This is a genomic window from Ruminococcus sp. YRD2003 (genome assembly GCA_900109435.1).
Lineage (GTDB): Bacteria > Bacillota > Clostridia > Oscillospirales > Ruminococcaceae > Ruminococcus > Ruminococcus flavefaciens_G.
Map to the genome: position 1 here is coordinate 57,672 of FNZT01000008.1, position 115,343 is coordinate 173,014.

At 49.9% G+C, this 115,343-nt stretch carries 104 protein-coding genes (1 of these 104 only partly in view); 28 read left to right on the top strand and 76 right to left on the bottom strand.

Annotated features, from left to right (window positions below; genetic code table 11):
• Positions 1-641 precede the first annotated feature (641 nt).
• From BMX22_RS07480 to BMX22_RS07490, 3 genes are read left to right on the top strand one after another with little or no spacing between them, the layout of a single operon-like run.
• On the top strand, positions 642-1,073 hold the full coding sequence (locus BMX22_RS07480) for a radical SAM mobile pair system MarR family transcriptional regulator (protein WP_037296468.1): 432 nt from the start codon (positions 642-644) through the stop codon (positions 1,071-1,073).
• Positions 1,070-1,759 carry a radical SAM mobile pair protein A gene (locus BMX22_RS07485; RefSeq protein ID WP_074741854.1) on the top strand — a complete coding sequence of 230 codons (690 nt, stop codon included), beginning with the start codon at positions 1,070-1,072 and terminating at the stop codon, positions 1,757-1,759. The genes BMX22_RS07480 and BMX22_RS07485 overlap by 4 nt, the downstream gene beginning before the upstream one ends.
• Positions 1,747-2,658: a radical SAM mobile pair protein B gene (locus tag BMX22_RS07490; RefSeq protein ID WP_037296466.1), complete on the top strand. Its 912-nt coding sequence runs from the start codon at positions 1,747-1,749 to the stop codon at positions 2,656-2,658. Before BMX22_RS07485 ends, BMX22_RS07490 begins: the two co-directional genes overlap by 13 nt.
• Before the next feature lie 334 nt (positions 2,659-2,992).
• On the opposite strand, the gene BMX22_RS07495 is transcribed toward BMX22_RS07490, so the two are convergent.
• From BMX22_RS07495 to BMX22_RS07510, 4 genes are read right to left on the bottom strand one after another with little or no spacing between them, the layout of a single operon-like run.
• Positions 2,993-4,219, bottom strand: coding sequence for an IS256 family transposase (locus BMX22_RS07495; RefSeq protein WP_074741855.1), 1,227 nt, complete (start codon positions 4,217-4,219; stop codon positions 2,993-2,995).
• Between the two features lie 54 nt (positions 4,220-4,273).
• Positions 4,274-4,582, bottom strand: coding sequence for a hypothetical protein (locus BMX22_RS07500; protein WP_177172987.1), 309 nt, complete (start codon positions 4,580-4,582; stop codon positions 4,274-4,276).
• A 55-nt stretch (positions 4,583-4,637) separates the two neighbouring features.
• Positions 4,638-6,266, bottom strand: coding sequence for a hydroxylamine reductase (gene hcp / locus BMX22_RS07505; RefSeq protein WP_074741856.1), 1,629 nt, complete (start codon positions 6,264-6,266; stop codon positions 4,638-4,640).
• Positions 6,267-6,280: 14 nt separating this feature from the next.
• Positions 6,281-6,976 (bottom strand): ATP-binding protein, encoded by a 696-nt coding sequence (locus BMX22_RS07510; RefSeq protein ID WP_074741857.1) that lies wholly within the window; start codon positions 6,974-6,976, stop codon positions 6,281-6,283.
• 86 nt (positions 6,977-7,062) lie between these two features.
• On the opposite strand from BMX22_RS07510, the gene BMX22_RS07515 reads away from it, so the two are divergent.
• Positions 7,063-7,728, top strand: a complete 666-nt coding sequence (locus tag BMX22_RS07515) for a Crp/Fnr family transcriptional regulator (RefSeq protein ID WP_074741858.1) — start codon at positions 7,063-7,065, stop codon at positions 7,726-7,728.
• Between the two features lie 229 nt (positions 7,729-7,957).
• On the opposite strand, the gene BMX22_RS07520 is transcribed toward BMX22_RS07515, so the two are convergent.
• From BMX22_RS07520 to BMX22_RS07545, 6 genes are all read right to left on the bottom strand, one after another.
• The gene (locus tag BMX22_RS07520) at positions 7,958-8,470 is read right to left on the bottom strand and encodes a DUF4411 family protein (protein ID WP_074741859.1); all 513 of its coding nucleotides are present in this window, start codon (positions 8,468-8,470) and stop codon (positions 7,958-7,960) included.
• A complete protein-coding gene (locus BMX22_RS07525) occupies positions 8,470-9,642 on the bottom strand; it encodes an ImmA/IrrE family metallo-endopeptidase (RefSeq protein ID WP_074741860.1) in 1,173 nt (390 codons plus the stop codon). Before BMX22_RS07525 ends, BMX22_RS07520 begins: the two co-directional genes overlap by 1 nt.
• A gap of 76 nt (positions 9,643-9,718) precedes the next feature.
• Entirely contained in the window at positions 9,719-11,275 is a 1,557-nt protein-coding gene (locus BMX22_RS07530) for a recombinase family protein (RefSeq protein WP_074741861.1), read from the bottom strand.
• Positions 11,272-11,664 (bottom strand): hypothetical protein, encoded by a 393-nt coding sequence (locus BMX22_RS07535; protein ID WP_081349130.1) that lies wholly within the window; start codon positions 11,662-11,664, stop codon positions 11,272-11,274. The genes BMX22_RS07530 and BMX22_RS07535 overlap by 4 nt, the downstream gene beginning before the upstream one ends.
• Positions 11,643-13,193, bottom strand: coding sequence for a recombinase family protein (locus BMX22_RS07540; protein ID WP_074741863.1), 1,551 nt, complete (start codon positions 13,191-13,193; stop codon positions 11,643-11,645). Before BMX22_RS07540 ends, BMX22_RS07535 begins: the two co-directional genes overlap by 22 nt.
• Positions 13,194-13,221: 28 nt before the next feature.
• On the bottom strand, positions 13,222-13,413 hold the full coding sequence (locus BMX22_RS07545) for an SHOCT domain-containing protein (RefSeq protein ID WP_074741864.1): 192 nt from the start codon (positions 13,411-13,413) through the stop codon (positions 13,222-13,224).
• Between the two features lie 315 nt (positions 13,414-13,728).
• Between BMX22_RS07545 and BMX22_RS07550 the strand changes: the two genes are divergently transcribed.
• A complete protein-coding gene (locus tag BMX22_RS07550) occupies positions 13,729-14,172 on the top strand; it encodes an Hsp20/alpha crystallin family protein (protein ID WP_002851770.1) in 444 nt (147 codons plus the stop codon).
• A gap of 73 nt (positions 14,173-14,245) precedes the next feature.
• On the opposite strand, the gene BMX22_RS07555 is transcribed toward BMX22_RS07550, so the two are convergent.
• From BMX22_RS07555 to BMX22_RS07585, 7 genes are read right to left on the bottom strand one after another with little or no spacing between them, the layout of a single operon-like run.
• Positions 14,246-15,421: a GH25 family lysozyme gene (locus BMX22_RS07555; protein WP_074741865.1), complete on the bottom strand. Its 1,176-nt coding sequence runs from the start codon at positions 15,419-15,421 to the stop codon at positions 14,246-14,248.
• Positions 15,414-15,842, bottom strand: coding sequence for a phage holin family protein (locus BMX22_RS07560; RefSeq protein WP_028517486.1), 429 nt, complete (start codon positions 15,840-15,842; stop codon positions 15,414-15,416). Before BMX22_RS07560 ends, BMX22_RS07555 begins: the two co-directional genes overlap by 8 nt.
• Complete coding sequence (locus tag BMX22_RS07565) at positions 15,839-16,510, bottom strand: hypothetical protein (RefSeq protein WP_074741866.1); 672 nt, start codon at positions 16,508-16,510, stop codon at positions 15,839-15,841. The genes BMX22_RS07560 and BMX22_RS07565 overlap by 4 nt, the downstream gene beginning before the upstream one ends.
• Positions 16,507-17,580 (bottom strand): hypothetical protein, encoded by a 1,074-nt coding sequence (locus tag BMX22_RS07570; RefSeq protein WP_074741867.1) that lies wholly within the window; start codon positions 17,578-17,580, stop codon positions 16,507-16,509. The genes BMX22_RS07565 and BMX22_RS07570 overlap by 4 nt, the downstream gene beginning before the upstream one ends.
• Entirely contained in the window at positions 17,580-18,977 is a 1,398-nt protein-coding gene (locus tag BMX22_RS07575; protein WP_074741868.1) for a leucine-rich repeat domain-containing protein, read from the bottom strand. Before BMX22_RS07575 ends, BMX22_RS07570 begins: the two co-directional genes overlap by 1 nt.
• Before the next feature lie 2 nt (positions 18,978-18,979).
• The gene (locus BMX22_RS07580) at positions 18,980-20,092 is read right to left on the bottom strand and encodes a siphovirus ReqiPepy6 Gp37-like family protein (protein WP_074741869.1); all 1,113 of its coding nucleotides are present in this window, start codon (positions 20,090-20,092) and stop codon (positions 18,980-18,982) included.
• Between the two features lies 1 nt (position 20,093).
• Complete coding sequence (locus tag BMX22_RS07585) at positions 20,094-20,951, bottom strand: phage distal tail protein (RefSeq protein WP_074741870.1); 858 nt, start codon at positions 20,949-20,951, stop codon at positions 20,094-20,096.
• 81 nt (positions 20,952-21,032) lie between these two features.
• On the opposite strand from BMX22_RS07585, the gene BMX22_RS16090 reads away from it, so the two are divergent.
• Positions 21,033-21,611 carry a hypothetical protein gene (locus BMX22_RS16090; RefSeq protein ID WP_143055496.1) on the top strand — a complete coding sequence of 193 codons (579 nt, stop codon included), beginning with the start codon at positions 21,033-21,035 and terminating at the stop codon, positions 21,609-21,611.
• Here the strand turns inward: BMX22_RS16090 and BMX22_RS07595 are convergent, their stop codons facing one another.
• From BMX22_RS07595 to BMX22_RS07650, 13 genes are all read right to left on the bottom strand, one after another.
• Entirely contained in the window at positions 21,612-25,946 is a 4,335-nt protein-coding gene (locus BMX22_RS07595; RefSeq protein WP_074741872.1) for a phage tail tape measure protein, read from the bottom strand.
• Between the two features lie 104 nt (positions 25,947-26,050).
• A complete protein-coding gene (locus BMX22_RS07600) occupies positions 26,051-26,917 on the bottom strand; it encodes an EamA family transporter (RefSeq protein WP_074741873.1) in 867 nt (288 codons plus the stop codon).
• A 137-nt stretch (positions 26,918-27,054) separates the two neighbouring features.
• Positions 27,055-27,192, bottom strand: a complete 138-nt coding sequence (locus BMX22_RS16410) for a hypothetical protein (protein ID WP_175541940.1) — start codon at positions 27,190-27,192, stop codon at positions 27,055-27,057.
• A 26-nt stretch (positions 27,193-27,218) separates the two neighbouring features.
• Positions 27,219-27,599, bottom strand: coding sequence for a hypothetical protein (locus BMX22_RS07605; RefSeq protein ID WP_074741874.1), 381 nt, complete (start codon positions 27,597-27,599; stop codon positions 27,219-27,221).
• An 11-nt stretch (positions 27,600-27,610) separates the two neighbouring features.
• Complete coding sequence (locus BMX22_RS07610; protein WP_074741875.1) at positions 27,611-28,252, bottom strand: major tail protein; 642 nt, start codon at positions 28,250-28,252, stop codon at positions 27,611-27,613.
• Between the two features lie 2 nt (positions 28,253-28,254).
• Positions 28,255-28,572 carry a hypothetical protein gene (locus BMX22_RS07615; RefSeq protein WP_074741876.1) on the bottom strand — a complete coding sequence of 106 codons (318 nt, stop codon included), beginning with the start codon at positions 28,570-28,572 and terminating at the stop codon, positions 28,255-28,257.
• Positions 28,569-28,937, bottom strand: coding sequence for an HK97 gp10 family phage protein (locus tag BMX22_RS07620; RefSeq protein ID WP_074741877.1), 369 nt, complete (start codon positions 28,935-28,937; stop codon positions 28,569-28,571). Before BMX22_RS07620 ends, BMX22_RS07615 begins: the two co-directional genes overlap by 4 nt.
• Positions 28,924-29,277, bottom strand: coding sequence for a phage head closure protein (locus tag BMX22_RS07625; protein WP_074741878.1), 354 nt, complete (start codon positions 29,275-29,277; stop codon positions 28,924-28,926). Before BMX22_RS07625 ends, BMX22_RS07620 begins: the two co-directional genes overlap by 14 nt.
• A complete protein-coding gene (locus BMX22_RS07630) occupies positions 29,277-29,549 on the bottom strand; it encodes a head-tail connector protein (RefSeq protein WP_074741879.1) in 273 nt (90 codons plus the stop codon). The genes BMX22_RS07625 and BMX22_RS07630 overlap by 1 nt, the downstream gene beginning before the upstream one ends.
• Complete coding sequence (locus BMX22_RS07635; RefSeq protein ID WP_074741880.1) at positions 29,546-30,739, bottom strand: phage major capsid protein; 1,194 nt, start codon at positions 30,737-30,739, stop codon at positions 29,546-29,548. The genes BMX22_RS07630 and BMX22_RS07635 overlap by 4 nt, the downstream gene beginning before the upstream one ends.
• A gap of 15 nt (positions 30,740-30,754) precedes the next feature.
• The gene (locus tag BMX22_RS07640; RefSeq protein WP_074741881.1) at positions 30,755-31,594 is read right to left on the bottom strand and encodes a head maturation protease, ClpP-related; all 840 of its coding nucleotides are present in this window, start codon (positions 31,592-31,594) and stop codon (positions 30,755-30,757) included.
• Entirely contained in the window at positions 31,587-32,603 is a 1,017-nt protein-coding gene (locus BMX22_RS07645; RefSeq protein ID WP_318259709.1) for a phosphoadenosine phosphosulfate reductase family protein, read from the bottom strand. Before BMX22_RS07645 ends, BMX22_RS07640 begins: the two co-directional genes overlap by 8 nt.
• Positions 32,584-33,846: a phage portal protein gene (locus tag BMX22_RS07650; protein ID WP_074741883.1), complete on the bottom strand. Its 1,263-nt coding sequence runs from the start codon at positions 33,844-33,846 to the stop codon at positions 32,584-32,586. The genes BMX22_RS07645 and BMX22_RS07650 overlap by 20 nt, the downstream gene beginning before the upstream one ends.
• Positions 33,847-33,963: 117 nt before the next feature.
• Between BMX22_RS07650 and BMX22_RS07655 the strand changes: the two genes are divergently transcribed.
• Positions 33,964-34,881, top strand: a complete 918-nt coding sequence (locus BMX22_RS07655; protein WP_074741884.1) for a hypothetical protein — start codon at positions 33,964-33,966, stop codon at positions 34,879-34,881.
• A 25-nt stretch (positions 34,882-34,906) separates the two neighbouring features.
• On the opposite strand, the gene BMX22_RS07660 is transcribed toward BMX22_RS07655, so the two are convergent.
• The 10 genes from BMX22_RS07660 to BMX22_RS07705 all read right to left on the bottom strand — a co-directional run bounded on the left by BMX22_RS07660 (position 34,907) and on the right by BMX22_RS07705 (position 41,437).
• Positions 34,907-36,508 (bottom strand): terminase large subunit, encoded by a 1,602-nt coding sequence (locus tag BMX22_RS07660; RefSeq protein ID WP_177172988.1) that lies wholly within the window; start codon positions 36,506-36,508, stop codon positions 34,907-34,909.
• 54 nt (positions 36,509-36,562) lie between these two features.
• The gene (locus BMX22_RS07665; RefSeq protein ID WP_028520189.1) at positions 36,563-36,802 is read right to left on the bottom strand and encodes a DUF7678 domain-containing protein; all 240 of its coding nucleotides are present in this window, start codon (positions 36,800-36,802) and stop codon (positions 36,563-36,565) included.
• A 262-nt stretch (positions 36,803-37,064) separates the two neighbouring features.
• A complete protein-coding gene (locus BMX22_RS07670) occupies positions 37,065-37,409 on the bottom strand; it encodes a hypothetical protein (RefSeq protein WP_074741886.1) in 345 nt (114 codons plus the stop codon).
• Positions 37,410-37,567: 158 nt separating this feature from the next.
• Complete coding sequence (locus BMX22_RS07675) at positions 37,568-37,921, bottom strand: DUF3846 domain-containing protein (protein WP_024860230.1); 354 nt, start codon at positions 37,919-37,921, stop codon at positions 37,568-37,570.
• Between the two features lie 243 nt (positions 37,922-38,164).
• Positions 38,165-38,368, bottom strand: a complete 204-nt coding sequence (locus BMX22_RS07680) for a hypothetical protein (RefSeq protein WP_074741887.1) — start codon at positions 38,366-38,368, stop codon at positions 38,165-38,167.
• Positions 38,365-38,832 carry a gamma-glutamylcyclotransferase family protein gene (locus tag BMX22_RS07685; RefSeq protein WP_074741888.1) on the bottom strand — a complete coding sequence of 156 codons (468 nt, stop codon included), beginning with the start codon at positions 38,830-38,832 and terminating at the stop codon, positions 38,365-38,367. Before BMX22_RS07685 ends, BMX22_RS07680 begins: the two co-directional genes overlap by 4 nt.
• Before the next feature lie 79 nt (positions 38,833-38,911).
• Entirely contained in the window at positions 38,912-39,157 is a 246-nt protein-coding gene (locus BMX22_RS07690; RefSeq protein WP_207645876.1) for a DUF6900 domain-containing protein, read from the bottom strand.
• Between the two features lie 246 nt (positions 39,158-39,403).
• A complete protein-coding gene (locus BMX22_RS07695) occupies positions 39,404-40,348 on the bottom strand; it encodes an amidoligase family protein (RefSeq protein ID WP_074741890.1) in 945 nt (314 codons plus the stop codon).
• A 224-nt stretch (positions 40,349-40,572) separates the two neighbouring features.
• Entirely contained in the window at positions 40,573-40,803 is a 231-nt protein-coding gene (locus tag BMX22_RS07700) for a DUF4314 domain-containing protein (RefSeq protein ID WP_028520184.1), read from the bottom strand.
• The gene (locus BMX22_RS07705) at positions 40,787-41,437 is read right to left on the bottom strand and encodes a hypothetical protein (protein ID WP_081349132.1); all 651 of its coding nucleotides are present in this window, start codon (positions 41,435-41,437) and stop codon (positions 40,787-40,789) included. The genes BMX22_RS07700 and BMX22_RS07705 overlap by 17 nt, the downstream gene beginning before the upstream one ends.
• A 322-nt stretch (positions 41,438-41,759) precedes the next feature.
• Here BMX22_RS07705 and BMX22_RS16095 point away from each other — a divergent pair, with 322 nt between their 5' ends.
• On the top strand, positions 41,760-41,999 hold the full coding sequence (locus BMX22_RS16095) for a hypothetical protein (protein WP_143055497.1): 240 nt from the start codon (positions 41,760-41,762) through the stop codon (positions 41,997-41,999).
• On the opposite strand, the gene BMX22_RS07710 is transcribed toward BMX22_RS16095, so the two are convergent.
• From BMX22_RS07710 to BMX22_RS07775, 14 genes are all read right to left on the bottom strand, one after another.
• On the bottom strand, positions 41,957-43,216 hold the full coding sequence (locus tag BMX22_RS07710) for a site-specific DNA-methyltransferase (protein ID WP_074741892.1): 1,260 nt from the start codon (positions 43,214-43,216) through the stop codon (positions 41,957-41,959). The genes BMX22_RS16095 and BMX22_RS07710 overlap by 43 nt on opposite strands.
• Before the next feature lie 7 nt (positions 43,217-43,223).
• Positions 43,224-43,784 carry a terminase gene (locus BMX22_RS07715; RefSeq protein WP_009986380.1) on the bottom strand — a complete coding sequence of 187 codons (561 nt, stop codon included), beginning with the start codon at positions 43,782-43,784 and terminating at the stop codon, positions 43,224-43,226.
• Positions 43,785-44,053: 269 nt separating this feature from the next.
• On the bottom strand, positions 44,054-44,404 hold the full coding sequence (locus BMX22_RS07720) for an HNH endonuclease (RefSeq protein ID WP_074741893.1): 351 nt from the start codon (positions 44,402-44,404) through the stop codon (positions 44,054-44,056).
• An 83-nt stretch (positions 44,405-44,487) separates the two neighbouring features.
• Positions 44,488-44,922, bottom strand: coding sequence for a DUF1492 domain-containing protein (locus BMX22_RS07725; RefSeq protein ID WP_074741894.1), 435 nt, complete (start codon positions 44,920-44,922; stop codon positions 44,488-44,490).
• Positions 44,919-46,256 (bottom strand): SNF2-related protein, encoded by a 1,338-nt coding sequence (locus BMX22_RS07730; RefSeq protein WP_074741895.1) that lies wholly within the window; start codon positions 46,254-46,256, stop codon positions 44,919-44,921. The genes BMX22_RS07725 and BMX22_RS07730 overlap by 4 nt, the downstream gene beginning before the upstream one ends.
• The gene (locus BMX22_RS07735; protein ID WP_074741976.1) at positions 46,237-46,518 is read right to left on the bottom strand and encodes a VRR-NUC domain-containing protein; all 282 of its coding nucleotides are present in this window, start codon (positions 46,516-46,518) and stop codon (positions 46,237-46,239) included. Before BMX22_RS07735 ends, BMX22_RS07730 begins: the two co-directional genes overlap by 20 nt.
• A gap of 167 nt (positions 46,519-46,685) precedes the next feature.
• Positions 46,686-48,908 carry a phage/plasmid primase, P4 family gene (locus BMX22_RS07740; RefSeq protein ID WP_074741896.1) on the bottom strand — a complete coding sequence of 741 codons (2,223 nt, stop codon included), beginning with the start codon at positions 48,906-48,908 and terminating at the stop codon, positions 46,686-46,688.
• Positions 48,905-49,333 (bottom strand): DUF4406 domain-containing protein, encoded by a 429-nt coding sequence (locus BMX22_RS07745; protein WP_074741897.1) that lies wholly within the window; start codon positions 49,331-49,333, stop codon positions 48,905-48,907. Before BMX22_RS07745 ends, BMX22_RS07740 begins: the two co-directional genes overlap by 4 nt.
• A 158-nt stretch (positions 49,334-49,491) precedes the next feature.
• The gene (locus BMX22_RS07750; protein ID WP_074741898.1) at positions 49,492-51,468 is read right to left on the bottom strand and encodes a DNA polymerase; all 1,977 of its coding nucleotides are present in this window, start codon (positions 51,466-51,468) and stop codon (positions 49,492-49,494) included.
• 67 nt (positions 51,469-51,535) lie between these two features.
• Positions 51,536-52,099: a DUF2815 family protein gene (locus BMX22_RS07755; RefSeq protein ID WP_074741899.1), complete on the bottom strand. Its 564-nt coding sequence runs from the start codon at positions 52,097-52,099 to the stop codon at positions 51,536-51,538.
• 1 nt (position 52,100) lies between these two features.
• Positions 52,101-53,216 (bottom strand): DUF2800 domain-containing protein, encoded by a 1,116-nt coding sequence (locus BMX22_RS07760; RefSeq protein WP_074741900.1) that lies wholly within the window; start codon positions 53,214-53,216, stop codon positions 52,101-52,103.
• Positions 53,213-53,557, bottom strand: coding sequence for a hypothetical protein (locus BMX22_RS07765; protein ID WP_074741901.1), 345 nt, complete (start codon positions 53,555-53,557; stop codon positions 53,213-53,215). The genes BMX22_RS07760 and BMX22_RS07765 overlap by 4 nt, the downstream gene beginning before the upstream one ends.
• A 2-nt stretch (positions 53,558-53,559) precedes the next feature.
• Positions 53,560-53,748, bottom strand: coding sequence for a hypothetical protein (locus BMX22_RS07770; RefSeq protein ID WP_074741902.1), 189 nt, complete (start codon positions 53,746-53,748; stop codon positions 53,560-53,562).
• Between the two features lie 41 nt (positions 53,749-53,789).
• Positions 53,790-54,224 (bottom strand): hypothetical protein, encoded by a 435-nt coding sequence (locus tag BMX22_RS07775; RefSeq protein ID WP_074741903.1) that lies wholly within the window; start codon positions 54,222-54,224, stop codon positions 53,790-53,792.
• 794 nt (positions 54,225-55,018) lie between these two features.
• Here BMX22_RS07775 and BMX22_RS07780 point away from each other — a divergent pair.
• From BMX22_RS07780 to BMX22_RS07790, 3 genes are all read left to right on the top strand, one after another.
• Positions 55,019-55,681: an SIMPL domain-containing protein gene (locus BMX22_RS07780; protein WP_318259710.1), complete on the top strand. Its 663-nt coding sequence runs from the start codon at positions 55,019-55,021 to the stop codon at positions 55,679-55,681.
• A gap of 135 nt (positions 55,682-55,816) precedes the next feature.
• Positions 55,817-56,044, top strand: a complete 228-nt coding sequence (locus tag BMX22_RS07785; RefSeq protein WP_074741904.1) for a hypothetical protein — start codon at positions 55,817-55,819, stop codon at positions 56,042-56,044.
• Between the two features lie 144 nt (positions 56,045-56,188).
• A complete protein-coding gene (locus tag BMX22_RS07790; RefSeq protein WP_074741905.1) occupies positions 56,189-58,066 on the top strand; it encodes a YecA family protein in 1,878 nt (625 codons plus the stop codon).
• A 360-nt stretch (positions 58,067-58,426) separates the two neighbouring features.
• Here the strand turns inward: BMX22_RS07790 and BMX22_RS07795 are convergent, their stop codons facing one another.
• From BMX22_RS07795 to BMX22_RS16700, 4 genes are all read right to left on the bottom strand, one after another.
• The gene (locus BMX22_RS07795; protein WP_074741906.1) at positions 58,427-59,932 is read right to left on the bottom strand and encodes an ATP-binding protein; all 1,506 of its coding nucleotides are present in this window, start codon (positions 59,930-59,932) and stop codon (positions 58,427-58,429) included.
• Positions 59,932-61,185 carry a VWA-like domain-containing protein gene (locus tag BMX22_RS07800; protein WP_318259711.1) on the bottom strand — a complete coding sequence of 418 codons (1,254 nt, stop codon included), beginning with the start codon at positions 61,183-61,185 and terminating at the stop codon, positions 59,932-59,934. Before BMX22_RS07800 ends, BMX22_RS07795 begins: the two co-directional genes overlap by 1 nt.
• 247 nt (positions 61,186-61,432) lie before the next feature.
• The gene (locus BMX22_RS07805; RefSeq protein WP_074741907.1) at positions 61,433-64,252 is read right to left on the bottom strand and encodes a leucine-rich repeat domain-containing protein; all 2,820 of its coding nucleotides are present in this window, start codon (positions 64,250-64,252) and stop codon (positions 61,433-61,435) included.
• A 163-nt stretch (positions 64,253-64,415) separates the two neighbouring features.
• Positions 64,416-65,321: a leucine-rich repeat domain-containing protein gene (locus BMX22_RS16700; RefSeq protein ID WP_074741908.1), complete on the bottom strand. Its 906-nt coding sequence runs from the start codon at positions 65,319-65,321 to the stop codon at positions 64,416-64,418.
• 39 nt (positions 65,322-65,360) lie between these two features.
• On the opposite strand from BMX22_RS16700, the gene BMX22_RS16415 reads away from it, so the two are divergent.
• The 10 genes from BMX22_RS16415 (at position 65,361) to BMX22_RS07855 (ending at position 71,721) form a co-directional block, all read left to right on the top strand.
• Positions 65,361-65,615: a DUF4298 domain-containing protein gene (locus BMX22_RS16415; protein ID WP_074741909.1), complete on the top strand. Its 255-nt coding sequence runs from the start codon at positions 65,361-65,363 to the stop codon at positions 65,613-65,615.
• Positions 65,616-66,066: 451 nt separating this feature from the next.
• Entirely contained in the window at positions 66,067-66,573 is a 507-nt protein-coding gene (locus tag BMX22_RS07820) for a flavodoxin (RefSeq protein WP_074741910.1), read from the top strand.
• A gap of 12 nt (positions 66,574-66,585) precedes the next feature.
• The gene (locus tag BMX22_RS07825) at positions 66,586-67,437 is read left to right on the top strand and encodes an aldo/keto reductase (protein ID WP_074741911.1); all 852 of its coding nucleotides are present in this window, start codon (positions 66,586-66,588) and stop codon (positions 67,435-67,437) included.
• 75 nt (positions 67,438-67,512) lie between these two features.
• The gene (locus BMX22_RS07830) at positions 67,513-68,094 is read left to right on the top strand and encodes a TetR/AcrR family transcriptional regulator (protein WP_074741912.1); all 582 of its coding nucleotides are present in this window, start codon (positions 67,513-67,515) and stop codon (positions 68,092-68,094) included.
• A gap of 5 nt (positions 68,095-68,099) precedes the next feature.
• A complete protein-coding gene (locus BMX22_RS07835) occupies positions 68,100-68,522 on the top strand; it encodes a sugar O-acetyltransferase (RefSeq protein WP_318259712.1) in 423 nt (140 codons plus the stop codon).
• A 6-nt stretch (positions 68,523-68,528) separates the two neighbouring features.
• Positions 68,529-68,684, top strand: coding sequence for a hypothetical protein (locus BMX22_RS16855; RefSeq protein ID WP_318259713.1), 156 nt, complete (start codon positions 68,529-68,531; stop codon positions 68,682-68,684).
• 12 nt (positions 68,685-68,696) lie between these two features.
• Entirely contained in the window at positions 68,697-69,455 is a 759-nt protein-coding gene (locus BMX22_RS07840) for a flavodoxin (protein WP_074741913.1), read from the top strand.
• Between the two features lie 485 nt (positions 69,456-69,940).
• On the top strand, positions 69,941-70,627 hold the full coding sequence (locus tag BMX22_RS07845) for a GIY-YIG nuclease family protein (RefSeq protein WP_074741914.1): 687 nt from the start codon (positions 69,941-69,943) through the stop codon (positions 70,625-70,627).
• Positions 70,628-70,834: 207 nt separating this feature from the next.
• Positions 70,835-71,368, top strand: a complete 534-nt coding sequence (locus BMX22_RS07850; RefSeq protein ID WP_074741915.1) for a GNAT family N-acetyltransferase — start codon at positions 70,835-70,837, stop codon at positions 71,366-71,368.
• Positions 71,369-71,406: 38 nt separating this feature from the next.
• Positions 71,407-71,721 (top strand): hypothetical protein, encoded by a 315-nt coding sequence (locus BMX22_RS07855; protein WP_074741916.1) that lies wholly within the window; start codon positions 71,407-71,409, stop codon positions 71,719-71,721.
• 42 nt (positions 71,722-71,763) lie between these two features.
• Here BMX22_RS07855 and BMX22_RS07860 read toward each other — a convergent pair whose 3' ends face one another.
• Complete coding sequence (locus tag BMX22_RS07860) at positions 71,764-72,354, bottom strand: biotin transporter BioY (RefSeq protein WP_081349134.1); 591 nt, start codon at positions 72,352-72,354, stop codon at positions 71,764-71,766.
• Positions 72,355-72,443: 89 nt separating this feature from the next.
• The gene (locus BMX22_RS07865; RefSeq protein WP_074741917.1) at positions 72,444-74,960 is read right to left on the bottom strand and encodes a heavy metal translocating P-type ATPase; all 2,517 of its coding nucleotides are present in this window, start codon (positions 74,958-74,960) and stop codon (positions 72,444-72,446) included.
• 347 nt (positions 74,961-75,307) lie between these two features.
• On the opposite strand from BMX22_RS07865, the gene BMX22_RS07870 reads away from it, so the two are divergent.
• The gene (locus BMX22_RS07870) at positions 75,308-77,692 is read left to right on the top strand and encodes a cation-translocating P-type ATPase (RefSeq protein ID WP_074741918.1); all 2,385 of its coding nucleotides are present in this window, start codon (positions 75,308-75,310) and stop codon (positions 77,690-77,692) included.
• A gap of 113 nt (positions 77,693-77,805) precedes the next feature.
• Here the strand turns inward: BMX22_RS07870 and BMX22_RS07875 are convergent, their stop codons facing one another.
• The 6 genes from BMX22_RS07875 to BMX22_RS16420 all read right to left on the bottom strand — a co-directional run bounded on the left by BMX22_RS07875 (position 77,806) and on the right by BMX22_RS16420 (position 85,183).
• Positions 77,806-80,034, bottom strand: coding sequence for a family 43 glycosylhydrolase (locus tag BMX22_RS07875; protein WP_074741919.1), 2,229 nt, complete (start codon positions 80,032-80,034; stop codon positions 77,806-77,808).
• Positions 80,035-80,305: 271 nt separating this feature from the next.
• On the bottom strand, positions 80,306-81,706 hold the full coding sequence (locus BMX22_RS07880; protein WP_074741920.1) for a family 16 glycosylhydrolase: 1,401 nt from the start codon (positions 81,704-81,706) through the stop codon (positions 80,306-80,308).
• A 108-nt stretch (positions 81,707-81,814) separates the two neighbouring features.
• Positions 81,815-82,420, bottom strand: coding sequence for a hypothetical protein (locus BMX22_RS07885; RefSeq protein ID WP_074741921.1), 606 nt, complete (start codon positions 82,418-82,420; stop codon positions 81,815-81,817).
• A gap of 80 nt (positions 82,421-82,500) precedes the next feature.
• A complete protein-coding gene (locus BMX22_RS07890) occupies positions 82,501-84,201 on the bottom strand; it encodes an NAD(P)H-hydrate dehydratase (RefSeq protein ID WP_074741922.1) in 1,701 nt (566 codons plus the stop codon).
• Between the two features lie 32 nt (positions 84,202-84,233).
• Positions 84,234-84,788: a DUF6106 family protein gene (locus BMX22_RS07895; protein WP_074741923.1), complete on the bottom strand. Its 555-nt coding sequence runs from the start codon at positions 84,786-84,788 to the stop codon at positions 84,234-84,236.
• A 257-nt stretch (positions 84,789-85,045) separates the two neighbouring features.
• Positions 85,046-85,183 (bottom strand): hypothetical protein, encoded by a 138-nt coding sequence (locus BMX22_RS16420; RefSeq protein ID WP_177172990.1) that lies wholly within the window; start codon positions 85,181-85,183, stop codon positions 85,046-85,048.
• 216 nt (positions 85,184-85,399) lie between these two features.
• Between BMX22_RS16420 and BMX22_RS07900 the strand changes: the two genes are divergently transcribed.
• A complete protein-coding gene (locus tag BMX22_RS07900) occupies positions 85,400-87,742 on the top strand; it encodes an ATP-dependent Clp protease ATP-binding subunit (protein ID WP_074741924.1) in 2,343 nt (780 codons plus the stop codon).
• A gap of 62 nt (positions 87,743-87,804) precedes the next feature.
• Here BMX22_RS07900 and BMX22_RS07905 read toward each other — a convergent pair whose 3' ends face one another.
• A complete protein-coding gene (locus tag BMX22_RS07905) occupies positions 87,805-90,720 on the bottom strand; it encodes a family 43 glycosylhydrolase (RefSeq protein ID WP_318259714.1) in 2,916 nt (971 codons plus the stop codon).
• A 276-nt stretch (positions 90,721-90,996) separates the two neighbouring features.
• On the opposite strand from BMX22_RS07905, the gene BMX22_RS07910 reads away from it, so the two are divergent.
• The gene (locus tag BMX22_RS07910; protein ID WP_074741925.1) at positions 90,997-93,195 is read left to right on the top strand and encodes a glycoside hydrolase; all 2,199 of its coding nucleotides are present in this window, start codon (positions 90,997-90,999) and stop codon (positions 93,193-93,195) included.
• Positions 93,196-93,271: 76 nt separating this feature from the next.
• On the opposite strand, the gene BMX22_RS07915 is transcribed toward BMX22_RS07910, so the two are convergent.
• The gene (locus BMX22_RS07915; RefSeq protein WP_074741926.1) at positions 93,272-93,859 is read right to left on the bottom strand and encodes a hypothetical protein; all 588 of its coding nucleotides are present in this window, start codon (positions 93,857-93,859) and stop codon (positions 93,272-93,274) included.
• A gap of 550 nt (positions 93,860-94,409) precedes the next feature.
• Here BMX22_RS07915 and pheS point away from each other — a divergent pair.
• The 3 genes from pheS (at position 94,410) to BMX22_RS07930 (ending at position 99,151) form a co-directional block, all read left to right on the top strand.
• Entirely contained in the window at positions 94,410-95,438 is a 1,029-nt protein-coding gene (gene pheS / locus BMX22_RS07920; protein WP_074741927.1) for a phenylalanine--tRNA ligase subunit alpha, read from the top strand.
• A 153-nt stretch (positions 95,439-95,591) separates the two neighbouring features.
• Complete coding sequence (gene pheT, locus BMX22_RS07925; protein WP_074741928.1) at positions 95,592-98,048, top strand: phenylalanine--tRNA ligase subunit beta; 2,457 nt, start codon at positions 95,592-95,594, stop codon at positions 98,046-98,048.
• Between the two features lie 56 nt (positions 98,049-98,104).
• Complete coding sequence (locus tag BMX22_RS07930) at positions 98,105-99,151, top strand: SGNH/GDSL hydrolase family protein (protein WP_074741929.1); 1,047 nt, start codon at positions 98,105-98,107, stop codon at positions 99,149-99,151.
• A 114-nt stretch (positions 99,152-99,265) separates the two neighbouring features.
• On the opposite strand, the gene BMX22_RS07935 is transcribed toward BMX22_RS07930, so the two are convergent.
• The 8 genes from BMX22_RS07935 to BMX22_RS16430 form a co-directional block, all read right to left on the bottom strand.
• Positions 99,266-100,654 (bottom strand): DUF2130 domain-containing protein, encoded by a 1,389-nt coding sequence (locus BMX22_RS07935; protein ID WP_074741930.1) that lies wholly within the window; start codon positions 100,652-100,654, stop codon positions 99,266-99,268.
• 104 nt (positions 100,655-100,758) lie between these two features.
• A complete protein-coding gene (locus tag BMX22_RS07940) occupies positions 100,759-103,314 on the bottom strand; it encodes a translation factor GTPase family protein (RefSeq protein WP_074741931.1) in 2,556 nt (851 codons plus the stop codon).
• A gap of 504 nt (positions 103,315-103,818) precedes the next feature.
• Positions 103,819-104,337, bottom strand: coding sequence for a GNAT family N-acetyltransferase (locus tag BMX22_RS07945; RefSeq protein WP_074741932.1), 519 nt, complete (start codon positions 104,335-104,337; stop codon positions 103,819-103,821).
• A gap of 121 nt (positions 104,338-104,458) precedes the next feature.
• Positions 104,459-106,384 (bottom strand): dockerin type I repeat-containing protein, encoded by a 1,926-nt coding sequence (locus BMX22_RS07950; RefSeq protein WP_074741933.1) that lies wholly within the window; start codon positions 106,382-106,384, stop codon positions 104,459-104,461.
• A gap of 356 nt (positions 106,385-106,740) precedes the next feature.
• Positions 106,741-106,884 carry a hypothetical protein gene (locus tag BMX22_RS16425; RefSeq protein WP_177172991.1) on the bottom strand — a complete coding sequence of 48 codons (144 nt, stop codon included), beginning with the start codon at positions 106,882-106,884 and terminating at the stop codon, positions 106,741-106,743.
• A gap of 47 nt (positions 106,885-106,931) precedes the next feature.
• Positions 106,932-109,343, bottom strand: a complete 2,412-nt coding sequence (locus tag BMX22_RS07955) for a BspA family leucine-rich repeat surface protein (protein ID WP_074741934.1) — start codon at positions 109,341-109,343, stop codon at positions 106,932-106,934.
• Positions 109,344-109,587: 244 nt separating this feature from the next.
• The gene (locus BMX22_RS07960; RefSeq protein WP_074741935.1) at positions 109,588-111,390 is read right to left on the bottom strand and encodes an ABC-F family ATP-binding cassette domain-containing protein; all 1,803 of its coding nucleotides are present in this window, start codon (positions 111,388-111,390) and stop codon (positions 109,588-109,590) included.
• Positions 111,391-111,509: 119 nt separating this feature from the next.
• Complete coding sequence (locus BMX22_RS16430) at positions 111,510-113,687, bottom strand: dockerin type I repeat-containing protein (RefSeq protein WP_177172992.1); 2,178 nt, start codon at positions 113,685-113,687, stop codon at positions 111,510-111,512.
• 308 nt (positions 113,688-113,995) lie between these two features.
• Between BMX22_RS16430 and BMX22_RS16435 the strand changes: the two genes are divergently transcribed.
• Positions 113,996-115,343, top strand: the 5' portion of a protein-coding gene (locus BMX22_RS16435) for a glycosyl hydrolase (protein WP_177172993.1). The gene runs 1,172 nt beyond the window's last position; 1,348 of the gene's 2,520 nt are visible here — the first part of the coding sequence; it begins with the start codon at positions 113,996-113,998; the stop codon falls past the right edge of the window.

Consider the following 115,343-nt stretch of genomic DNA (forward strand, 5'->3'; position numbering starts at 1 on the left):
TAATATCACCTAAAGAGATACAGACAGCATTTCGGCGCACTCGCGATATAAACAGTCTTTTTAAGCACTCGATTTTTTGTGCTTAAAACTGCTGTTTGTAACTTTTAAGTGTGTAGAAATGCTGTCACTCGTTAAAAAGTCCGAAAAATAGAGAAAAATCACGCTAATCAAAAATTGCGATTGAGAGGTAGGGTTGAGTGCTTAGAAATGTTGTCATAGAAACCATTACAAAATAATCCACCACATCAAAGGATATTAGTTATCCAATGATGTGGTGGATTTTATCTTACACTAGCTTATTCAGTACATCACGAATATCCCCATCAATGCAGATACTCTGCTCGACTATCTCATGCTTATTTTGAGTGCGTATGTTATGTTTTGCAACAACACAACAGAACAGATCAACATCGCTATAGTTATCAATATTAAAAACTTGCTTCATAAATCTTGCACGGTCACTCATGAATGATATTCTTATAAAATAAAAAACGCCTCCGAGACGATGTGGTTCAGAGGTGTTTCTCTGTTTCGGTGATACATATTATTCATTTATCTGGAAGAGTGTTCATAGTTTATCCATTGACAAAAACGCTCCTATATGGTAGAATTATAGAAACTACGATATAGGAGTATCTGCGATGAATGGTGGATTTTTGGTAACGAAAATAAAACAGCTTGGGGACAGGATATTCGAGCGGGTTTTATTAAAAAAAGGCATCGATGCCTTCAATGGCGCACAGGGACGTATTCTTTATGCGCTATGGCAGGAGGACGGTGTGCCAATCAAAACCGTGTCGGAAAAATGCGGCCTTGCCATCACATCGCTTACTACCATGCTTGAAAGAATGGAGAAAAGCGGCCTTATCCGCCGTGAACAGGATCAGCAGGATAAGCGAAAAACACTTCTCTATCTTACTGAAAAAGCACATAAATTAAAAGTTGATTATGACGATGTCTCTGCCGGAATGGGCAGGATCTATTATAAAGGCTTTTCGGAAAACGAGATTGTGCAGTTTGAGTCATATCTCGAACGCATTCAAAAAAATCTTGAAGGGTGGCGTGAAGAATGAGCATTTGTATAAAGGATCAGATACAGAACATGAATCTGGTCATCGGCTGTACTGTTGGCTGTCAATACTGCTACGCCCGTAACAACGTGAAACGCTGGCATATGATCGATGATTTTGCCAAACCGGAGTTTTTTCCGGGGAAGCTCAAAATGATGGAAAAAAAGCGTCCGCAGAATTTTCTGCTAACCGGTATGAGCGATCTTGCCGGTTGGCAGGATGATTGGCGGAACGAGGTGTTTGCGAAGATACGTGAAAACCCACAGCACCAGTTTCTCTTTCTGAGCAAGCGACCTGATTTGTTGAGTTTTGATACAGACCTTGATAATGCGTGGTTCGGAGTGACGGTAACGAGAGAGTCAGAACTATGGAGAATCGATGCTCTTCGGAAGAATATCCGGGCAAAGCATTATCATGTGACATTTGAACCGCTGTTTGATGATCCCGGTGAAGTAGACCTTTCCTGCATTGATTGGCTCGTAGTCGGTACCATGACCGGAGCGCAAAGCAAGAAGGTGCGTACCGAGCCGGAATGGGCATGGTCACTTACGGATCAGGCACACGAAGCCGGAATTCCCGTTTTTATGAAGGAAGATCTTGAACCTATCATTGGGGATGAAAATATGATTCAGGAGCTGCCGGAGTCTTTTAATAAGGTATTGGAGGAACAAAGAGCATGGCACAGATAAATATGGACGGCGTTCTCATCGGTGAGGTCGAAACAAAAAATATCATGACAAAATCCAGTCTGCCCGTGGGTGGATATTCTGTGAATCCCTACGTGGGATGTACCCATGCCTGTAAGTACTGCTATGCTTCCTTTATGAAACGCTTTACTGGACATACTGAAGAATGGGGAACCTTTCTCGATGTTAAGCGTTGGCCTGAAATAAAAAATCCGAAGAAGTATTCCGGTCAGCGAGTGGTAATCGGCTCGGTCACTGACGGATACAATCCGCAAGAGGAGCGGTTTGGCAATACAAGAAAGCTGTTGGAGCAGCTTATCGGCAGCGGTGCGGATATCCTGATCTGCACGAAGTCCGATCTGGTAGTGCGTGACATTGACCTGCTGAAAAAGCTGGGACAGGTTACCGTTTCGTGGTCGATAAATACGCTTGATGAGAATTTCAAAAACGAAATGGATGCCGCAGTCAGTATTGAACGCAGAATTGCCGCCATGAAAAAGATATACGATGCAGGTATCCGCACAGTCTGTTTCGTATCTCCCGTATTTCCCGGCATCACAGACTTGGAAGCCATTTTTGAGCGTGTGCATAATCAATGCGATTTGTTCTGGCTTGAGAATCTGAATCTGCGAGGCGGCTTCAAGAAGACAATTATGGATTATATTGCCGAAAAGCGTCCTGATCTTTTGCCACTTTATGATGAGATATACAACAAGCATAATCGCAGCTACTTTGAAGCTTTGGAGAAAAAAGCGGAAGAAATGGCAAAGACATATGACTGTCCGTTCGTGGATAATGAAATGCCATATGGCAGGGTTCCGCAGGGGCATCCAGTAATAGTGGATTATTTCTACCACGAAGAGATCAGAGGGTCGGATAATACTGGAAAACGAAATAAATAAGAAATATAACGTAGAAACGCCTCCGAGCCGATGTGGTTCAGAGGCGTTGCTGCGTCTGTTGGGTTATGCTTTGATCTCGGTGCCGTCCTTGAAGGTCACCCGGATGTCGTCCTTGCTGTGAACGGTGATGTAGTCCACCATCGCCAGCCGACTCTGCGAAAAAATCTCTGTAAATTCAAAAACTGTGATAAAAACGATATATGGGAGCGGCTTGAAAATAGCCGCTCCGATTTTTTACAGTATACAATGGATACTGTAATTTGTCAAGGTTCTTTGGATATCAGCCTGCTGGAATGGAGCGCAGCGGAATGGAATCAGGCTGATATCCGGCGCCTCAGCCGATCCTGTCGGGATACATGATCTCCAGTTCGCCCAGGACTTTGCCCCAGTTTCGTAGCGGCATAGTCCATTTCTTAGCTATCTCATGCGTTGCAAGATACAGAGCCTTCAAGAGCGCTGTATCGCTTGGAAATACGCTTCTCTGCTTGTTCAGACGGCGATAGCCGCTGTTAAGGCTCTCTATAGCGTTGGTGGTATAAATGACCTTTCTGACGTCAGATGAGAACTTAAAAATCGGTGATATTACGTCCCAGTTCTTGTACCAGCTCTTCATAGCGTTGGGATAATCGTCCTCCCATTTTTCAGTAACACGATCAAGAGCTTCAAGAGCAGCATCCTCGGAAGGCGCATGATAGATCGTTTTTAGGTCATTTGCCAACTCCTTCTTGTTCTTCTCACCGACGTATTTCAGTGTATTCCTTACCTGATGAACGATGCAGCGCTGAAGCTCAGTCTGCGGAAATGCAGCTGATACGGCTTCTTTCATTCCTGTAAGTCCGTCTGCGCAGATGACGAGAATATCCTTAACTCCGCGATTTTTCAGCTCATTCAGAACGCCGAGCCAGTATTTGGCGCTCTCGTTTTCACCGATATGTATTGAAAGGACTTCCTTGTGACCTGTTATGCTGACAGCAAGAATCACATATGCGGCAAGCTTCCTGATCTGTCCGTTATCACGCACTGAGAAGTGTACAGCATCGATGAATACTATCGGATATACTTCGTCTAATGGACGTTTCTGCCAGTCCTCTATCTGCGGTAGAAGGCGGTCTGTGATATCTGATACCATACCGTCGCTGACTTCAAATCCGTAGATATCTTCGATAGTTTCGCTTATTTGGCGTGTGGTCATTCCTTTAGCATACAGAGCAATTATCTTCTGCTCAATGCCTGAAATGTCCTTCTGACGCTTCTTTACGACTTTTGGCTCAAAACTGCCGTCACGATCCTGCGGCACTGCTATTTCGGTTTCTCCGAAGTTCCCGCGGATCTTCTTGGTTTTCTTGCCGTTGCGGGAGTCAGGATTGTCGGAACGTTCATATTCCTGATATCCCAGATGTTCGTCCATTTCGGACTCAAGCATTTCTTGGATCGTTCCTCCAAGAAGGTCTTTGAGAGCATCCTCAATATCCTTAGCCGACTTGATATCGTATTCCTCAAGCAGCATTGCTATGATGTTCTTCTTTCCCTCGCTCATCGGTTCTCTTTTTCTTCTTGCCATAAAAAATCAGCCTCCTGTGATATTAATTCTATTTTATCACAGTTTGCTGACTTTTTACAGACTTTTTTTCAGAGGCTCCGCCAGCCAGTCTGTTTCCCGGAACTCCGTCAGCGGCTCCCGGCTCCGTAGCTCTTTCAGGTAGGATTCGATCTGATGTTTGCGGGCTTTCCGCTCGGCAATCAGATCGGTGACTTCGGTCTGTCTGCCCTTGGCCTTGTCGAACCGGGCGACCAGCGCATCGTAGCGTTTCTGGTATTCCGTCTGGTCGAGGGCGACATGTGCGTTTTCATTGATGCAGTCTTCGATGAGCTCGGCAGCGATGTTGATTTCCGCTTCCAGCTCGGATTCAGAGCCAGTCTGCATACATCGCAGTTTTTCATGATCTCGCTGAGATCGTTCACTTCACGGTCTTTTCTTCTCATAAGCCGAATATCCTCATATCATCGTCAACATTCGTAATACCCGCAATGCCGAAACTGTCTACAAGAACCTTTGCCATATTCGGAGACAGGAACGCTGGCAGAGTCGGTCCGAGGTGAATATTCTTCACTCCAAGATACAGCAGAGCAAGAAGAACGATGACTGCTTTCTGCTCATACCATGAGATATTGTAAACGATAGGCAGATCATTCACATCGTTAAGCCCGAATACCTCTTTCAGCTTCAGAGCGATAAGCGCCAATGAATAAGAATCATTGCACTGTCCTGCATCGAGAACTCTCGGAATACCGCCGATGTCGCCTAAGTCGAGCTTGTTATACTTGTACTTCGCACAGCCTGCGGTGAGAATAACTGTATCTTTTGGCAGCTTCTCAGCAAATACCTGATAGTAGCTTCTGGACTTCGCTCTGCCGTCACAGCCTGCCATGACTACGAATTTGCGGATAGCCCCCGATTTTACAGCTTCTACAACTGTATCGGCAAGTGCAAATACCTGTTCATGGGCAAAGCCACCGATAATAGAGCCGGTTTCGATCTCGGTAGGCGGAGGACATTTCTTAGCCTGTTCGATGATCGGCGAAAAGTCCTTGACTTCGCCGTAGGGTGCGTCAATATGCTTACAGCCCGGATAGCCTGCGGCACCTGTTGTCCAAAGCCTGTCCTTGTAGCTGTCCTTCGGCGGAACGATGCAGTTTGTGGTCATCAGCACCGGACCGTTAAAGCTCTCAAATTCCTCTTTCTGCTTCCACCACGCATTGCCGTAGTTTCCTGCGAAATGCGGATACTTTTTGAAGAACGGATAATAATGCGCAGGCAGCATTTCCGAGTGCGTATAAACATCAACTCCCGTATCCTTTGTCTGCTCAAGGAGCATTTCAAGGTCTTTCAGATCGTGACCTGAGATCAGTATTGCAGGATTATTGCGGACACCGATATCAACTGTCGTGATCTCAGGATTGCCGTATGCTGTAGTATTTGCAGCATCAAGGTCAGCCATACCCTGAACGCCGTACTTGCCGACTTCCAGCGTGAGAGCCACAAGGTCATCGACCGACAGACTGTCATCAAGTGTTTTAGCAAGAGCCGACTGTAAGAAAGCATCAAGCTCCTCATCATCATTCAGCAGAGCGTTTGCGTGTTTTGTATATGCCGCAAGTCCTTTCAGACCGTAGGTTATCAGCTCACGCAGAGAGCGTATATCCTCATTCTCTGTTGCAAGTACGCCGACAGTCTTTGCTTTCTCGACATAGTCCGAACCGTTCCAAAGAGCTGCTTCGGGGAGTGATTCTTTATTCTGCACCTGTCCGAGCAATTCTTCTTTGACTGCAAGTGTTTCAGTAACCTTAGCGGTAATGCTGTCAAGATCAAAATTGGCATTGGTGATCGTGATAAACAGGTTCACGCTGATAAGATGATTAACAGTCTTATCGACAGTCTTTCCCTCTGCACGGAGCTGAGTTGTCACCGCAGACAATCCCTTTGTAACGTACACAAGCAAGTCCTGCATTGCTGCGACTTCAGGCTGTTTACCGCAGACACCGCAAGCGGTACAACCTTTACAGCCCGCTGTTTCCTGACACTGATAGCAAAACATTTTCTGTTCCATGATAAATACCTCCGTTATTTTCTTATCTCAACGATACTGCCGTCCGGCGAAATGACTGCAACTTCAAGCGGAATATCCTTACCGCTTGCTTCTATCGCACGTTTTATCGCATACTCCATACCACCGCAGCACGGTACGGTCATTCTTGTGAGAGTGATGCTCTTTATATCGTTATTACGGAATATCTCTGTCAGCTTTTCGGAGTAATCAACGGCATCGAGCTTCGGACAGCCGATGAGCGTAATCTTCCCACGGATAAAATCATGGTGGAAGTTCCCGTAGGCGTAAGCTGTGCAATCGGCTGCAATTAGCAGATCAGCACCGTTGAAGTATGGTGCATTTGTAGGCAGGAGCTTTATCTGTATCGGGAACTGTCTCAAACAGCTTGGAACACGAACATCGCTGTCATCTTCTTTTGGCGTAAAGCTCTGCAATGCAGAACCCGGACAAGTGAAACCGCTGCAAGCGCGCTTTTTCTGCTTGTTTGCCTGTACCGCCTTTTCGTCATAAGCCGCCGCTTCACGCTCGGTGAAGTGGATAGCGTCCATAGGACAGGCAGGGAGACAGTCACCGAAGCCATCGCAGAAATCGTCACGCATGAGCTTAGCCTTGCCGTTTACGATAGCGATTGCCCCCTCATGGCAAGCCTTCGCACACAGACCGCAGCCGTTGCATTTTTCTTCGTCTATTTCAATTATTTTCCGTATCATAGCAATACCTCCTTGACTTTCTGTATCCATTATAGTATAATCAGAGAAGAAAGTATGTTGTAATTACAACATTTCGGGAGAAAAATATGGATATTTCAGTTTTGCATAATTCGATACTGTTCAAGGGCTTTGATGATACCGAAATATCTGAGCTTCTGAAAGCCCTTAATGCAACCGAAAAGAAATACAATAAAGGTGAGATGATATTTTCATCGGGAGAGATCACCGATAAACTATGCTTTGTGACCGCAGGCAGCGTTACCGTGGAGAGCAATGATATGTGGGGAAACCGCACGATACTCAACCTTGTAGGTAAAGGACAGTTCTTTGCAGAAAGCTATGCACTCCTGCCCGATGTGCCGATGCTTGTTGATGTATGTGCTGCCGAGGATTGCAGTATCGTGTTTCTGAGCATGAAGTCGCTCGCTAACCTCAACGATACGATAAGTTCAAGACTTCTTGCAAATCTTCTGACTATCACCACAAGAAAGAATCTGCACCTGTCGAGCCGGAGCTTTCATACTGCCCCGAGACAGGTGCGTGGACGTATCATGGCGTATCTGAACACCATATCGGTTCAAAAGCATTCCCGTGAGTTTGATATACCCTTTGACCGTCAGCAGCTTGCAGACTACCTCAATGTGGAACGGTCTGTGCTTTCCAATGAACTCAGTAAAATGCAGAAAGACGGACTGATACGGTGCAGAAAGAATCATTTTGAGATCATAACTGTTACCTATCTTCCAGGATGATTTCATCTACTAAAAAACGCCCCGTATCACTAAATCAGTGATACGGGGTTCTTATCTATTCACTTCTCAATCATATAGAGTCAGTGGGTTATATAATGAATTGTGAAATGTTATCTACAAACTACATAATATCGAAAATCCCCCTCACTAAGCAGGAGTGAGTTTATTGCTCCTTCCTACATGATGAGGGGGATGTTACTATTCAATTGTATAGCGGTATAAGGTACAATCAATTCAATTTAAATCCTAACTCACGCATTAAGTAATACAGTTTTTCAGTTTTAACTCCAAAATGATCCGCAACATCAGGAATTTTTGCATTTTTACTCGGAGAGCCTGGGGTTATTTTTTTCCCTTCTTCAAACGTTATAATCGTATAGCCATACACCTTAGCTGTTGCAATTAACCAAGGGTCTGCAATGTTTGCTTTAGACCATTCCGTTAAAGCCGCTGGTTTATAGCACGGATTAGATTGGATATGTTGCAAAACGTTAGCATACTCTGCAAGAATACTCGGTTGTCTTCTATCAATAGCACTGAATGGTAAGCCGCACATCCAGTTTTTAAGATCGTCATCACCGCTTGTGATTTCGCTTTTTACTAAGTCAAGTATCTGAATTCGACCGCTTTTAATGCCATTTTCAAGTTGAGACCAATATCCCGGAGCAAAATCAAAAGAATAAAAGGTTTTATAGGGTGCAATAAAGGAATTTGAATCCATTAAAAAAATCTCTTGACTCATCAAATAGCACCTCCAACCTTTTCAGCCAATGACGTGAATGTGGATCTATTGGTGTTTGTGAGTCGGAACGCATCGGTATACATCGTTGTTCCTTCTTGCACACTAGATAAAAGCATTCTTAGAAATCTTTTGTCAATTCTACTTGCGACGGTTCGATAAAAATCTCCACCGCCTTCTTTTCTCTCTTTTTTCCTCTGCATATATTCCTTATATCTTTTGACTGCTTCTTTGGAGATGAATTCATATTGTTCATGTGTGATCAACTTCTTATCCAATGCACGACGAGCGATAACAGTATCACCGCATTTAAATTCTTTTGCAAGACTAGATATTCGCATAGTTTCATCAACATCATCGCTTTCAGAAAACCATTCTTTTGTAAATTGATCAATAGGAACGAGTATTTCTGCAGCAACTGCATTACAGATTACTTCTGTTTTATCAACTTTTTGCCCAGTGCTATATCTATCATTAAACAAGCTGTTCTCGCCAATACATATATGAACGAACTCATGAATAAGAGAAAACACCTTACCATTAATAGAGTCATTTGAATTGATAAAAATTAGTGGAGCGTATTCGTTCACCAGTGCAAATGCTCTAAATTCATCTATTTGTAAGGAGCGATGGGTGTTATTCTCAACTATCCCACTCATCATTACAATTACACCAGCATTACTCATAGCATTTCTCAAAAGCGAGAAGGATTCATCAGCAGTCTTTGCCGATTTAAACCAATCGTCCTGGATGCCTAACAATTGCCGAATATATTTTGCAATTTCTATCGAATTCGTTTGATTTTTTAACGCTCCGACAAATTTCAATTTATCAGATTCAATAGATAATAAATAATTATACGTCCAATCTTGAATTTGCTCCATATCATGTAAAGTATCAATTAAATTACGACTAGGTTTTTCCAACGCGATACTATCAATGGTACGATATTCAACGATAGATAAATCTTCATTCGGAGGGGTTTGAAGAAAGAAATAGCCAAATGGAATACCAAGTGCTTTACTAACTTTTTCAAGTTGGTTAAATGTCGGTTGAGAATCGCCGGATCTCCATTTTTGAATAGAAGATAATACTTTATCAGGAATGGATTCGAGCGGTATGCTCCTAATAATCCAGTCTAAAATTCGGGTAGACACTTCAATCTTTGTCTGCATGCGATTCACCTCCTGACCATAATATCCCCATTTTATTTATTATAGCATACGATTAAGATGTTGTCAATATCCTCAGTCACTTCTCAATAATAACCGATGTCCCAGACTTAAAACGGAATTCGATAAAGGCGTCACATACCTTTACGTCCTTCAGCAACTTCCTCACCAGCGTCCCATCAAACTTCGTGATGGTGCGCGGCTGGGAATTAATGAAGTTGCAAAGGGCCTGTATACGGTCCCGGTGCTCAGCTTTGGCAGCTTCGTCCATATTAGTCTGCTCCTGCTGTTCACGCAGTAGAAGTATTTCTTCCACAAGGTCATCATAGTTCTGTCTGCTCTCCGTTCTGTCTATCAGCTCCTGCTGCAACTGATTCATTCTTGCTGCAAGAGCTTCTGCCGACTGCGGATTGCAAAGATTAATAGCGGATTTAAGGTTCTCCTTCAGGTGGGACAAATATCCGTCGCTATTCTCAATCATCTCATTTAGCGCATCAACAAACGCCTGCTGCAATAATTCTTCGTGGATAGTTCGGGAGTTGCAGACAGTTTTATCCTCCATTCGGGTTTTGCACCGCCATACTATCGACGTCTTTCCGTGGTTATACCAGTGGATTCTACGGTACTGTGCTCCGCAGCACTCGCAGGTAATTATCTGAGAAAAAGGATTGTTAGCGCTGAAGCCTCTGCGAATGCCGTTCTTATCACGTTCTGAGGATCGACGCGCAATTTCTTCCTGCACCTTCATGTATATCTCTTTCGGAATAATAGCCTCATGGTCGTCCTCAATGTAGTATTGCGGCAGAACACCGTTATTCTTTCCCCTTTTCTTGTTTAGGAAATCTATGGTATAGGTCTTTTGCAGGAGCGCATCTCCCATATACTTTTCATTCTCCAGTATCTTCCGGACTGTGCTGTCATGCCACCTTGGATTGCCTCTTGAAGTCAGAATACCGTCTTGCTCCAATCCGCGTGCTATCTTTTGGCAGCTGAAGCCTTCAAGGTACTCCCGAAAAATACGTTTGATTATCTCTGCTTCTGCAGGATTGATGATTAGATGCCCTTTCTCGTCCTTATCATAGCCGAGAAAGTGTTTTGTATTTACCATGACTTTCCCCTGCTGGAAGCGGTACTGGATACCCATTTTTGTATTCTTGCTAAGGGATTCTGATTCCTGCTGCGCCAGAGATGCCATAATGGTTATCAGGACTTCACCCTTTGCGTCCATCGTGTTGATGGACTCCTTCTCGAAGAAAACCGGAATGTTGATCTCCTTCAGCAGACGGATATATTGCAGACAGTCCAAGGTATTTCTGGCAAAGCGGCTAATAGACTTCGTAAATATCATATCTATTTTCCCCTGCTTGCAGTCTTCGATCATAGCATTGAACTGATCTCTCTTTTTTGTATTGGTCGCGCTGATGCCTTCGTCAGCGTACACCCCGACGAACTCCCACTCCGGATTCGTCTTGATAAATTCCTCGTAATGCTGGATCTGCGCCTCGTAGCTGGATGCCTGTTCCTCGTTGTCCGTTGATACACGGCAGTATGCCGCCACCCGCAGGCGCTTCACTTCCTCCTTCGCTGCCGTATTTCCTTTCTGCGGCTTCGGAGGAATGACGGTCATGTTTTTCATGCTTTCACCTCTATCATACTATAAATGTATTCGGCTTGCTCTGCCGGATCATCGAAATGCGTCTCCGCCCCTGCCAGCTCGAACGCCTTGTGTATCGGCGGTGCTGTATACCGCTTTTCGGAACCGTGCAGATTTGCACGATGCAGCCTTCTGCCGGTTGCCTTTGCAAAGGTTTCTCGGCTGATGATCGCGGGATAGTAGTCGGTGCCGATGTAGGTATCCTGCATCAGGATTCGCTTGACAGCACTGTGCTGCATGAGAACGCCCGCATTCGCCGCAGCCGCCTTCATGCTCAGCCCGGAAATGTAGCCATTGAAAATGCTGATTATGATTCCGGCTTCCTGTTCGTCGATAACAGCTCTGCCGTTTATGATCTTGTATCCGTACATAGTGCCTCCTTCAATGTCAGCCCGCATTTCAGCTTGAAGCCGACGCTGTCCCTGCTGTAAACGATGATGCTGTCCACAAAGGAAATGAATAGTTTCTCGTTATAGGCGTCCTGCACTTCCGCTGTATCAATATAATGTAGCAGCTTTTCGGTTTCCCTCAGCATCAGACCTGATTCGATATTGCCGAGGCTCTGTATTTCTCTGCGGGATTCCTCGTTCTGCTTCTCGATGCGGTTCAGCTCCTGTGTATACATAACTGCGTCAATGATGCCCTTTACACGGAGCTTCTTCAGTTCGCATTTCCGGTCGGAATTCTTCTGGATGCTCTCTTTCAGGCTCATAATTCGCTGCAGGTTTTCGTCACTGCCTGCCACGCGCAGCGCATTGTAATACGGTCGGAGCATTATCTTCCGGGTGAATATGAGCTTGTTCAGCATCGTGGTGAACGCGGACTGGAATGCTTCTTCGTGAATGAACTTCATCGAGCAGCTATCCTTATCTGCAATGTGTTTCTTGCAGCACCAGCTGATTCCGCTTGAAATCACCTGACGCTTGAACGTGGTACCGCACTCACCGCAGATGATTTTGCTGCTGAAAGCGAATCTGCGCTGATACTTTTCATCATCGTGCCGGATGCCGCGCTCCCTGAGCCGCTGTTCCAACACTTCATGTGCTGTCGCGTACATCTCCCGGCTGATGATCGCCTCGTGGTGGTCTTTCACTTCCGGACTGTCCACGTCGCCCTTGTTCCTGTGCCTGCGGAAGTTGTCGTCCGTATAGGTCTTGTTGTAGCGGACGTCACCGACATACTTCTCATTATTCAGAATGCCCATGATCGTTGTGGTACTCCACTTGCCGCCCCTGCGCGTCTGCACACCCCGGATGTCCAGTTCCTTGCCGATCTTATGCACACCCATGCCGGAAACAACGGACTCGAAAATGAAGCGGACAATGTCTGCTTCCTCCGGAATGATCGCATAGTTTCCGTCGCTGTCAAAGGTGTATCCGTAGGGCGCTGTTCCAGCTCTGTACCTGCCGTTTTTGATGCGTTTCTGGTTACCCCACTTCACGTTCTTGGAAATGGACTCGGATTCCTCCTGTGCCAGACTGCTGAGGATAGCCAGCACAAGTTCCGTTTCCATGCTGCCGGTATCCAGCTTCTCTTTCTCAAAGTAAATGGGGACGTTGTAAGAAAGCAGTTCGCGCACCAGTTCAAGGCAGTCCGTTGTATTGCGGGAGAATCGGCTGACGGACTTCGTCAGTACATAGTCGATGCGTCCGATGCGGCATTCATACATAAGTGCCTGCAAGCCGTCGCGGACATCAGCCTTCGTGCCGGTGATGCCGAAATCATAGAAAATACCGGCGCACTCCCATTCGGAATGCAGTCTGATCCACGCCTCATAATGTGCTTTCTGCGTTTCCAGACTCTCGCGCTGGTCGTCATTATCGGTACTGACACGGCAGTATGCAGCCACGCGGAACTTCTTTTTCTCAGCAGGCTGCGCTTCTATTGTTTTGACTGTCATTACTATACCTCCTTGTCAGTATCGTATATTAACTCTGATTCGGTGATTTTTCAAGTGATTTCGGTAATAAGTCCGCGTACATCGGAGAGAATGTCTGCCGGTTCAGATCGGTTAATTTGTCGTATTCGTCAAATGTGATCATGCCTCTGGCATAGAGCAATTCCGTAATAGCTTGTGCCTTGTAGTAATTGATCTCATCAATGACCTGATTTTTCTCCATAAAAACAGCTCCTTTCACTATACGGACATTTAGGAGATGTTTTGATGGGGTGTTATAAAAAAACGCCCGCCGAGATAATCCCGACGGGTGCTGATGTTATGCCTTATTCAGTTTTCTGCCCAATGTGACAGTTTTGTCAAAAAATGAAAGCTATGTGAAAATTAGCACTCTCCCCTTGACAGTGCTAATTTAGAGTGCTATAATATAATCAGAACAAAGGAACAGAGAAGCACCAAAGGATCCGGGTGCTGAACCCTCCGTCCCCTTGCTCGAAGCAATGGAAACAATGTGACGAGTAAAAAGGAGGACTGACCTATGTTGTATCCTAGCATTTTCGGTGAAAACTTATTCGATGATTTCTTCAGATTCCCTGACTTCGGCAGAGACGTGGAGAAGAAGCTGTACGGCAAGCACGCTGCGCAGGTTATGAAGACGGATGTCCATGAGCATGACGACCACTATGAGATCGTTATCGATTTGCCGGGCTTCAAGAAAGACCAGATCAATCTTGAGCTTCAGAACGGTTATCTGACTGTCAGCGCCGCAAAGGGACTTGACAAAGACGAAAAGTCCAAGAAGGGCAAGCTGATCCGTCAGGAGCGTTATGCAGGCGCAATGCAGAGGAGCTTCTACATCGGTGATACTGTTACCGAAGCCGATGTAAAGGCTAAATTTGAGGACGGTGTTCTTAACATCTGCGTTCCGAAGGCAGAGCCAAAGAAGCTGGAAAATCACAAGTATATTGCAATTGAGGGATAATACCTCGCTAAGATATGATTCCGAAATAATGCTCCCCGGAGCTGTTCGTTTTGAGCAGTTCCGGGGAGTTTTTTTACGTCTTATTCAGTTTTCCGCTGTATTTCTTGCCGTCCACAGTGACCTCAACGGTAATGCCGTCCTCCGCAGCAGGCGCAGGCGGATTCGGCTCCTTACCGTAGCCATTCAGCCCCTTTGCCTTGATGATGGTCGGGAAATCTTTGTAGCCGATGTCGAGATCGACATTGCCATTAATGCCGTCCACACTGCCTTTCTCGGAGTGCTGCCAGATACCGTATGCGCCGCTATAATTCGTCTGGTTACACCAGTGTGCCAGCCAGATCGTGTAACGGCTCTTGATGTCGTCTGCTGTATGTGTGGTCAGCGAGGACGCAGAGCCGTACAGACCGACGAAATAGCCCGCTGCCTCTACTCTTTCAAGAAACGCCCGCATAATGGCAGACACCTTTTCCTTGCCAAGGTCAAACTGCTTTTTCTCCTCCAGATCAAAATATACTGGGAACTCGAACTGCTTTCCCTTGATGACGGACAGGAAAACATCAGCCTCCAGTTCTGCTTCCTCCGGTGTCATCGCATAGGAATACCAGTAAGCGCCAACCGGAATGCCTGCCGCCTTAGCACCCGCATAGTTCTCCTCGAAACGGTCATCCTTCTGCGATGCCAGTCTGCCGTAACCGGCACGGAGAATAGCAAAATCAATGCCGGTCGACTTGACCTTCTGCCAGTCGATCTTGCCGTTATGGACGCTGACGTCGATGCCCTTCATATCCTCGCCTCCGAAGTATTTATAGAAATCATCGGTCACGCTGCTGTTGCCGTGTACCTCATCACCGTACCACTTGCCGCCGGAGCGCACATCGACGTGCGTATAGATGTAGGCGGCAGTGATATTGGCAATGCCGGTGAAGCCGGTATCCTGCGCCTTGCAGCACACCGTTCTGCTGGAAATAGGCTGTCCGTCCTGCCCGTAGCAGCAGATGTCCGCAGCCTTGCCGAGTGTATGCTGTCCCGTGCCGCTGCCCTTTACTGCCTTATCATGAGCAGCACAACGGAAGCCGCTGGTGACGATGATCTTAGAGCAGTTCAGCTTAGAAAAGAGTGCCTCCAGTTTGGTGATGAGATCATCATCGATCTGAAAATCATGCTCTTTGCCACATTTACAGCGGAACTCCTGCGCATTGAAGTGCGGAGAAAGCTGCGTGTTATCGGTATAGCCGTACGTTTTAATCATCGTTATCATCCTTTCTGCCGGTCTGCTTCTGCAGCACCTCAATGGCGTTTTTCAGTGCGGGCGGATACGGAATGCCCATGAGCGATGTGTTTTCCACAATGGAAAGTAGCTCGTTCACGCAGAACGCGATGCAGACCGCATCACGCACATAGTTCGTATTGAGCAGAATATCCAGACGCACCGCCACGATAATGAGCATGAGAATGCTGCCTTTCTTCGCAAGCCCGTACCAGCCCGCCTTGCTGTTCAGCTTTCCGGTCTTGCTGTGTTTGGACTTGCCCATTGCACCGGTGATCATTCCGGTTGCAAAGTCAATGCCCATGAAGATGATGAGCGTCACCAGCGCGGAATCCCAGCCGCCGAACAGCGCTGCGATTCCGCCGCCGATTGCGCCGATCACCGTACAGATACTTCCTTTCATGTTGTCACCTCCAGTACCTTTACCGTTCTGATCATAGGGCTTGTATTGTCTGTCACCGCTTTCCATGCAAGATAATACTCGTCAGCAGATACACCGCTGCAGTCATGCAGGACGGAGATATAGTTGCCGACGGAACCGAGCCAGCCAAACGGAACGGAGATTGCCTCACCGCCGCTGAGCTTTTCGTGAATGTATCTTGCCGTTTCCGCAGGCGACATCTGCTGACTGCTCTTACGCACCAGCCACATTTCGCCTGCATCGGTCGCACCGGACTTATAGGTAAGCAGAATTCTGCTTGCAGGCGTGATGCGTACCGGGGTAATACACATCGTGTAAATGACAGCGCCCCAGTTGAAATCCGGCTGATTGTAGTAAAGCGCATAGGCATTATCCGCACAGCAGAAATGAGGATATACATCTGCAAAGCCAGCAATACTGCGGTAGCCGTCAATATAGAAAGTGTAGATGCTCTCACCGTATGTGATAAGAGCATCATCGCCGTTGCGGAACAGCGTCACCTCCGGTCTTCCGGACGGGATCTGCAGCACCTTCGGCACGAGCGTATTCAGCTTTTCGGACTCCGATGCCTGAACACCCATTGTCACGAGATTTCTCGCAAGCTGGTCGCGCTGCACATCCAGCGCTGTCAGATAATTTGCAATGCTCATGTCGTCACCTCCACAATATCAGCCAGCGCTGACTCTACCCCGGAAAGCTCAGTCTCCACGGCAGAAAGCCTTGTGAGAATATCCGAAATGGAAGTCCTGCACCCCTGCATATCATAAAGAATCTCGGTCTTGAAACGCTCGAAAACACCCTCGTTTACACCGACACGCTCATTCAGGTTCATTGCTGCAGTGTACGCCTCTTCCCAGCGGGAAACGTGAGAATCCGTGATGCCATTCAGCGTAGAGAGGTTGTGATGTGTATGCGCCTGCCTCTCTGCACTTGCAATACCGTCAAGCATTCCCTGCGTGATGCTGTCCAGAACATCCTTGTTATTGTGTGTATGCCGCTGCGCATTCAGCGTCAGAAGCTCCTCGTTGATGGTCTGAATCTCGTACTGCGTCCTGTCCTCAAACTGCTGTAAGCCGGAAAGCTCCTGCAGAAGTTCAGGTGTAAAAGCATCCAGCGTTGCCTTGTTCGCATGAGAATGAAAATCTCCGGTTGCCGCCTCAATCTCGCGCTCGACAATAGTCGTGACCTCAGATGTTTTCGGGTATTCAGACATATCAGGTGTTTCACCCGGCTCTCCCTTGAGCGATGCCAGCCATTCCTCCTCAGTACCGACATAGCCATGCTCCACAGCAATCTCGTAGGCGGACTTACCGTCAGCGCCGTGTCCTGCTTCCTCGATCTTCTTCAGAAGCTGCGCATACAGATCAGGCGTCGGCGGAATGGGCGGTTCATCATCACCGACGAAGCCGGAAGGACGGATATTCAGCGTAACCGGAACAGTTGTCGCTCTCACAGTCGTGTCGCTTTCGGTATCGTAGCCGAATACAGACATTTTTGCAGCGCCCACATGAAGCTCCGCAGGCAGATACAGCGATGTGCCGTCAGTGCCGAGGATGATATTATATGTCTCATCGCACTGCGTGAACTGTACGACCTTATGGAAGCGCCGCCAGTCACCATCAAACGTAAAGCGGAACTGCACATACTGGATCTGATGATCTGCCAGCACCTCACGCTCCAGCACTTCAATGCTCTGATTCTTTACAAGGAATTTCCACATTATTCTTCGCCTACCTTCCACTCGTGATTTTCATCGTCCCATTCCATAAAGCCGTCCAGACAGTTGATTCTTGTCAGATTGGTCGGGCTGATCGAACCGCCATGCGCGTCCCAGTTGCTGCGCTTTGTGACCGCTGCCCAGTCTGCAAGACTGCCTTCATATGTGATTTCCGTAAGATCATGGCAATAATTGAAGCAGTGCGACTTGATTTCCGTCACCGTTCTGGCAAGCGTTACATTAACAAGACGATTGCAGTTGACGAACATAAACTCGTTGATCACAGGTGCTTCATAACGTACTGTTGTCAGATTGGCACAAGCCGTAAAGACACGCTCTCCGATTGTTGTTACGGTACTCGGAACTGTAACCGTTGTGAGCCTGTTACCCGCAAAGGCGCAATAGCCGATTTCTGTTACGCTGCTTGGAATAGTCACAGCCTTAAGTTCATGTGTAATAGTTGGCGTTGCCGCCGGATCCTGATGCGGATAAAAGGCAAAACCGCTGATTTTTATCAGCGTACCCGGAAGCGATACCGATTCAAGCTCATCGCAGTAACGGAAAGCGTACTCACCGATATCTGTGATGCCATCGGAAACAACCACATTCTTGATATCCTGATTATTGAAAAACGGCGAGTCGCTTCCGGTCGGATAAAGTGGATTATCATAATCATACATATCTCCCGTACCCTTCAGGAGCAGTTTACCGTTGGAGTACAGCGCATAGAAGATATTATCACCGCACTGCCCGACTGCAACAATATCCCCGATGTCCTCGATCTCCGCTTCCAGCTCTGCTACTCTCGCCGTCAGGTCAGCGACCATCTCGTTGTATTCATCCATTTCCGCCGTGATCTGTGCCATCTGCGCCAGCATATCCGTCACACGGCACTTACCGAGAATGCACTTGCAATAACCGCAGACGTTCTTGTCCTCACGGTAATCGTACCAGTCACGCTCCGAAAGCTCTGTCGCACCCGGATTCAGGCGCACCGCATACATGAGCAGGCGTGTCTTGTTCTCGTCAGTCGGCAGCGAAGGCAAGGACGGATTCTCCGCAGGTGTACCGGGAGTGATTTCAAGCGATACACTGCGCACCGATTCGCCGACATCCAGCAGAATGGCAATCGCCACATAACGAGGGAGTGATTCATCCTGATACTCGCTGAGGTCAATGATGTATCTTGCATCATTGACGAAATAATGACCGTTGATCCAAGCCTTGCCCGTGCCGAGCGTGACTTTCAGCCCGGAAGAAGCTGCCGTCAGCTTGAACATCTGCCCGTAGGTGTCGAGGATACCGTTGCAGATGATGCTGGACAGATAGGTCGTGAAGTCCTCCGCCGTGTAGGTGCGGTCAAGCCCCTTTGAATTGAAAAATCCGCTGTAAAAAGCCATATTCATTCCTCCTTGAAAGTCGGTGTCAGGCTGCGCCCGTTCTGGTCGTAGCCCTCAATCATGCCGATGAGCTGAATTCTCGGCTGTATCATGCCGAATCGCCGATGCTCCACGGTCACATAATCACCGACAGTATAGTCACGGTTATAGACATACTGCGTATTGTGGGCAGCAATCGTGGACTCCGATGCTGTTTTCGGCAGCACCAGTCGTTCCGAACCGCGAGTGCGTAGCAATTCCAGATACTTCTCCTCCGGAATTGGTATTGTTTCACCCTCGACCTGCTCTGTCTCGGAAATATCGTCCGCATCCACATACACTTCATAGCGGTCAAGGTATGTCGGCTCATCGCCGTCACAATATGTGGTGCGTTTGCGCTCATCACCTTTACCCTGACCGAAGATATATGCGAAATTCTTCTGGACGCTGCTGTCCTCCGCATAGCTGAACGAGAGCAGATTGCTGTATGCGTCGGAGAAAATAATATGCGGATTATTCTCCTGCATGATGCTGCGGTCAGTGCCTTCGGATAGGTCGAACACCATGCGGTACTGCTCCCCGGAGGATTTCACCAGCCGGATATTCGCTGTTCCGCCGAGCTTCTCGCAGATCGTATACACCCACTGCATCAGGTTCGTGTATGAGATTTGCAGCGTAGCGGTATGCTCCCAGCAATCGCCGTTGACTGTTCCGAGGGAAAGCCCCGGAATCCTGCGATTATCAGAGAGCAGCACATTCTGCGTCACGACCTCCCGGACGATATCGCTGTATGCTTTTGCCGCTGTCACGTTATATGTCGGATGAATGATGCGCCGTTCCAGCAGGCACATGAGAAAGCGACCACGCACTGTCAGGTAGTCGCCGTTTTCAATATCTGTATTGATCAGCACGGATTCTATGATGCCGAAGTGCTGATTATCGTCATCACGACCGACGATCCTGCCAGTTTGGAAAATCTCAATGTTCTGCGGATTGGCGGCGATATACACCTCAAAGCTGCCACACTTGTAGTATTCAATATCCCAGAGCAGCGAGGAAAAGGTATCGCAGACTGCCTCAAGCGTAATCGTGAGAGAGTCCTCAGCAGCTTCCATTTTATAAACTTCAATCTGCATATTACACCCCCAGATACGCATTCGTGTGGACGATGGTGACTTTCAGGTTTTGCAGTCCCGTTCCACGCAGATAAAAACGGTTTCTGCCTTCCCGCAGCGTCAACCATGTTGAGCCGGAAACAAGCCGGTTGATAATATTGGTTTTCACGCCGCCACGGTCGAGCGTGACGGTCTTGTTGCCCGTCTTGGTCGTAACTGTGATAATATCGCCCGCGAGAATGTCACCGGTGATTTGCAGATACTCGTCCGTGTCTGCATTATACAGCGTAGGAGAACGAGCATCCTCCAGCGCTTCAATGACCAGCGTGAAGCCGATCTCGTCGCCGTCATTGACAATGGTCATCATGTTCTGCGTGTTATATTTACCGAGGATAAACGGCTCCGGATTGCTCTCTGTCGGAAACGGGAATGTGAAAGCGCCGGTGATCTGCGAATAGTAAGCCATGACCGAGGTCGTGGAATACCAATAAATATCCGGGCAGAGAATAGAAATCTGCCCGGTTGTAAGCTGTTCAAAGTTCTGCACCTCGCAGGACTCCACATAGCCCTCCGCAAATACATCAATGCCTGCGGTCGCGTAGTAAATCTTGATGTAGCGGGAGGGCTTCACCACCTTGTAAAGCTGATGCCTGCGGACTTCCACCCCCACTCCGCGCATCTCGAAGGAAATGACAACATTCCGCTTCTCAATGAAGGCATTGTTCAGGTAGCTACCGTCCATGCCCGCATAGCTGGAGGTGCTGATCGTGCCGGTGGGAGGATTCAGTCCTTCCACCTTCGATGTCATATACTGATTCGCCGTAGCGGTCATGTCAACACGATCGCCGTTGGCGTTTTCAAGGATAAGTTTAAAAAACATGGTTGCACCCCTTGTTTTTTCTTGTCGAATTATGGTATAATTACATAAATATTATTCTTCATTTAAAGAAAGGGAATTTATATGAGAGAAGCAATTCAGATTCTAATAAATCAGATTCATGAAGAAGTCAATATGATAAGACGACATACGTTAGGAGAAGAGACATACCAAGGTGATTTGTTTAATCTTGTAGGCTCGTTTTCTGTAAACCAAAATGAAAGTCAAGTTAAATCTGATACAAATTGTCTTAAAGGCCGAAAAGGTGTATATCTATTTGTGGCTAATGATACATTTGAAGTATCAACTGAACAGATTCTATCATGGAATAGAGTTTCTTCTGCACCGCTGATTTCTCACGATCCTCAAGGAAACGTAATTCCTGCAACAGTACATAGTGGTGAAATATTCTATTTGGGATCTTGTTACTCAGAATCCGGCTCTCTTTTATCAAGATTACGACAACACTGTAACTATGCAGCTGACAAATCAAGTTTAAAGCTACAAAATAGAAATCGCCAATGGGTAAGACAATACTTAGTTGCATATTATTTTGCTATTAATAAAGAATATGATAACGAAGTGAAACGTATTATCTTACCTGCGATTGAAAGAGAACTTCATAATTCATTTTTCCATTTGGCAGGCAGTAAACGAACTTAATTATATATTCAGCGCATTCCTCGTCTGACGATAAATCTCCAGCCGCGACAGCGATTTCGGACTATTATTGGTCTGATTCACTGTGCGGCTGTTGTCATTGTTGTAGTAATTGTTGACCACACCGCCGCTGCTGCCGTTCATCATAGCGCCGGAGATTCCGTCCATATCGACATTCAGCCCGGACTGCATCGTCAGCGTCATGGCATCAGCCACACCGGACACAGCCGCCTCGACGTACTTCTTACTCTTGTTGATACCCTTTGCCAGCCCCTTCATGAAGTCCGGCATCCACTCCTCCACATCGGTCAGCGCACCCTTTTCAGGTACGGAGAAATGCAAGTACTCCCAGATGGAACGAGCTACATCCGCGACCGTATTGATCAGGCTGCCGAGCATATAGGTGATGCCGTTGATGAGATTCTGCATGAGGTCGCGTCCCCATGACCACGAGCTGTTGACCTTGTCCATGACTGCGTTATACACAGCGTTCATGGCATTGACGACCGCATCCCGCACACCGCCGAGCCTGTCGCCGATGCCGTTTTTGATGCCGTCCCAGATAGACAGCACGGCTTCCTTGACACGATTCATGGCACTGCGCACGGTATCTGGCATTGCATCCCAGACCGCTTGCACAACGGATTTGATTGCATTGACCGCAGTACGAACTACGCCGGATACAGCTTCCCAAGTAGTCGTCACCACGGACTTGATGTCAAGCTGCCCCGTTTTGATGAGGTTCTTCAGCGCCGTCCATACCGCCATGACGATCATTTTGATATCGTCCAGCGCTGCGTAGATCACAGAAGATACAGCTTTCCATGTGGTCGTAATGACATTGCGGATATTTTCAAGCGCCGTTTTGATCGTGCTGACGATCGTTTTCCAGCCGGAAGTGATACCGATGCTGATCTGCGACATCGTCGCATCAATCTCAGTATTGGCGTTTGTCCAGACTGTTTTGACCGTATCAAACACCTGCGTCATGAAGCCCTGCACCGATGTTACAACATTGGATAGTGCGCTCTGAATTACACTGCTGATTTTCTCAGCAAGACCGCCTGCAAAGCTGTTGACCGCATCGTTCACCACGCTGGTATTTGCGTTGATGCCATCGGCAAGTCCCTGCATGAAGTCCGGCATCCAGCTCTCGAAATCCGCAAGAGGTCCCTCATCAGGTACAGAGAAGTGCAGGAAGGACTTAATCTTGTTTGCCACGCCCTTGACCGCATCAGCAACCTTGCCGATACAGTTCTTAATGCCGTTGACGATACCGTTGATGATATCTGCGCCCCACTGGAACGCCTGCGATGCAAGGTTCTTGATGAAGCTCACCGCAGCATTGAAGCCGTTGACGATAGTGTCTTTGATTGCCGTGATCTTCTGCGTCACGGCATTTTTCACGCTGTCCCAGATATTCGATACCGTTATTTTAATGGTATTCAGGATATTGGTGACAGTATTTTTTATGCCGTTCCAGATAGAAGAAACGACGGAAGAAATGGTATTCAGCACCCCGGAAATAAACCCGCTGATTGCATTCCACACAGCAGAAACAACCGCATAAATTGCGTTCAGCGTATTCGTGATATGATCCTTGATGCTGTTCCAGATGCTGGAAATTACTGACCAGATCGCATTGACCACACCGGAGATAAAGCCGGAGATCGCGTTCCAGACTGAAGGAACGACATTGCTGATCGCGTCCATCACCGTGGTGATCGCTGTATGAATCGCATTCCATACGGTTTCAATGACGCTCTTGATAGCCTCCAGAACGATCGTCACAACCGCCTTGATATTCTCCCATGCTGTGGTAATCTTTTCGTGAATCCAGTCCATGACGCGACTGATAATTACATGGATAGCCTCAAAAATCGTCTCGAACAGATATCTGAATGCTTCCAGCAGCGGAGAGATAAAGTCGTAGATTGTCTGCCATACTGTAGAAATGACATTCCAGATTGCATTCAGCACCGTGCTGATCGCTGTATGAATCGCATTCCAGACAACAGTAATAACCGTCTTGATCAGGTTGATCTTTTCAGCGACGGAGTTATAAATCGCCGTCCAGATACCGACAAAGAAATTCTTGATACCCGTCCAGATAGTTGTGAAAAAGTTCTTGATCGCTTTTAGGACGGTGATTACGAAGTTCTTTATACCGTTCCAGATGTTGACGAAAAAGTTCTTGATGCTCGTCCAGACGCCTACCCAGAATTCCTTCACTTCACCAAGATCGGTGCCAAAAATACCGCAGATCATATTCAGCGCATTTTTCAGCGTATCCTTGATGAAATTCCATACCGCAGAAAATATACCCTTGATACCGTCCCACACTCTGATCCAGTCGCCGGTGAAGATGCCGACGAAAATATCCAGAACACTCAGGATGATGTCTGTCACAGCCTTGAAGATATTTGCAATCTGCTGGAACTGCCCCTCAAAGATCGGTTTCAGGAACTTGCAGAGTCCGTCCCATACTGCCTTGATGACTTCGCTGATGTTTTTGAAGTCGAAGCCGAGAGCGTTGATTCGGTCAACAATGCCCTGACAGAAGCCGGAAAAGATACTCTTGATCTGCTCCCAGATCGCCGTGATCTTGTTTCGGAAGTCCTCATTGGTACGCCACAAATGCACAAAAGCCGCCACCAGTGCAGCGACAACTGCAATGACAGCGACCACAGGCGCACTGATACCGCCGATAGCAGCTCCGAAGGAAGTGAACGCCGCCTTTGCGCTTGCAATGATCGTCGGCAGGTTTGCTACAAGCTGCATCAGCTTGCCGACACCGATCATTGTTTTGCCGACCACCACAAGGAGAGGTCCGAGAGCAGCCGCTACAAGTGCAACCTTGACAATGGTTTCCTTTGTTGCAGGCGACAGCGCATTGAATTTATCAATAAGCCCCTGAATACGTGAAACAATAGACCTGATTGCAGGCATCAGGATTTCACCGAAGGAAATGGCAAGCTCCTGAAGCTGCGATTTCAGAATGGTGAGCTGACCGCCGAGATTATCCTGCATCACGGCAGCCATCTTTTCAGTGACACCGTTATAGCCGTCGATTTCATCGGAACAGGTGCTGATCGCACCTTCCAGCTTCTGAATATCCGAGGGCGCAGCATTCATCAGCGCAAGGAAACCTGACATTGCATTCTTGCCGACAAGCGCCTGCGCCGCCGATGCCTGTTCCGATTCGGACATCTGTGCGAAAGCAACACGGCAGTCTGCGAGAATGTCGTTCAACTCACGCATCGAGCCGTCCTGATTGGTGGTTGCGATCTCCATTTCACCGAAGGCATCACCGCAGAACTTGACATCACCTGCAAGGGCGGTCATGATTGAACGGAGCGCCGTACCGGACTGCGAACCCTTGATACCGCTGTTTGCCATCAGACCGATTGCCTGTGCGGTATCCTCGCAGGAGAATCCCAGAGAACCCGCAACAGGCGCACAGTATTTGAAGGTTTCACCCATCATCGACACATTGGTATTTGCGTTCGACGATGCCGCCGCCAGCACATCAGCAAAATGACCGCTGTCGGCAGCAGATAAGCCGAAAGCGGTCAGAGCGTCAGTTACAATATCCGAAGTTGTCGCCAAGTCCTCGCCGGAAGCGGCAGCAAGGTTCATAATACCCTCGATACCTTCCAGCATATCTCCGGTTTTCCAGCCCGCCATCGCCATGTAGTTCATGGCATCGGCGGCCTCGGAAGCGGAGAACTTGGTCTTTGCGCCCATTTCACGGGCTTTGTCACGCAGTGCATCCAGCTCATCACCAGTCGCACCTGATACAGCAGCGACCTTCGACATAGCAGAATCGAAATCCGCAGCGGTCTTGACAGCAGCAGTTCCGGCAGCCATGACGGGAACGGTCACATGAGTGGTCAGTGTCGTACCGACATCGGCGATTTTGTCGCCCGCCTTTTCGAGCATTTCTCCCGCCTGACCGAGCTTGGCAAGAGCCGTGCTGGAAGCCTCCGCCTCACGCAGGAGGTTCTGCAGCTCCTGTTCCGTTTCGATGATCTCACGCTGGAGGGCATCGTACTGCTCCTGCGAAATGTCACCATTGGCGAGTGCCGTGTTTGCCTGTTCCGCAGCGGTTTTCAGGGTTTCCAGCTTTTCTTTGGTAGCTGTCACCGCATCGGCGAGGAGTTTGTGTTTCTGCGAGAGCAGTTCCGTGTTGGAAGGATCGAGCTTCAGCAGTTTCTGTACATCCTTGAGCTGCGTCTGCGTGTTCTTGATGTTTTTGTTGACACCTTCCAGCGCCTTCGACAGCTTGGTCGTATCGCCGCCGATTTCGACCGTGATGCCCTTGATTCTGTTTGCCATGCGGTTTCACCTCCTCTGTGAGGGCATGAAAAAAGCAGCCCCGAAGGACTGCTCAGTGTATATTCAGTTACTAAGCTAAATCAGAATTTGCCGTTATTTGTTTCCTATGCCCAGATTGCCATCGCCAAAGTGCCGACAACAATCAGAATCAACCCGGCAAGCGCCTTTCTGCTCAACTTTTCTTTGAATACGAAATAGGAAAAAGCGACGGAAACGATAATGCTGAGCTTATCGATCGGTACGACAACGCTGACAACGCCGTTCTGTATGGAGTAATAGTAACAGAGCCATGATGCGCCTGTGGCAATCCCGGACAGAGCTATGAATACAAGTTCTTTGGAATCAGTATTTTTCAGTTCAGCACCTTTGCCTTTAACGAAGACGATCAGCCAAGCCATAACAAGAACAACACCAGTACGGATTGCCGTCCCGAGATTTGATTCTACATCCGTTATGCCGATCTTTCCCAGAATAGAGGTCAGGGCAGCAAAAACAGCGGAACCGATCGCGTAGGGCAGCCACGTGCGCTTTGTGTCCTTTGCTTCAGTTTTCTTCTTTTCGATCATCAGAAACACGCCTTCCGCAAGAAGTGCAGTACCGATCAGCTTGACCGCCAGATGTTCTGTCTCACTGAAAAGGATGATTGCGATAAGCACTGTCAGAACCGTGCTGGATTTATCGACGGGAACGACCTTGTTCACATCGCCGACGGACAGGGCTTTAAAATAGCAGATCCACGAGGCTCCTGTCGCAAAGCCGGACAGAATTAAGAAGATGATAGATTTTGCCGATATTTCCGTGATCGTTCCAGCAGAGCCAACGATAAACACCATGATCCAGGCAAAAAGGAGTACAACGACCGTCCGCAGAGCAGTCGCCACGTCTGAATCAGTCTTTTTGATTCCGCATTTCGCAAGTATCGCCGTAAGTCCGGCAAAGAGCGCGGACAAAGCCGCCATGATCAGCCACATATCTTCCCCTTATTCATTGTCATATATTCTGGTAATTCTCGTCCATCAATTATCTCTAAGATAAATCCCGATTTAGCGAAGGAAGCTTCATGTTTCCTTCACAACAGAATTATAACACAGAAGGAAGAAAAAGTCAATCAGAACGCATCAAAGTCTGCCTGTCCAGCGACCTCATGCCAGCCGTCATATTCGTCATTTTCCTTTTCGGTGAACATATCATTCACGACTCCGATCGTGAGCAGATCAAGCTCCGAGAGGGACAGCCCAATCTGCACACATCGGAGAAGGAAGAGGGGCGTTGTCATCGGGCGGTCAGTTTTTCGATGTTTTTTTTAGACTCCGCCTGCGTCTCCACGTTGAGTCCCCACAGTTCAATGAGCTGCGGCAGCACCTCATAAATGGAGAACGTGTTGAACGCTTCGAGCCATTCATCGGGATTGTCCGGGACGTTCTCCGGATCAGCGTGTTTCGCCATGATGTATGCGATATTCTCGAACACCTCAAGGCTCTCAATGTCAAGGGTAGAGTCTTCCTCGTCGCCCTCCTGAACAGAAGTCTGAAGGGCGGCGAAGTCCTTGTAAATGTCCCTGCGGAACTTGATGCGGTAAAGGCGAGGCACAGCGGCACTCGCCTTGAACGGAACCTCGATGCCGTCAACGGTAATCGTCTTTTTAATAGCCATGCTGTACCTCCTTACTCGGTCGCTGCCGCAGCAGAACCGCCGGATTTGGCGGATGCGGAACGTGTGCCTGAGCTGTTGTTTGTTGCAGCAGTCGGCATATAGACCGCATTGTACCAGTTGTCGTAGGTCGTCTGGTCAGTGCTTTCGCAGGTCTTGGACTTCACCAGACCGTTCGGCAGCGCCGATGCCTTGAGGGAGAGCTTTTCCGTCTTGACGGACTTGCTTTCCTCGGTAGTCTCACCCTCAGTCGCAGGACGGGACGCAGAACAGCAGTACAGCACATGACGGATGTGGTTCTTGTCTCCGTCAAACTCAAACATGAGTGCGAACTGCGATGTCTCCGCGTCGTTGCGCTCCACCAGAACGCCCTTTGCATCAAGCTGTTCACCGAGAATCGCCGTTGCAAAGTCAGTCGTGATGAGAGCGACCTCCAGATCACCGTCATAGCCTGCGTTGTTGTTGATGACATAATAAACGCTGTTATCGGCATAAAAATTCTCGTTCTCGCCGTTGGCATCGATAGAAAGCGATACCGCACCGGGCAGACGCACAGGCGTTGCAAATGTCGGAACGCCATCGTCCGACCATGCCGTAATCTTCGCCCAGTGAACCTTGTTCAGACCGAACTTCACCTTGTTTTTCTGCAGTGCCATTGTTATACCTCCATTTCGAATAAGACCTCATAGAGCTGTTCGCTCTCGATGTAGGTTTCCGTTTTCGTGTAATAGATATTGTGCTGCGTCAGCACTTCCTCCACGCGGCTTTCCGCATCGGGCGATTTTTCATCCGTATACAGTTCAACGTCAAGCTGCTTGAAGCTGTGATACATCAGATTATCCGCGCCGAAGGTATCCTCGCCGGGTGAGAGAAAAATAACAAAGGGCGGTTTCGGAGACTCGCCCTCGGCAAAATGATGATAGGCGAACGGCATCCCAATCTCCTGCATCATTTCATTGATTTCTTCATAGGTCATGACAGCGCCTCCTCGATAAGATGCGTGAGCATTTCCTCGCCGTGCGCTTCCGCAGGCGCGATATGCGGCTTGCCGGATACACGTCCGCCGTTGCGCTTTGCATGACCTTTTTCAAGCAGGTGCGCAAGCTGGTAGCGGTCTTTCGAGTGAACGGTCATTTCAAGAGAATGGCTGTTCTCCTTCGTTTTCTTCGTCGTCCAGCTCTTTCGGTACTTGCCGGTTCGCTTCGGAGCGTTGGCGGAGATTTCCTTCTTGACGGAGGTTGCTGTCTTTTTCACAGCCGCTTTCATGGCAGTATCTGCAAGGTCTGCATATTCCGTCAGACCGCGCATGATCTCCGCTGCCATATCGTCAATTGAAGTCATCCTGTTCACCCGCCTTTCGTGTGACTGCCGTGATTTTCATATAATCAAGCGATTTATAATTCGGCAGTACACCGTTGATGTCATACACCAGACCACGGAAGCGGAGCTTGTGCGTGGTGGTATTGATTTTCTTGGTATCGGGTGTCTGCCGGACAGTGAATTCCAGTGATACGACTTCCTGCGTCACGCCCGCCTCGGTTGTTTCCGTCGATGTCTTTACGGACACGGCAGCCCAGCAGGAGAAGGCTTCCTCCCACCGGGCTTTGTGGTTGCCGATGCCGTCTATCTTCGTGCTGTGTTCCAGAAAGGCGATGCGCTGATTCAGCGTTCCGATCTCCATCAGATCACCCCTTCACGCTGCGCAAATAACAGCGACCGGAGCGTGAGCGTCAGCTTGTGGTAGTCAGCACCGTTGCGGTTCTCGTAGAGGTAAGAAACAGTATACAGCATAGCCTGCCGGGTGGTTTCCTCATTGACCGCAAGTGCCTGCTCGTCCATTCTGCCGACGTCCTGCACCAGTCGCTTGGCAGTGTCGATCAGTGAGAGGATGAGTTTGTCATCCTCTGTATGATCCACACGAAGATAGTTTTTGGTTTCATTAAGCGTAATCATGCCTTCATAGTCAGCACCTTTACGGCTTCAGGAAGGATAAGCTTACCATCAACACGCTGAGAAGCAAGGAAGCCGATCTGTCCGTTCATTGCAAACAGCTCGTTAAGTCTCTTGAGGCTGCGCCCCTGACGGTCTGCGATCCAGTAGTAGCTGAAGTCACCAAAGGCGATTGCCTTCTGACCGGCCTCGATTGTAGGTGCATATACAGATGTCACGTAAGGCCTGTTAAGGATAGTGTCCGGAATACCGACAGACACACTGGGCTGCCAGATATAGTTACCGGTATTATCCTTGATTTTACGGAGTGCCTTGATGGTCTGCTCGTTAAGAAGCCATACCGACTTTTTGCGGTACGGGCTCTTTACGGAATAGAAAAGCTCGATCATATCATCAAAGGTGATAGTTGCACCGTTCGAGATTGCGCCCTCCTGAGCGCCGCCTGTTGCAGCAAAGATACCCGTAGGCTTGCCGACACCATCACCGACAACAAAGGCCTCTTCCTCCTTTGCACCGATTCTGCGTGCAAACTCCTTTGCGATATATGCGGGCAGATCAAATACAGAGTCATTGAGAAGCTCCTCAGAGATCTTGATTGCTGTACCGACCTTGTAGGCAGAAAGCGAGAGCTGACCGAATGCGTCATCGGAGAGAGTATACGCCTCTTCCTCCTCCATCCATACTGCCTCGCCCTTAGAGGTTACAACAGGAATCTTCCTGTCGCCGCTGGAGGTCTGAATGCGGGTTGCAAGTGGACGGAAAACGTTCTCCTCCTCAAGGGCTTCAATGAGCTTACGCTCAAACTCATCCGGTACAAGATAGCCGCCTTCCGTATCCTCTCCGACATGAAGCGAATTTCTCACGTCAACATAGTTGCGGTTACGGACTGAATTCCAGAAAGCCTTGGAGTAATCGTCAGAAGCGATACCTGTCTTTTCTGTTTCTGCTGCACGAGTACCCGGAGTGGTTACAAGCGGTGTCGTAGTTGCTGCTGAAAGCTCCTGCGAAATACGCTCAGCACGCTGCATACGCTCGATCTCTTTTCCGAGATCAACGATCTGCTGCTCCATTGCATCATATGTTTTGCTGTCCTCCTCAGAGAGCAGTCCGTTTGCATTGCGCTTAGAATCAAGAAAGTCGCGGGCAGTATCCCACGCCTTTGCACGCTTTTCCATGAGTTCCTGAATAGTCATATTATCATCCTCCTGTTATTTCAGCAGATTCAGCCTTTTTTCAAGCTGATCAATCGGAACACCCTTTGCAGGTGTATACTTCTCAGAAATTCTTTCCATAAGGCTTTCCATAGCTGCAACTGCAGAATAGGACATTGCCTTATCTTCTGTCTTACGACGACGTTTCAGTTTTCCATCCTCGTCAGGATCTTCCTCCGCGGGAGGATCATCCGGTGTATCTGTACCGGAATCCTCATCTTTTGTCTTATCTTCGTCGTCATCTTCATCCTCGTCTGGTTCATCTTCCTCCGGCTTCGGCTGTGGCTGTCCGCTTGCAAACAGAATGCCGTCAACCATTCCGAGGGACTGCGCCTTTTTCGCATTCAGCCATGTTTCCTCGTCCATCATGCGGGCGATCTTGCTGCGGCTGAGACGGGACTTTTCCTCGTAGGCATTGATGATGCTTTCCTTGACCTCATCCAGAAGCTCGATGGCTTTCTGCATCGCTTCCTTATTGCCGAAAGCGACAGTCGAAGGGTTGTGAATCATCAGCATACCCGTCGGAGCGATCAGGGTTTCGTCGCCAGCCATTGCAACAACGGAAGCGGCACTTGCCGCAATGCCGTCAATCTTGACTGTGACCTTGCCCTTATGGTTGCGGAGCATGGTATAGATCTGCGATGCGGCGAACACATCTCCGCCAGGTGAATTCAGCCAGACGGTCAGGTCGCCGCTGACCTTCGCCAGCTCATTGCGGAACATGGCAGGCGTGATCTCATCGCCGAACCATGTGTCTTCCGAAATCGGTCCGTTGAAGATCAGCTCTGCAGAGCCAGTATCCTCATTTCGCACCCAGTTCCAAAATTTCTTATTCATCAGCACATTCCTCCATTCTATAGTTCACTCCGATATAGTCCAGCACTCTTCCAAGCCCCAGACCTTTGTTGTCAGGCTGCCATACACCATCCACCTCTGCACCGCCGCCGATGCAATAATCATAGATTTTCGGGTGTGTTGCTGCCAGCTTCTGAAAACGGTTAGGCTCTTTTTCAAGATGGCAGCCAAACATACAGAACATACATCCTGTGCGCTCTGCACCAGTAGTGTGGTATTTTCCGCTTTCGTCCATAAAAATATCCCCATACACACAAGCGTAGGGGATTTTACGGGTATATAGATATTCCAGAACATCTTGCTCTGTCCAAAATGACATCGGTTGTGACCTCGGACGCTTTGCATCAAAGGCGTTGCAGCCGTGAATCAACCAGTGTTCTTTTCGCAGCCGGGACTCACAAGCCATAGTTGCCACAATAGGAACCCGACCTGTTTCTTTTTCATACTGCTTCATCGGGTTCTTTTTCATGACGGTGCAGCATTCCGAAGAACAGCGGAACGGAGCGTCCAACAGAAACTTCCATCTTTCGCAGTTGTACTGGCTCTTGTCACCGTTCTTATCCAGTGACAAGCCGCATAACTTCAGGTAATCGCCATGAGTCTGCTCACGCCCCTCAGTAATCGCAACTCGTGCATACTGTACACGACGGCTTACTTCTTTTGATACCACCGGGTAGCCATATTTCTGAATGACCTCTCGAAAGTTCATTTTAGGACGGACGATTGTAACGTCATCAAATGACTTCACAAATTCCCTGATCTCCGGAAATTCCAACCCAGTATCAGCAAACACAGCAGGCACATCATAGACACCGGGCGTGTTACGAATAATGTCCAGCAGTACCGTGCTGTCCTTTCCGCCAGAGAATGAGCAATAAACATCGCCGCCATAATGGTCATACCAGCCTTTGATACGATTTTGTGTCATGCGTATCTTGGCATTCAACGGCAATGACTGCATCTGGTAGAGGTCACTGATCTGATGTCTCATCGACACCACCCTCCTTTCCTTCGTAGAAGGCTCCTGCATCTGCCAGTTTTGTAAAGCTGCCGTTCACCAGATACAGATTGCCGCCGTCCTCATCCGGGATAGCGTTCATATCCTCCAGCTCACGGATATCATTGGCGGACATCCAGCCGTTCTGTCTTGCAGTTGCATAGCCCTGCATACGGCTTGCATAGTCGCCGCGCAGCAGACCTTCCACATTGAATTTAATGAAATAGCGCCCCTTTTCGGAATCCGAAAGAAGCGCCTTCTGTAGTCCCTGTTCCCAGCGTACCAGCCACGGATCAAGGGTGTATTTTACGAATTCGAGCGACAGATGCTCGATGTTGCTGAAAGTAGCATGGTCGAGGTCGCCGATCATATGCAGCGGTACGCGATACAGGCGGGCAATTTCCTCGATCTGAAACTTTCGGGTTTCAAGGAACTGCGCCTCGTTATTCGGAATGGAGATAGGCGTGTATTTCATGCCCTCCTCCAAGATCGCTGTTTTGTGCGCATTGCTGCTGCCGTAAGCCCGCTGCCAAGCCTCACGCACACGCTCCGGATTTTTGATCACGCCCGGATGCTCCAGCACCGCAGAAGGCGCTGCGCCGTTTGCGAAGAAGGACGAGCCGTACTCATCACAGGCTACCGCAAGACCGAGTGCATTCTTTGCCATTGCAATAGGGCTGTATCCGACCAGACCGTCAAAGCCCAAGCCGGGAATATGCAGCACCTGTTCCATCGGAAGAATGATCTCGCCCTGCTGCTTGAAATTCGGGTTGTGTTCGTCGTACCGGCTGTAGCGGTAAATGAGCCTGCCGCGATCGTCACGGTCAACACGCACCTTATCCGGCATCAGCGGATACAGTCCGATGACATCACCTCTGCCGTTTCGGATGATCTGCGCATAGGCATTGCCGTAGACCAGCAGATGCGCCATCAGCGTTTCCCGGAACACAAACGATGTCATTTCGGGATTCGGCTGGTCGTGCAGCAAAAAAAATAGCGGGTGCCTCGGCACTCGCTCTTTTCCGTTATCGGTGTATTGGTAAACGTGCAGGGGCAGTTGTGCGATCGCCTCCGACAGCACTCTCACGCAGGCATAAACTGCGATGATCTGCATTGCCGTGCGGTCGTTGACACGCTTACCTGCCTGTGTCCGTCCGAAGAAATAACTGTAGGACGGGCTGTCGTAGCTGTCCTTCGGCTTGTCACGTGACCGGAACAGTCCGCTGAAAATACCCATGTGCATCACTCCTTTCGGTTGACTTTTTCTATGGGCTTATGATATAATATGGAAAAGCGGACGATGCCCGCTTTTGCAATTACAATAATATAATCTATGATTTCAAGGAGATATAAGATGGAAAAAAAAGCATTAGTTGATCATACTTCGCAAAAAGAAGAGAACGAAGAAAATGTATTCACTAACTTTCTTTTAAATACAGGGCTATATCAGCCAATAGAAATAACTGTTGATAACACTTCCGACTTGGCTGACTTAATTGGTGGAAAAGAAAGGATTGACATTTATTGTCCGGAATGCAAGGCGAAAAGAATATTCTATTCTGAAAGCATTTCATATGAAGCTGAAGATGCAAAAAGGGGTCTATACAAAAGACCGTTAGAAGAGGTTGTTAGGTCAAAAGTTTGTATCTATCCAAACGGAAATCCGTTTACAGAGTTTCCTGAAGAAGATTATAGATTAATGGTATTTAAGTTCTTTTGTAGTAAGGATGAGGATCATCATCTTGATTATATTGTTCTTACACAAGGAAATAAGATGATAAAGATCGGTCAATATCCATCTGTAGCAGATTTATCCTTTCCTGAATTAAAAGAATACAGAAAGGTAATGCAAAAAGAAGATGAAAAGGAACTTAAAAGAGCTATCGGATTATTTGCTTCTGGGATAGGGGTTGGCTCTTTTGTGTACTTGAGGAGAATTTTTGAACGTATCATAGTTAATGCCAGCAAAAAAGCAATCCAAGAAGGGAAAATCACAGAAGCAGATTTTGGTAAATCACATGTGGATGAAAAAATAAAAATGTTGTCAGATTATCTACCAAAATCGTTGATAGGTAATACTGTGTTTTATGGCATCATCAGTAAAGGAATTCACGAGCTAACAGAGAAAGAATGCTTAGAGTATTTTCCTGTCATGAAGGGATTTATATTGTTAATATTAAGGCAGTGGGAACAAATGCGTCGTGACGAAGAAGAAGAAAAATCAATTCAAGCATCCCTCAGCAAAATTGCCAGCAAAATTACAAAAAGCTGATAAGCTATCTAAATAAAAAATACAGTTACAAAACCAGCATATCCCTGCTGTCATAAATGCTGTCGCCGGAGTCGTTTCCGCATCGGATTGCACGGTCGAGAGCCATAATCGTGGCGACCGTTCCGTCGATCTTCTCGGTGGACTTTTCCTTGTCGGGCTTGATGTTGCCCGCAGGATCACGCTTGATGAAAATGTTGTCCATGTTCCAGCGCAGCACCGGATGCCCGTTGTGGGCGATCTTCTGCTCCAGCGTCAGCTTCATCAGCTCTTTGGTCGGCGGCGACATATCACGGTAGCCCTGACCGAACTGCACCAGCGTGAAGCCCAGCCCCTCAAGGTTCTGGCTCATCTGCACTGCGCCCCAGCGGTCGAAGGCGATCTCCCGGATATTGAACCGTGTACCCAGTTCATCGATGAAGTTTTCGATGAAGCCGTAATGCACGACGTTGCCCTCGGTCGTCAGCAGGTAGCCCTGCCGTTCCCAGAGGTCATATGGAACGTGATCACGGCGTACACGGAGGTCAAGCGTTTCCTCCGGCAGCCAGAAATACGGCAGAATATAATAATGGTTGTCCTCCTCGGTCGGCGGAAAGACCAGAACAAAAGCCGTGATGTCCGTGGTCGAGGACAAGTCCAGACCGCCGTAACATACACGACCTTCGAGGAAGGATTCGTCGAAATCGACCTTGCAGGCATCCCACTTGTGCATCGGCATCCAGCGGACGGTCTGCTTCACCCACTGATTCAGACGGAGCTGCCGGAAGGCGTTTTCTTCGCCGGGATTTTGCTTGGCGGATTCGCAGGCAGCCTCGACCTTGTCCATGCCGATGGTCTCACCGAGGGACGGATTTGAGTTTTTCCAGACCTCCGGAGAAGTCCAGTCAGCATCATCGGGAGCGCCGTAGATAACCGGATAGAAAGTCTTGTCGATCTTGCGCCCTTCGAGAATATCCTGCGCCTTCTGGTGCTGCTCGTAGCAGATGGAATTAGTGTCCGTGCCTGCCGTTGTGATAAGGAAATACAGCGGCTGCATTCGTGCGTCACCGGAGCCTTTTGTCATAACGTCAAAGAGCTTTCGATTCGGCTGCGTATGCAGCTCATCGAACACGACTCCATGAATATTGAAACCGTGCTTGCTGTACGCCTCAGCGGAAAGCACCTGATAGAAGGAGTTGGTCGGCACATACACGATGCGCTTCTGCGAGGTCAGGATTTTGACGCGCTTGTTCAGCGCAGGACACATCCGCACCATATCGGCGGCGACATCAAACACGATAGCCGCCTGTTGACGGTCAGCAGCGCAGCCGTAGACCTCGGCACGTTCCTCACCGTCGCCGCAGGTCAGCAATAACGCAACAGCGGCAGCAAGCTCCGACTTGCCGTTTTTTTTCGGAATCTCGATGTATGCCGTGTTGAACTGGCGGTAGCCGTTGGGCTTGATGACACCAAACAGGTCACGGATGATGCGCTCCTGCCAGTCGATCAGCTCGAAGGGCTTTCCCGCCCATGTGCCTTTAGTGTGGGCGAGGCACTCGATGAACCGCACCGCATAGTCTGCGGCGGCTTTGTCGTAATGGGAATCCTCCGCCATGAACTTGGTCGGTGTATAATCTTTCAGCTTTCGCAAGTGCCTCACCTCCATGAGAAAGGCGGCTGCCCTCCGGTAGCCGCCTTCGTGTTTTTAGTTGTACTCGTGCATCAGGATTGCCAGCGCCATTTCCGCTGCCTCGTTCTGCGGCGGAACATCCAACCCCCGGTCGTAGTTGTAAACAACCTCGCCGCTGATCTTCAGCGTCAGCTTGCTGATCCTGCCGCCGTCGATCCCGTACTGGCTGCCCTCGTCGTAGGCTTTCACCCAGTAATGAACGACCGTGTACTTGCCGTCTCCCTTCGGGACTCCAATCGTACCTTCGTGCCACATAGTGTTTTCCTCCGTTTTTCGTAGTTTTCGGTGGGCTTTGCCCTTCCGTTGTACACATATTAACTCTAAACGGCGGATATATCAAGTGTGAGTAATAACAATGATCGCTGCGGTATTTTCCGCTTGTTTGTGTACTTTACGCCCGCACACAGAAGCCGCAGAAACACGCTGTGCGGGGCTTGTTCTGGCATGGCATCAGTTTGCGCGGAACCGGCTACCCGCGCACAGGGCGGCGCTGTGCCGCCCCGGTTGGGCGACCGGCTCATCTGCCGGTCATCCATTCCCATTCGCTTTCGCAGGCTGCTGCGTAGTCTTCGTCAAAAAGGGCATCGTCGTCAATCCATTCGGTTTCGTACTCGATCTCCTCGATGCCCTCGAAGGTCGTGCCGTTTGCGGCTGCGTCCTCCTGCGCAAGGCTGTCGGCGTTCTCCTCAACCCAAGCCCTGAAGTCCTCTGCGTCGAGGTCGTCCTCGTTCTCGACTTCCAGTTCGTAAGCTTCCTCCTCGGTGTCGTACCAAAGGATTGTGGCGCTCTTGATCGCCTCGCGCTCGTTCCAGTCGTCTCTGCCTGCCATTGCTCTTGCCTTTGCCATTCCGTAGCTGATCATTGTTTTTTCCTCCGTGTTTCGTAGTTTCCGGCGGGCTTTGCCCTTCCGTTGTGTACATATTAACTCTGAATGCGAATTATATCAAGCCGCTAAAACTACAGAAGATACGGGGAAAATGTGCGGCGGGTGTTGTGTATATTACACCCGCCGCTTTTCGGTTATTCGCCGAGGGGAATCGGCATCAGGATGTTGCCGACCAGCACGAAATCGTATGCCTGCCGGAAGAACTCCGTGTACTTTTCGGTCAGCTCCTGCGGCAGGTCGGTGAAGTCATCCTCGCCCAAGCCGCAAAGGAAGAATGTCCCCTTGATGACGCCGTAACCCTTGATCGGGCGGTTCCACTTCTGCTCCGGGTGGTAGAGGGCTTCCTCTTCGCACACCAGTGCGACCGGATCATCGAAGGGGTAAATCGCCTGAATGTACCCGCCGACCGTCTGCTGCAGGCTTTCAAGCTCTCCGCTGATCTCCTTTGCGTAGGGGCGCTTGCCCGGTTCAACAACTAAAATGTTCATGTGAATGCTCCTTTTGCTTTATTCCGCTTCTCCTGCGGTAGTGACATCTTAACTCTGAACCGAGGATATATCAAGCATAATCGGCAAAATAAATGTGACAAACATCGCGGCGGAAATGCCGCTGAATTGTACATCGCACAAGAGCCGCACACGCGCCCTGTGTGGGGCGGGTTACCGAAAGGGATACCGTTTGGAGGATATCCGTCCCGCGCCACACGTTGCAACGTGGCAGCTCTGTGCGCCTTATTCTTCGCCTTCGTACTTCTCGTGGATGATGCCGAGAATCTTGTCCTGTTCCTCGCGTCCGACGCCGATGCTTTCAAGCGCCTCGCGCGTTCCGCAGTCGGGGCAGATCGGGCTGTTATCCGCGCGGGAAAGAGCTGGTCGCTCCGTGTACGCCTGCCCGCATTTCGGGCAGGTCTGCGGTGTTCTTACTCGCTCCTTCATCGCTGCACCTCCTTCATGCTGATCTCGTAGGCGGCATCGAGAAACTTGGTATCGAAGCCGAAGTTCCGGTAGCCTTCCTCGCAGGTGCGGATGTAGGCAAGTGAGGGAATGCCGAGCTTGCGCTCCTCGTGCATGATGTAGACGAAAGCGTCCAGCTTTTTGGTCTTGCCGTTTGCCAGCTTCACCGGCAGGCGGACTGCCTTCTTGTAGTAGAAGGTCGGGCAGCCCTCGTAGGCGTCCAGCCGCTTTTCATCGTCGGCGGTGACCTCCCAGACCGCGATCGGAACAATGCTGTTCTTCTTCGGTTCGATGGTCAGGTACGCGCCGGTCTTGCTGCCCTTGTAAAGCAGCTCGTAGTCGGGGATCACCGTGATGCCGATGGGCTTTGCGCTGGGGCAGCGGTATCGCATCTGGCGGATGTTCAGGTTCGAGCCGTAGGCAAGGTAGTACTTCTTCTTTTCCATGTCAATCGTCCTTTCCGAAGGAAGGCTCCTTCTACCACCCTAAGCCGCCCGCAGGCGGCAGGTGGGGAAAGGCGGCGGATCAGCGTTCCGCCTTACCCAGTTCGTATGCCTTTCGCAGCATCTCGCGGATGCCCCAGACGCTCAGCTCGATGAAGTCCTCGGTGTCGTTCCTGCGAGTGTCCAGCCCGCCGCGCTGCTCCAGTGCGAAGTCGGCGTCCATTGCGATCTGCTCCAACTTCTTGTCGGTTTCCGTTCCCCATTCGATGTTGCTCATTGTTCGTACCTCCGTGTTTGTTTTCCGGTCGTTTTCCGTTCCGGTAGTCACATATTAACTCTTTTCGGGGATAATAGCAAGCCGCTAAATGTACAAAACATCGAGGAAGAAAATGCACCGTTCCTTGTGTAGTATATGCCTTGCCGCTGTTTGCGCCGTTTGCGCCCGTGTAGGGCTTTTTACCGAAAGGGGCAGTTACTTGGAGGATACCCGTCCCGCCCCACACGGGGCAACGTGGGCGCTGTGTGCGGCTTGCCGCCCCAGCCGCCGTGGTTGGCGGCTGGGATTCGGCTTCCCTCAAGGTCTGCCGAATCTGAAGGCGTTGTCGCCGGTAAGGTTCTGCGTCAGGGTTTCTCTTGCCGTTGCGAATTCGTCGCCAATGAAGCCCATTCTCATCAGCCAAGTTCTCATTGCGAACTTTTTGTTTTCCTTCTGCTGTTCCTTCGGGCTTGCGCTGCGCAGGTCTTTTGCCATCTGGCTCATTGCGAGGCAAAGCTGAATGTAGCTCTTGAGCTTGCCTGCGTGGAGTCCGTTCTGCTTGCCGCCTGCGGGCTTGTCGAACTGGAAAAGGCGGAATTCAATCGTGCCTTTTGTGAAGGTGGCGTGGAGGTTGAGCATATGGTAGCGGCTGCTGTTGTAATGGTGGCTTCTTCCGTTGTCGCATCCCTGTGCGCCGTACCAGATGTCTGCAAGCTGCGCCATCGTCTTGGGCTTCTTTGCGTTGAGCTGCTGCAGGAAATTCGGGTTGACCGTTCTGCAATACTGGTTCATTCTGTTGCGGTCAACCTTGATTGCTTCGGCGATCAGCGTTTCGTGGCTTGCCATGATGTTTGCGAGGTTTCTCAGGCTCTGCGGTGTGTGTCCCGCTGCACCGATGTGAATGTGAACTCCGCAGCCTCTGGTGTAGTCGCTCTTTGCGCCCGCCTTGCGAAGGCGTCTGATCAGCTCCTGCAGGGTTTCGATGTCCTCGTAGTGCAGGATTGGTGTGACCATTTCGCACTTTTCGCTGTCCGGTCCGCTGATGCTCACGTCGCGCTGGAATTTCCACTCGCGTCCCTGTGCGTCCCAAGCGCTCCAAGTGTAGTAGCCGTTGCGGAAGGCGGTGTCCTCGTAGCGGTTCGTGCCGAAGAACTCGGCGGCGAGCTTTGCGGCAGCCTTGCGGGTGATGCTGTTCATCTCAACCTCAACCCCGATCGTCTGCTCCTTCATTCTGTTGATCTGTGCCTGTGTGTTTGCGTTCATGGTGGTATCCTCCTGTTTGGTTTTTGGTGTGTTTTCCCTTTCGGTAGTCACATATTAACTCTAAACCGAGGATATATCAAGCCGCTAAAACCACAGAATATCGAGGAAAATACAGCCTTGATGATTGTGTAGTATACACCCTTGACTTACTTGCAATCGTGTGGTAATATGGGGTACGATGGAATAGGTTCTCACATTTTCCGGCGCCCCCGGAGGCTGTAAAATCAGCCGCCGGAGATGACCTCGAATTCATCCACGCCTTCGATCAGGGCGAGGCTTCTGCCGTTCTCCCAGTTCATGTGGATGTTGCCTGCGTCGTCGATGATCGCAACCGAGCCGATCGTACCGGGCGGCACGGGCGCGATGTCGTCCGCCATGTGTATCAGGCGGATTCTGGTGCCTGCGGGATAACGCTCCCGCAGGGCTTTCAGTTCAGCATCATTCGGAAACCGCATCGTCTGCACCTCCTTCGGGCTTGCCGTGGCGGAAGGCGGAGCTTCCGGTCAGGCGGCGGAGCAGAACCCTGCGCACCGGCTTGTACTCTTCGCCGATCATGCCGAGTCGCAGGAGGAAGCAGCGGAATGCGTACTTCTCGTTGTCGCTGGTATCCGGCTTGTTGACCACGCGCTTGAGATTCTTGGCAAACTCGCAGAGGGCGGTAATGAAGCGGGCGTATGCATCGCCGTCGCCGTCTTTCTCGACCGTGAACCACGGGAACTCGATCGTTTCCTCGCACTCGTTGACCGCAAGGCTCTCCGTGTTCAGTGCGTGCTTCAGGAGCGTTTCCTTGTTCTCGATGATCTGAAGCAGGTTCTCCAGCCCCTGTTCACCGAAGAAGTCTCTCGGCATCGAAATCGTCAGCGCCACCGGCTCGTCCTCTGCGGTGTAGCCTGCCTTCTGCAGTTCGCTCCGGATCTCGTCCGGAAGCTCATCGCCGTGCAGCACCGCTTCCTTGTCGAGGGTGTATTCACCGATCTGGTATCCGCAGCTCGGAACGCCGAGGTACTTCACCTCGCTGCCGGTCAGCTCACCGATCTTCTGTGCCAGTGCCTTGCGCTGGCTCTTTTCGATATTAAACTTGATATTCATGATGTGACCTCCTGTTTTTCACCGCTTGCTGCGGTTTTGATTGTAGTCACATATTAACTCTGAACCGCACAGATATCAAGACTGTAAACCGCCGAAATGTAAGGAATTATAAGCCTGACCATTGTGCATATTACGCCGATAGTTTCTGTACCAGACTTAGTATCAGTCTGTTCACAATTTGCTACACGAGCGTAAAAGACTTTTTTCGACAAAACTTGTGCTTTTTCTTGTTTTTTCGCTCTTCCCTTATTCGACGATATGTGATATTATTAGTGCATAGACGGCATCCAGTGCCGAAAAATGAAAAAGCGAGGTAACTACTATGAACATGAAAAAGATTCTTGAAGTTGTCGCCGCCCAGAACAACACGACTGTTGCAGAAGTCCGGACGGAAATGGAAGCAGCAATTGCTGCCGCCAAAGACAATCCAAACTTCCAGCAGGCATTCGGAGGGAGAATCCCCAGTGTCGAGGAATTCATCCTTTATGCAGTGCTGCAATGTGCAGCGCCACCAGAAAATCAGCCTTCCTTCGTCTCAACCTCTTTGACCAGATCAGAATAAGGAATCTGCTGTTCGTTACGAATTACATACACGCCTTCGGTATCACCGGTGTCCTCAACGTAGCGCCGGAGAATGACGGAGGCGTATTTTTCGTCAAGCTCCATCATGTAGCAGATGCGGTTCATCTGTTCACACGCCATGAGCGTCGAGCCGCTGCCGCCGAAGGTGTCGATGACCACGGCGTTCTCCTGAGTGGAGTTGCCGATGGGATAACCGAGCAGATCGAGGGGCTTGCTGGTGGGGTGGTTCGCATTGCGCTTCGGCTTGTCGAAATTCCAGATGGTCGTCTGCTTTCGGTCGGAATACCACTTGTGCTTGCCGTTCTGCATGAAGCCGTACAGCACAGGCTCGTGCTGCCACTGATAATCCGAGCGTCCCAGCACAAGGCTGTCCTTCACCCAGATGCAGCAGCCTGCAAGGTGGAATCCCGCATCGACGAACGCACGGCGGAAATTCAGACCTTCGGTGTCTGCGTGGAACACATAAGCCGCACCGCCTTTTTCGAGATGTGCCGCCATACACCGGAACGCTGCCAGCAGGAAGTTGTAGAACTCCTCGTTCTTCATGCTGTCGTTCTGAATGGTCAGACCGCTGGAGCTTTTGAAAGATACACCGTAGGGCGGATCGGTCAGAATGAGATTTGCTTTTGTATCGCCCATAAGTGTATTAACATCTTCGGGACTGGTCGCGTCACCGCACATGAGGCGATGCCTGCCGACCGTCCACACATCTCCGCGCTCCACGAAGGAAGCCTTCTCCAGCGCAGCGGTCAGGTCGAAATCATCGTCCTTCGCATCGCTGCCGGTTCCGTCGGAAAACAGGTCAGCCAGTTCCTTTTCATCGAAGCCGGTCATAGAAAGGTCATAGCCGAGGTCTTGCAGTTCCTGCATCTCCACGGCGAGAAGCTCCTCGTCCCAGCCTGCGTCCATTGCCATGCGGTTATCGGCAAGGATGTAGGCTTTCTTTTGTGCGTCGGTCAGGTGGTCAACATAGACACACGGCACTTCCGTGATGCCTTCCTCCTTCGCCGCCATCAGTCTGCCGTGACCTGCGATGACATTGAACTCCCGGTCGATGATGACGGGATTGACGAAACCGAACTCACGCAGCGAGGAGCGCAGCTTTTTTATCTGCTCCGGAGAATGCGTCCGGGCGTTATTTACATACGGTATGAGCTTGTCGGTGCTGACAAGCTGAAAGTCTGTCGTTGTTTTCATGTGTACCTCACTTCCTGCTGCGGAGTAGCTGCTCCATCATATCATCCTGTGGAGAGCCGTCGAACTTGGTCGTGCAATTCTGCTTCACGATATCGAAAATCTCATACCAGAGCAGATTTGCCTGTTTCTGATAGGACTGGCTGAGCGATGCGAACGGAGATGCGACCACGCCGCCGGTCGTCGGATGCTTGCCGAGCAGACCGTAGGTCGAGAGCGCGTCCTCACATTGGATAAAACGAGCGAACGCCAGCGAGTAGCTTTCGAGCAGTCGCTTGTTCACCAGCTTTTCGCAGCCGCGATTCTTCAGCCATATCCATGTTTCCTTATAAATTTCATCAGCGCCGAGGGGCTTGCCGTCCTTCTGTCGTGCCGAGAGGTATTCACTCGGCGAGGGCATATCCTCACCGACAAGGTCAGCGGCATCATCAAGGTCAGCACCTTCCAGCGCGGTCGGGGTGAATTCGATGATGTCGGCATCCTCTCCGGCGGCAATTTTCTCAGCGAGGGGCTTCGGCTTGTCGCCTGCACGGACACGTCGTCCGCCACGGTTTGTACCGTCCTTTGCCATATCATCACCTGCCTATTCTCTGCATAAGCGACTGCCAGCGCTCGTTCCTCGCTGGACATCCGCTTATAAAAAATGCCGAAACCACGCGGATTTCGGCTTATTAAATATTCGAGGGGTTAATAGGTCGTTTGAACCGGACTTTTTGTGCGTGAGAGGGGGCGCCGGTCTTGTGATCGCTGCTCCGTAGAGATTTCGATACCCCCACCGGGCAGCCCCCCAGCCCCTCCCCATTCTCCTAAAAAGCTTATCATTTTAGGAGAATGCGGAAATTAGTAGGAGTATTCCGGTCTGCTGTCCTCGGTTCCGGTTTTCCTGTCGTGACAGATCTTGCAAAGCGCCTGCCAGTTTGTATCGCTCCACATCAGGTAATGGTCACCACGGTGCGGAACGATATGGTCAACGACCGTTGCAGTCACATACTTTCCCTGCGCCAGACACTTCACGCACAGCGGATGCTTCCGCAGGTACGCTTTGCTGACACGCTGCCACTTGCTGCCGTAGCCACGCTTGGCGGCAGACGGTCGCTCAGGGTGCAGGGGCTTGTGTTCGTCGCAGTATGCACCGTCGGTCAGTCTCGGACAGCCGGGGTGCTTGCACGGTTTCAGTGCCTTCCTCGGCATCACCAACACCTCCTTCGGGCATAAGAAAAGCCGCTGCGGATACCCACAACGGCTCTTTACAGATTCTTCTATTATACATTATATCACACATTACCGGTGTTTGCAAGTCCCACGGTGTCCCAACTTTTCAGCGATTTCACCGCATCGCTGTGCAGGCGGAACACGTGGGACTTGCTGTATCCCATTTCCTTCATGATCTCAGACCACGGCAGGAATTCGAGGTATCTTTTACGCAGAAGGTCACGGGCATCACCGTCCTGCACAGCATTGATGCGGATTTCCATATCGGCAATCAGCGCATCGTATTCTTCCTGCGTTTCCTGTATATCCTGTTCCAGCGCCATGATCTTGAAAACGGTGCCTTCCATTTTGCTGCGGTCGGGAGATACCGTCCTCGGCATATCATTGATGCCGCTACCGTTCATGCCTTCTGCCCGCTGACGCAGCAGGTGGATTTCGTGTATCTTACGATTGATGCGGCGGCGGAGTCGTTCCGCCTGCTCCCAGTATTCCTTCATTCCTTCACCCTCGCTTTCACGGCACTCATCATCGCCGACTGTGTCTTATCCTTATTTTCCAGAACCTTCATGATATCCTCGTCGATCGTTCCCGCCGATACAAGGTGGTGGATGACGACTGTTTCGGATTGCTGCCCCTGTCGCCAGAGGCGGGCGTTGGTCTGCTGATACAGCTCCAGTGACCATGGCATCGTGTACCAGATGATGGTGCTGCCGCCGGACTGGAGGTTCAGTCCGTGGCCTGCGGAAGAAGGCTGAATCAGCGCGACCGGGATTTTACCCTTGTTCCAGTCAGCTATATCGGCATCGCTCCTGATCTCCTTGCACTCGAAACGCTCCATGATACTGTCGCGTTCGTGCTTATACCAGTATGCGATCAGCACAGGTTTGCCGTTCTGCGCCTCGATCAGATCCTCTAATGCATCCAGCTTGTGGGAGTGTATCTGCATCACGCTGCCGCCGTCGGTATAAACTGCACCGCTGGCAAGCTGCGTCAGCTTTCCGCACAGGACACCTGCATTTGCTGCTGTTATGGAATCGCTGGCAAAATCCAGACACATCTCATGCTCCATGTCCTTGTACATTATCTCGGCAGCCTCCTCAAGGTTTACCCTATCTGCTGTCATCACGAGCTCCGGCATCTGCAGGTGATCGGTTGTTTTCATGGAAATGCTGATGTCAGCGATCTTTGCATATATCTCCTTCTCCGCTCCCTTCCTCGGTGTATATGTGAAACCATTCCAGTCCGGTGTGAAGTAGGCATCACGGTACTGCCCGATACGCTTGCCGAGACGTTCGCCCTTGTCCAGCAGACGGAACTGCGCCCACAGATCCATGAGACCGTTACTGCAGGGCGTTCCGGTCAGCCCGATGATACGCTTTACAAACGGACGTACCTTCCGCAGGGCCTTGAAGCGCTTGGACTGGTGGTTCTTGAAGGAACTCAGCTCGTCGATAACAATCATATCGAAGTCGAAAGGCATCCCGCTTTCCTCGATCAGCCATTGTACGTTCTCCCGGTTTATGATATACAGGTCAGCTTCCTTCCGAAGAGCGGCAAGGCGCTGGTCACGGCTGCCAAGAACCAGACTGTAGGTGAGTCCCTTCAGGTGATCCCACTTCCCGATCTCTGCGGCCCAGCTATTCTTGCATACACGGATCGGTGCGATGATGAGAACCTTTCTGACCTCGAAACGGTCGAACATCATATCGTTCAGCGCAGTCAACGTTATGCTCGTCTTACCGAGTCCGCATTCCAGCAATACCGCCGCCTGCGGATTTTTCTCTATAAAGTCAATCGCATATTTCTGATAATCATGCGGATTGTATTGCATCAATGATTCCTCCAATCTGCTCCGGGCTGTCCAGCACAAAGGCTTTGAAGCCCAGCCGCCGAAGTGTTCTGATTCGCAGGCGCTGCAGCGGACGTGGCGTTTCGCCGGGAGCCTTGACCTCAACAAAGCCGATTCTGCCCGACGGCATCAATACGATGCGATCGGGTACTCCTGCAGTTCCGGGAGAAGTAAATTTCCAGCATACACCGCCGACAGCTTTCACAGCTTTGACCAGTTTTGCTTCGATTTCATTTTCTCGCATAAATACGACCTTTCCAGGGATTAGTGCAGGTCGGTGAAGGTCATATACAAACCTTTCCATAGGAAGAAAATTCTATGATTTTTCTCGCCTGCGTAAAGTATGGATATGAGTTGCACCGACCTGCACTTTCCCGATTCTACGCGGTTTTTGACGTTTAAAAGTGCAGGTCAATCCAGGAACTCCAGTCGGATCTGAAGTCCGTGGACGATAATACCGCTGTTCATCTTCTTCCTTTTATATCCTGCCTGCTCAAGTGCGTTATAAAAATCTGAAGTGCTGCGGACATACTCTCCGGTATCGATGCAATACTCACGATAGCGCTTATACAGATCTCCGGATTTCTCCTGATAGCTCTTGTCTACGTCGCAGCAGTCATTGATGAATGCACCAAGCCAGTCATTGCCTTCACGGTATGCGCCGATTGCATCCAGCACGCATTGCGGGCGGTCAACCTTAAAATCGGCGGCGACCACTTTCATGGCACCCTCGATAAGCCACGAAAGAACCGCACCGCCGGCATTGTCAATCAGGTACTGCGTGTAATTCTTCTTATCGTCCTGCCCCTGAATTTTTGCATGAAACGGAATAACGATAAGTCTGCGCCATGTGCCGTCGTCAGAAGCTGCCACCTTCGGCAGGTGATTGGTATACAGCACCAGCGTATGGCTCGGCTCAAAGGAGAACGGAGCCTTGAACTTCTTCTCTGCAAAAATGGGATCGGTCGAACAGAGCTGCTTTACCACAGACGTGTTCAGGCGCATACCCTCCTGCAGCTCCGCTGCAATAATCAGACGCTTGCCCTTCAGCTCCGCCATCTCCGGTTTGACATTACGCTTGCAATTAACGGTCAGGGCATCAGCGGAGATATTGCCGGAATAGCTGCCAAGAACCTTATAAATCACATTCCAGAAGGTGGACTTGCCGTTTCTGCCGTCGCCGTAAGCAATAATCATCGCTTCCGTGTATACTTTTCCGATCAGACAGAGACCACAGATCATCTGCACATAGTCAATAAGGCTCTGATCCTTGCAGAAGAATACCTGCAAAGCGTCCTCCCAGATTTCCCTGCCCTCTTCATTCGGCACGACCGCTGTTACCTTGGTTATAAGGTCAGTCGGATCGGTGGCCCTCCAGCTATCAAGGCCTTTTGCAAGGTTATACGTTCCGCCGGGAGTATTCAGCAGCATCGGATCTCCGTCAAGCTGCTCAGGGTGCTTCAGCACCAGCGGCTTTGCTGCATCGAGCGCATTGTTCAGGCTACGGATATGGCGGTATTTCATAACAAAGCCCCTGAAGCCGTTAGAAAACTCAAATCCGCCGAAGGCAGCAAGCTGCTCCGGATTCAGATCATTCTTGAACTTTTTACCGCCTGCCATAGCAAGCATCCTCGGCACGCCAAGATCCTCGAGATTTCCGAGGCGTTCCTCAATCTGCCTGTCCGCCTCTGCAAGCTGCGCATCTGTGTGTTCGATCATCGCCATTACTGCTGCCTGCTCAGACTCCTCCCAGTAGGTGCCGTTATAGCGCAGGTAGTTCGTGGCGATAGTAAAGGCGATTTCGTCGCCGAAGCACTCAACAAAAGTGCGGGCTTCACCGACGTCAGAAAAATCATCCGGAATAAGAACGTTATCGCCGTACTGTTCAGGTGGCACATATCCTTCCTGCGAGGTGACCTTTTTTCCGAATTTGCAGGCACTCTGCCAGATACCCTCCAGTTCCTCGTCTTCAAGAGGCGGATCACATTCAGCTGCTTTATCAAGAAACTTCTGGTGCGCGTCCTCTGTAATACCGAAGCGCTTGACCAGCCTGCCTGCAATACGTGACATTGTGCTGTTACGCTGCCCTTGCGGAATGCTGCGGTTCGACTTCATCAGGAGAAGCCAGTCCTCAATGGTCAGACTGCCTTCATGCCAGACAACATCGCCCTTCGAGCCGAACAGGAAACGGGATGCGTCCAGCGCATTGCCGTCGAAAAACGGGAGCTCCTTATATATCCGTGCCTTGATGCTCTTATGGGAAGCTGCATCCTTGCAGGGAGATGTCGGAAAGAATACATGGAAACGAGGCCTCGCAGAAACGCTGCCCTTGCTGAGCATATGATGACGGCTGTATGTGACGGCAAATGCAACATCAGTGAGCTGCTCCGCCAGCTTCTCCGGAGTGATCCAGTCATCGGGATTATCGCTGTGGTCATTATCGCAGTCCATAGGAACAACATCGGAAAGCTGGAAATTTGCATCGCAGCGGGTATCATTTTCATACTTGGCGCATACATGATCGCTGGCGACGGCCTTTCTGAGATCAGCCTCCGAGGTTATGACCTTCTGGTGCGGATACAGCGTATTCTTCGCATTGCCGGTGCAGTCGGCTGTGTATAGGGTAAACTTCATGTTGTCTCCTCCAATTCTTCAGTAAAATAGCGGATTTTCATATGCTTTCGCTTGGCACGATCGATCTCCGCTTTCATGCCCTTGGAAATATTGCTGCCGAATACCCATAGCTCCGCGCACTTACTCATCAGCACCCAGTTCATAAATATCGCGGTATCGCGCTCCTCCGGGATATCGTCGTCCATAAACTGCGTAAAGAAGATATGCGGGGTGATCGGCAGACAATGACGGTCAACAGCAAAGCGGCTGTATCGGCGGGCGTTCAATATATTTCTCTCCGTATCCCCGGAGTAAGGTGAACAGATATACACGATGGGACGAAAGGCCGCAGCCTTCGCCGCTGCCTTCTCCTCCTTCTCGATACGGGTAAATGCTTCATATTCCGTCGGGCTGTAGTAGCCTTCATTGTTATACTTATTTGCCATGATCATCCCTCTTACACTTGCAGTCGCTGCAGCGCTTTCCGTTATTATGAGCATTGCAGAGATTACCGCAATGCGGGCACTTCAAGTAAACCTTCTCCGGCTTTATCAGCTTTCCGCTTACCAGCGCATAAAACCATTCAATACTGTATTTCATAATATCAATCCTTTCTATAAAATTCGCATTCATATCCATCAGCCCGCAGGAGCAGCCCTTCTGCCCATGCAGGCGTTCTTGCCATCTGTTCACATATTTCCGGAAGCGACATCCTGCGATCTGCCTCTATAATCATTTCGTCGTGTATGTGACCGACGATAAAACAGTGAGACAGCGTCTGCATAGAGTACATCAGCAGATCACGCGCTATGCCTTGAACGATATTCTCGACGAACTTCGGACCGTAGCTCTCGATGCGCTCCCACTTCTTAGATGCGCCCACGCCCATATATGTGACGGACTCGCCGCCGAACTGGTTCTCGCCGATTTCCGGCTGCGCGTAGCAGAGATTTCTCCCGGACGGCAGCGTGATAAAAAGCATCCTGCTCTGATAGCTGAACTGCAATCCGTGTGTTTCTGTGGTGGTTTTCTGCTTTATCGCTTTCTTGACTGCATCATCGACAGCCCACCACAGCGCCGTAATATGCGGGGAAGCAGCCCGCCAGTCGTCCACGATCTGCTTCAGTTCTGCATCGGTAAGGTTCAGGGAATCACCGCCCATCGCCTTCATCGCGCCGACACTACCGCCGTAGCCGCAGGCAAGCTCCGCGACCTTGCCCTTCTGACGCAGATGACCGTTTTCGCCATGCTTCACAACCGGTACGCCGAACATCTTTGACGCTGACGCGCAGTATATATCCGCGCCGTTTGCAAAAGCGTCCATGCGCCACTGCTCTCCGGCGATCCATGCAATGACACGGGCTTCGATCGCCGAGAAGTCCGCGACAATAAACTTATATCCCGGTCTGGGAACAAAAGCGGTGCGGATAAGCTGCGACAGCGTATCAGGCACATCCTCATAGAACATCTCAACCTCATCGTAATAACCGTACTTGACTGTATTTCTCGCTTCGGTCAGATCAGGGATATGGTTCTGCGGCAGGTTCTGCAGCTGAATGATGCGTCCTGCCCAGCGTCCCGTGCGGGAAGCGCCGTAAAAGCTGAACATTCCTCTTGCTCTGTGATCGGAACAGGCTGCCGTCTGCATCGCCTGATACTTCTTAACACTGGACTTTGACAGCATAAGCCGCAGCTCCAGCACCGACTTGACCGGATCTTTTGCAGTCTTGAGCAGTTCCTTCACGGCAGCCTTATCCAGACAGTCCGACTTATATCCCTGTTCTCCGAGCCATTCCAGAAGCTGATACACGGAATTCGGGTTCTCTATTCCAGTTAGCCTGCACATTTCTGCTGACAGCGTTGCCTTCGCCTGTGCATCAAGTGTAAGCGCCGCTTCGACCAGCTCCATATCAACACGGATGCCGCGATCGTTGATCTCCTGATCCAGATAAAACTGCTCCCAGATGAAATCAGGCACGGGAAAACGTGAAAGGCGCTGGTCAATGGCAAGCTCCGCCTCCACGTCCTGTTTGTTATATGCCTTGAAGGTTTCCCACTTTTCCGGTGCATCGGCAGGTGCATGAAACAGCGGAATACCGTTTTCTGTCTTATATGGAACACAAAAATACCTGATGAGTGCTTTACCCTCCGGCATCTTCTGTTGCTTCAGCTTCAGAGCAGCACCGGCGGAGGCAAGCGTTGATGGCAGACCGAGCGTTCTGCAATGGATCATGGTACACTGCCAGCCGACCGGACTGAGATAATCACCGACGGTATCGGCATCAATGCTGTAGCCGCGGAAGATCTGCGGATATTCCTCCCGCAGATATCTAGAGAGACATACACGTTCAAAATTGACATTGAAGGCTCTTTTGATGATTGACTCGTCCACCAGCGCTGTCAGAATTTCATCGGGTACACGGTCGCCGTTTGCCAGATCATAAAGCTGTACTGCACCGTCATCCATCGCCACGCTCATCAGCGTAATAGCAAAATACGGAGAATCGACGTAAGCGTACACACCACACTTGGTGATGTCACGGTCACTCCGAGTCTCCAGATCAATTTCTATGGTTTTCATGGTAACACTTCCTTAAACCCACCCGGACGGTATTCCGTCAGTCGCCCACCCGACATTTATTGGTTAATCAAGAGAGAAAATCGTCGTCGTCATCGTCAGCGAAGTCGTCCTCAGCTCTGGACTTTCCGCCGAGCGGTTCACCGTCACGGAGCTTCTGGAGATTGTTCAGTCCGCAGGCGATGCCCTTGTTGCCGTTGGTATTGAAAGCGTAGAAGTTGATGGAAGCTCTGCCGTAGATACCGGAGTAAAGCTCGCTGGTATCGAGGATCGGCTGGCAGTCAGCATCAACGACGCCAGGCTTCGTAGCACTGTTAGCGTTGATGAAGTAGCAGTCTGCATAAGCATCATCATCGGGGCGCTCCTCGTCACCGTCACGCAGCGGTGTCTTGATTGCCTTCAGGGGCGGCACGGACTTGCCATTGCCCTTGAGCTTGGACTGACCTTCATCGTAGGCAGCCTTGATAGCCGCCTTGATCTTCTCGACGGTGACTGTATCGGACTTCGGGATGATAAGCGACACGCTGTACTTCGGGGTGCCGCCGTTGATTGCCTTCGGTTCGTTCACGATCAGATAGCTGAAGCGAGTGTTCTTGCCTGTGATAACTTTTGTGGGATTAACAATCTTTGCCATGTTAGTTTTCCTCCTTGAAATCGTCGATTGTCCACGCCGGACGCTTGTCCGACTCTGGTACAAGTGTAGGTTTACCCTTCGGCTTTTCGATTAGAGAGCCGAGCAGGGTGTTGAACTTCTTAGTGCCGAGCAGCTTTGTCATCGCAGTTACGCCCATGAGCTTTTTCTCAAAGGGATCATAGCCCGCATCGGTGACAACCGCTGCAACGGCATCGGTATTTGTGTATCTACGGTTGCTGCGTCCCTCCACGACCTTGAAGCCGGGATAGCATTTGCCGCTGATAGCCTGTTCAAGCGCATATTCCTTCACATCATTCACCCAACCAATGAATGTATCTGCGCGGTCGAGGATCATGCTGATTTCGTCGTCAGCGAGAGTATCGGGGACAGCAAAGTCGTACTGCGCCAGTTGCAGGTTATATTCCGCCCGTTTCCGGCAGGTAGCCTTGATTTTGCAGAACTGGCAATGCTTGCCAGCTTTGTAGTCGCCATCGCCGGTTGCTGCAAGTGCTGCGGCAGGGATAAGGACATCGTCCGCCCAGCGAAACAGATCTTCGGTTGTGACCTCTGCCGTACTGACGTTATCGCGGCGGGGCTGAAAGATAATCATGCGAATGGTATTGATGTCATACAGGGACTCAAAGAGATTCAGAGCGCCCAGCGCATACATACGCATCTGGCTGTTTCTCTCCGCTTCGACGAGGACGCCAAGCCCGTACTTAAAGTCTATGACCGTCATTACGCCATCGGCGACAACAATACAGTCGGCAGTGCCGAAGCTCTCTGCTACCCAACGGGTGAAGTCGAGGCGCTGTTCAACCAGAACCAGCGGATCAGCGCAAGATTCCCTTGCTGCCTGCACCTGCTCCATAACGAACTCACAGTATGCGTCGGTGCTTTCCGCCATCTCTTCGTCAAAGTACGTCAAGTCTTCGGTGGGATCGCGCACATTGAAGCCCAGCGCCTTCTTTACCTTGTACTCGCAGAGGGCGTGCGCATCAGTTCCTTGCTGAGCGTAGCTGCTGCCAGTGTCGCCGCCCACGTTTTCCTTGGCAGAAGGCGGGCAATTGATCCAGCGCTCACTACTGGATGGTGAAAGAAGAGCGTGGCTATTCATAGCAATCCCTCCGCTTCCGCCAGCACCGCTGCAAAGTCACCCTCAGCAAGATCAGAAAGCTTTTCAGCACCGTACTTTGCAATCAGCTCCTTGACTTCCTGTGTATGTCCGCTGCGGCTGATCTCGGACAGACGGCTGCGGAGCTGCACAAAGGTGACAGTCGTCTCTTCCTTCTTCGGTGCAGGCTTATCCTTCGATGTCTCTGTCTGCGGCTCGTCCTTTTCGGTATCATAAATGGTCTCAAACGTATTGAGGTATTCTGTTGTAACCTTCTCCGTCAGCGCTGCGACCGCTTTTGTCAGTGCATTCAGTGCATTGATCAGTTCCATACCTTTGTCCATGATTATCCTTCCTTTCCGATCTCCCGGATTGCCAGTTCCTCAACAGTATCACCGGGAATAATTACTGTAAGATGTGTCTTGCTGCCGAGCAGAAGTCTGAGCAGCCTTTCCCTTATCGGGATTCTGCGATAGGATACAAGCCCCCTGCTCTGCATTCTTTTCCCGATGCTGATCTGAAGCGCATGCTTCATCACGCCACCTCCTCTGAAAATCATCCGGCGGTTTATCGCCTTCACAATACGGACATTACTGAGCTGCTTTGATGGGGTGTTTTATCATAATATTTCAGAAACTTTTTCCTTCCCGCCTCTATCGATTCATATACCGTCTTGAAGTTTTTCCCTTCGATACGGGATATTTCTCTGATAGATAAGCCGTCGGCAAGCATCTTGAGCCGTCTGCGCTGTACGCCGGACAGCTTTGAAAACGCGAGCCAGATACTTTCCCCCAGCTCCTCCTGTACGCCATACGGATCGTTATCCTCAGCGGCAGGATCAGCGAATTCACCGCCTTCATATGTCATAGCATCGAGTGACCAGCAATGCCGATGTTCCTTTCGGTCAAGATTTGCTTCCTCTATCCGGGAATCAACGATTACTGTACCGATCTCTTCGTTCACCTCAACCGCCTCTACCTCACCGGTACAAAACTCATATCTGATAAGCATAAAAAATCCCTCCATTTCCGAGAATGGAGGAACCACAGGCTGCAGGCGGGCATGACAAATAAGACCGCATCCAGAAGGGATTTCTCCGTTCGGACTGCAGCCGTCAGCTCAAATGACAGCCGTTCATATAGAATTTTCTGCTACAGACTGTTGAGCAACCGATGATCAGTCGGCTCAGTATACAGCAGCGGATAGTTTAACGTCTTGTCCGGGACACAGTTTTTTGCATCAGGCAGTAACCATTAAGCCTGCCTCTCAACTACCATGACTAAATTGTAGCATAGGATTACTCCGAAAAGAAGGGACGAATCGTACCCGGTTTCACGCGGAAACGACGCATTTCCGATGTGGAAATACATCCGTGATGCCGTGCATGAATACTTAAAACCGCATAGATACGCACATATTCGGAACGGGTACGAATCGTACCCGTTTTTGGAAAATGTCTTTTTCTCCGACTGGAAGCTGCGATTCAGAAACAACGTATTTAAGACATTTTCGTGATGTTTGAAGCTGCTGGAATAAATAAAACGGGTACGATTCGTACCCGAAAATAAAAAAGGCCGCCAGACATTTCTGTCTGACAGCCAAATAAAACATATTCAATTCAGGCATCTATCCGGATGCCGTTCTCATCGTAGCCGTCCACATAATTGGTAAGAGGAACAGCTCCGGCCTCTACCAGCTTCCGGTTTACCACCGGCACCGTCAGCGTATACCACTGCTTCAGCGCATAGAGTTATTCGACATCATTGCTGAGATGGATTCCAGCATTGAGGGAAAGGAGTAATATCATGAGAACGATAAGAGTTACTGGCAAGGGACAGATCAAGGTAAAGCCCGATATGACAAGAATCACCATTACCCTTGAGGGAATGTACCCGGATTGCGCAGAAACCATCCGCCACTCGTCCGAGGATACGGACAGCCTGAAAGACGTTCTCGCAGCATTCGGATTTGAGCGTACTGACCTGAAAACGCTCAGCTTCAATGTGGATACCGAGTACGAAAGCTACAGAGAGAACGACGCTTACAAGCAACGCTTTGTCGGATACCGCTTCAGGCACCTTCTCAAAGTGGAATTCGATTCTGACAACGAGCGTCTCGGCAAAATCCTGTTTGCCCTCGGAAACTGCGACCTGAATCCGGAGATCCGTATCAGCTATACGGTGAAAGATCCGGAAGCGGCAAAGAACGAGTTGCTCGGAAAGGCTGTCAAAGATGCGAAAGAAAAGGCTGTGGTAATCACAGCAGCGGCAGGCGTAACTCTGAAAGACATCCAGAGCATTGACTACACCTGGGGTGAGATTGAGTTTGAAGTCAACCCAATGAACCGTCTTATGAAGGCTTGCGCACCTGTTCCGGCTGCTTGTGAGGATGCTTGCTACGATATGGATATCGAGCCTGATGACATTAAGGTTGCTGACACAGTGATTGTTGTGTGGGAGATTGCATGACGCCAATACTCTTGCTTTTTCGCAGATATTATGTTATACTATTCTGTAAGAAGCAAGCAATAAGGCTGAAAAGTACATCAGAGAACGTCTTGCTCATGCAGGGCGTTTTCGCTTTAATATGAAAGAAGTGAATATATGGCTGAACAGAAGATTATCGACCGGGAAACCTACCGTGCGATAAAGAAAATGAGCCGTGAGGAACTTCAAGCTTTCCTGATGCGCTACGCTAACGGACTGCTGGAGAAAGACAGAAAGTTCCTTGATCTGCGGGAGGTTGAAAAAGACCTACGGCAGATCAAGGGTATTGGCGATAAGCGCGTCGAGGAAATCATGGCAGTATTTGAAAAGCATCTCAGCGTGTAACTACTTCTCTATACGTCTACTTACCAGACGATTAGGGATCATTTTGATAATAAGCAGCTTACATATCAATTAAGCCACAAATATATGTAACTGCTACCGGATCAATATTTATCTGAAAATAAGAGCTAAAGGGGGCGTTATTTAATGGAGAAAAAAATCGAAGAGCTAAAATCCAAACTGCGAAATATTGATACCAAGGAAATCCTAGGTTGGATTGCAACTCGGTTTGTTACTGGTATTGCTGAAGGAGAGGACGCATCAGAAGCATCAGATATATTTAATAAAACTAATCTCATGTCGCCTCAAAAGCAATACCTATATCTTGCAGGGTTACTTATGAGTACAACTCCTTCCGATACCGTTCAAATTCAGAATGTAGCAAAATACGAAGAAATAGAAAATGATCTTCAAGAAATAACGTCTACATACTATAATGGATTTTTGCCCTCTATTGACGAGTTTTCTTCGCTTAATGATACCGAAAAGCAACAACGATTGATTTCAGCATCTGCCTTCCTTTCGTATTTTGATATGGGCGATCTAAGATATGAAGAACAAACAGAGCAGTTAATTAACGAACTTTTTTCTCAATTTGATGATGAATTACTGTCCATTACTGGTTTATCTATTAACGACTATTTATCTTTTTATCATTATGTTAAAATGAAAGTACAAGAATCCATTGATAAACCAAGACAATTAATGGAATCAATATTTGAGAAAATGGATGGTGAATTCTCTGAAGAGGCGTACAATGACTTTTTGAAAAGCTCACAAGACATACGTGAGCCTCTTATCAATTCTATAAACGGTTTCTTTTCAATTAATATTGCCGAGATTTATCAATACTTTGGAGATAGAAAAGCCTCAACACTTATGGATTTGTTTACAATCGAACGCAAAGAACGCGATTTTAAATACTACAACGATGAAAATCCTTTTGTAAATCAGCCATTATGTAAATTGGGAGATACGATATTTGTTGCAGTTCCAACTTTTCTTCTTAATGCGATTTATTATAAAATCACCAATTTGTTGGAGAACCAGACCGGAAAGGCTGCTTCAAAATATAGCAAGAAAAAAGCAGATCGGGTTGAAGAGATGTTCCTCGAACGATTTAAATTAATTTTTGGAGACAAAGCTTCCTATCATCAAACCGTTTGTGAAGAAAAAGGAACAAAGGAACACGACTTACTGATAGAATATAAAGACTTCATCCTTATTGCTGAGATTAAAGCCTCAAAAGTTAGAGAGCCTTTCTTCAATCCAGAAAAAGGGTATAAGCGCATCTATGATCATTTTAATTCTGATAGTGGTATTGGCGGTGGATATAAACAGGCAATTATCTTAAAAAAACTGATTGAGAGTAATAACTCGACCACTTTATATGAACAGAAAGTCAAGCCTTTTTCAATTAGCGACGTACACAAAAAAACAATTCTACCACTCGTCCTAACACTAAATCAATTCGGAGAAATTGCTATAAACACCTCGCAGCTATTAGAAAAGGAAGAACATGAACCCTATCCTTGGACTTGTAATCTCCATGATTTTGAAAACATCATAGAGATTCAAAAATATCTGAGAAAGACTCCAGACGATTTTATTAATTACATAGTATGGAGAATATCACATCACAAACAATTTATGTCGTTTGACGAATTAGAAATTATTGAGCAGTATTATTGCAACCCTTCCTTCGTGTCAGGAATTGATGATGATACCGCGATTATGACAATGCCTTTTGGTCCGAATTTGATTGATAAAATATACTTTAAAAAACATGGAATTACTTATAATATGCCAAGCGATCCCGTGGATTCTGTTAATTCAGCAACCATGAGTGATGCATCTCCATTTCTCAATTCAGCACCAATTATTATGGGGGCTTCTTCTCCATTTTTTGATCCAACTCAAATACCGCTAATAATTCCCCCAAAAATAGGTGGTAAAAAGCCTTGCCCATGCGGAAGCGGAAAAAGGTTTAAAAGATGCTGTAAAGGCAAAGGAATTTATGACTAAGAGCGATTAACAATTCTCCTTTATGCTTATTCTCCCGTGAACAGAGCGATTATCGACATATTTCCACGCATATAAAGCACCGAAAAAACAACCAATCTACGCACTCACGGAAACCACTCTCCCCTACTCCGGATTATACGTAATCATATCTTACGTCTTGGCGCACGTTGAGTGCGTAGTATTGATGTCAAAGAAAAATTAAAGAGCATAAGAAAAGTGCCGAAAATTCGGCACTTTTTCTCTTATGTAGGAATGAGCGCTTTCACGGATTCGTAATTATGCTTGTCCTCGGGAACAAGTCCGGTGTCTTTTTCAGATACAGCATGTCTTTTTCAGATAAATTGATAAGGCTCATAGCTTTCATTCATCAAGCTGCAGTTCTGCTATCTCGGCAGTGAGCTGCATACCTCTCTGATGCAGGAGCATCTCCTTGTTGTACTTGAAATATTTCTCGCTGCCATATTTTGAGATAAATGATGACGCATAGGGATTGATTGTCAACTCGGTTATAAATATCATCATTTCCTGACCGATGCCAAAGCAATCCTCAACGAATCCGAAAGCATTTTCCAGCATTTTGCCAGCTGCAGGCGATACTTCCAGAAGCCCTTCCTTGCAAACCTGAAAATCTGACCGTATAATGTCATCGCTTGAACCTCTGTCGATCGTCAGCTTTTTTTCAAGCACCTCTATGATCTTCACAGTTCTGTGAAAGGTGGCTTTTTCGTCAGCAGATACACCCGCTGCAAGCTTCGCAGCCGAAAAATCACTCCTGTATTTATCCAGACCCTTTCTGACAATTTCTGCGGTGATACCGTTGTAGTCAGTCTTATTCCGCCGCAGTTCCTTAATGAACATCATATATTTCCTGAGAGCCATTTCTGCAATACAGATGCTCTTGAATTCGTGTCCGAGGCCGTCAAGCAGCAGACCGATAATGCTGAGCCTTTCATCAAAGGCGGCAGCGGAGGCTCTTTCCCGGAGCTGCTTGGTGACCTTTCCCGAAAGGATGTCCTTGATCTGGTAGTCAGACTTGTATTTGTTGAACAAGTCGTAATATATCGCAAAATCCCTTGCTATGCCCTTGTGGCGGAGATACTGCGAGATCAGCATTTCATTTACAGTGATATTGTTCTTCTCCATCAGCCATATCATATTTGACAGGTCGTTCCAGCCGCGGGCAGTTACATAGCTTTTGCCATCGACCGTAGTCTCGATGAGGTAAAAATTATCCTTCTTTATGTTAAGATAGGTCGTTATGGACGGGTGGATATTTTTCTTTGCGGCATAGTGCGTCCATACGCTGAATTCCGGCTCGACTTCAATGACCTTCAGTCTGTCCCATGTAACTATGTCAAACTCCCTGACAGAATTATTGTACTCCGGCGGATTTCCCGCAGTGACAACTATCCAGCCGTTCGGCACCTTGTGGCTGCCAAAGACCTTATACTGCAAAAACTGTAGCATTGACGGGGCAAGTGTCTCACTGACGCAGTTTATCTCGTCGATAAAGAGTATGCCCTCCTTTACGCCTGTATTCTCCATAACCTCATAAACACTGGCGATGATCTCTGACATTGTGTACTCCGAAATGCGGTATTCTTTGCCTCCGAATGTTTTTTTCTCGATGAAGGGAAGTCCCAGAGCGGACTGCCTTGTGTGGTGGGTCATTGAATATGAGACCAGACCGACTCCAAATTCCTGTGCAATCTGCTGCATAATGGCTGTCTTGCCGATTCCGGGAGGTCCTATAAGGAACACCGGGCGCTGCTCCTCCTCCGGTATCAGATATTCGCCGAATTCGTCCTTTGCGAAGTATGCCGTCATAGTGTTTTTTATTTGTTCCTTTGCCTGTGCAATATTCATCAGATCTCATCCTCCATTAAAACAAGTTTTATCGCCCAGGGCGGAACCTGCGGCACATAGGTCTCATCCTCCTCAACGAAAACGAATGCAGTCTCGTAAGGTGGCTTCCTTTCAGGAAAGTCTCCGTAGCCGTCTGTGAAATAAATCAGCCCTTTCAGATTGGTGAATTTCTTCTGTTCAAGCAGCTTATCCACAAGTAAGAACACAGGTCTGAAATCCGTTCCGCCAAAGCCGTGAAGCGCCATACGAGCAATATAATTATCGAATTCCTCCTGCGACGTGATCATAACGTGTTCCTGTATTTCGGTATCACACTGAATAATGTGGACGTTTATCTTTCTGAAAAAGCTCTCTGTCTGCTTCATAATATTATATGTCTTGTTGAGAAAGGTCTGAACAAGGTCTCCGGACACAGAGCCGGACGTATCAATGGCAATGACGAACTCCCTTATCCGCTTGACGTCTTTGTACTCCAGCGGCTCAATCAGCGGCATATTATTGTAAAGCTTTAGTCCATAGGTGTAGTATATATAATCGAATTCATCATCGTTCACCTGCATTGCCTCTCCCATAACGGCAAACTTCTTCAGGAATGAGGTATAGTCATATTTTTCCCTGTTGAGTGCCTTCAAGCTCTGGAGCATACTGTCTGCCTTATCGCCCTGAGTCTTTGACACAGTCTCCATATCTACCTGTATTCGTCTGGAAATAACTGCCCAATCCGCCTCGGAGCAGAGTGCTGGTGCCTCAGAAGTGCTGCTGCCTTGCTTATCTCCGAGCATCTGTTCATCATCATCGCTGCTGTTTTCGTTATTGTTCCCACCTATGCCGAGCTGCTCCTTCTCATTCGGAGGCATATACCAAAGCCGATGATCATCAAGGGAAAAAATATCCTCCAGTTCGCTGAGCTGCTGTTCATCGGGAGGGTCATCCCTGAAAAGCTTGTAGACCTTCTCAGCGGTAATGATATTCAATTCACTCTCAAAGTGCCATAGTTCACGCATCAGAAGATTGCTGCGTCCCGCTTCGAGCTGCGGAAGAGACATTCCGTAGATCATGCTCTCAACTGCAACATCACAGGCAATATCCCAAAGCCGGCGATCAATGTCAAGTCTGACAAAATTGTGCCGAAACACGCAATGCAGAAGAGTATGAAAATACCGCCGCACAGTCAGCGCATTATTATCGACATAGCTTTTCAGCAGGAAATTCGGGTAATAAACCAGATGCCTTCCGTCAGAGCCAAATTTCATAAAATCTACCGGCAAAGGTTTCAGTCTGCTCAGAGCAGAGTCCATAAAACGCAGATTCAGAATTATCGTATTTCTGCAATTATTCAACACCTGACCGCTTAGATGAATGATTTTCTCATCTCTGTCCAAAAACACCACCGCCTTTCGTTCCCTAAAACAAATCTGACAAAGCACAAAAAAGCGGCTCCCGTATCAGCTTCCGGGAAGCCGCCTTCAATATTTCTATGATATTCAGGATGCTGCTTTATCAGAGACTAAGATCGCCAAGAGGGTCACTTCCTCCGAATTTGTTGTTATTATACTCAAGGAGCTGCGCAAGAACATTGGCAGCCTTTGCATTCTGAGCTGCATTGATAAGCACCTGGAACTGTTTCTGATTGAATTTGTCGAGTATTTCAGTTATATCCGATTCATCATTGTTTATCATAGCTTCTGCGATTTTGTTCAGGATCTTTTCCTGCATCTCAGGATAATCTGACAGGCACTCGAAGTATTCAATATTTCTGGCAAAAAAAGCAACTGCATAGCCGATAAAATGATCAATGTCATCATCGTTATAATAGCATTCAATGACCGGAAACATAAGGTCAGAAAAGTTCCTGAACCTGTCAGTGCCATATATCTCCGCAGTGATCTCCGAGAGCTGTTTTCTCAGATCAAGCAGTGGCTCAACTTTAGTGGTATTTTCATAGCCGTCGGAATAGCAGACCTCACCTAATGCCTCGTAACAGTAGTTGGTATACGGCTTAATATCCCCTTTTATTATGATATCCACTATGCCATTGATGAGATTGAGCGTTGCCTCCTTTTTTCGGGGGAACAATCTGCTGGTAATAAAATCAAAGGGAGCGTAATCAAGCATGTCCTTTGCTTCTAAGATATCAATAGTGTAGGTTTTGCCCTTATGGATAAAGTTCAGGATATTGACAGAGGTAGTCTTGATGTCAATATGCTGCCCCTTGGAATAATTGATTGTCAGCTCCTTTATCGCTGTTTTGACAGTTATTCTTTTTGTTCCTTCTGGTATGATAATAGTACTGCTGCCGGGCGCTATATATTCCACAGCCCCCGATTTTTCACTCAAAACTATGCCGTTTTCAAAGCGATATTTAGAGTCTTTTGCGGTGAATGTGATCGTTTCGAGTTTTTTACAGCCGTCAAAGCATTCATCAAAATTGATGACCTGATTTCCAGGCATAGTAACGCTTGTCAGCTTTTTGCAGTTCTTGAATAGCTTGTTGCCGATACTTTTTACAGTTGCAGGAATCACTATCTCAGTAAGGGCTGAACATTCAGCAAATGCGCTGTCCTCGATTTCCGCAGTTCCCTCACTGATATTCACTTCCTTCAGCTTGGTGCATCCCATAAAAGCACTCGCTCCAATTGTCGTCACAGAAGATGGGATAGTCACAGCTTTAAGTGAAGTACATCCTCTGAATGCTTCCTTGCCGATGCTTTCCGTGCCCTCGGAAATGACCACCTCGGCAAGACCTGTGCAGTCCTTGAACACCTGTCCTGTCAGCTTTTTAAGGCTACCGGAAAGCAAAAGCTTTTTCACCTTCACCGACAGGAATGCTCCCTTGTCGATGTTCGTTACATTATCGGGCAGTATGATCTCCTTAAAATCGTTGCCTGACAGACCTTTGAGACGTCCGCTTTGTATATTGAAAACGTCCGTAGGTGTATCGGCAGCCTTTTTCGAGGTCTTGGCAGCCTTTTTCGGTGCTGTCTCCTTTGCTCCGTCAAGAGAGTTCCTCAGTTCTGTGATGATATCCTTGATTTTTGCGATATTCTTCCTGTTTTTGGCATAATCCTCAATCTTGACGAGCTTTCGTTCATCTATAAGACCTGTCGAAGCCAGGACTTTAAATGCATCAGCATTTTTTTCGTCAATTAGAGTCTCGGCAAGCTTGGAAATGGCTGTCTTGAATTTCTTCTCTATGGTCTCATTTCTTGTATAGATATACTGATACATCAGCAGCTTGTTTTTCAATCCTGTGCTGGACACTTTTTCCGCAGCGTCGCCCTTTTGCACAGCATCTATCACCTTTGCAAAATCGCTTTCCCTTAATGGCGCACCAAAATCCACAGGCATCGTGCTGCCGTCCGGAAGAATGATATTGAGCTTGCTGACAGAGCATTCGGTGATCGCATATTCACCGATATCAGCCAATGGCAGAGTCATAGAAGTCAGATCACTGCAATAACCGAAAGCACATCTTCCTATTTTAGTAATGCTGTCAGGAATTTTGACAGACTTCAGATCGTCACACTCTCTGAAAGCTTCATCTCCTATTGCTGCTGTGCCGTCCGGGATAGTTACGGAAGCAGCCTTACCCTGATACCTGATAAGATTTCCGCCTAAGATAACGAAATCACCGGTATTATCTTTAAACCATTTTGTGTCTTTTATTTGGGGATAACTGAGCGCTGTATAAGTTCTGGAGACATTTATTGTTTCTATACCTTCGCCCCCCTCAAAAGATAGTTCATCTATTTTTGTCACACTGTCAGGTATAGTGAGCGACTTCAGTCCTTTGCAGCCTTTAAAAGCCCATGCACCTATTGATACCACACCGTCCGGAATTTCAGCAGAAGCTGCCTTCCCCTTATACCTGAGCAGCCTTTTGCCTAAAATAACAAAATCATCTTTTTTATGGTATTCAGCCCATTTTGTTTTTTCTATATGGTAGTAATTAATGGCTGTAGAATTATCTGAGACATTAATTGTTTCGATGTTTGGACAATTCTCGAAAGCACTGCCAGGTATCCATTTCACACCGTCGGGTACTGTGACAGAAGAAAGGCTTGTACAGTTGCTAAAAGCAAAATTACCGATCCTTGTTACACTGTCGGGTATCGTGACCGAGGTCAGGCTCGTGCAGTCCATAAAAGCATAATTGTCGATCTCTGTCACACTGTCAGGTATTGTGATCGAGGTAAGGCTTGTGCACTCAGCGAAAGCAGCACCTCTTATAAATCTCACACCGTCCGGTATCGTGACCTCGGTAACTCCCGGTTCACTCGTATACTTTAAAAGTCCGCCTAAATTGATATTGAATCCCATAATAAATCCTCCTGCTGGTATTTCTGTCTTATATTTTATCACTGTCCACCGGCAATGTCAATATATTTCTATAGCAATTCGCAGAAATCTTATAAACACAATACAAAAGTTGAACACTGTTGCGCTAAAAGTGTTGTCAAATGCGGCACAGAAATCACTCCTGTTAGATTTCAGGTTTCACTTCAAGCTTACAGCAATTCTTGAAAGCATCGCTGCCGATTGAAGTCAATGTGCTGGAAACAATTATTTCACCAAGGCTGGAGCAAAACGCAAATGCCTCGTCACCAATTACCCTGACACTTTCCGGTAGTGTGACCTTTGTTAGATCATAGCACATATAAAATGCTCTGCTGCCAATTTCCTGAACGCCGTCCGGGACTGTATATTCAGCGGCTTTATGCTCACTTGGAAAGCGTATAAGCTTTTTGCATTTTTTATCAAAAAGCACTACGTCAACAGAGGTAAAAAACTTGTTCTTTTCATCGATAGTAATGCTCTTCAACGAGGAAAGATCCAATGCCCCCGGACATATATCCGCAACACTGGAGGGGATAATGACTTTCTCAGCAAAACCAATGCTTTTTATTCCCACAACGCCCTTTGGAATGTCAATCTCCTTGCGGTTGTGGACTGAACCGCAGAAATAACCGCGTTTAATGTTATAAACCCTGTCATTATATTTTATGTTCTTATTGCTTCCGATAATTTCATACTTGCTGAAAAGCTCCGGCGAGCGCATACCGTCAGTCATTCCCTCATATTTATATCTGGCAGCATCGTTATTCTTTATGCCGGAGATAACATCCGAAAGCTCAGACTCTTTTTCCTCGCTAAGCTCCGGAAGATAGTGGTACAGTTTATTTGTAATCAGCTCATTTACAGTCAGATAGTATCCACGGCACTCCTCGTCAATGTTGACTACATAGGATACACAACGTGGTGCGAGATCGAATCTATGCATCCGTAGATCACGGTCTGGGAGACTGTTACGCCCTATTTTGAAAAACGTAATATCCATCTCTATGTGAACCGCTGCGGATTCCATATCGTTGAGTATTTCAATGACCATCACTGTGCGCCGGATGATAAAGACGGTGAATTATTTGATATGTTCCGCTTTGAAAGAATTCTGCCGTCCACACCTGAATCCATACAGGCACAGATCAGGCGCATTACATATTATGAGGATATGATGCAGCAGGCAGAAAGCGGTTCCGTTTATCAGCTGAAAGCATTATCCGAGTATTACAGCAGCGACGCATGGAAACGAGACTATGCAGCCGATGAAGCCGGACTGCTCCCGAAAGACCTGAAACGCGGTGTTCTTTCTGAAGATGGTATCTATGCTCTGCCGGAAGAGTAAATGATGGAATACTTGGAATTAGATGTAATAAACAAAAAGGGCTGCTGATACCGTGTGAACAATATCACGCGATACCAGCAGTCCTTATTATTATATTTACTTTTCCACGCTGACAATCACTCCGGACTTGAAACGGATTTCAAGAATGTATATCATATGACTTTATAACCGCCAGTTTCTGATACTTTGGAAGAACTACAATTGATATTGCTGACAGGCAGCACCACGCTTGATTCCAAAGTATACGGAGCTTCCGAACATGGACGCTGAAAACAAATCAGCATTTTGTTAAGCAGGATGGTAAATGGCTTTTGACAGATAAGTAACCATTTCGCACAAACCGTTACCTAAGTAACCATTCCAAAGGAACTGCCCATTGTTTTTTCGGGAGTTATCTGCTAAAATAGAATTAACGGAACGACAGTTACCTAAAACCAAGGGAGGAACTACTATGAACACTATCGTTATTTTCTTTTCAAGAGCCGATGAGAACTACTTCGGCGGTTCTATGAAGTATGTAGAGGTCGGCAACACCGAGATCGCAGTCGGACATATTACGGAGCTTACAGGCTTTGACAGCTTCAAGCTCGAAATGGTGCAGCCCTATTCCGCAGACTACATGACCTGCATCGAAGAAGCAAAGGCACATCTCAGAGAAAACGCACGTCCTGAGCTGAAAGATATGCCCGATGTAACACACTACAACAATATCATTCTTGCTTATCCGAACTACTGGGAAACTGCTCCCATGGCGGTGTTCACGTTCCTTGAAAGCACCGATCTTTCGGGCAAGACAATCTATCCGCTCTGCACCAACGAGGGCAGCGGACTCGGCAAGAGCGTTTCGGATATAAAGAAGTACGCAAATGTCGGTGAGGGACTTTCCCTGACCGGCAGTGGAGTTAAAAATGCAAAGCCGCAGATCGAAAAGTGGCTTAAAAATAACGGACTTATCTGAGGAGGTATTACTATGCAGACTTACATCACTTTGAATGACGGTACGAAGATCCCGCAGTTCGGACTTGGCGTTTATCAGGTCCCCGAGGGTGAAGCAACATACAACGCAGTGCTTGATGCACTGAAAATGGGTGTCCGCCACATCGACACGGCTCACGCTTATCAGAACGAGAGAAGCGTCGGCAAGGCTGTGAAGGACAGCGGTGTTCCCCGTGAGGAAGTGTGGATCACAACAAAGCTCTGGCCCCACGAATACGGTGAGGGCAAGACTTCCACAGCTATCGACAAGATGCTTGAAAGGCTCGGCACGGACTACATTGATCTTCTTCTCCTGCATCAGCAGTTCGGTGATTATCTCGGTGCGTGGAAGGACATGGAAAAGGCTGTGAAAGCAGGCAAGGTGAAGTCGATCGGTATCAGCAATTTTGAAAGCGAACGCCTTGAGGAACTCTGCGAAGCTGCCACGATCAAGCCGTCTGTGCTGCAAGTGGAGTGCCACCCTTACTATCAGCAGAACGCACTGAAAAAGCGTATCGAGAAGTACGGCACAGTTATCGAAAGCTGGTATCCCATCGGTCACGGTGACAAGGGACTTATCAATGAGAACGTGTTCACGAAACTGGCTCAGAAATACGGCAAGAGCAACGTGCAGATCATCTTGCGCTGGCATATCCAGGAAGGAACTATTGTATTTCCGAGAACTACAAATCCGCAGCACATGAAGGAGAATTTCGAGATATTCGACTGTGAGCTGACAGCCGATGAAATGGCTGAGATCAGAGCACTGGACTGCGGAAAGCGCTTCTTCAATATGACGCTTGAACAGCAGGAAGCAAACCTCGGAGCGTGGCATCCTGCGGACTAAGGCTTGAAAGAAAAGGCACTCTGTGGTATAATGTAACCACAGTTACTTTACCATAGAATGTATAGGAGGACTATTATGATACTGACAGGCAGTGAAGATCTGAGAGTTCGCAGGACGATAGATTCTATAAAGAGCGTATTCGAGCAGATGATATGCGAAATGGATTACGGCAAGATCAGGGTGACGGAACTTTGCAGCCGTGCCATGATAAACAAGAAACCATTTTATGTCTACTACCCCACTCTTGACGATCTGCTTGCCGAGATACAGACGGAGTATTCTGCGGAATACATCGAGCGTATCAAGGACTACAAGCTGCCTGATGAGCTTGACAAGGTAAACCGTGAATTCTTCCTTTTTTCAGAGGAAAAGGGACTTGCCTATGAGAAGATCACCTGCGCAGGCAATGAGTCCTACCACTATATCCGCAGCGGTATGATAAAAAAGGTCACTACCGCAGGCTGGAGCACTTCAAAAAAATACGGCGCGCTTCCAGAATATCAGCAGACCATGCTGATGAACTTCGTCAATAATTCTGTTCTCGGCATTTACAGGCAGTGGATAGAAGAAGGCAAACAACAGTCAGTTGAGGAGATCATCGAGACCACAAACAGGCTTGTGCTTGGCGGTGTGAAAGGATTTTTCAGACAGGAGTAAAAAATATGGAATACGAAAACGGCTATGTATATGAACTTATGGACAAGGGCGGTCCGACTAAAGTGACTGAGCCTTACTTCAAGGAAGCAGTTGATGAAATGATGCGGGCGAGAACGCTGTGCGCAAAGGCAAATGCAGTTCTTCCCGATGATCCGTCCTATGTGGGCTATCTGGAGGAGCTGTTCGGTCGCAAGCTCGACGATGTCAGGATACTCACACCGTTCACCTGTGATTTCGGAAACCGCGTGACATTCGGAAAGGGTGTATTTATCAATCACTCTGCGATTCTTTCAGCGTCGGGCGGTATCGAGTTTGAGGACGGTGTTATGGCTGCTCCGGGGCTGCGTATCGCAACGATAAATCACGATATGTACGACCGCCACACCACCTACACCTATGGCAAGGTGCTTGTGAAAAAGAATGCCTAGCTCGGTATGGGCTGTACGATCTGTCCCGGCGTGACTATCGGAAAATACGCTGTTGTTGCGGCAGGGGCAGTTGTCACAAAGGACGTTCCCGATTATGCGGTAGTCGGCGGTGTACCTGCAAAGGTCATCAAGAGGCTTGATCCTGAGCAGATGAAAGACTGAGGAGTGATATGTATGAAGCATAAGATAGCAGTTATTTTATCTGCACTGTTCATGGCTCTGACCATGACTGCCTGCGGCAGCGGAGAGCCTGCATCTGCTCCGAGCGTTGCTGACAGCGACAAGGCAGCAGTGCAGGAAAAGCTGACCAAACAGGACAGCAAAACCGATGAAACAAAAGCCGATGATAAGCAGTCCGATAACAGCACTGTTACAACTCAGACTGAGACAGAAGCTCCGACAGACAGTGACGGCAAAAATATCCTTGTTGCATACTTTTCCCGTGCCGATGAGAATTACAATGTCGGTACGATAGACAAGGGCAATACACAGATCGTTGCAGAGTATATCGCAGATGAGGTCGGTGCGGACAGCTTTCATATCGAGACAGTCACGCCCTATCCTACGGACTATGATGACTGCTGCGATGTTGCAAAGCAGGAGCTTGCTGACAAAGCACGTCCCGAACTGAGCAGAACTGTTGATAATATGGAGCAATATGACATTGTATTCCTCGGCTACCCGATTTGGTGGGGCGATATGCCGATGGCAGTTTATACCTTTATGGACAGCTATGACTTTTCCGACAAGGTGGTTATCCCGTTCAACACCCATGAAGGCAGCGGTGAATCGGGAACATACTCTGCTATTGCAAGCTATCTGCCGGATGCTCAGGTACTTGACGGTATGGCAATACAGGGGCAGACGGCGCAGGAGTTCAGTTCCGATACACAGCAGTCTGTCAGTGACTGGCTTGACGGACTGGGATTCTGACATGAAGATGAAGATAAAACAGCCGCTGACATACTGATGACAGCAGCTTTGCCTGTACTCATGTGCTATTCTATTTGGAGAAACGGCACATGAAGTGATCGGCATTGCTATGTTCTGTTTGTTCATTTTACACCATATCCTGAATTTCGGCTGGATAAAAACTCTGTTCAAGGGCAAGTATGACCTCTGTCGTATTGTGAATCCCCCGCATCATTGGAAAGCAGTGTTTTCTTTGATGAGGGGGATTTTTGCATATATGCGTAAAATAGGTTGCTTTTTCAGGTTTTCTATTGTATAATAGAGGTAAAAGATACATCAATGCAGCGATTTTGCTGCCAAAAAAACATTCGATTATTGTGCTGCAAATAGCCTATTTTACCGATATAGTATGATTATTAGAATTTTTCAGTCAACAAAATCGGCACCAAGCACGTTGAGTGCGTGGTATTGATGTCAAAATCCTTTGAAGATGAAAGGAATTGATTATGGCAAAAGGCATTATTTATATTATGGAAACTGTTGTTCCAGGACTGATTAAAATTGGTAAAACAGCTTCTAATCAATTTGAAAATAGGATGTATAACCTCGAACGAAACGGCTACAACAATGTTGTCGGATTAAAGCGGCGCTTTGCAATTGAAGTTGATGAATATGATGAAAAGGAAACCTTGCTTCACAGTTTGTTCGATAAAAGCCGCCTGCAAAATTCAGAATTATTCGCTGTTGACGTTGATTTGGTGATACAGCTTCTTACTTCTTTTGAGGGAAAACAAGTATATCCAGAAGATGTAACAAAAGCAGAGGTATTTGCTGAGGCTACTGAAAATAGACAAGAGAATATAGGGATGGCACTGATTCCTGATGGCATATATATTATGAAAGAAAATCGCCGTAGATTTGGCACTATTACAGCTAAAATGCGTGTTGAAAACGGTAAATTTATTGTTTTAAAAGGTAGTATATGTGCTCCTGTTACTGGCAATTGGTCACCTGCTGTTAGACGGGCTGCAATAATAGAAAACAATACTTTAATGGAAGACGTTGAATGCGACTCACCTTCAACCGCCGGTTGGATACCACTGGGAAAAGCAAACAATGGCTGGCTGGTGTGGAAAACTACATCCGGGAAACCAATTGATATGTTCAGAAATCAAATAGTTCAAGATAACTGAATAACTTCAAAATGAACCACTCGATTTAGGGGGCGTGAAACTGCTTTTTCCGATTTTCCAGTGTGTGGATTGAATGTCATAGTGAAAGACAGCGTAAAATCGTAGAAAACAGACTTCCCAAAAGTTGCGATTCGGGTGATTGTAAAATAGGGTTGAGTGTGGGGAAAGGTTGTCGAAAAAAGTATAAAGAACAGGAGTCAGAAAAAAATGCTTAGGCTTAGACCATTCAGAAAGAATGATGCAAAAACAATTATTACATGGACAAACAAAAAGGAAGAATTCTATAAGTGGTCAGCCGGAATTCTGGGTGAATATCCTGTTACTGAAAAACGCTTGCTTGAAGCAACATCAGGCAGAGAAGATAACGACAGGTATTTTCCGTTTACTGCTTTTGATGAAAATGGGCTTGTCGGCTTCTTTACTGCAAGAGTACGTCCTGAAGAAGATGATAAAAAGCTCCGTTTCGGATATGTGATTGTCAATCCTTCAAAAAGAGGAACGGGCTATGGAAAACAGATGATTACGCTCGGTTTGAAATTTGCATTTGAGATATATGGAGCTGATTCTGTCAGCCTTGGTGTCTTTGAAAACAACAAGCAGGCATATTATTGCTATAAAAGCGTAGGATTTGAAGAAAACGGAGTGCGGGAGGAATATAATCTGTGTGGTGAAACATGGATTGATATTGATTTGGAAATAAAAAAAGAGACATATTACGCAAAGGAAAAACAGCTTGACTGAATCACCAGTGATGCGGGGGTACAGAAAGGAACCGAAAAATGGGTAAAAAGTTTCATCTGAATGGCTATAGATATTCCAGACCGAATACAAACCGCAATAAAGAGGGCAATATCGTTTTGATCAGTGCGTTCTCTGTCGGTCCCGCTGAGGTACACCAATGGGGCTTAAATGCCTACGGACAGCCGTACAGACTGGATGACTATATCGATGAGGACTCAAGAACTGAAAACATTATCTCAAGAAGCGAGCTGGTAGGAGAGCTTCAGAGGCTTATCAGCCGCTGTCAGTCGGAAGGGTTTCCAGACTGGGCAGCAGCTTATCAAAATGCGCTCCTCTGGCTGAATAACCACTGATACAAATCCCCGCACCACCGAAATCGGTGATGCGGGGTGCTTTTACCTCAATCCTATATGCTTCCTCAGCTTCTCTCCGAGAAGCACTGCGACTGCAAGCTTCACAAAATCAAATGCAAGATACGGTACCACGCACATCATCAGTGCGCCGCCGAATGTCACCGCTTTGCCGCCAACCGAATATACGTGCATGAACCACAGCGTTCCAAAGATGTAGCATACTGCAAGTCCGACGATCAAAGCCGCGATGTTACGCACTATTCGTGCCTTGCCCTGTGCGGGGATGAGCTCCGCGAGCCAATATATCACTGCCGTGAATACAAAGCCGAGTATATATCCGCCCGTAAGTCCGAACAAGGCGCCGACTCCGCCTCTGAACTGCGAAAATACAGGGAGTCCGCACGCTCCGAGCAGCAAAAATGTCAGAATCGAGAATGTGCCGCACTTGCCGCCGAGAAGAATAAGCGAGAAGAACACTGCAAAGGTCTGCAAGGTGTAGACGATGCCCCACGGCGTGGGTATGCTTATCCATGAGCACACGATGAGAAGTACTGCCATAAGTGCGGTCAGTGTGAGCTGTTTGGTCGTAAATGCGCGATCCTTTGTCGTTTCGCGCGCTGTTGTTTCGTTCATAGTGTCGCCTCCTGAATGGTATGGTTACAGTATACCACATCCCGAGACCGATGTCAACCCTATTTCCACATTAGGGTGACATATATTTTTTATCTGACGATACCAACATATTTATAACCCGCTCCCGTGACCGCCTTTTTAAGCTGTTTTTCGTCTGCGGGAGCTCTCAGTTCAAGCTCTGCTCTGCCTGTTTTGTGGTCGGGGGCGGCTGTCTCTACGAATGCAAGTGACTCCAGCGCTGACTTAACGCGAGCTTCGCAGTGCTGACACATCATCCCCTTGACCGCAATCGTCATGCGCTCCGAACCGACCTCCGTGTCTGTGAGTTCAACGGCTGTTTTCAGGCGTTTGTCGTGCTTGGTGCTGTGGATGTCCACAAGGTTCAGACGCAGCGCGTTCGTCACAACAAAAAAGCTCGACAGGCTCATCGCTGCTGCTCCGAACATGGGATCGAGCTCCCAGCCGAACAGCGAGACATACGCTCCCGCAGCGAGCGGTATGCCTATGAAATTATAGAAAAACGCCCAGAACAGATTCTGCTTGATGTTGCGGAGCGTCGCACGGCTCAGACGTATTGCCGCGGGAACGTCGCGGAGACTGCTTTTCATCAGCACTACGTCTGCCGCGTCGATGGCGACGTCGGTGCCCGCTCCGATGGCTATGCCCATGTCCGCTCGCGTCAATGCGGGGGCGTCGTTTATGCCGTCTCCGACCATTACTACCCTGCCCTGCTTCTGCAATCCGCGTATCACCGCCTCTTTCCCGTTCGGGAGCACGCCCGCGATGACCTTATCTACGCCTGCCTGCCGTCCGACCGTGCGGGCTGTTTTTTCGTTGTCGCCCGTCAGCATCACTACCTTTATCCCCATATCCCGAAGCTCGCGGACTGCCTCGGCGCTGTCGGGCTTTATCACGTCGGCGACCGCTATTATTCCGAGAAGTTTGCCGTCCGCTGCAAACAGGAGCGGTGTTTTGCCCTGCTCTGCGAGGTCGTCTGCCGCGGTCTGAATTTCACTGCCGACCTCCGCAAACTCCCTGATATACCGCAGATTGCCGCCTGCGACCGTTCTGCCTCCTATCACCGCGCGAAGTCCGCTGCCTGCTACCGCCTCAAAATCGGCTGCTTCATATGTGGGGACTCCGCGTTCCTCGGCAAGCGATACGACTGCCTTTGCAAGCGGGTGTTCGCTCAGTTTTTCGAGAGAGTATGCTGTCCGCAAAAGCTCGGGCTCGTCTGTGCCGTCAGCACCGATAATATCCGTAACTACAGGCTCTCCTGCGGTTATTGTGCCTGTTTTGTCCAGTACGGCGACCTGCGCTCTGCCTGTCTCTTCAAGAGAAACTGCCGTCTTGAAAAGTATGCCTCCGCGCGCTCCTACGCCGTTTCCTACCATTATTGCGACAGGTGTGGCAAGTCCGAGAGCGCACGGACAGCTTATCACAAGGACCGATATCCCGCGTGCAAGTGCGTAACCGAAGCTCTGCCCGACAAACAGCCATATCGCTATTGTCACAAGCGCTATGAGTATGACCGCGGGCACAAATACTCCCGAGACTTTATCCGCTGTCTTGGCTATCGGTGCTTTCGTTGCCGCCGCGTCACTGACCGTCCTGATTATCTGCGCGAGGGTCGTATCTTCGCCGACACGCGCTGCCTCACACTTGATGAACCCAGACTGATTGACCGTCGCCGCGCTTACCCTGTCGCCTGCGGACTTGTCCACAGGTATGCTCTCGCCCGTCAGCGATGCCTCGTTGACTGCGCTCGTACCGTCGATGACTATGCCGTCTGCGGGGATGCTCTCTCCCGGACGGACAACGAAAATGTCTCCCTTGCGGACTTCTTCGGCAGGCACGGTCACTTCCGCGCCGTCCCTGATTACGCAGGCTGTTTTCGGGGCAAGCTTTATGAGGGACTTCAATGCGTCGGTGGTCCGCCCCTTTGACACCGATTCGAGCAGCTTGCCGACCGTGATGAGTGTCAGTATCATTGCTGCCGACTCGAAATAATAGCCATTCATCAGCTCCTTCGCGACTGTGATATCTCCGTCGGACTGCACGGCTATGACCTTGAAAAGAGTGTAGACGCTCCACGCGAATGACGCTCCCGAACCCATTGCTACAAGGGTGTCCATGTTCGGCGAGCGGTGGAGAACGCTGCGTGTGCCACTGATGAAGAAGCGCTGGTTCATGACCATTACTGCTGCCGCGAGAAGCAGCTCCGCAAGCCCGAGTGCTGCGGGAGAGCCGTCAAGGAATGCAGGCAGCGGGGCTCCGAACATGGTGTGCCCCATTGAAATGTACATCAGTATCAGCAGGAATATCAGCGACGCGGCAAGCCTGCTTATAAGTGCGGGTGTTTCACTGTCAGCAAGGACTCCCTCCGAGCGCGAAGTCTCGGGCTTTGCGCCTTTCAGCGATGCTCCGTAGCCCGCACGCTCGACTGCTGCGATTATCTCCTGCGGCGTGGCTGTTCCCTCTACGCCCATTGAATTCGTGAGCAGACTGACAGCACAGGAGGTCACGCCCTCCACGCTCCCGACTGCCTTCTCCACACGCGCAGAGCAGGCGGCGCAGCTCATGCCCGTGACGTTGTATTGTTCCATAGGATAGCTCCTTTGTTGTTAGTTTCTGCAAATATATTATACCACCTTTTTTCTGTTAATGCAAGTGCTCTCGGAAGGGTGTCCCTTCAGCCTGTTTCGTGGGTCACTGAGTTCAGAACGCAAGTTCGAGGCTCGGTAGCCCGCTTTTTCCGTTAAGGATAGCACGCAGAGGGGTGTCCCTTCAGCCTGTTTCGTGGGTCACTGAGTTGAGAACGCAAGTTCGAGACTCGGCAGCCCGCTTTTTCCGTTATGGGAAGCGCACAGAAAGTTGCATTTTCTCTGAAACTATGCTATAATAAATGAGTAATCGACTGATCCCCACTTATATCGAAAGGAGGTAGCGGACAATGAGCAAGCAGAAGCTCCACCGCTCACCCGAACCGCCGCCCCGCGTTTTCGCCGAACCAGATAACGGTCTGACCGCCGAACAGGTACGTCTGCGTACCGAATCAGGTTATGACAATACCCCTGCAAACCCACCGTCAAAGTCCGTGGGCGATATCATCGCGGACAACGTTTTCACTTACTTCAACCTCATTTTCCTCATTCTCGCAGGACTCATCATTTACTCCAAAAATTACCGTGACCTCTCCTTTATGCCAATCATCATCGCAAATACCCTCATCGGTATCGTGCAGGAGCTGCGCTCCAAACGCGTTCTGGACAAGCTCTCGATGATGAATGCTCCCGTCACCGCCGTCGTGCGCGACGGAAAGGAGGAAATCGTCCCATCACGCGATGTCGTTCTCGATGACATCGCCATTTTCCGCGCGGGCAATCAGATAAGCGCCGACGCGGTCATTCTCGACGGAAATGTCTCCGTCAACGAGGCTCTGCTCACAGGCGAATCGGACGAGATAAGCAAATCTGCGGGCGATACGCTCATGTCGGGCAGCTTTATCGTATCGGGCTCGTGCAGGGCTCGGCTCGAACGCGTGGGCGTTGACTCATACATCTCGCAGCTCACCATGCAGGCGAAAAAATCCCGCAAGGGCGAGCAGTCGGAGATGATACGCTCGCTCAACCGCATCGTCAAATTCGCGGGAATCATCATCATCCCCATCGGCTTCGCGCTCTTTTATCAGCAGCACTTCCTCGAACACCGCAACGTCAGCAGCAGCATTCAGGCTATGGTCGCCGCTGTTATCGGTATGATCCCCGAGGGTCTGTTCCTCCTTGCGAGCACTACCCTCGCTATCAGCGCGATGAGGCTCGCTTTCGGTAAAGTCCTTGTACATGACATGAAGTGTATCGAGACCCTCGCGCGCGTTGATGTGCTCTGTGTCGACAAAACAGGTACTATCACCGAAGGGAATATGTCAGTCAATTCGCTCATCCCCATTGACGGGGAGATACCCGAGGACAGGCTCGCGGGGCTCATCAGTGACTTCGCGGCGGCGCAGTCCGCGGATAACGCTACCATGCTCGCTGTCAAGAATCACTTCAATTCGCCTACAGGTCAGCAGATAAAGTCCTTTACGGGCTTTTCGTCGGAGTTCAAGTACAGCTCAACTGTTCTCGAGAGCGGGGCTTATGTGCTCGGTGCGCCCGAATTCGTCCTCCGCGACGACTTCGCAAAGTTCCGCGAGACCGTCAGCTGCCACAGCAGCAGGGGCTATCGTGTGCTCGTCTTCGGAAGCTGCGATTCCGTTCCCGACGGAAAAGCTCTCAGTGGCTCTGTCAGACCGATATGCTTCATTCTGCTGTCCAATCCCATTCGTAAAAATGCCCCTGATACATTCCGCTTCTTCGCCGAGCAGGGCGTTGAGATCAAGGTCATTTCAGGCGACAATCCCATGACTGTCTCCGAGATAGCCAAACAGGCAGGCATCGCCAATGCCGAAAGATACGTCGACGCCACTACCCTTCAGACCGAGGAAGCTATCAAGAGCTCCGTGCTCCACTATACCGTCTTCGGTAGAGTCACTCCCGAGCAGAAGCGTATGTTCATTCGCGCTCTCAAAGACGCGGGGCGTACTGTCGCCATGACGGGCGACGGCGTCAACGACGTGCTCGCGCTCAAGGACGCCGACTGCTCCGTCGCTATGGCTTCGGGCAGTGAAGCAGCAGCGCAGGCTTCTCAGCTCGTGCTCCTCGAATCGGACTTCGCGAAAATGCCCGACGTCGTTATGGAGGGGCGCAAGGTCGTAAACAACCTCGAACGCTCGGGCAGCCTGTTCCTCGTCAAGAACATCTTCTCGCTCATTATGTCGACTATGGCGATATTCCTCAGTATCACCTACCCGCTCAAACCCGCTCAGATCTCCCTTATAAGCGTGTTTACTATCGGTCTGCCAGGCTTGTGCCTTTCGCAGATACCTAACCGTGAACTCATTAAAGGCAAGTTCATGACCAATATCCTCCTCAAAGCCCTCCCTGCGGGCATAACCGACGCGATAATCGTAGCCGCTATGATCTTCTTCGGCAACATCTTCAAGTCGCATCAGGAGGATATCTCCACCGCGTCAACGATACTCATGAGCGTCGTCGGCATGATGATACTCCTGCGTATCGCAAAGCCTATGAATGCCCTCAAATGGGCAATATGGGGTATGTGCGGCATCCTGCTCACGCTCAGTATGCTCTTCCTCAGCAGCTTCTTCGGCATCAGCGGGATGTCCATTCAGTGCATTCTCCTCTGCGTCAACTTCTCGATCATCGCTGAGCCCATGCTCCGATATCTCACTATGCTCATCGACGGCATTCGGAAGCTGTTCTCGCGAAACAACTGAGTACACAAAAACTGCTCACGGATACTTGCGGTATCTGTGAGCAGTTTTTTCATATCCATTTGCTCCGCTGAACGGTCAGCGAAGGCTTTTTTCAGGTGCAGACTCGCAGGAGCTTACCTGATAAATCCCATTTTGCGAAATGCGTTCGAGCCGATAAATACGGGATTCTGTACCGAATCCGCTGAAGCTCCCGTGGGTGCGGGGGCGTCGGTCTCATTCACGCCGAAGCTCTTCGTCTTGCCGAGCGTGAAGTTGAGGAGCTGTATGAGGTCGTTGACCTTGAAAGAGCCGCTCTCGTCGACATCTGCCGCTCTGAGCACCTTTTTGTCTATGGGCTGTCCGCCGTCATTCATGTTGAGTATGAGAGTCTGGCGCGCGAGAATAACGTCGAAGGAGTCAACCTTTTCATCGAAGTTGAGGTCGCCTGGCGTAACAGGTTCTTCAACTACAGCAGGCTTTCCTGCACCCTCTATCTCCGTGCCGTCGATAGCTGCGAAAATGTCGTCTACGTAGAAGTTGGTCGCGGGTGTTTCGTCGTCGGAGTCGCCCTCTGTCTCGACGTAGATGAGCGGGTTCTTGGCTCCCTCGGGGATCTTGAAGCTCGTATTCGCGAGCTGTGCCCATTCACCCTTCGGTACGTCCATAGAGTCGATCTTCACGTACTGTGTCTCGCCCGAAGCGTCGTCGTACTGGAGCGTGAAGTGGAACTTGACTGAGGGTGCGCCCTCGGTATACTTTACGTTGGCGGAGAAGCTGTAGCTCTCGCCCGCCTTGAACTTGTAGTTGAGCTTTTTGCCTACGCCCTTCCATGAAGCCGAGCGGTCGGAAACATATACCGAGCCCTCGCCATCGTATGCCTCGTCCGTGCTTGCGGAAACTGTCGCGCCGCCTCTGTCGGACCATCCGTCGAGACCATTCTCGAATGTGCTCTTGAAGATGTAAGTCGGGTCGGACTGTGATGCTGAGCCCGCTCCCTCAAACTGCCACCAGTCGAAGTTCATGAGGTAGTCATTGCCGCCAGTGAATACGAAGTAAAGGTCGTGCTCGCCCTCCGCGCTCACGTCACATGAGAACTCCTGCCAGTTCTGCCAGCCGCCTGTGCCTGTTACCGCACATTCGCCTATCTTCGGGCCGTCCTTCTTGTCGAGGTGGAGCTCTATCGTACCGCCGCTTCCGTTAGCGGCTGCACACGCTGTGAATTTTTCCGCGCCCTGACCGAAATCTACGCCCGCTACCTTGATGTAGCTGCCGTTCTTGATGCTTCCGATGTTGATACCGCCTTCGGAGCAGTTTTCACTCTTTACGCCCTCGCTCCAGCAGATAGTCTCTGCCTCGACTCTCTCGAACGGGTTGAGCGGCTCGAGCTGCGCGGGACCTTCGTTGGTGGGCTTTACCATCGGGATCGTGCCGTCGCTGTTGAATGTGAACTCCTCTACGGCTGCGCTTCGCTTGAACGTTCCGCCGCCCTTCAAGCCGTTTTTGTGATAGAACAGATATGAGTGTCCCTTGTAGTCGATAATTCCGCCGTGTGTGGTGAAGCAGTTGCTCTCGGGAGTAATCTGTGCGCCGAATTTCCACGGACCTGTAACACTCGGACCGTATGAATAGCAAATACTCTCACCGCCCTGATTCTGGTAGAAGCCTGCAAATACGAGGTAATACAGGTTGTCGTGCTTGCATATCCACGGACCCTCACCGTAAGCTGTACCCGTTCTCTGGGGATCCTGCTTGCCGACACCAAATGCGTCCTTGGTCATATCAAAGCTCTTTATCGGACCGTCGAGAGTGATCATATCCTCCTTGAGCTTGACATAGTAGCATCTGGGATTGCCGAACATAAGCCATGCCTGACCGTCATCGTCTATCATAACAGTCGGGTCGATGTAATCCCAGTTCGGACCGCAGAGAGGCTTGCCGAGGACGTCCTTGTACGGTCCCTCGGGTTTGTCAGCAACGCCGACGCCTATCGCTCTGCCGTTGGTCGTCGTGGTGAAATAGAAGTAATACTTGCCATTTCGCTCGATACACTGTGATGCCCACGCATTGTCCTTACTGCACCACGAAAAGTCGTTATCGTTGAGGAATTTGCCGTGGTCTGTCCAGTTCTTCATATCCTTGGTGGAGAAAGCCTGCCAGCCCGTCATTGTGTAGAAGCTGTTCTGACCGTCGCGGTCGCAGCCTGTGTACACCCACAACTCGTCGCCGAACACTACGGGAGCGGGGTCAGGCGTAAATGATGTCTGTACAATGGGGTTCTCCGCGTTCGTCACAGCAGGTGCCGCAACGCACATTGTAGCAGCTGAAATTAGAGCAAGAGCTGCTGCTTTGATTATTCTCTTCATTCCAATTCTCCTTCGCAATTTATTTCCCTTTTGATTGTAGCTGTATTGTACGTACAGCCTGTTCACGTTACATACTTATTAATATTATATTAACACATCTGTCTGACAATTTCAATCCATATTTCCGCAGAATAAGTGGACAAATTGCAGAAATCGCTAAATGTTTTCCGAATTATATAAAAGCCGGAAGCTGCCACGTGTGCGGCAGCTTCCGGCTCAGGGAAAATTCTATCATTACTATAGATGTGGATAGCTTGTGTTATTTGAGTTATCACTCTACCTCTTCCAGACGAACGTTCTTGATGTAGATCGTTGCGGTCGAGCCCTTGTTGCCCATGTTGAACTCAAGGCGTCCGTACTCGTCGTCCTTCTTTGTCATGTCAAATTCGTAAGTGTAGGTGGTCGGCTCGGTCGAAAGTGTGAGGAGAGTGTCCTCGAAGTAGCGTATCCAGCCCGCATTCGGTGCAGACACGCATACTATCATATCGCGTTCCTCGTCAGCCCATGCATCGAAGGTAACACGGTATTTCCTGCCTTTTCTCATGGGCTGCTCGGGCTGAACGAGCTGGACTGAATAATCGACCGTACCCTGATTCTTGGTGGTGATTATCATTGTGTTGTCCTTTATCTCGGCAGAACCATCGCCGCCCTCGAAGAGCAGGAACTTCCAGTTGATATCGTCTGTGAGATCCTCCGCCTCGGAGAAGTCTCCGTTGTAGATGAAGTTGCCGTCTTCGGTAGCCTCACGGAAGACCTTCTCGGGCTTCTTAACGTTGAGGTCGTACTCGGGCTTCTGGTATACGCGGACGTAGTCGATGAGGAACTCCGCCTTGTCAAAGTCGGTTTTCTCGTCGGGGTCGCCCGGCCAGTCTCCGCCGACCGCAAGGTTCATCTGAACGAAGAAGTCCTGGTTGAACGGCGCGGGATAGGGCTTGTCGTCCTCGTCCTTCTCGGCTGTGAACCAGTCGTTGACTGTAAGGTAGAGCTGGTCGTCGATGTACCAGCGCATCTCACCCGGTTCCCATTCTACCGAATACTCGTGGAAATCGGAAGAGAACGAACCGCTGTCGAGCACTACCGTGCCCTGCTGCTCGGCGTGAGGCTCACCGTAGTGGACTGTGCCGTAAGCCGTCTTGGTGTCGCTTCCGAGCACCTCCATGATGTCTATCTCGCCGCACTTCGGCCACTGGCCGTAGAAGCTCTCGTCCTGCGGCATCATCCATATCGCAGGCCACAAGCCCTTGCCCTCGGGAACCTTTGCGCTTGCAACGACTTTTCCGTATCTGAAATCTGTCTTATTGTGAGAGTTCACCTTGCCCGATGTGTAGTAGGGCTTGCCGTTCTCCTCAGTCTTTATTGCCTTGAGCACGAGCTTGCCGTCGCGGGTGAAGATATTGTCCGTTTTCTGGGTGTATTCCTGAAGCTCGTTGTTTGTCCAGCCCGGCTGACGCGCCTCCATGTTCCAGATGCTGTCATCGAGCTCGCTGCCGCTGAATTCATCGTGCCAGAGCAGCTCGTAGCCGTCGAGCTCGGGAACGTCGACCTGCTCCTCGGTCGCAGCCTCGGTGGTGGGCTGAGTTGTCGTCTTATTATCGGAACTGTCAGCAGTTTCGCCGCAGGCTGTAAGCAGCATTGCTGCGGCAAAAGCTGTACATAAGATTCTTTTTTTCATTTTACTTCCTCCGTTCGTCCGTTTCCGCGGACTTGTCTTAGCAATATCATACAACTCCGCTGCAAAATAATCTATCACTATTCAATTATTTTTGGTAATTTCTTGACCTCAGCCGTCTGTGACCGCTGTCGTTTGCTCCGATGTATCGCCCGCGGCGGAAGTTGCTGCCTCCGCCGCGGGAGGTATGACATCGCTTCGCACCCGAACATCCGTGAAGCTGATATGCAGCAGATTGTTCGGCATATCAAATGACGCGATATTGCCTGCGTTGTCGAGCATCAGCGTGTAGTCGCCTCCGTCGAGCGTGCCGTTTATCTCGAAGTGCCCTTCGCTCTCCCTGCCGCGCAGCTCGCTCTCGCGGGCGTTCTTGTCGACCGCTTCGATGAGGTTGCAGAGCATAGACTTCATTGGCAGCGCCGACTTTGGTACGGAAAAATTCAGCCCCTTATAGTCGGCGGTGACACTGCCGCTGCTGAATGTGAGCTTGACACCGCTGAGCGTGTTCGGCGAGTCGAATTCGGCTGTCCATTCACCGTCACCGAGGCGGGTCATCGTGCCCTCGGCGCTGAGCTTGTCAAGGCTTACGCTGACGGACGAGGTGAATGCGCAGCCGAGCTTGTTCTCGCGGACTGAGCTCCCGCCCATCGGCGACGAGCACGAGGTCAGGCAGAAAATCCCCGTAAATAGCAATACGGACGTAAAAAGTCTCTTCATAATGATCTCTCCTATCGGAAAATTATGGTCCTTTATACGTCCGTTTTTTTGCAATTGGTAATTATATGAGCTCCACGCTCTCAGACCTTCTGCTTCTGCTTTTCTTTGAGTATCCTGAATGCGTCCGAGATTGAGCCGACGATATCACGCGGGAGCATTGCCTCCTGTCCGAACTTTTCGGCTGCGGCATCGCCTGCAAGACCGTGCATATACACACCCGCGCAAGCCGCATCGAACGGAGAATAGCCCTGTGCCGCTATTGAGCCTATCATGCCCGCGAGTATGTCACCGCTGCCGCCGCGGCTCATACCCGGGTTGCCTGTGTGGTTGGCGGCTGTGTGGTTGGCGTCCGCAATGAGAGTCCCCGCACCCTTGAGCACGACTGTTATGCCATACTTTTCGGCGTATTTTTCGGCTACTGTCACACGGTTCTCGTTTATCATCTGCGTGTCGCATTGCAGCAGCCTTGCCATCTCGCCCGCGTGCGGAGTTATGATGATCTCGGACTTCCTGTTCATTAGTATTTCTATGTCCTCGGCTATGCAGTTTATTCCGTCTGCGTCGATTATTACGGGAACTTCGGCATTCTGCACAACAAACCGCAGTATCTCCTTGGTGTCGTTCGTCACGCCCATTCCGCAGCCTATCACTATCGCTTTTGCTTTTTTCATCGCTTCAAGGAGTGCGTCCCTGCTGCTGTCAAAGAGCATATAACCGTAGTCGTCACACTCAGCCTCTATGTATGTCGCCTCGGGAGCGTGTACAGAGACCGTATCTATGCACTTCTCGACCGACATCAGCTTTACTGTGCCCGCGCCCGTGCGGAGGGCTCCCTGCACTGCAAATGCCGCGGCACCCCTCATTGCGGAGCTGCCCGCGATGACGAGCACACTGCCGAAGCTGCCCTTGTGAGAGTCCTTCTCGCGTTTGGGCGGGAAGCCTGCGAGGCTGTTCCTGTCAAGACGGATATATCCGCGTCCCTCGCCGCTTACGTCGCACGCCTGATGCGGGATGCCTATGTCTGCTATCGTTATCCTGCCGCAGTACTTGCGCAGCGGATACTGCGATATACCGAACTTTACGAATCCGAGGCAGAGTGTCTCGTCCGCCTTGAATATTCCGGGCGAGACCGTACCCTTGACCGCGTCGCCGCCGCTCGGGATATCAAGGGCTATCTTATAGGCGCCCGTACCTATTGCGAATATCGCCTTTATGTCGTTTTCAAGCTCGCCGCGGTAGCCTGTGCCGAAGACGCCGTCAACGAGTATATCCGCTGAGACAATAGCCTCGCGGACGTCGGTCATACGCTGTTTCTCGCGGATGAGCAGGCGCTCGACAGGCGTGAGTTCCTTCTTGTTTTTCAGCTTGGAAACGTCCTTGTCCTGAATGGTCATGTAGTCGAGCTCCGCCGCTTCTATCGCGGCTTCGATGTTGTCGCTCCTGTAGCCAGTCACCTTCCTGACCTTTTCGGGCAGACGCGCGAACATCTCCTGCGCGAGCTCGGTTTTCGGAGCCTTGACGAGATTGACAACTGTTACGATATAGCCCTTGTAGATGAGCTTTTCCGCAGCTACGTAGCAGTCGCCGCCGTTATTGCCGCTTCCCGCAAGGAATACGACGTGCGTCTCCTCGGGAACAGTACCGTTTTCACGCGCACTGCACTGCATGATGAGCTCGGCGAGCTTTGCTCCCGCATTGAGCATCAGCTGTTTCTTCGTCACTCCGAGCTTTTCCGACTTCTCCTCGATGACCTGTACTTGTCTTGGTGTCAAAGCAAGCATATGTATCCACTCCTTTTATTAAGAGCCTGTCCTTACTCGGAAAGCTCTTTATCTTCGTTTTCCTCCAGCTTTGCGCGGAGCGCCCGCGGGAGATTCTTCTTCATATTCTCTATCATATTCTCATTCGGACAGAATATAAGGCGGGTACTGCCGTATGCTTCGTGGTCGAAATCGGCGTACCACTCTTCGGAGGCGATATTGCTCGTGGCGAATACCACCGTCATATCGTCGGTCTCCTCGGGGACGGAATCGTCGTATCTGCCGAATTCCCTGAACTTTCCCACGCTGACAGACAGCATCTCCCTGCGCTTTTTCTTTGCGATTATCTTGTCGATGTCGAGGTCGCCGTTGGTGAATGTGTACTCATACTCAACGTACATATTGGAGACGATGAAGTATGTGCCGTAGCCTGTTACCGCTGCGAGCGCGAGCCCCACGAACGGAAGCAGTCCCTGTCCGAGCATAAGCACCGAAAAACCAACGAGCATGACTGCGATGACTATGCCTCCGACGAGTATTATCACTCTCTTTGCCTTGTCTGAGCCTGTGAGTTCCTTCTTTACGAGATGCTCCGCAAAATTATCCATTCTTTATCCTCATTTCACCAAGGCTGCACCGCTCGGACCTGTCTGACGGCTTTGTTTCGTATTATCCGTCGTCCTGCAAGGTGCTGCCTTAAATTTCATACAAATATTATTGTAGCACATCGTTTCGGAAATTGCAACAGGTGCGAAAAAAAATCCCCCCTGACTCTCTGTCGGGGGGGATGATCCGCGAAGCTGAGGTATACTCGGTGCTTTTGCAATAAGGTCAATTATGACATTTTGCAATAGCGGCAGGCTTATCAGCAGCCGCAGCCGCAGCCGTTGTTATTGCCGCAGTCGTTGCAGCCGCAGCCGCAGTTGGAGAAGAGAAGGATGAAAATGAGAATGAGGAGGATTATCCACATACAGTTGTTTCCCTCGAAGCATGAATTACACATAATTGAATCTCTCCTTTGAGTAAGTTTTATTTGAAGCGCTTCGTTTGCGTTTCATAGTACATAGTATGCCTCAGCCGAAATTGTGTTACAATTTTTTTCCTCATATCTGTGTTTCGACTGTTATCGCGCTTTTGCGGTGGCATAATATATATTGATGCGCCGATCGTATCCTTAGTCAGCTACGCATCAACAGTGCAGAACAAAGGAGGAGAATCAATGATAAATACAGACAGATTCACCCAAAAGGCTTCCGAGATCATTGAGGGAGCCATCGAAACAGCTTCCGAAATGGGACACACCTACGTCGGGAGCGAGCACATACTGCTCGCCATGACCCGCGACGGCACTTCGGCGGCGGCGGAGATACTCATCGACAACGGCGTCGCTTACGACGACCTCCGCCGTGTCATAGTCGAGCTTGTCGGTCTCGGTACGCCGTCAATACTCAGCCACCGCTACTTCACGACTGCCACAAAGCGGATACTTGAAAATTCCTTTGCCATTGCCCAGAGCGACAAGAAGAAACAGGCTGCTCCCGAACACATCCTCGCCTCAATTATAAAGGAATCGTCGTGCAGCGCCTGTACGGTCATCAAAAAGGCCGGCGGAAGTATGACCGGGATTTGCAGTGAGCTCGAGATGATCGGCTCGTCGGAGGTCAGGGGCGAGCTCTACGAAGCGATTAAACCAAAGCTCTCGCACCTGCCAAATCTCTTCCGCTACGGGAAGAATCTCACGGACATAGCTCTTGTCAAGAAGAACGACCCGCTTATCGGACGCATAAGCGAGGTCGAGCGCGTATTGCAGGTGCTCTCGCGCCGCAGCAAGAACAACCCCTGCCTCATCGGTGAGGCGGGGGTCGGAAAAACTGCGATAGTTGAGGGCGTAGCAGGGCTGTTCGTGCGGAATCTTGTGCCCGATTCACTGAAAAACAAGTACATCTTCTCACTCGACCTCGCCTCGCTGCTCTCGGGCGCGAAGTACCGCGGCGACTTCGAGGAGAGGATCAAAGCGTGCCTCGACGAGGCTGTCAACGCAGGCAACATAATCCTCTTCATCGACGAGATACACATGATCGTCGGCGCCGGTGCCGCTGAGGGCGCCATCGATGCCGCCAACATCATGAAGCCCCAGCTTTCGCGCGGTGAATTGCAGATAATCGGAGCTACGACCGTCGAGGAGTTCAGCCGCACGATCGAAAAGGACTCCGCGCTTGAAAGGCGGTTTCAGCCGATACAGGTCAGCGAGCCCGACACCGAAAGCTGCATCGAGATGATACGCGGGCTGAAAAGCCGCTATGAAGCCTACCACGGCGTCGAGATACCCGACAGCATGATAGATGCCGCTGTCAATATGGCGACACGGTATATATCCGACCGCTTCCTCCCCGACAAGGCGATAGATGTCATTGACGAGGCGTGCGCGTGCGCAAAGATACGTCGTGACACAGGAGCACGGAAAAAGGACTCGCGGTTCATTGAGCTTCGCGGCAGGAACGTCGATATGCGAAGGCTCGGGCACTTCATCGGAAACGGCGAGAAGCCCGTCCTCACTGTCGAGGACATCATGTCTGTTATCTCGGGCAAGACCGGCATCCCCCTCAGCAGAGTCAGCGTTGAAGATGCTGTGAAACTCACCTTCCTCGAGAAGGAACTTTCCGAACGCGTCATCGGGCACTCATACGCTGTAAAAAAGGTAACAAATGCGGTCTGCCGCGCAAAATCGGGACTCCGTGAGAGCGGTCGTCCTGCTGCATCGTTCCTGTTTGCAGGTCCGTCGGGAGTCGGCAAGACCGAGCTCGCCCGCGCACTCGCCGAGAATCTGTACGGCTCGGAGAAAAAGCTGATACGCGTTGATATGTCGGAGTATATGGAGAAGCACTCCGTCTCTAAGCTGATAGGCGCGCCTCCCGGCTATGCGGGCTACGACGACAAGAACACCTCCCTCTGCGACAGAGTGCGCCGCGACCCGTACTCGCTCATTCTCTTCGACGAGATAGAGAAAGCCGACCCCGAGGTGCTGAATATTCTGCTTCAGGTCATGGACTACGGCACACTCACGGATTCGGCGCTGCGTAAGGTGAGCTTCCGAAACTGTATGATGATAATGACTTCAAATGTCGGTGCGGAGGAGCTCACGGGGAAGGCGTCGCTCGGCTTTGGTACGGAACAGGACGAGGCTGACGAGATGCGTGTGCTCGAGGCGGTACGTTCTCATTTCACCCCTGAGTTCACGGGACGTATTGACGAGATAATCGTCTTCCGCAGTCTTGAACAGGAGGACCTCCTCAAGATAAGCCGCAAGGCAATAGACGACCTCAGCGGACGTGCAAAGGCTCTCGGGATAGAGGTCAGCTATACGGAGGAGGTCGTGCAGGCTATTGCCGCCGCGAAGGAGACCGTCAGATACGGCGCGCGCCCGATAAAGCGGCGTGTTACGGATATGATCGAGAATGAGCTTGCGAAAATGATAATCGCGTCAAGAATAAAAAGCGGCGATGCTGTCAGCATCGCCGCAGAAGGCGGACATATTCTCATAAGCAAGGGCGTGACCGTCTGAAGAGCCGCAGTTCAGGGCTCCGCGGACGGCAGAGCCCGCGGCTTTACTGCCGTCGGACATCCCTATCCTACTATGACCGTCGCTTTGACTTTTCGCAGTGTCTCGGGAATATACGGGTCGGTGACCGTATCTATCACGGGCTCGCCGCTGCTGAAACTGACCCTGCGTATGCGCGTATGGCGGCACGGGTCGTAAAGCGGGTCGCTCGCATATGTTCCGCAGCCCTTGGAGGCATGAGATGAGGGGCGTGCGTGGTAGACGATAAGCGTATCGCCGTTCGTGTCCCTGACGAAGCAGTTGTGCCCCGGTCCCGATTCGCCGACGAGGTCAGAGGTGGAGAGCACCGGCTTGTCAAGCTTTTTCCAGCTTCCGATATTCATGAGGTCGGCATTGATATCCGCCTCCATACGCCCGACACAATACTCCGAGCCCGTACCCGATGCCGAGAAGTAGACATATACCTTCTTGTCGGTCTTGAGCACGGCAGCGCCTTCGTTGACACGGTGGTTGACGAGCTCCCAGTCATATTCGGGCTTGGTGAGGAGTATGGGCGCGGAGGTGAGCTTCCACGGCTCACGCGGGTCTATCTCTGCCATAAACAGCGAAGAATCACCCTTTATCTCCGCCCAGATAACGTAGTGCTTTCCGTTGTTTTCAAAGTAGGTCATATCCAGTGAGAAGCTTTTGAAGGAGTCGGTATCTCCCGCAGATGCCTGCATTTGTCCGCACTCCGTCCACGGGTCGAGGTACGGGTTATCACCCTCGCATCTCAGCACATACGGGCGTATCGCCCATATGTCCGAGCTCGAGCCCGCTGCGAAGAAGATGTACCACACTCCGCCTATCTTGTGCATTTCAGGCGCCCAGATGTGCTTCGCCATAATGCCGCTCGAATGTGCTTTCCATATTGTTTTTTCCTCGGCTCTTGCAAGTCCCTCTATGGTCGGGCTGCAACGCAGGACTATCCTGTCATAGCCCTTGTCGACACTCCCGTAGGCGGGGTATGATGCCGTGAAATAGTAATAGCCGTTTTCGCCGTCAACGATGTAGGGGTCGGCACGCTCCTCTATAAAGGGGTTGGGGTAGCCTTTTGCTGCCTCTGTGAGCTCTCCCGTTATCGTGTGGACGCCTCTGTCACTTGTGTCGACGACTGCATACTGGTCGGCGGCGTCCCATTTTACCTCTATATCAGCCGTGGAGCCGTCGCTGAACTCCGCCGTCACCGTCGAGGGATGAAAGGTCTTTACCCCGTATGAACACTGATACACAGGTGACTTTATCCTGCTCATCACAGGCTGTATGCCGTCCGACGGGAATGCGTTCACAAGAGCATTGTACTGGTCGCCGTTTATCGGTATCACATAGCCGTGGCGCGGCGTGAAGTCGAAGCTGTACTGTCCGCGGCTGACGGTGGTGAAGTTCTCGAGGTCTGTCGTCGACTGCATTACGTAGTAGCCGTTGCCGTATGCGTCCGACATCATCAGCCACTCGTCCGTGCCGAGTTTCCTGTAGATATTCGGTCCCTCAACACCGATGCTGCCCTCGGAGACCTGTTTTATCTCCTTGTACGGACCTGACGCATTCTCGGACTTGGCGAGATAAATGCGCTTGTTGGTCTCGTTCTTGTAGTACATATAGTATGTGCCGTTCTCGAAGATGATATCGGAATCGATAGCGTCATTCCCGTTCGCGGGCGCAAAGAGCAGCGCGGGGGCTGTATCAAGCTTTTTGAGGTCCTTGCTGTAGGCGTAATACATTATCGTGCGGTCGTCTATACCCGGTACCCTCGCCGCAAAGTATATCATGTATGACTGCTTGGCAGGGTCGTATATTGCCTGCGGTGCCCATGCCCTGTCGGCGCCCTGCATATTCGGGTACTTGTTCGCTATCGGGATTATCGTCTCGTCGAACCAGTGAACAAGGTCGGTCGATGCCGCGGAGAGGAGGTTGCGGTTGCTGTTCCAGCCGAGCGAGGACTTCATATCCGTCGCGAGCATATGGTACAGTCCGTCCTCGCCCTTGAAGATGTACGGGTCGCGGATACACTTCGTGCCCGAGCTCGAACCCCATACTGCCTTGCCGCCGTTGAGTGCCTTAAAGTTGTAGCCGTCGAGGCTGACCGCGTATGACAGGCGCTCCTGCTCGGGAGCGTTGCCGAGGAAGTACGCAAACAGGTACGCTACATCGGGCTTTGAGTACGGTATCTCGCAGTATGGCTCGATATCCGTCTTCGCGCCGAGTATCTGCTGTGTGAGGAGGGCGTAGTCCTTCTCGTTCACTATATTGTCAGTGTTGAGGTCGGCAGCCGCGGAGAGTATGTCGTCTGTTCCGTTCAGCACCGCTTTCTCCATCAGTATGCGGTCAAAGGTGTCGACGGAGCCGTCGGAGTTGAGGTCTCCGCGAATGAGCCTGTATGTGTTGCCGACCGGGCGTATGTAGAACTTCTGTCCCTCGCCTCCCCAGTAGTCCCACTGGTCGATGTCGGCTCCATTGTCGTAGCTGATGTCGTAAACGTCGAGTGCCGCATTCCCCGAGCACTCAGCCGTGATGTAGTAGGCGTCGTCGGTACGGTGGAGAATGAATCTCTGTGCGGGCGAATCTGTAAATTCGTCGAGATATATCGTGTTTCCGTTGGTGCTGTCACCGTTTCTGACCGTCATTGCGCGGGAGTTGTCCTCCGCGGAGAGGATATTGCACTTTCCGCCGCCTGCGGATACTATCCTCCACTGCTGTGACTTGCCGCCGAGACGCTCCCACTGGTGGACGTTGCCGTCGCTCGCGGCAGTTACGAACTTGCCGCTCAGCCGCACCATTATCGTGTAGTCGGCACCGCTCACGACGTCGCCGAAGCTGTCCGCATACACCGCAGACAGCGGCTCCGCGGCGTCCGAACTGCGGGCAGAAGCGGGCAGCGGAGCCGAAACTGCAGCGAGTCCAACGCACATAGTAAGTGCGGCGAGTCTTGATTTCCTGCTCATGTATCAAACCTCCGTTCTTTTAGCAAAAATCGCAACTGATATGGTAATTTCATTATATCACGACTGAACTCTCCGTGTCAATGATAATATGTGCGGAGTTTTGAAATGGTCAAAATGTCCAAATCATCAAGAAATAATTGTGCGATATGCGGATTGTAATAGTTTGTTAATAATGGTATAATTATGATGTGAAGATATATGCAATAATCAGATTAGGGTATAATCAGACAAGGGATTGATTAAGAGGGTATTTTTATTACAAAGGGGATTTTTACTATGAAGATCATTGCAAGAGCAGCTGCGGTCGTGCTGTCCGCGGCGGTTGCCTTACCGTCTTTTTTCGGTACAGGCTTCAAGGTCGATGCGGCGACTACGGTCACGCTCTCGCCTTACAGCACCTACGACATAAACGACGGCAAGTTTGAAGGCTGGGGCACGTCCCTGTGCTGGTGGGCGAACAGAGTCGGCTACTCCGACAGCCTCGCTCAGAAAGCTGCCGACACTTTCTACGGCGAGAACGGTCTGCGCCTGAATATCGCACGCTTCAACATCGGCGGCGGCGACGATCCTAAGCATAACCACATCACACGTACTGACTCAAATATGCCGGGCTACACCAAGTTCAACAACGGTCAGGTCACCTATGACTGGAATGCAGACTACAACCAGCGCAACGTGCTCCGCAAGTGTATAGCTGCTGCGGGAGATGATATGATAGTCGAGATGTTCTCGAACTCTCCGCCGTACTATATGACCAACAGCGGCTGCTCAAGCGGAAACCGCGACGGCGGCAAGAACAACCTCAAGGACGATTACTACGACGATTTCGCAAAATACCTTGCTGAGGTAAGCTACCACTACAAGAACGAGTGGGGCATCGACATACAGAGTATCACCCCAACAAATGAGCCGTATACCAACTTCTGGTACGCTGGAAGCCCCAAGCAGGAAGGCTGCCACTTTGACATTGGAAACTGTGAGAGCAAGATCATTCTTGAACTCCAGAAGGCTATGAACGAAAAAGGTATGGGCGATGTCATCATCAGCGCCAGCGATGAGACCTCTATCGACACTCAGATAGACGCTTTCAAGGCACTTTCTGCCGATGCAAAGAAAGCTGTCGGTCGTATCGACACCCATACATACGGCGGCTGGAAGCGCTCCGACCTGAGACAGCTCGCCCTCGATTCGGGCAAGAACCTCTGGATGAGCGAGGTCGACGGAAACGGTACAGCAGGTCAGAATGCAGGTGCTATGGCTCCCGGTCTCTGGCTGTCCGAACGCATCACCACCGACTGCAACGGACTCAATGCGTCTGCGTGGATACTCTGGCAGGTCATCGACAAGCACGTCTGCGCCGCAGGTTACAACGGCAAGAAGGACTCGGGCATGGTCGACATGACCAAGGGCTTCTGGGGGACGGCTGTCGCTGACCACGATAAGAACGAGATCGTCCTCTCAAAGAAATACTACTGCTTCGGTCAGTACACACGTTATATCCGTCCCGGTATGACCATGCTGAAATCCTCCGGCAACACTATGGCTGCCTTCGACGATAAGAACAACCAGCTCGTTATCGTTTCATACAACACTTCGGCTAACAAGTCGGATATGGTATACAACCTCTCCCAGTTCGCACAGTGCGGTTCGAGCGCTAAGGTCATCCGTACAAGCAACAGCGAGAATTGGGCTGACAAGGGTACTATCGACATCAGCGGCGGCGTTCTGAAAACTTCTCTTGAGCCCAACTCTGTTACTACTTTCATCATCGACGATGTAAAGGGCAGCATTGAGCTCGAGGGCAAGATAGATGTTGACCTTTCAAAGGTCACAGGTTCTTCTCCCTGGAAGGATGATACGAACAACGACTGCAAGAAGGCGTTCGACGGCAAGACAAACACCTTTTTCGACGGTCTCGGTCACGGCTGGGTACAGGCCGACCTCGGTGATACGTACGAGCTTTCAGCTATCGGATACGCTCCGAGAAGCGGATTCGAATACCGCTGTCCCGCCGGTAAGTTCTCAATATCTGTTGACGGAGAAAACTGGACAGATCTGTACACGATAGACTCCGTCCCCAGTTCGGGAATGAATTATATCACCAAATTCGACGGAGAAGCTATCGGAAGGTATGTACGCTATCAGACACCCGACGGAACTCCCGACAGTTCGGTAAACAAGGACAATTCCTACTGTGCGAATATCGCAGAAATAGCTCTCTACGGAGAGAAGAAGGAAGTCGCTCCGAAGGAGGTCCTCGGCGACGTTGACGGAAGCGGCGACCTGCACGTGAACGACCTCGTGCTCATGCAGAAATATCTGCTTGGAGCTGAGAAGGAGCTCCCCGAGTGGAAGAATGCTGATATGGACAATGACGGCAGGCTCGATATGTTCGACCTTGTGAGACTTCGCCGCCGCCTTACAGAATCAGTCGGTTTTATTACAACGGGCAAAGCCACGTTCACGGAAAAATAAGCAATAAAAAAGGCGTACCGATTGGTACGCCTTTTGTTGTATTATGAAAACCCCCGGCTCTGCCGGGGGATGTTTATTATGTATTCCTTGTCACCTTACGGTACCACTCATATGCCTCGTTGGCGTCACCGCTGTTCGAGTATATTGATGTCATACACTTATTTTCATATATTACCCGCCCCTTCAGCAAGCCGTCCGTTGTGTAGTACATCGCCGTTACAGTCGTTGTCGAGGCTTCTACATCGGGCATCATCTCTGGCACGAGCAGCTCATAGTCCGCGAACTCGGCGGCATTGCAGATAAGGTCATAGGTCGCCGCAAGCTTGTCTTTGTCAACGGCGTTTTCCTGTACGGTATAGCCGCTCAGCTCTCCTGCCGCGTACTTCTCGGTCAGAGCGGCATAGCTGAGCTTCATCAGCTCCGCATCGCTTGATATGCACCTGTTGCCGTCAGAATCAATAAAGCTGAGCTGCGAATCATCGCCTGTGTACTCGTTTGCAGTGAGCATCTCGATATAGCGTATCGCGGGGACATTACTGCGGTCGGCTCGTATATGAGAAGCTCGTATATGAGAAGCTGTCGTCTCTGCGTCGGAGTTTCCCATATTTCCCTGACAGCCCGTAAGCATGATGAGCCCCAAAGCTGCGGCAATTAGTTTTTTCATGGTGTTCACCTCCGATGATATCATTCTACTGCATATGTGTCGGAAAATGGCTGTTTTGTTGCGCTCAGCCGCAAACTTTGTATAACTGCACATATACCATGTGCCGACTTTGTGCAGACTGCCGAAACATTATTTTTCTTTTTTTTCAAAAAAGACTTGATTTTTTCCTCCTCCCGCGCTATAATGTATACATAACCCGTTGACTGAGAGAGTAGGTCTGCGTTTAAGTCGTCAGAGAGGAGCGGAAAGGTGCGAGCGCTCCGTCCGAAAGCATTCCGAAGTTCACTCACGAGGGGCGGAACAGAAGTGTTCGGCGGCATGGCGTGCTGAAAAGGCACGGCGTGTATGGACAGGTGCGGGGAGCGTCCGTTATGGCGCGGAGCGTGCTTGTACTGCGGGCATGGTAGGTTCTGACGTATGTCTGCGTTAAAGACAAGAGAGTGTCGGCTCTCCTGACAATGGGTGGTTATAAGCAAGCTATTTAGTCTTGTCCTGTTGGACAGGGCTTTTTTTATTGTCACGACACAAAAATCTATTTTGAGGTGAAAAAATGAAAGAACAGCTGGAAAAAATCGAAGCGCTCGCTAAGCAGGAGCTCGAATCCTGCACCGAGATCAAGGCGCTGGACGACCTGAGGATAAGATTCCTCGGCAAGAAGGGCGAGCTCACTGCCATTCTCAAACAAATGGGCAAGCTCACTCCCGAAGAAAGACCCGTTATCGGTCAGCTCGCCAACAAGGTCAGAGCTGACATCGAAGAGGCTCTCGGCTCTAAACTCGCGGCTCTGAAGTCGAACGCACAGTCCGCTAAGCTCAAGGAGGAGACTATCGACATCACTCTCCCTGGCAGGCACGCGCCTTTCGGCAAGCTCCACCCGCTCTCAAAGGTCGAGAATGAGATACGCGAGATATTCATCGGCATGGGCTTCAATATCGCTGACGGTCCCGAGATCGACGACGACTACCACGTTTTCGAGGCGCTCAATCTCCCGCCCGACCACCCTGCACGCGATACTCAGGACACTTTCTACATCGAGAATACCAACGAGACTGTCCTCCTCCGTACTCAGACTTCATCGGTACAGGTACACGTTATGGAGACTCAGAAGCCTCCGATACGCATTATCTCTCCAGGCAGAGTTTTCCGCTCGGATGCCGTTGACGCCACGCACTCCCCACTCTTCCACCAGATAGAGGGTCTCGTAGTCGACAAGGGCATCACCATGAGCGACCTTAAAGGTACGCTCGAAATGCTCATGAAGAAGCTCTACGGCAACGACTGCAAGCTCCGCTTCCGTCCCCACCACTTCCCCTTCACCGAGCCAAGCTGTGAGGTGGATATAAGCTGCTTCAACTGCGGCGGAAAGGGCTGCTCGATGTGCAAGGACGAGGGCTATATCGAGCTCCTCGGCGCTGGTATGGTCCACCCGAAGGTACTCGAGAACTGCGGTATCGATCCCGAGGTATACTCTGGATTCGCGTTCGGTCTCGGACTGGAACGTATGGTCATGGGTCGCTACGACATCAACGACCTCCGTCTCCTCTATGAGAACGACGTGCGCTTCCTTGAACAGTTCTGAGCAGTGAGACTCGGCAGGCTTTCGCATTTCTGTTCGCAGTCAGGGCTGACTTCCCACAGGATGCATGGGCTGCTTTCACACATGAACTGTCGGATCAATGCAGGATCATACAACAATACAGTTTTTACCGAATAAATCGAAAGGAAAAAAGATATGAATCTATCTATGAAATGGCTCGGCGACTACGTTAAAGCCGATATGCCGATAAAGGATTTCTGCCACGCTCTCACTATGAGCGGCTCAAAGGTCGAGTGCTATGAGGAGGAAGGAAAAAATATCTCCAACGTAGTGGTCGGAAAAATACTCTCTAAGGGTCCTCACGAGAACGCTGACGCGCTCTTCGTGTGTCAGGTGGACGTCGGCGCTGAGGCTCCCATACAGATAGTCACCAACGCTAAAAATGTCAAGGAGGGCGACCTCGTGCCCGTTGCACTCGACGGTGCTGTACTCCCCGAGGGCAAGATAAAAAAGTGCAAGATGCGCGGAGTCGAGAGCTTCGGTATGTTCTGCGGCCTCGATACTCTCGGTCTCACAGCTCACGATTTCCCCTATGCAGACCCCGAGGGCGTGTTCGTCATCGAGGAGGACTGTGAGCTCGGTCAGGATATACACTCGGCTATCGGTCTCGACGATACCTCCGTTGAGTTCGAGATAACCTCCAACCGCCCCGACTGCCTCAGCGTTATCGGTCTTGCACGTGAGACTGCCGCTACTTACGGCACGGAGCTGAAGGTAAAGGCTCCCGTATTCAAGGGCGTGAACGGCGATATCAACTCCATGCTCAAGGTCGATATCCACAACACCGAAAAGTGCCAGCGTTACTGCGCGGGTATCGTCAGGAACGTAAAGATCGGTCCCTCGCCGAGATGGATGAGAGAGAGACTTCGTGCCAGCGGCGTTCGCCCGATAAACAACTTCGTCGACATCACCAACTACGTAATGCTCGAGTACGGTCAGCCTATGCACGCTTTCGACCTCCGCTATGTTGAGGGAGCTCACATAAATGTCCGCAACGCTGTTGACGGCGAGAAGATCATGACCCTCGACGGCGTCGAGCGCGAACTCACAAGCGATATGCTCGTTATCGCCGACGAGAAGAAGCCCGTTGCCGTTGCAGGCATCATGGGCGGCGAGTACAGCGGCATCATGAATGATACGACCACTGTCGTTTTCGAGTCCGCTTACTTCGAGCCCACTCAGGTACGTCAGACCTCCAAGAAGCTCCGTCTCAAGTCCGACGCTTCCGCACGCTATGAAAAGGGCGTCGACAGGCTCATCTCCATGACCTGCCTGAAGCGCGCTTTCGAGCTCGTTGAGGAACTCGGCGCAGGCGAGGTGCTCAACACCGTCATCGACCGCGACTACACCGACAAGACTCCCGCTTCCGTTGAGTTCGACCCGCAGTGGATAAACAGCTTCCTCGGAACAGACCTCACCGAAGAGCAGATGAAGGAATACCTCAGCCGCCTCGAATTCTCCTTCGAGGGCAACAGAGTGCTCGCTCCTTCGTTCCGCATCGACATCGGATGCAAGGCTGATATCGCTGAGGAGGTCGCACGCATCTACGGCTACAACAATATCCCCTCGACTGATTTCCGCGGCGTTGCAAGAGCGGAATTCACCCCCGAGCAGAAGTTCACGCGCGCTCTCAGAAATGCGGCTGTAGCTCTCGGCGGCTACGAGATCGCTACTTATTCTTTCGTTTCTCCCAAGTACTTCGATAAGATCAGGCTCCCCGAGGACAGCAGGCTCCGCAAGGTGGTACGCATCGTGAATCCTCTCGGTGAGGATACGAGCGTTATGAGAACGTCCACTATCCCTTCGATGCTCGACGTGCTCTCTTTCAACTACAACAACCGCAACGAGAAGGCTTGTCTCTTCGAGATATCGAAGGAGTACCTCCCCGCACAGGAGGAGAAGCCGTACATCAACGGCGACACGCTCGCTTCAAACGGTCAGAAAAAACACAGGTACGAATACTCGCTCCCCGATGAGCCGCAGAGACTTACTGTCGGTATGTACGGCGGCGATGCTGACTTCTATGCGCTCAAGGGCATGGTCGAGCAGCTCCTCGGCGAGATGAAGATATCCAATGTCGAGTATATCCGCGCTGACAACAGCGATGTTTTCGACGAGAAGTACGCTCTCCACCCCGGCAGAAGCGCCGTTATCATGCGTGACGGTGTGGCTCTCGGTATCATGGGCGAGGTTCACCCCGAAGTGCAGGACACCTACGAGATAGGCGTCAAGACTTACGTTGCTAAGCTCAATATCCCCGAGCTCATGGACGCTGCCGCTGATAAAATAACCTATCAGCCGCTGCCGAAGTTCCCTGCTACGACCCGCGACCTCAGCCTGCTCGTTGACGAGGATATGCCCGTTGCCGAGCTCGAAAAAGCTATCAAGGGCGCTGTCGGAAAGATACTCGAGAAGGTTACCCTCTTCGACGTTTACCGCAGCGACGATATGAAAAAGAACGGCAAGAAGAGTATCGCTTACTCTATCTCCATGCGCTCGCATGAGGGCACGCTCACCGATGAACAGGCTGACAGCGCTATGAAGAAGGCGCTCAAGGCTCTCGCTGCCATCGGCGCTGAACTCAGAGGCTAACAATAATACCGTCGGTACGAAAGTATCGGCGGTATATCCTTTCAGAGGTGATATCAATGAAATCTATCCCCCTCGATAATAACAGTGTAAAACTCATGGGACGCGCGCTCGTCAGGAACGATATCCTGTATCTCACGCTGTCGGGGACAGGCTGTGAATTCACTTTCACGGGCTGTAGGCTCGTGCTCACGGCAGGCGTCGATGCGGACTGCTTCAACGACGGCAAGCGCTGTAATATGCCGCGCATTGCCGTACTCTGCGACGGACGCGTCATCGTCAAAAAAGTCATTGAACAGCGTGAAGAAAAGTTCGTCATCGTCAGCTCCGATACCCCCGTTACAAAGACTGTCCGCATTGTCAAGCTCTCCGAGTGCGCCTTCTCTCTCGCGGAGCTCCGCCCTGCGGAGACCGATGACGGAGCTGTCATTGCTCCTGCTCCCGAAAAGCCGATGAAGATCGAGTTCATCGGGGACTCCATAACCTGCGGGTACGGCGTCGACGACAGCAATATGCAGTCCGATTTCTCGTGCGAAGCCGAGAATGCGATGAAGTCCTATGCGTACATCTCAGCAGAACTCCTCGGCGCTGACTACAGCCTGTTCAGCTACAGCGGATACGGTCTGATAAGCGGCTATTCGGGCGACGGCTTGCGCAATACCACCGAGATACTCCCGCCGTGGTATGAGACCTGCGGATTCTCATACAGCTCCGCGGGCGGTGTGAGATTGCAGGATCTACAGTGGGATTTCAGCCGATTCGTTCCCGATTTCATCGTCATCAACCTCGGCACCAACGACAACAGCTTCTGCTCATGCCATAACGAATCGTACAGGGAGTTCGAGGACTGCTACCTCGACTTTCTCCGCGTTTTAAGACGCAATAATCCCCGCGCGCACATCGTCTGCTCGCTCGGTATAATGCTCGCCGAGCCGCTCCCGTACATCGAGAGCGCGATTGAACGCTTCGGGGACGAAAGAGTCAGCGTGTTCAGATTTACCACGCAGGACGGTCTGCTCGGGTTCGGCTCAAACTGGCATCCCTCCGAGGATACTCAGCTCCGCGCCGCCGAGGAACTCGCCGAATATATAAAAAGTATTCTGTAAAATGAATGCGTCCCCTTAGTCAGAATGTCATTCAAAAGTTTAGCCCCTTAGCGCTTTTTACGCTAAGGGGCATTACGTTTTTACTGACAATTATTGCAGCCTTGACGCCTTCGCTTACTGCTCGTTTTCGTCCTCGGATCCGAGGACGCTGAACATCTCTATCATCGTATCGTTGTCCTTTGCAAGCTTCTTTATCGTGAGCTGGGTCTGTGCCTTGTTATTGGCAAGACGCAGGTTGTTCAGCGACTTCTGGAGATTGTCCTTGACCTTGTTCAGGTGGTCTATCGTCTTGTCTATTTCTTCTATTGCGGTATTGAACTGCTTGCCCGCAAGCTCAAAGTTCTTCGAGAAGCCTGTCTTGAATTCCGTGATACGCTCCTCAAAATTGGTTATATCTATCTGCCTGTTCTTGAGGTCAAGTATCTCGCGCCTGAGCTCCATTGAATTCATCGCTGCATTGCGGAGGAGCGAGATGATCGGAATGAAGAACTGCGGTCGGATAACGTACATCTTCTCATACTTCCATGAGACGTCGACGATGCCCTGATTGTACATCTCGCTGTCGCTCTCGAGCATGGATACGAGCACCGCATATTCACAATTCTTGTTCCTCCTGTCCCTGTCGAGCTTTTCAAAGAAGTCCTCGTTCTTGTGCTTCGTTGCGGTCGTATCCATTTCGTTCTTCATCTCGAACATTATGGATATCATCTCACAGCCTTCATCGTCCCGCTCGCGGTAGATATAATCGCCCTTTGTGCCATCCGTAACTGTGTTGTCCTTGCCGAATTCCGCGTTGCGAAAGGCTGTGGCACGTATCATATTGAACGAGTTCTCACAGTGCTGCTCAAGGGTCTCGCCTATCATCTTCGTGGACATCCTTGTTTTCAGGTCTTTGTAGTAGTCTATGCTCTCCTGCTGGGCTTTCAGCTTAGCCTCGTACTCCGCGCGCTGAGTATCACGCTCCTTTTCGACCTTCGATACTGCGTCCTTTATCGCAAGCTCGCTTTCAAGCTTAGCGTTGTCAAGTTTAGAGCCGAGAAGTACGAGTTCCTCCCTCTTCCGTGCGAGCTCCTCGCTGCTCTCCGTAAGCTTTTTTTCGTACTTTTCCCTCTCCGCACTGACCGCACGTGATACTGCGAGCTCGGTTTTCCCCTCGCTCTGAGCTGCGTCTGCTTCAAGCTGCTGTATCTTCATTTTCAGCTCGCTTATCTCGGTCTCCTTCTGATTCCCGACCTTTGCAACTTCGGCTCTGACTGTCAGTTCTGCCGACTCCTTCATGCTGTTTATCTGCTCGCCGAGCCGCGCTATCTCATTCTCCTTTTCGCTCACTGCCTGATTCAGCCTTAACTCGCTCTCCTTTCGCTCGGCTGATGCCATGACCTCGAGCTGTCTGTGGAGCTCCGCATCGAATTCCTTCGTCCTTACCTGACTGAGGATGGCTGCATAACCCGCCTCATCGACTGTGAATGCCTGTCCGCAGTGGGGACACTTTATCTCGTTCATTGTTTTTCCTCCCGTAGAAATATGCTTATGAAATCCCGTAATAACCTCTTCGTATTATAGCTTGATACCTGTAAAACAGCGCAGAGCGCCGCTTTTATCCGTGTTCAGTTCATGTACTCCTTCATTGCCTCTCCCGCTGCCCTGTATCTCTCGTACAGCTCCGCAGCTGTCCACCTCATCGCTCCGTTGCCGAGTATTATCATCTGCTCAAGTCCGTCAGAGGTCGCGACCATGACACGGTGCTTCTTCGAGAGCTCGTGCGATACACGCTCTATATAGCTGTCGGCTGTCTCCGACTCCTTCGTGTAGACTATGCTGATATTGTAGTATTTCTCGATGTCGCGGTGTCTGCCCTTGACCTTGTATGCGTCGAATACTACGATTATCTCATAGCCCGTACAGCCCTGATAGCTGCACATCATATTTATCAGCTCCGACCTCGCCGCATCAAGATTCTCAGCTGCGATCTTTTTGAGAGCGTCCCATGCAAAGATGATATTGTACCCGTCAACAAGCAGATAATCGGGACCTTCATACTCGGGCAGCTTCACGTTTTTTGTGTCGGGCTGCACTGCTTTCGTCTTTTTAAAGGCTCTTCGCGGGTCACGGTCAAGCTTGCCGTAGGTGCGCTCGAATATCGCCATAAGCTCCTCGTCGGAGGCTGTCCTCTCGGCAAATCTGCGTATTCTCGCGGTATCGGGCTTATCCTCGGGCGCTTCTTCTGCCATGCATGACGGCAGATGCATATGCTCGGGGACTTCGTTCCATTTTACGACATAGCCTGCTCCGTGCGAGCAGAAAACAGAATCTGCCGAGTTTTCGATATCACTGTCGCAGTCGTAGCCGATATCGGCTATAACACGTTCGCTGTCGTGGCACTCCCGATAACCCGAAAATGTACACGTCAGCCGCCCTCTGCCCTTTGTGTAACCGTTGACATCAAGCTGATATGTGCCTATTTCGGATACGGGAGCACTGCCCTTTATAACCGACATCTCTCCCTCTGTTTCGGGCTGGTCAAATTCCGCTCCGAAATGCTGTAGATCGGATATCGCGCGTCCCACGCTCTCTGACGGGACTTCAAGCTCATAATCGTAATACGGCTCGAGCAGTATGCTCTCCGCAGAGCGAATGCCCTGCCGCACTGCTCTGTATGTTGCCTGACGGAAGTCTCCGCCCTCGGTGTGCTTCAGGTGTGCCCGCCCTGCTTTCAGCGTGAAGCGGATATCCGTCACAGGCGATCCTGTGAGCACGCCTATGTGGGCTTTCTCTTTCAGATGCGTGAGTATCAGCCTCTGCCAGTTGCGGTCGAGGTCGTCCTCGGGGCAGTCTGTGCGGAATTCAAGTCCCCTGCCGCGCTCGAGTGGCTCTATCAGGAGATGTACCTCCGCATAGTGGCGCAGCGGCTCGTAGTGCCCCACTCCCTCGACTGCACTGCGTATCGTCTCTCTGTAGGTTATGGCTCCGTCCTCAAAGCTGACCTTGTAGCCGTACTTCATCTCTATCCGCTTTGTAAGCACTTCGAGCTGTACTGCTCCCATGAGCTGTATGTGTATCTCGCGAAGCTGCTCGTTCCATACTATGTGGAGCTGCGGGTCCTCATCCTCAAGGCGCCGCAGGTCGTCGAGGATGTCGTATACGCTGCGCTCCTTCGGAAGTCCGACCCTGTATGTCATTATCGGCTCGAGCATTGCGGCTGCGGAGTTCTGACTGCACCCGAGCCCCTGTCCCGAATACGTCCCGCTCAGACCCGTTACTGAGCATATCTCGCCCGCATTTGCGCACTCGGCTGTGCTGAACTTCTCGCCCGAATAGAACCTGACTGAGCTTACCTTTCCGCTGACTGCGCTGCCTTCGGAATCGGTGTAGGTCAGCTCGTCCCTGACAGATAGTCTGCCGCCGTTTATTTTAAGGTGAGTAAGACGCGTGCCCTTTGCGTCGTAGGATATCTTGTACACGCTTGCGCCGAATTCCGTCAAACGCTGCGGCTCTGCCGTAAATCTGTCAAGTATTTCTATGAATCTCTCTATCCCCTGCATTTTCAGGGCTGAACCAAAAAAGCACGGGAATAATCTGCGCTGTGCTATCGCTCTCGATATGTCCGCATCACTGAGCCCGCCCGACGACAGATATGTCTCCATGAGCTCCTCGCTGCACGCAGCCGCGTTCTCCGATATCTCGACGTCTTCGCCCGAGAAGTCACAGCAGTCCGACGAGAGCCTCCTGCGGAGCTCACTGAGTATCGCTCCCTTGTCGGCTGTGATAAGGTCCATCTTGTTTACGAATATGAACACGGGGACTTCATACTGCCGCAGGAGCTTCCACAAGGTCGCGGTATGGCTCTGTACGCCGTCTGTGCCGCTGATAACGAGCACGGCATAGTCAAGCACGCTCATCGTCCGCTCGGTCTCGGATGAGAAGTCAACGTGCCCGGGAGTATCAAGGAGCATCACCCTTGTTTCGCCTGCGGTGAACTCCGCCTGATGTGCAAATATCGTTATCCCGCGCTCCCGCTCGATGGAATCCGTATCGAGAGATGAGCTGCCGTCGTCAACTCTGCCGAGCTTCCTCATCTGTCCGCTCGTATAGAGCATTGCCTCCGCAAGCGTTGTTTTCCCCGAATCTACGTGGGCTGTTATCCCCACTGTTATCGTTTTCATGCGCGGTCCCCTCCTAACTAAAAGTCACTTTTGTCAGATGTAATTAATGTTTGCTCAACAACTCAAAAATGCCTTTATACAGCTTTTAAAAGGCATTTTTGAGTTGTCAAAGCGCAAGAAAAATAATAGCATTTATGATTTTTCTTGCGCTTTGTTTTGCCCTTTAGGGCAAAATGAGCTTGACATCAATTAATGTGATGCGCAAATTCCATACATAATCAAAGAATTTGCGCACCCCGAACGAAGTTCGGGGCAATAACCGCCTAACGGCGGTTATTGAGGACACATTAATTATAACATATTTTTCGCGTATTAGCAAGCCGTGCTTCTCGGCTTCCTGCGCGTACAGCTGCTAAAGAGGTATATCTCAAGGGGAGCGACCGTTAAGAAGTGCTGTGATGACAGAAATAAAGGACGTGATAAGTTCACCTTACCACGTCCTCCGTTCGTTTCTCCCTTTTTACAAAAGTGTTTCTGCTCAACAAACCGAAATCTGATCAACACTTATTCTTTCACGGGACAAATCATCTGCAGGTCAAATGGTTCCTCTGCAGCAATTTCTTTTATAGGATCGCTTGCCAAGCTACTTCCCATTGCTCTGTAAAATGCGATCGTCTCCTCGGAAGAACAGGCAGATATGTACAATGCCTCCGCACCAGCTTTTCTCGCTTCCGCTTTTCCTGCTTCAAATAATCGTCTGCCAACACCCTTGCCTCTGCATTCAGAAGTTACTTGCATCATATCAAGAATCATGTAGGGACCATTCAGTTTCCTTAATAGCCCTATAAAGCCAACAACTTTATCATTTTCTAATGCAACGTATGTGATATATTCATCACTGCTTATTTGTTTTGCAACAGAACGCTTTTTGTTCAGGTCCCAATCTTCGGTATATTTGCATTCTACTAATGTATATTCTCCGTCTATTCTTCGATACACTTTATTTACATTCTGTTTTCTGTTGTATAAATCCAATGATTCCAAACAGAAATTCGTTTCTGATAATAATTCAATTTTGATCAAATCATAGTTCTCCTTGTGTTATATTTGCCTTGCTCTCTTCACATGCGCTTGTCTGTGAGCATGAAATACGTCAGGAACTACTCTGCCTCGCTTGTAATGGTAAGATGACGCGGGAGATGTATCATTCGACAAGCATACGCCTGAGCCTGCACAGATCAAAAGAATCTATGCGTCTGTCGGTTATAAGGTCGACATTTCGCCAGTTCGCAAGCTCGGTCTCCTGCGTGCCGAGCAGCCACTTTTGCAGCAGCACGGCGTCCGCTATGGTGCAGGAACCGTCGTCGTTGCAGTCGCCCTTGACATACGGCGTCCCCTGCGGAGAATAGCCGTCGTAAATGTAGCCCTTTGCAGGCTCCTCATTCGTTTTCCCGTTGGATATCAGGTCCTCGACTTCCTCACGGGTCAGCGTGAGCATTTGGAGGTACTTGCTTTCGATGAGCTCGTTCTCAGTGAGAGCTTTAAATGTATCATAGGTATTGTAGTACTCTCCCCATGCTATGTTTGCCTTCCATACCTGCTCTGTCTTGTCATAGCGGAACAGAACGTTTTTCCGCTCGGTCGTTTCGACAGCAGCTGACGTGTATTTATACCCCTTTTTCACGCTGTCCCACTCCTGCTTGAGCTCGGTTATCACAGGAACTGTCGCTTCCGTAAGCAGTACGGAGCTCTCGGGGTGGTCGTCAAATGACGCACCTTTGATAAAATCCTTTTCGATGTAGCGCCCGTCTACCCATGTGTCACGGCAGTATCCGAGACTTCCGCCCCAGTAGAGGCTGTTGCCTACTCCCCACTCGTCAGCGGAGAATGTCGACTTGTCATCTCTCTGGTAGAGGTAGGTATAGTAGCCGCCCATATCGACCCACGCTCCGTCGCCGACCGTGTCGTATATCTTCTTCCACGTCAGCTCATTATCGCGGGGGATATCGTCCTCCATTTCCACGGAAGCATAGGTGGTGAGAAGCTCCCTTGCGTCTTCAAGTGTGAGCGATTCGTCATTATCTCCGAAGCTGAATTTGCGGACAAGCTTGTCCTCGCTTATCCCCTGACCTTCACCATGTCCCGCTCCGCCGTATGACTTAGTAGTGCCGTCATAGGTGACATTGATGTAAGCGTGGCTGGTCGAGCTCCACTCATATGTCGACTCATCACTGAGACGCTTGGAAACTGCTCCCATCATGCCAGGGAAGCCGAGCGAATCATATCTGTACGGATACAGCGCCGATGCAAGCAGCGACTTATTGTCCCTTCGGGAGTAAGGACTGTAAATATAGAAGCTCTGGTCAACGTGGAAACCGAGGGTAAGGTGCCAGTCTCTGTCGCCAGAGCGGTAGATCTCTCCTCGTATGAAAGAACCGCTGTACAGACATATCGAAGAAAAGCCAGCCTGTACTGCATCCATATTCTCAAAGAAGCTGTCTTTGGTCGCGTAATTCTGTATGAGGTAGTCGCAGTCGTCGCATAGTTCGGGCAGCGTTATCGAAACGTCGGTATCTGTCCACCTGTAATAGCCTGCGATGTAGTAGGAAGGACCGCTGCCGATGTATTCCTTGTACGTCCCCACAGGCATTCCGTGATACGGGGAATATCCCGTGGTTTTCGGGTCGGGCTCTCCGTATACTTCAGTGTTGAACTCAGCCCTTGTTATCGGCTGCTGTACCTGAAGTGTGACCTTTCCGCCGTCAGTACTGTAGCTCTTGAAGATATATCCTCCGTTCACGCGCAGAATATCCTCGTTTTCGTACTCCACATCAGCGTAGAATTTATCATCGTTATATATGACGGATGTCGCGGAGTAAGGCGAATCTTTATCCGAAAACCTGAACGACTCGGGATTCGGATTGTCTGTCCTGACATAGAAATACTCGTTGAACGGCTCGACAAGCGGGTATATCTCGTAGGTGTAGTCAAGCGGGTCGATGTCCTTGCAGGCAGGGTCTGTAGCATAAGAGCTGAGCGTATTCGCTCCGCACATCGGCAGTCCTGATGTCAGCGCACTGCAAATGATGGTAAATGCTGTCGCCGCAGCTGCTGTTTTTTTGTTGTTCATTGATATACCTCCCTCACATCGCTTTCGCGAATATTGTCAACATTATTCTACCATATTTAGTGTAAATTGTCAACCGCTGCGTAAAAAGCAATTCACTTGCGAAAACAGAAAAAGGCGGTATATACCGCCTTTCTGATCGTTCAATTAAGTGCCTTTTCTTTTTTTTCGTTCTTCTCAAACTTGAGAGCACCTGTGTTCTTGTTCTTTTCATTCTCTGCGACGAGCTTCTTGTTTTTCATGTAGTCGCGCAGCATCCTCTACATTCCGCAGCTCCTTCGACTTTCCGCCTCCGATGAACGATACGCGGTGACGCGCATTGAGGTCGGGAGCGTGAGTTTCGATGGCGCGCTCCACATTCACCTCAATGTTCGCGAAGCGCACAAGCTCGTTATCTGCGGCGCGGGCTTGTCGTGCATCTCCTCGATGACTTCTGAATCGTTTATTATCTGCTTCTTCTCCTTGGAAAGTCTGCTGCTCTCACATAAAGCGTATCCCGTCAAGACAAAAAGCTCCCGAAGGACTGATTCCTTTCGGGAGCCTTTTTTGCTCACTTCTGCTGTGTGACGAGTTTTCGCAGTGCGACCATATCAAAGATGTCTACAACGCCGTCTCCGTCAAGGTCCGAGCTTTCGGGAGTTATTTCGGATGCTGTCTTTTTGCCGAGTATGAAGCTGTTCAGCGTGACAAGGTCGGCTGCTCCGATATCGCCGTCGAAGTTGCAGTCTCCGAGAGACACGGGCAGCGCATTGCCTGTGAAGATGTAGGTGTTTTTGCCGCTGTTTGTTATCACGGCAAACTGTCCGCTCCCGCTCACACATACGTCGGGAGCGCTCTTGTCTGACCAGCCGCCGTTGCGGAGCTTCATATCCTTGTGAATCAGCGGGAACTTCTCGCCGAGAGTGATCGAGCTTATTTTGTCGTCATTGTAAAACATAAAGTTCGATGATGTTACAGCAGAGATATCAAAGCTGCTGAGGTCAAGCGCTTCGAGCGCCGAACAGCCGTCGAACATATGCGACATATAGACCGCGCTGCTTGTATCAAATGTGCTGAGGTCGAGACTCTTCAGGCTGCTGCACTCCTCGAACATTGCGCTCATATCAGTCACTTTTCCTGTTTTGAGCGGACTTACGTCGATAGTTTCAAAGCCCGTGCAGCCTCTGAACATCTCCTGCATCTCCGTGACATTTGCGGTGTCGAGCGGACTGAGGTCTATCTTTTTCAGCGACTTGCACTTCCTGAACATCGCCTCCATATTCGTGACCTTGGTCGTATCGAACCTGCTGAGGTCGATGCTTTTCAGCGATTCGCAGGCTGTGAACATCCCGTACATCGTTGCAGCAGAGGATGTGTCGATGTCACCCAGCTCTATCGATACTGCCGAGCGGCAGGCACTGAACATCAGTCCCATGCCCTTGACCTTGCTTGTGTCAAAATTGGAGATATCTATACTGCTCAGATTCTCGCAGTTGGCAAACATCGCTGTCATATTTGTGACCTTTGAGGTGTTGAAGCTGCTCGTATCAAGGTATGTCAGCGCTTTGCAGGAATCAAACATACTGCTCATATCAGTTACGTTTGAGGTGTCAAAGTTTTTCAGGTCGAGGCTCCTTATCTCATGGTCAAAGTAGAACATACTGCTCATATCCTCTACCTTTGACGTATCGAAGCTGCTGAGGTCGACTGTGGTGATAGCAGAGCTCCTCGCAAGCATATAGCTCATGTTCGTAACATTTGACGTATCATAGCCCGACAGGTCGAGGTCATAGAAGCTCCAGCAGCCGTCCAGCATATGCGACATATCCGTAACGCTCGATGTATCAAGACATTCTGCGCACGATTCATCAAGCTTGGTGCAGTATTCAAACAGACTGCTCATATCCGTTGCCTTCGAGGTGTCTATGCTCCCCCACTCGACTGTTTTGAGGTTTTCGCACTCCATGAACATCGCGCTCATATTCTTCGGTGTTCCTGTCGCCTTCGAGAGGTCGATGTGCGTGCATGAATTGTACAGCTTGAAAAGCTCGCTGCAATCATCGGGGAGCACTGTGCCCTCCTCCGCGACGACCTTCTGCACGCTTCTTTTTATGATGAATTCGCTTATCTGCTCTCTGTCGACCTTACCGTGAAGGCTCAGCGTTTTTGCCGCAGGGTCAAAGGTATAGCAGAGCTCGTCATCAGCAGGCTTGTTATAAACATAGGTGTTCGCTCCCGTGTTGCCGATAACGGCGTAATCCTTATCTCCGCTCACTATTACATCAGGCTGCTTCTCATTTGCCCAGCCGTAATTGATAAGTCCCATTGCCTCAGTGATATCGCCCGTTTTTTCTCCAAGCTTTATTTTGCTGAGACCATAGCAGTTCTCGAATACCATGCGCTTGTAGGGAATCTTTGAAAAGTCAAAATTGCTTAGGTCGAGCTCGGTCAGGGATGAACACTCGGAGAACATATAGTCCACGCTCTTCAGGCTTGATGTGTCCATGCCGCTGAGGTCGATGCTCTTCAGCAATGAGCAGCCTGCAAACATTCTTGTCATGCTCTCTGCCCTGCTCGTGTCAAAGCCCGAAATATCTACGGATTCAAGAGCTGCGCAGCCCGAGAACATAGACTGGACCTTCGTGACTTTTGATGAATCAGCCTTTGAGATATCTATCTTCTTGCAGTTCTTGAAAAAATAGAACATACTGCTGCAGCTCTCGGGTAATACTGCATCATCCGCTGCGATAATGCTTGTGACCTTCGCTGCACTGTCAAATCTTCTGATCTCATTGTACGTAAACTCGCCGTGCAGTGTAAGCGTCCCCGCTGCCGCGTCAAAAACAAGGTGCTCCTGCTGAGCGTCCGCAGTCACCGCGGCGGTCACTGCTGCGGTATCAGCTGCGGATGCGTAAGTGCCCGCCATTGCGCCGCTCACGGTAAAAAGCGCGAGCAGCGCTGCTGTTATTCTTTTTGATGTCATGGTTTTTCCTCCCCCAAGTTCTCGTACCTTTATGAGTGGTTTGATAAATCTATTATACGCGCCTTTCGGCATAAAGTCAATACAGTTTTGCACCTGTCCGACTGACAGAAATGAAACGTTCCCGTAAGGGGAGCCCCCTCGAGCAGTTTCGTGGGCTGCCGAATACGTAACGTGAGATCACGGCTCGGTAGCCCACTTTTTCCGTTAAGGATAGCGCTCAGGATCTTCCCTTTACGCCTTTTTCTTATGTCTGCTGTGTTACGGTCTCGCCTCTTTCTATCCTTTCGGCAAGGTCATTGAGATATACCCACCTGTCCATTTTTTCGGCGAGCTCGCTTTCGAGGCTTTCCTTCTTGTCTGAGAGCTCCTGAAGCTTCACATAGTCAGTAGGATTTGCGTTTATCTCGTTTTGCAAGGCAGCGATGTTCTGCTCAAGCACGGCAATATCATCGTCGATAGTCGCGTACTCCCTCTGCTCCTTGAACGAGAATCTCAGCTTAGTCTGAGCAGCTGTACGCTCCCTTTTTTCTGCCTTCTTTTTCGGTCTGACAGTTTCGTTCACGTTCATTCCGACTGCCTTTTCCTCGTAATCGGAGTAGCTGCCGTTGAACCTCGTGCATATGCCGTCACGGAATTCAAATATCTCATTCGCCATCTTATCAAGAAAATAGCGGTCGTGTGAAACAGCGATGACCGCTCCGCTGAAGCCTTCAAGGTAGTCCTCGAGAATGGTCAGCGTAGTGATGTCGAGGTCATTCGTAGGCTCGTCGAGAAGAAGGATATTCGGCGCTGTCATCAGTATCTTCAGAAGGTACAGACGCTTCCTCTCGCCTCCCGACAGCTTCTCGATGCGGTTCCATTGCAGCTCGGAATTGAACAGGAATCGCTCGAGCATCTGCGAAGCGGTCACTGTTCCGTCGGGAGTCCTCACTATATCCGCCGTCTCGCGTATGTAATCTATCACCCGCACAGACGGGTCCATAGACTCACATTCCTGCGAAAAATAGCCGATGTTCACTGTGTCGCCGATGATTATGCTGCCCTTGTCGGGCTTGACCTGTCCCATCAGCATTTTCAGGAAGGTCGACTTCCCTTCACCGTTCCTGCCGACGATGCCTATCCTCGCATCACGCGAGACAATGTACGAGAAATCGGTGATGAGCGGCTTTCCGTCTATCGTCTTGCTGATATTTTCTATCTCGATAGTCTTTTTGCCAAGACGCGACGCTACCGACTGCAATTGAAGCTTTTCTGCCGCAGTCGGTATCTCGCGGTTTTTCAGTGCTTCAAAGCGCTCTATCCTGTCCTTGGATTTTGTGCCTCTCGCACGCGCTCCGCGGCTTATCCACTCAAATTCTCGGCGGTAAAGGCTTCTGTTCCTGCGCTCCGCTGCCTCGGCATCAGCTTCCCGCTGAGCCTTCTGCATAAGGTATTCGCTGTATCCGCCTTCACTGACATTGATATTCCCGCGGTCTATCTCGGCTATTTTGTTGCAGACCTTGTTCAGAAAGTATCTGTCGTGTGTCACCATAACGATAGCTCCGCGGTACCTCATCAGCATATCCTCGAGAAGCTTTGCGGTGTCGTTGTCGATGTGGTTCGTCGGCTCGTCGAGAAGCAGAACATCGCTCGGCTGTATCAGAGCGGCGGCAATTGCGGCACGTCTTTTCTCTCCGCCCGAGAGCGTGCTTATATCGCGCTCGTATCCCGATATACCGAGCTTTTCAAGTATAGACTTTGCTTCATACTCCTTTGCCTCACGAAGGTCGGCAGGCAGGTTCTGCATCACCTGTTCAAGTACGCTTCCGTGTTCGCCGAAAGACGGTATCTGCGGAAGGTAGGATATCCTTATCCCGTTCGTCCTGATTATCTCGCCGTCATCGGGCTCCTCAGTTCCCGAGAGTATCTTTATGAAGGTGGATTTTCCCGTGCCGTTTATGCCGATTATCCCGACCTTGTCACCCTCGTTGAGAAAGAACGATGCGCCGTCGATGACCTTGCGTTCCATGTATGTTTTCGATATATTCTGAGCTGTAAGCAGTATCACATTATCTCTCCTTGAAGAAGAATTTTTCGGTCTGACCAATTTATTCTAACATATAACGCTCAAAACAGCAAGGGACACTGTGCAGGACCGCACTCTGACAATGCGATATTGCAAGTATATTATGTGCGGACAGGCAGGCTTCTGAATATACCCGCATCGAACTTCTGTATCGCAAGCGCGTCATTCGCTGTGATACCGTCGCCGACATTATTGCAATCCGCAGCTACTTTAGCTTCATAAGTCAGTTCATACTTATCCTTGTTCGCGATATATTGCAGTATTGCTACCGCATCTGCGACTGTGACCTTACCGTCAAGGTTAGCGTCTCCTGCCATTCGCACGGCTTGGGCTGTTGTTGAAGCAGAAGTCGTAGTAGTTGTTGTTGTAGCCTTTGCAGTCGTGGTGGTTACTGCTTTGGTCGTTGTTGTGGTCGCCATGGTCGTGGTGGTAGTCGCTTTTGTGGTAGTAGTTGTCGCTTTGGTCGTGGTGGTAGTCGCTTTTGTAGTCGTAGTAGTCGCTTTGGTCGTTGTTGTAGTCGCTTTTGTTGTAGTAGTGGTCGCTTTGGTCGTGGTAGTCGTCGTCTTTGTGGTAGTGGTAGTTGTTGTGGTCGTGGTCGTTGTCTTATGCGGAACTGTTGTTGTGGTATAGACATCGGGCTTCGGGTCTTCTGTGAGCTGCTTTATCGTGATGTCAAAGTATTCGTCATAGGCTGTGTGTGGTATGACTTTGCCGTAAGGTGTAGCAGTATTGTAAGGGATGACCTCCACCGTGCAGGAATACTCGGTATCTCCGAGCTTGAACCTGTTCTCGCCGTCAGCTCCGAATACAGCCTCACCCTTTGAGTTCGATATCCTCATTTCGTAGTATCTGAACGGGTCGATATACAGGTTAAGCCCCGTTATGCGCGGGCACTTTGAAAGCGGTATCTGTTCAAGATATGTTTCAGGTTCGGTCTCTTCGTAGGACATAAAGTCGATGAAGTTGCATTCGCCGAGCTTGTCCTTTTCGCCCATTTCAATGTGGAGCGCACCCTTTGTTTCGTCGTGGAGATAAACGAATGAGATACCCTCATAGAAATTCTTCGGGTCAGTTACGACTTCGACCTCTTTGTGTTCGTCAGTGAAATAACCTCTGTAATCGTATACGTATGAGTCCTGCTTTTCTTCATACCAACCGTTTATTGGACCTGCGCACTGCATAAATACAGTGGAGGTATTGTCTACAATGTAGTAGCCCTTGTTGTCATCCGAGTGTACAGGTCTTACCACATTTGCTGTGTGTGCCGGCAAATGTACACAGAGGAGATCGCGGTCTCTCGTTGCGATCTCATCGCCGATGCTCAGCCTCGAGAGCATATCGAACTCATATGCCATACCGCCGCATACACCTGAATGAAAGCCGATAGCAGAAGCCGGAGAATTCATAAGTCCGCCCATTTTTATACTCTTTGTCTGGTCTTCATTATAAGTATATAGCTTTGAATACCTTGTATTCGTGCGGATGAAGTTTGTTATCTTCTCCATTTTCTGCATATTATTGAGCGAAGGATCATCTAAGTTGTATTTTTCTATGACCTCTCTGGCATACATCTGTCCGACAATGTGCTCATATTTAGACTGTCCAAGAGCATTGAGGAATTCAAGCTTACCATTCAGATTCGGATTTTTCTTATACTCGCTCTCTGCGATCATATAGCAGTCTTCCATATCCGGCATAGCCTGGAATTTTACACTCTCTATACTGACAAGCTCGCGGAATTTATCAAGATCGTCCGATGTTGAATAATATGCCTTGTCGATAGGGTCGTATACATAGACCTCGCTCAGTGGAGTATCGAGTCCAAATGATGATCTGTCAACCATATTGAGATTAGTAAAATCGATATAGACCGTATCCAATGAAGTTACATAAATGTCGTCCAACGACACACTGCTTATCTCACGGATAGTACGAGGTAACTTGACAGTGGTAAGCTTAACGCGGTCAGACGCCATATTAACTGTTATCGGCGTCAAGCCTTTACCTAAGACTGTAACAGTATAGCCGCCAAGTTTTTCGGGAATATCAAGAACACCGTGATCTATGATCCTGTTCGTTTCACCCGAATCAGACACGGCAGAAAGGGTACACTCGCCTTTTTTCGGCAAATCGGGTATATACGTAAAAGTGAAGTCCCCGACCTTGGTCGTCATCTCCTTGACGGCATCCTCCTCGGCGAAAGACATCGTGTATGAAAAGCTTTGCAGTATCATCGCTGCTGACAAGCATACTGATACCGCATTTTTTATTATTCTCATAATATCCTCCTCTGCAATACCCTTGAATGCCATCTTTTCAGGACGTATCAGATATGAATTTATACAGGTCTATTTTATCATTTTTTGCCCGGAAAGTCAATATTTCAGGCTGTTTCTTGAAATATAAGTACAATGAAGTGTCCGCCTTGCGGACAATACAACTGCAAAACCGCCTGCGGTTTCATACCTATGAGACAAAAGTATACTTTTTTGGAACGAAAGGTCATTCATCTTTCCATGCTGTTGAAGTATAATGGATACAGAAGTTATCGCAAAGATGACCGCAATAATAATGAGAGGTGATAATAATGAAAAAATTTGCTTCGGCAGCTTTGGCAGCCGTTTTGCTTGCAGGAACATTACCATTCGGTGCGATACAGTCATCTGCGGCAGAAAAACAGTATGAATTCGAGGAAGGCAGCATAGTCAGCACAGGCGAAAACAGTGCGGAGGTAAGCTCAATGAGCGGTGCAAGCGGCGGAAAAGCAGTCGACCTGAAGGACGGCGGAAATAAGGTCAGCGTGAGAGTTGAGGCAGCAGAGGCAGGTCCTCACAGGATAACGATCAGATACTCTCAGCCCTATGATGAGGACGGCAAATATCAGAACGTTGTCGTCAACGGAAAGAATGTCGGTGAGATATTCTGCAAACATACGGAAGGTGATACCTTCGCGGCTGTGAGCATCAACGCCGACCTTAAAGCAGGCGCTAATGATATTACCGTGGAAGCTTCATGGGGCTGGACTTATCTGGATGCTCTGCTGATAGAAAAGGGAAGCTTCACTTCGTACTCGGGCGGAGGCAGGCTGTCGAACCCGAATGCATCGGCTCAGGCGCAGTCGCTGTACAGCTTCCTCTGCGATACATACGGAAAGAACGTTATATCGGGTCAGCAGGAGTCAACATGGATGGGCAGCGAGGATTATGAGTTCAACATCATAAAGAATGCGAGCGGCAAATACCCTGCCCTGCGTGGGCTCGACTATATGGGCGACGACTTCTCGGGCTGCAACAGACGTGCACAAAAATGGTACAGCAGCGGCGGTATCGTCACCATATGCTGGCACTGCGGAAGCGATTTCAGCGGAAGCCACACCGAGGCTATGAACACCGACCTTAACTGGAATGCTGCCCTCACCGAGGGTACAGCCGAGTACAACAAGCTCATCGCAGGGATGGACAAGGGTGCAAAAGCACTCAAGGAGCTAAAGGAGGCTGGCGTCCCTGTCATATGGCGTCCATTCCACGAATTCGACGGCAAATGGTTCTGGTGGGGCAAGGGCGGTAACGAGAACTTCAAAAAGCTGTGGCGCATCATGTACGACAGGTATACCAACTACTGGGGGCTCGATAACCTGATATGGAGCCTCGGCTACTGCGGCGATGTTAATGCAGGCTGGTATCCCGGAGACGAATACGTGGATATTATCGGCTCCGACACTTATGTAAACCATACCGAATCTCTCAGTGCGATGTACAGCAAAACGGCTCAGGTAGCCGATAAGCCAGTGTGTCTGCACGAAAACGGTCCTATCCCCGACCCCGATAAAATGAAAGCCGACGGTGCTAAATGGCTCTGGTTCATGACATGGCACACCTCTTTCATCGACAGCAATGAATTCAATACCGCTTCATATCTGAAAAAAGTCTACAACA

Excerpts from the sequence above, each read along its gene's own strand:
- BMX22_RS07725 (WP_074741894.1), bottom strand. The coding sequence starts at position 44,922 with ATGAAGGAATACTGGGAGCAGGCGGAACGACTCCGCCGCCGCATCAAT.
- BMX22_RS07675 (WP_024860230.1), bottom strand. The coding sequence starts at position 37,921 with ATGAACATTTTAGTTGTTGAACCGGGCAAGCGCCCCTACGCAAAGGAG.
- BMX22_RS07950 (WP_074741933.1), bottom strand. The coding sequence starts at position 106,384 with ATGAACAACAAAAAAACAGCAGCTGCGGCGACAGCATTTACCATCATT.
- BMX22_RS07910 (WP_074741925.1), top strand. The coding sequence starts at position 90,997 with ATGAAGATCATTGCAAGAGCAGCTGCGGTCGTGCTGTCCGCGGCGGTT.
- BMX22_RS07620 (WP_074741877.1), bottom strand. The coding sequence starts at position 28,937 with ATGACTTCAATTGACGATATGGCAGCGGAGATCATGCGCGGTCTGACG.
- BMX22_RS07655 (WP_074741884.1), top strand. The coding sequence starts at position 33,964 with ATGGAAAAAAAAGCATTAGTTGATCATACTTCGCAAAAAGAAGAGAAC.
- BMX22_RS07710 (WP_074741892.1), bottom strand. The coding sequence starts at position 43,216 with ATGAAAACAACGACAGACTTTCAGCTTGTCAGCACCGACAAGCTCATA.
- BMX22_RS16090 (WP_143055496.1), top strand. The coding sequence starts at position 21,033 with ATGAGAGAAGCAATTCAGATTCTAATAAATCAGATTCATGAAGAAGTC.
- BMX22_RS07535 (WP_081349130.1), bottom strand. The coding sequence starts at position 11,664 with ATGTACGGATACAAGATCATAAACGGCAGAGCTGTTATCGACGAACAG.
- BMX22_RS07485 (WP_074741854.1), top strand. The coding sequence starts at position 1,070 with ATGAGCATTTGTATAAAGGATCAGATACAGAACATGAATCTGGTCATC.
- BMX22_RS16700 (WP_074741908.1), bottom strand. The coding sequence starts at position 65,321 with ATGGTCATTGAAATACTCAACGATATGGAATCCGCAGCGGTTCACATA.
- BMX22_RS07870 (WP_074741918.1), top strand. The coding sequence starts at position 75,308 with ATGAGCAAGCAGAAGCTCCACCGCTCACCCGAACCGCCGCCCCGCGTT.
- BMX22_RS07585 (WP_074741870.1), bottom strand. The coding sequence starts at position 20,951 with ATGTTTTTTAAACTTATCCTTGAAAACGCCAACGGCGATCGTGTTGAC.
- BMX22_RS07645 (WP_318259709.1), bottom strand. The coding sequence starts at position 32,603 with ATGAGACATCAGATCAGTGACCTCTACCAGATGCAGTCATTGCCGTTG.
- BMX22_RS07625 (WP_074741878.1), bottom strand. The coding sequence starts at position 29,277 with ATGGAGATCGGAACGCTGAATCAGCGCATCGCCTTTCTGGAACACAGC.
- BMX22_RS07955 (WP_074741934.1), bottom strand. The coding sequence starts at position 109,343 with ATGACATCAAAAAGAATAACAGCAGCGCTGCTCGCGCTTTTTACCGTG.
- BMX22_RS07770 (WP_074741902.1), bottom strand. The coding sequence starts at position 53,748 with ATGAAGCATGCGCTTCAGATCAGCATCGGGAAAAGAATGCAGAGCAGG.
- BMX22_RS07680 (WP_074741887.1), bottom strand. The coding sequence starts at position 38,368 with ATGAAGGAGCGAGTAAGAACACCGCAGACCTGCCCGAAATGCGGGCAG.
- BMX22_RS07615 (WP_074741876.1), bottom strand. The coding sequence starts at position 28,572 with ATGACCTATGAAGAAATCAATGAAATGATGCAGGAGATTGGGATGCCG.
- BMX22_RS07695 (WP_074741890.1), bottom strand. The coding sequence starts at position 40,348 with ATGAACGCAAACACACAGGCACAGATCAACAGAATGAAGGAGCAGACG.
- BMX22_RS07490 (WP_037296466.1), top strand. The coding sequence starts at position 1,747 with ATGGCACAGATAAATATGGACGGCGTTCTCATCGGTGAGGTCGAAACA.
- BMX22_RS07850 (WP_074741915.1), top strand. The coding sequence starts at position 70,835 with ATGCTTAGGCTTAGACCATTCAGAAAGAATGATGCAAAAACAATTATT.
- BMX22_RS07700 (WP_028520184.1), bottom strand. The coding sequence starts at position 40,803 with ATGCGGTTTCCGAATGATGCTGAACTGAAAGCCCTGCGGGAGCGTTAT.
- BMX22_RS07775 (WP_074741903.1), bottom strand. The coding sequence starts at position 54,224 with ATGCTTATCAGATATGAGTTTTGTACCGGTGAGGTAGAGGCGGTTGAG.
- BMX22_RS07740 (WP_074741896.1), bottom strand. The coding sequence starts at position 48,908 with ATGAAGTTTACCCTATACACAGCCGACTGCACCGGCAATGCGAAGAAT.
- pheT (WP_074741928.1), top strand. The coding sequence starts at position 95,592 with ATGAATCTATCTATGAAATGGCTCGGCGACTACGTTAAAGCCGATATG.
- BMX22_RS07495 (WP_074741855.1), bottom strand. The coding sequence starts at position 4,219 with ATGGCAAGAAGAAAAAGAGAACCGATGAGCGAGGGAAAGAAGAACATC.
- BMX22_RS07750 (WP_074741898.1), bottom strand. The coding sequence starts at position 51,468 with ATGAAAACCATAGAAATTGATCTGGAGACTCGGAGTGACCGTGACATC.
- BMX22_RS07820 (WP_074741910.1), top strand. The coding sequence starts at position 66,067 with ATGAACACTATCGTTATTTTCTTTTCAAGAGCCGATGAGAACTACTTC.
- BMX22_RS07855 (WP_074741916.1), top strand. The coding sequence starts at position 71,407 with ATGGGTAAAAAGTTTCATCTGAATGGCTATAGATATTCCAGACCGAAT.
- BMX22_RS07510 (WP_074741857.1), bottom strand. The coding sequence starts at position 6,976 with ATGATACGGAAAATAATTGAAATAGACGAAGAAAAATGCAACGGCTGC.
- BMX22_RS07635 (WP_074741880.1), bottom strand. The coding sequence starts at position 30,739 with ATGACTATTCAGGAACTCATGGAAAAGCGTGCAAAGGCGTGGGATACT.
- BMX22_RS07595 (WP_074741872.1), bottom strand. The coding sequence starts at position 25,946 with ATGGCAAACAGAATCAAGGGCATCACGGTCGAAATCGGCGGCGATACG.
- BMX22_RS07735 (WP_074741976.1), bottom strand. The coding sequence starts at position 46,518 with ATGCGAGAAAATGAAATCGAAGCAAAACTGGTCAAAGCTGTGAAAGCT.
- BMX22_RS07745 (WP_074741897.1), bottom strand. The coding sequence starts at position 49,333 with ATGGCAAATAAGTATAACAATGAAGGCTACTACAGCCCGACGGAATAT.
- BMX22_RS07575 (WP_074741868.1), bottom strand. The coding sequence starts at position 18,977 with ATGGCTTTTTACAGCGGATTTTTCAATTCAAAGGGGCTTGACCGCACC.
- BMX22_RS07525 (WP_074741860.1), bottom strand. The coding sequence starts at position 9,642 with ATGCAGACAAAGATTGAAGTGTCTACCCGAATTTTAGACTGGATTATT.
- BMX22_RS07890 (WP_074741922.1), bottom strand. The coding sequence starts at position 84,201 with ATGCTTGCTTTGACACCAAGACAAGTACAGGTCATCGAGGAGAAGTCG.
- BMX22_RS07835 (WP_318259712.1), top strand. The coding sequence starts at position 68,100 with ATGGAATACGAAAACGGCTATGTATATGAACTTATGGACAAGGGCGGT.
- BMX22_RS07480 (WP_037296468.1), top strand. The coding sequence starts at position 642 with ATGAATGGTGGATTTTTGGTAACGAAAATAAAACAGCTTGGGGACAGG.
- BMX22_RS07785 (WP_074741904.1), top strand. The coding sequence starts at position 55,817 with ATGGCTGAACAGAAGATTATCGACCGGGAAACCTACCGTGCGATAAAG.
- BMX22_RS07665 (WP_028520189.1), bottom strand. The coding sequence starts at position 36,802 with ATGTGGCACGAAGGTACGATTGGAGTCCCGAAGGGAGACGGCAAGTAC.
- BMX22_RS07940 (WP_074741931.1), bottom strand. The coding sequence starts at position 103,314 with ATGAAAACGATAACAGTGGGGATAACAGCCCACGTAGATTCGGGGAAA.
- BMX22_RS07540 (WP_074741863.1), bottom strand. The coding sequence starts at position 13,193 with ATGACAGTCAAAACAATAGAAGCGCAGCCTGCTGAGAAAAAGAAGTTC.
- BMX22_RS07500 (WP_177172987.1), bottom strand. The coding sequence starts at position 4,582 with ATGCAGACTGGCTCTGAATCCGAGCTGGAAGCGGAAATCAACATCGCT.
- BMX22_RS16415 (WP_074741909.1), top strand. The coding sequence starts at position 65,361 with ATGTTCCGCTTTGAAAGAATTCTGCCGTCCACACCTGAATCCATACAG.
- BMX22_RS07760 (WP_074741900.1), bottom strand. The coding sequence starts at position 53,216 with ATGAATAGCCACGCTCTTCTTTCACCATCCAGTAGTGAGCGCTGGATC.
- pheS (WP_074741927.1), top strand. The coding sequence starts at position 94,410 with ATGAAAGAACAGCTGGAAAAAATCGAAGCGCTCGCTAAGCAGGAGCTC.
- BMX22_RS07790 (WP_074741905.1), top strand. The coding sequence starts at position 56,189 with ATGGAGAAAAAAATCGAAGAGCTAAAATCCAAACTGCGAAATATTGAT.
- BMX22_RS07555 (WP_074741865.1), bottom strand. The coding sequence starts at position 15,421 with ATGATTAAAACGTACGGCTATACCGATAACACGCAGCTTTCTCCGCAC.
- hcp (WP_074741856.1), bottom strand. The coding sequence starts at position 6,266 with ATGGAACAGAAAATGTTTTGCTATCAGTGTCAGGAAACAGCGGGCTGT.
- BMX22_RS07895 (WP_074741923.1), bottom strand. The coding sequence starts at position 84,788 with ATGGATAATTTTGCGGAGCATCTCGTAAAGAAGGAACTCACAGGCTCA.
- BMX22_RS07715 (WP_009986380.1), bottom strand. The coding sequence starts at position 43,784 with ATGGCAAAGGACGGTACAAACCGTGGCGGACGACGTGTCCGTGCAGGC.
- BMX22_RS07865 (WP_074741917.1), bottom strand. The coding sequence starts at position 74,960 with ATGGAACAATACAACGTCACGGGCATGAGCTGCGCCGCCTGCTCTGCG.
- BMX22_RS07565 (WP_074741866.1), bottom strand. The coding sequence starts at position 16,510 with ATGAGCATTGCAAATTATCTGACAGCGCTGGATGTGCAGCGCGACCAG.
- BMX22_RS07530 (WP_074741861.1), bottom strand. The coding sequence starts at position 11,275 with ATGAAAAACATGACCGTCATTCCTCCGAAGCCGCAGAAAGGAAATACG.
- BMX22_RS07685 (WP_074741888.1), bottom strand. The coding sequence starts at position 38,832 with ATGGAAAAGAAGAAGTACTACCTTGCCTACGGCTCGAACCTGAACATC.
- BMX22_RS07600 (WP_074741873.1), bottom strand. The coding sequence starts at position 26,917 with ATGTGGCTGATCATGGCGGCTTTGTCCGCGCTCTTTGCCGGACTTACG.
- BMX22_RS07515 (WP_074741858.1), top strand. The coding sequence starts at position 7,063 with ATGGATATTTCAGTTTTGCATAATTCGATACTGTTCAAGGGCTTTGAT.
- BMX22_RS07520 (WP_074741859.1), bottom strand. The coding sequence starts at position 8,470 with ATGAGTCAAGAGATTTTTTTAATGGATTCAAATTCCTTTATTGCACCC.
- BMX22_RS07875 (WP_074741919.1), bottom strand. The coding sequence starts at position 80,034 with ATGAAGAGAATAATCAAAGCAGCAGCTCTTGCTCTAATTTCAGCTGCT.
- BMX22_RS07805 (WP_074741907.1), bottom strand. The coding sequence starts at position 64,252 with ATGGGATTCAATATCAATTTAGGCGGACTTTTAAAGTATACGAGTGAA.
- BMX22_RS07670 (WP_074741886.1), bottom strand. The coding sequence starts at position 37,409 with ATGATCAGCTACGGAATGGCAAAGGCAAGAGCAATGGCAGGCAGAGAC.
- BMX22_RS07900 (WP_074741924.1), top strand. The coding sequence starts at position 85,400 with ATGATAAATACAGACAGATTCACCCAAAAGGCTTCCGAGATCATTGAG.
- BMX22_RS07845 (WP_074741914.1), top strand. The coding sequence starts at position 69,941 with ATGGCAAAAGGCATTATTTATATTATGGAAACTGTTGTTCCAGGACTG.
- BMX22_RS07860 (WP_081349134.1), bottom strand. The coding sequence starts at position 72,354 with ATGAACGAAACAACAGCGCGCGAAACGACAAAGGATCGCGCATTTACG.
- BMX22_RS07830 (WP_074741912.1), top strand. The coding sequence starts at position 67,513 with ATGATACTGACAGGCAGTGAAGATCTGAGAGTTCGCAGGACGATAGAT.
- BMX22_RS07545 (WP_074741864.1), bottom strand. The coding sequence starts at position 13,413 with ATGGAGAAAAATCAGGTCATTGATGAGATCAATTACTACAAGGCACAA.
- BMX22_RS07550 (WP_002851770.1), top strand. The coding sequence starts at position 13,729 with ATGTTGTATCCTAGCATTTTCGGTGAAAACTTATTCGATGATTTCTTC.
- BMX22_RS07630 (WP_074741879.1), bottom strand. The coding sequence starts at position 29,549 with ATGATTACGCTTAATGAAACCAAAAACTATCTTCGTGTGGATCATACA.
- BMX22_RS07880 (WP_074741920.1), bottom strand. The coding sequence starts at position 81,706 with ATGAAAAAAAGAATCTTATGTACAGCTTTTGCCGCAGCAATGCTGCTT.
- BMX22_RS07935 (WP_074741930.1), bottom strand. The coding sequence starts at position 100,654 with ATGAACGAGATAAAGTGTCCCCACTGCGGACAGGCATTCACAGTCGAT.
- BMX22_RS07650 (WP_074741883.1), bottom strand. The coding sequence starts at position 33,846 with ATGGGTATTTTCAGCGGACTGTTCCGGTCACGTGACAAGCCGAAGGAC.
- BMX22_RS07580 (WP_074741869.1), bottom strand. The coding sequence starts at position 20,092 with ATGCAGATTGAAGTTTATAAAATGGAAGCTGCTGAGGACTCTCTCACG.
- BMX22_RS07840 (WP_074741913.1), top strand. The coding sequence starts at position 68,697 with ATGAAGCATAAGATAGCAGTTATTTTATCTGCACTGTTCATGGCTCTG.
- BMX22_RS07570 (WP_074741867.1), bottom strand. The coding sequence starts at position 17,580 with ATGTGGAAATTCCTTGTAAAGAATCAGAGCATTGAAGTGCTGGAGCGT.
- BMX22_RS07915 (WP_074741926.1), bottom strand. The coding sequence starts at position 93,859 with ATGAAAAAACTAATTGCCGCAGCTTTGGGGCTCATCATGCTTACGGGC.
- BMX22_RS07905 (WP_318259714.1), bottom strand. The coding sequence starts at position 90,720 with ATGAGCAGGAAATCAAGACTCGCCGCACTTACTATGTGCGTTGGACTC.
- BMX22_RS07720 (WP_074741893.1), bottom strand. The coding sequence starts at position 44,404 with ATGCCGAGGAAGGCACTGAAACCGTGCAAGCACCCCGGCTGTCCGAGA.
- BMX22_RS07705 (WP_081349132.1), bottom strand. The coding sequence starts at position 41,437 with ATGAATATCAAGTTTAATATCGAAAAGAGCCAGCGCAAGGCACTGGCA.
- BMX22_RS07605 (WP_074741874.1), bottom strand. The coding sequence starts at position 27,599 with ATGGCTATTAAAAAGACGATTACCGTTGACGGCATCGAGGTTCCGTTC.
- BMX22_RS07610 (WP_074741875.1), bottom strand. The coding sequence starts at position 28,252 with ATGGCACTGCAGAAAAACAAGGTGAAGTTCGGTCTGAACAAGGTTCAC.
- BMX22_RS07800 (WP_318259711.1), bottom strand. The coding sequence starts at position 61,185 with ATGAAATTTGGCTCTGACGGAAGGCATCTGGTTTATTACCCGAATTTC.
- BMX22_RS07730 (WP_074741895.1), bottom strand. The coding sequence starts at position 46,256 with ATGCAATACAATCCGCATGATTATCAGAAATATGCGATTGACTTTATA.
- BMX22_RS07795 (WP_074741906.1), bottom strand. The coding sequence starts at position 59,932 with ATGAATATTGCACAGGCAAAGGAACAAATAAAAAACACTATGACGGCA.
- BMX22_RS16430 (WP_177172992.1), bottom strand. The coding sequence starts at position 113,687 with ATGAGAATAATAAAAAATGCGGTATCAGTATGCTTGTCAGCAGCGATG.
- BMX22_RS07825 (WP_074741911.1), top strand. The coding sequence starts at position 66,586 with ATGCAGACTTACATCACTTTGAATGACGGTACGAAGATCCCGCAGTTC.
- BMX22_RS07560 (WP_028517486.1), bottom strand. The coding sequence starts at position 15,842 with ATGAAAGGAAGTATCTGTACGGTGATCGGCGCAATCGGCGGCGGAATC.
- BMX22_RS16420 (WP_177172990.1), bottom strand. The coding sequence starts at position 85,183 with ATGTGTAATTCATGCTTCGAGGGAAACAACTGTATGTGGATAATCCTC.
- BMX22_RS07780 (WP_318259710.1), top strand. The coding sequence starts at position 55,019 with ATGAGAACGATAAGAGTTACTGGCAAGGGACAGATCAAGGTAAAGCCC.
- BMX22_RS07755 (WP_074741899.1), bottom strand. The coding sequence starts at position 52,099 with ATGGCAAAGATTGTTAATCCCACAAAAGTTATCACAGGCAAGAACACT.
- BMX22_RS07640 (WP_074741881.1), bottom strand. The coding sequence starts at position 31,594 with ATGAATAAGAAATTTTGGAACTGGGTGCGAAATGAGGATACTGGCTCT.
- BMX22_RS16095 (WP_143055497.1), top strand. The coding sequence starts at position 41,760 with ATGAACATGAAAAAGATTCTTGAAGTTGTCGCCGCCCAGAACAACACG.
- BMX22_RS07930 (WP_074741929.1), top strand. The coding sequence starts at position 98,105 with ATGAAATCTATCCCCCTCGATAATAACAGTGTAAAACTCATGGGACGC.
- BMX22_RS07765 (WP_074741901.1), bottom strand. The coding sequence starts at position 53,557 with ATGGACAAAGGTATGGAACTGATCAATGCACTGAATGCACTGACAAAA.
- BMX22_RS07885 (WP_074741921.1), bottom strand. The coding sequence starts at position 82,420 with ATGAAGAGACTTTTTACGTCCGTATTGCTATTTACGGGGATTTTCTGC.
- BMX22_RS16855 (WP_318259713.1), top strand. The coding sequence starts at position 68,529 with ATGGGCTGTACGATCTGTCCCGGCGTGACTATCGGAAAATACGCTGTT.